Source organism: uncultured Friedmanniella sp. (assembly GCF_964244285.1).
Taxonomy (GTDB): domain Bacteria; phylum Actinomycetota; class Actinomycetes; order Propionibacteriales; family Propionibacteriaceae; genus Microlunatus.
Window position 1 is genome coordinate 1 of sequence record NZ_CAXTHT010000003.1, and the last position, 113253, is coordinate 113253.

109 protein-coding genes, 5 tRNA genes and 1 pseudogene (1 of these 115 only partly in view) are annotated in these 113253 nt (G+C 72.0%); 59 read left to right on the forward strand and 56 right to left on the reverse strand.

The window, feature by feature from the left end; translation table 11 throughout:
• Positions 1-115: 115 nt before the first annotated feature.
• Positions 116-892, reverse strand: a complete 777-nt coding sequence (locus ACFE7W_RS07955) for a phytanoyl-CoA dioxygenase family protein (protein ID WP_375424238.1) — start codon at positions 890-892, stop codon at positions 116-118.
• Positions 893-962: 70 nt separating this feature from the next.
• Between ACFE7W_RS07955 and ACFE7W_RS07960 the strand changes: the two genes are divergently transcribed.
• The 3 genes from ACFE7W_RS07960 (at position 963) to ACFE7W_RS07970 (ending at position 4127) form a co-directional block, all read left to right on the forward strand.
• Positions 963-1769, forward strand: coding sequence for an AraC family transcriptional regulator (locus ACFE7W_RS07960; RefSeq protein ID WP_375424239.1), 807 nt, complete (start codon positions 963-965; stop codon positions 1767-1769).
• Between the two features lie 89 nt (positions 1770-1858).
• On the forward strand, positions 1859-3181 hold the full coding sequence (locus ACFE7W_RS07965; RefSeq protein ID WP_375424240.1) for a phytase: 1323 nt from the start codon (positions 1859-1861) through the stop codon (positions 3179-3181).
• Positions 3182-3212: 31 nt separating this feature from the next.
• Positions 3213-4127, forward strand: coding sequence for a class I SAM-dependent methyltransferase (locus ACFE7W_RS07970; protein ID WP_375424241.1), 915 nt, complete (start codon positions 3213-3215; stop codon positions 4125-4127).
• A gap of 108 nt (positions 4128-4235) precedes the next feature.
• Here the strand turns inward: ACFE7W_RS07970 and ACFE7W_RS07975 are convergent, their stop codons facing one another.
• Positions 4236-5468: a multidrug effflux MFS transporter gene (locus ACFE7W_RS07975; protein WP_375424242.1), complete on the reverse strand. Its 1233-nt coding sequence runs from the start codon at positions 5466-5468 to the stop codon at positions 4236-4238.
• A gap of 80 nt (positions 5469-5548) precedes the next feature.
• Positions 5549-5624 (reverse strand) — tRNA-Arg (locus ACFE7W_RS07980).
• A gap of 145 nt (positions 5625-5769) precedes the next feature.
• Between ACFE7W_RS07980 and ACFE7W_RS07985 the strand changes: the two genes are divergently transcribed.
• The 5 genes from ACFE7W_RS07985 to ACFE7W_RS08005 all read left to right on the forward strand — a co-directional run bounded on the left by ACFE7W_RS07985 (position 5770) and on the right by ACFE7W_RS08005 (position 9215).
• Positions 5770-7005, forward strand: a complete 1236-nt coding sequence (locus ACFE7W_RS07985) for an arylsulfotransferase family protein (protein ID WP_375424243.1) — start codon at positions 5770-5772, stop codon at positions 7003-7005.
• Positions 7006-7127: 122 nt separating this feature from the next.
• A complete protein-coding gene (locus ACFE7W_RS07990; RefSeq protein WP_375424244.1) occupies positions 7128-8312 on the forward strand; it encodes an anion permease in 1185 nt (394 codons plus the stop codon).
• Complete coding sequence (locus ACFE7W_RS07995; protein ID WP_375424245.1) at positions 8312-8530, forward strand: hypothetical protein; 219 nt, start codon at positions 8312-8314, stop codon at positions 8528-8530. Before ACFE7W_RS07990 ends, ACFE7W_RS07995 begins: the two co-directional genes overlap by 1 nt.
• A gap of 41 nt (positions 8531-8571) precedes the next feature.
• Positions 8572-8808, forward strand: coding sequence for a type II toxin-antitoxin system Phd/YefM family antitoxin (locus tag ACFE7W_RS08000; RefSeq protein WP_375424246.1), 237 nt, complete (start codon positions 8572-8574; stop codon positions 8806-8808).
• Positions 8805-9215, forward strand: coding sequence for a type II toxin-antitoxin system VapC family toxin (locus ACFE7W_RS08005; protein WP_375424247.1), 411 nt, complete (start codon positions 8805-8807; stop codon positions 9213-9215). Before ACFE7W_RS08000 ends, ACFE7W_RS08005 begins: the two co-directional genes overlap by 4 nt.
• Positions 9216-9343: 128 nt before the next feature.
• Here ACFE7W_RS08005 and ACFE7W_RS08010 read toward each other — a convergent pair.
• Positions 9344-9434: transfer RNA gene (locus ACFE7W_RS08010), tRNA-Ser, on the reverse strand.
• 188 nt (positions 9435-9622) lie between these two features.
• Here ACFE7W_RS08010 and ACFE7W_RS08015 point away from each other — a divergent pair.
• A complete protein-coding gene (locus ACFE7W_RS08015) occupies positions 9623-11215 on the forward strand; it encodes an LCP family protein (RefSeq protein ID WP_375424248.1) in 1593 nt (530 codons plus the stop codon).
• A 28-nt stretch (positions 11216-11243) separates the two neighbouring features.
• On the opposite strand, the gene ACFE7W_RS08020 is transcribed toward ACFE7W_RS08015, so the two are convergent.
• Together ACFE7W_RS08020 and ACFE7W_RS08025 are read right to left on the reverse strand one after the other, a co-directional pair.
• Positions 11244-11729, reverse strand: coding sequence for a hypothetical protein (locus tag ACFE7W_RS08020; protein WP_375424249.1), 486 nt, complete (start codon positions 11727-11729; stop codon positions 11244-11246).
• Between the two features lie 239 nt (positions 11730-11968).
• On the reverse strand, positions 11969-12823 hold the full coding sequence (locus ACFE7W_RS08025) for an SDR family NAD(P)-dependent oxidoreductase (protein ID WP_375424250.1): 855 nt from the start codon (positions 12821-12823) through the stop codon (positions 11969-11971).
• A 172-nt stretch (positions 12824-12995) separates the two neighbouring features.
• Here ACFE7W_RS08025 and ACFE7W_RS08030 point away from each other — a divergent pair, with 172 nt between their 5' ends.
• Positions 12996-13883, forward strand: coding sequence for a helix-turn-helix transcriptional regulator (locus tag ACFE7W_RS08030; protein ID WP_375424251.1), 888 nt, complete (start codon positions 12996-12998; stop codon positions 13881-13883).
• A 131-nt stretch (positions 13884-14014) separates the two neighbouring features.
• On the opposite strand, the gene ACFE7W_RS08035 is transcribed toward ACFE7W_RS08030, so the two are convergent.
• On the reverse strand, positions 14015-15631 hold the full coding sequence (locus ACFE7W_RS08035) for a hypothetical protein (RefSeq protein WP_375424252.1): 1617 nt from the start codon (positions 15629-15631) through the stop codon (positions 14015-14017).
• Positions 15632-15964: 333 nt separating this feature from the next.
• Here ACFE7W_RS08035 and ACFE7W_RS08040 point away from each other — a divergent pair, with 333 nt between their 5' ends.
• Positions 15965-16594 carry a hypothetical protein gene (locus ACFE7W_RS08040; protein ID WP_375424253.1) on the forward strand — a complete coding sequence of 210 codons (630 nt, stop codon included), beginning with the start codon at positions 15965-15967 and terminating at the stop codon, positions 16592-16594.
• A gap of 490 nt (positions 16595-17084) precedes the next feature.
• Here ACFE7W_RS08040 and ACFE7W_RS08045 read toward each other — a convergent pair.
• Positions 17085-17174, reverse strand: a tRNA-Ser gene (locus tag ACFE7W_RS08045).
• A 67-nt stretch (positions 17175-17241) separates the two neighbouring features.
• Between ACFE7W_RS08045 and ACFE7W_RS08050 the strand changes: the two genes are divergently transcribed.
• A complete protein-coding gene (locus ACFE7W_RS08050; protein ID WP_375424254.1) occupies positions 17242-18219 on the forward strand; it encodes an NAD(P)H-quinone oxidoreductase in 978 nt (325 codons plus the stop codon).
• Positions 18220-18243: 24 nt separating this feature from the next.
• Here ACFE7W_RS08050 and ACFE7W_RS08055 read toward each other — a convergent pair whose 3' ends face one another.
• The 5 genes from ACFE7W_RS08055 to ACFE7W_RS08075 all read right to left on the reverse strand — a co-directional run bounded on the left by ACFE7W_RS08055 (position 18244) and on the right by ACFE7W_RS08075 (position 20741).
• The gene (locus tag ACFE7W_RS08055; protein ID WP_375424255.1) at positions 18244-18495 is read right to left on the reverse strand and encodes a zinc-ribbon domain-containing protein; all 252 of its coding nucleotides are present in this window, start codon (positions 18493-18495) and stop codon (positions 18244-18246) included.
• Positions 18496-18605: 110 nt separating this feature from the next.
• Entirely contained in the window at positions 18606-19328 is a 723-nt protein-coding gene (locus ACFE7W_RS08060; RefSeq protein ID WP_375424256.1) for an alpha/beta hydrolase, read from the reverse strand.
• Positions 19321-19821: a cupin domain-containing protein gene (locus ACFE7W_RS08065; RefSeq protein WP_375424257.1), complete on the reverse strand. Its 501-nt coding sequence runs from the start codon at positions 19819-19821 to the stop codon at positions 19321-19323. The genes ACFE7W_RS08060 and ACFE7W_RS08065 overlap by 8 nt, the downstream gene beginning before the upstream one ends.
• 270 nt (positions 19822-20091) lie before the next feature.
• Positions 20092-20550 (reverse strand): hypothetical protein, encoded by a 459-nt coding sequence (locus ACFE7W_RS08070; RefSeq protein WP_375424258.1) that lies wholly within the window; start codon positions 20548-20550, stop codon positions 20092-20094.
• Positions 20551-20594: 44 nt separating this feature from the next.
• A complete protein-coding gene (locus ACFE7W_RS08075) occupies positions 20595-20741 on the reverse strand; it encodes a hypothetical protein (protein ID WP_375424259.1) in 147 nt (48 codons plus the stop codon).
• Between the two features lie 345 nt (positions 20742-21086).
• Here ACFE7W_RS08075 and ACFE7W_RS08080 point away from each other — a divergent pair, with 345 nt between their 5' ends.
• The 5 genes from ACFE7W_RS08080 to ACFE7W_RS08100 are packed head-to-tail and all read left to right on the forward strand — an operon-like array spanning position 21087 to position 28499.
• Complete coding sequence (locus tag ACFE7W_RS08080; protein ID WP_375424260.1) at positions 21087-21419, forward strand: type II toxin-antitoxin system PemK/MazF family toxin; 333 nt, start codon at positions 21087-21089, stop codon at positions 21417-21419.
• Positions 21420-21477: 58 nt separating this feature from the next.
• Positions 21478-24840, forward strand: a complete 3363-nt coding sequence (gene fdh / locus ACFE7W_RS08085; protein WP_375424261.1) for a formate dehydrogenase — start codon at positions 21478-21480, stop codon at positions 24838-24840.
• On the forward strand, positions 24837-25910 hold the full coding sequence (locus ACFE7W_RS08090; protein WP_375424262.1) for a 4Fe-4S dicluster domain-containing protein: 1074 nt from the start codon (positions 24837-24839) through the stop codon (positions 25908-25910). Before fdh ends, ACFE7W_RS08090 begins: the two co-directional genes overlap by 4 nt.
• A gap of 25 nt (positions 25911-25935) precedes the next feature.
• The gene (nrfD, locus tag ACFE7W_RS08095; RefSeq protein ID WP_375424263.1) at positions 25936-27201 is read left to right on the forward strand and encodes an NrfD/PsrC family molybdoenzyme membrane anchor subunit; all 1266 of its coding nucleotides are present in this window, start codon (positions 25936-25938) and stop codon (positions 27199-27201) included.
• Entirely contained in the window at positions 27198-28499 is a 1302-nt protein-coding gene (locus ACFE7W_RS08100; RefSeq protein WP_375424264.1) for an OFA family MFS transporter, read from the forward strand. The genes nrfD and ACFE7W_RS08100 overlap by 4 nt, the downstream gene beginning before the upstream one ends.
• A gap of 1 nt (position 28500) precedes the next feature.
• Here the strand turns inward: ACFE7W_RS08100 and ACFE7W_RS08105 are convergent, their stop codons facing one another.
• Positions 28501-29133 carry an MSMEG_6728 family protein gene (locus ACFE7W_RS08105; RefSeq protein WP_375424265.1) on the reverse strand — a complete coding sequence of 211 codons (633 nt, stop codon included), beginning with the start codon at positions 29131-29133 and terminating at the stop codon, positions 28501-28503.
• A gap of 3 nt (positions 29134-29136) precedes the next feature.
• The gene (gene selD / locus ACFE7W_RS08110) at positions 29137-30129 is read right to left on the reverse strand and encodes a selenide, water dikinase SelD (protein WP_375424266.1); all 993 of its coding nucleotides are present in this window, start codon (positions 30127-30129) and stop codon (positions 29137-29139) included.
• A 68-nt stretch (positions 30130-30197) separates the two neighbouring features.
• Here selD and ACFE7W_RS08115 point away from each other — a divergent pair.
• From ACFE7W_RS08115 to ACFE7W_RS08135, 5 genes are all read left to right on the forward strand, one after another.
• Positions 30198-30290 (forward strand) — tRNA-Sec (locus tag ACFE7W_RS08115).
• Positions 30291-30357: 67 nt separating this feature from the next.
• Entirely contained in the window at positions 30358-31674 is a 1317-nt protein-coding gene (gene selA, locus ACFE7W_RS08120; protein ID WP_375424267.1) for an L-seryl-tRNA(Sec) selenium transferase, read from the forward strand.
• Between the two features lies 1 nt (position 31675).
• Positions 31676-33457, forward strand: a complete 1782-nt coding sequence (gene selB, locus ACFE7W_RS08125) for a selenocysteine-specific translation elongation factor (protein ID WP_375424268.1) — start codon at positions 31676-31678, stop codon at positions 33455-33457.
• A gap of 134 nt (positions 33458-33591) precedes the next feature.
• Positions 33592-34080 (forward strand): hypothetical protein, encoded by a 489-nt coding sequence (locus ACFE7W_RS08130; protein ID WP_375424269.1) that lies wholly within the window; start codon positions 33592-33594, stop codon positions 34078-34080.
• A gap of 10 nt (positions 34081-34090) precedes the next feature.
• Positions 34091-34498 (forward strand): hypothetical protein, encoded by a 408-nt coding sequence (locus tag ACFE7W_RS08135; RefSeq protein WP_375424270.1) that lies wholly within the window; start codon positions 34091-34093, stop codon positions 34496-34498.
• A 67-nt stretch (positions 34499-34565) separates the two neighbouring features.
• On the opposite strand, the gene ACFE7W_RS08140 is transcribed toward ACFE7W_RS08135, so the two are convergent.
• From ACFE7W_RS08140 to ACFE7W_RS08150, 3 genes are all read right to left on the reverse strand, one after another.
• Positions 34566-35378 (reverse strand): permease, encoded by an 813-nt coding sequence (locus tag ACFE7W_RS08140; RefSeq protein WP_375424849.1) that lies wholly within the window; start codon positions 35376-35378, stop codon positions 34566-34568.
• Positions 35379-35679: 301 nt separating this feature from the next.
• A complete protein-coding gene (locus ACFE7W_RS08145; RefSeq protein ID WP_375424271.1) occupies positions 35680-37608 on the reverse strand; it encodes an ABC transporter ATP-binding protein in 1929 nt (642 codons plus the stop codon).
• Positions 37605-39509 (reverse strand): ABC transporter transmembrane domain-containing protein, encoded by a 1905-nt coding sequence (locus ACFE7W_RS08150; protein ID WP_375424272.1) that lies wholly within the window; start codon positions 39507-39509, stop codon positions 37605-37607. Before ACFE7W_RS08150 ends, ACFE7W_RS08145 begins: the two co-directional genes overlap by 4 nt.
• A gap of 114 nt (positions 39510-39623) precedes the next feature.
• On the opposite strand from ACFE7W_RS08150, the gene ACFE7W_RS08155 reads away from it, so the two are divergent.
• Both ACFE7W_RS08155 and ACFE7W_RS08160 read left to right on the forward strand, forming a co-directional pair.
• Complete coding sequence (locus ACFE7W_RS08155; RefSeq protein ID WP_375424273.1) at positions 39624-40208, forward strand: bacterial proteasome activator family protein; 585 nt, start codon at positions 39624-39626, stop codon at positions 40206-40208.
• A gap of 105 nt (positions 40209-40313) precedes the next feature.
• The gene (locus tag ACFE7W_RS08160; protein ID WP_375424274.1) at positions 40314-40886 is read left to right on the forward strand and encodes a WhiB family transcriptional regulator; all 573 of its coding nucleotides are present in this window, start codon (positions 40314-40316) and stop codon (positions 40884-40886) included.
• A gap of 11 nt (positions 40887-40897) precedes the next feature.
• Here the strand turns inward: ACFE7W_RS08160 and ACFE7W_RS08165 are convergent, their stop codons facing one another.
• Both ACFE7W_RS08165 and serS read right to left on the reverse strand, forming a co-directional pair.
• The gene (locus ACFE7W_RS08165) at positions 40898-41665 is read right to left on the reverse strand and encodes an HAD family hydrolase (protein ID WP_375424850.1); all 768 of its coding nucleotides are present in this window, start codon (positions 41663-41665) and stop codon (positions 40898-40900) included.
• Positions 41666-41700: 35 nt separating this feature from the next.
• The gene (serS, locus tag ACFE7W_RS08170) at positions 41701-42972 is read right to left on the reverse strand and encodes a serine--tRNA ligase (RefSeq protein WP_375424275.1); all 1272 of its coding nucleotides are present in this window, start codon (positions 42970-42972) and stop codon (positions 41701-41703) included.
• Positions 42973-43056: 84 nt separating this feature from the next.
• Between serS and ACFE7W_RS08175 the strand changes: the two genes are divergently transcribed.
• The gene (locus ACFE7W_RS08175) at positions 43057-44727 is read left to right on the forward strand and encodes a diacylglycerol kinase family protein (protein WP_375424276.1); all 1671 of its coding nucleotides are present in this window, start codon (positions 43057-43059) and stop codon (positions 44725-44727) included.
• A gap of 28 nt (positions 44728-44755) precedes the next feature.
• Here ACFE7W_RS08175 and pheA read toward each other — a convergent pair whose 3' ends face one another.
• The 3 genes from pheA to ACFE7W_RS08190 are packed head-to-tail and all read right to left on the reverse strand — an operon-like array spanning position 44756 to position 47180.
• The gene (gene pheA, locus ACFE7W_RS08180; RefSeq protein ID WP_375424277.1) at positions 44756-45685 is read right to left on the reverse strand and encodes a prephenate dehydratase; all 930 of its coding nucleotides are present in this window, start codon (positions 45683-45685) and stop codon (positions 44756-44758) included.
• Between the two features lie 28 nt (positions 45686-45713).
• The gene (locus tag ACFE7W_RS08185; RefSeq protein ID WP_375424278.1) at positions 45714-46670 is read right to left on the reverse strand and encodes a DUF2510 domain-containing protein; all 957 of its coding nucleotides are present in this window, start codon (positions 46668-46670) and stop codon (positions 45714-45716) included.
• A gap of 21 nt (positions 46671-46691) precedes the next feature.
• Positions 46692-47180 carry a DUF4188 domain-containing protein gene (locus ACFE7W_RS08190; RefSeq protein ID WP_375424279.1) on the reverse strand — a complete coding sequence of 163 codons (489 nt, stop codon included), beginning with the start codon at positions 47178-47180 and terminating at the stop codon, positions 46692-46694.
• Between the two features lie 96 nt (positions 47181-47276).
• Between ACFE7W_RS08190 and ACFE7W_RS08195 the strand changes: the two genes are divergently transcribed.
• A complete protein-coding gene (locus tag ACFE7W_RS08195; RefSeq protein ID WP_375424280.1) occupies positions 47277-47888 on the forward strand; it encodes a MerR family transcriptional regulator in 612 nt (203 codons plus the stop codon).
• Positions 47889-47988: 100 nt separating this feature from the next.
• Positions 47989-48990, forward strand: a complete 1002-nt coding sequence (gene add / locus ACFE7W_RS08200; protein ID WP_375424851.1) for an adenosine deaminase — start codon at positions 47989-47991, stop codon at positions 48988-48990.
• Here the strand turns inward: add and mptB are convergent.
• Together mptB and ACFE7W_RS08210 are read right to left on the reverse strand one after the other, a co-directional pair.
• The gene (gene mptB / locus ACFE7W_RS08205) at positions 48947-50644 is read right to left on the reverse strand and encodes a polyprenol phosphomannose-dependent alpha 1,6 mannosyltransferase MptB (RefSeq protein ID WP_375424281.1); all 1698 of its coding nucleotides are present in this window, start codon (positions 50642-50644) and stop codon (positions 48947-48949) included. The two genes, add and mptB, sit on opposite strands and share 44 nt — an antisense overlap.
• Positions 50641-51432 (reverse strand): glycosyltransferase, encoded by a 792-nt coding sequence (locus ACFE7W_RS08210; protein WP_375424282.1) that lies wholly within the window; start codon positions 51430-51432, stop codon positions 50641-50643. The genes mptB and ACFE7W_RS08210 overlap by 4 nt, the downstream gene beginning before the upstream one ends.
• Positions 51433-51549: 117 nt before the next feature.
• On the opposite strand from ACFE7W_RS08210, the gene ACFE7W_RS08215 reads away from it, so the two are divergent.
• Positions 51550-52773: an arginine deiminase gene (locus ACFE7W_RS08215; RefSeq protein WP_375424283.1), complete on the forward strand. Its 1224-nt coding sequence runs from the start codon at positions 51550-51552 to the stop codon at positions 52771-52773.
• Here ACFE7W_RS08215 and ACFE7W_RS08220 read toward each other — a convergent pair.
• A complete protein-coding gene (locus tag ACFE7W_RS08220) occupies positions 52739-53896 on the reverse strand; it encodes a DegT/DnrJ/EryC1/StrS family aminotransferase (protein WP_375424284.1) in 1158 nt (385 codons plus the stop codon). The two genes, ACFE7W_RS08215 and ACFE7W_RS08220, sit on opposite strands and share 35 nt — an antisense overlap.
• A 164-nt stretch (positions 53897-54060) precedes the next feature.
• On the opposite strand from ACFE7W_RS08220, the gene ACFE7W_RS08225 reads away from it, so the two are divergent.
• Positions 54061-55149: a substrate-binding domain-containing protein gene (locus ACFE7W_RS08225; RefSeq protein WP_375424285.1), complete on the forward strand. Its 1089-nt coding sequence runs from the start codon at positions 54061-54063 to the stop codon at positions 55147-55149.
• A gap of 10 nt (positions 55150-55159) precedes the next feature.
• Positions 55160-56296, forward strand: coding sequence for a glycosyltransferase (locus ACFE7W_RS08230; RefSeq protein WP_375424286.1), 1137 nt, complete (start codon positions 55160-55162; stop codon positions 56294-56296).
• On the opposite strand, the gene ACFE7W_RS08235 is transcribed toward ACFE7W_RS08230, so the two are convergent.
• From ACFE7W_RS08235 to aat, 5 genes are all read right to left on the reverse strand, one after another.
• Complete coding sequence (locus ACFE7W_RS08235; RefSeq protein ID WP_375424287.1) at positions 56288-57091, reverse strand: 2'-5' RNA ligase family protein; 804 nt, start codon at positions 57089-57091, stop codon at positions 56288-56290. The two genes, ACFE7W_RS08230 and ACFE7W_RS08235, sit on opposite strands and share 9 nt — an antisense overlap.
• 98 nt (positions 57092-57189) lie before the next feature.
• Positions 57190-58122: a manganese catalase family protein gene (locus ACFE7W_RS08240; RefSeq protein WP_375424288.1), complete on the reverse strand. Its 933-nt coding sequence runs from the start codon at positions 58120-58122 to the stop codon at positions 57190-57192.
• A gap of 126 nt (positions 58123-58248) precedes the next feature.
• Positions 58249-58560 (reverse strand): rhodanese-like domain-containing protein, encoded by a 312-nt coding sequence (locus tag ACFE7W_RS08245; RefSeq protein WP_375424289.1) that lies wholly within the window; start codon positions 58558-58560, stop codon positions 58249-58251.
• A gap of 57 nt (positions 58561-58617) precedes the next feature.
• Positions 58618-59481: an Fpg/Nei family DNA glycosylase gene (locus tag ACFE7W_RS08250; RefSeq protein ID WP_375424290.1), complete on the reverse strand. Its 864-nt coding sequence runs from the start codon at positions 59479-59481 to the stop codon at positions 58618-58620.
• Positions 59482-59487: 6 nt separating this feature from the next.
• Positions 59488-60228, reverse strand: a complete 741-nt coding sequence (gene aat, locus ACFE7W_RS08255) for a leucyl/phenylalanyl-tRNA--protein transferase (protein WP_375424291.1) — start codon at positions 60226-60228, stop codon at positions 59488-59490.
• An 87-nt stretch (positions 60229-60315) separates the two neighbouring features.
• On the opposite strand from aat, the gene ACFE7W_RS08260 reads away from it, so the two are divergent.
• Positions 60316-61017 carry a hypothetical protein gene (locus ACFE7W_RS08260; RefSeq protein WP_375424292.1) on the forward strand — a complete coding sequence of 234 codons (702 nt, stop codon included), beginning with the start codon at positions 60316-60318 and terminating at the stop codon, positions 61015-61017.
• A gap of 6 nt (positions 61018-61023) precedes the next feature.
• Here ACFE7W_RS08260 and ACFE7W_RS08265 read toward each other — a convergent pair whose 3' ends face one another.
• Positions 61024-61794, reverse strand: coding sequence for an SDR family oxidoreductase (locus ACFE7W_RS08265; RefSeq protein WP_375424293.1), 771 nt, complete (start codon positions 61792-61794; stop codon positions 61024-61026).
• A 153-nt stretch (positions 61795-61947) separates the two neighbouring features.
• On the opposite strand from ACFE7W_RS08265, the gene efeU reads away from it, so the two are divergent.
• Genes efeU through efeB form a run of 3 tightly spaced genes read left to right on the forward strand, consistent with a single transcriptional unit; the run spans position 61948 to position 65369 of the window.
• Complete coding sequence (efeU, locus tag ACFE7W_RS08270) at positions 61948-62823, forward strand: iron uptake transporter permease EfeU (protein WP_375424294.1); 876 nt, start codon at positions 61948-61950, stop codon at positions 62821-62823.
• Positions 62820-64007 (forward strand): iron uptake system protein EfeO, encoded by a 1188-nt coding sequence (gene efeO / locus ACFE7W_RS08275; protein ID WP_375424295.1) that lies wholly within the window; start codon positions 62820-62822, stop codon positions 64005-64007. Before efeU ends, efeO begins: the two co-directional genes overlap by 4 nt.
• Positions 64008-64025: 18 nt before the next feature.
• On the forward strand, positions 64026-65369 hold the full coding sequence (gene efeB, locus ACFE7W_RS08280; protein ID WP_375424296.1) for an iron uptake transporter deferrochelatase/peroxidase subunit: 1344 nt from the start codon (positions 64026-64028) through the stop codon (positions 65367-65369).
• On the opposite strand, the gene ACFE7W_RS08285 is transcribed toward efeB, so the two are convergent.
• Positions 65351-66157 carry an SGNH/GDSL hydrolase family protein gene (locus ACFE7W_RS08285; protein ID WP_375424297.1) on the reverse strand — a complete coding sequence of 269 codons (807 nt, stop codon included), beginning with the start codon at positions 66155-66157 and terminating at the stop codon, positions 65351-65353. The two genes, efeB and ACFE7W_RS08285, sit on opposite strands and share 19 nt — an antisense overlap.
• Positions 66158-66274: 117 nt before the next feature.
• On the opposite strand from ACFE7W_RS08285, the gene ACFE7W_RS08290 reads away from it, so the two are divergent.
• Positions 66275-67522, forward strand: a complete 1248-nt coding sequence (locus tag ACFE7W_RS08290) for a sigma factor-like helix-turn-helix DNA-binding protein (RefSeq protein ID WP_375424298.1) — start codon at positions 66275-66277, stop codon at positions 67520-67522.
• Positions 67523-67784: 262 nt separating this feature from the next.
• Here ACFE7W_RS08290 and ACFE7W_RS08295 read toward each other — a convergent pair whose 3' ends face one another.
• The 3 genes from ACFE7W_RS08295 to ACFE7W_RS08305 are packed head-to-tail and all read right to left on the reverse strand — an operon-like array spanning position 67785 to position 70134.
• The gene (locus tag ACFE7W_RS08295) at positions 67785-68411 is read right to left on the reverse strand and encodes a DUF1684 domain-containing protein (protein ID WP_375424299.1); all 627 of its coding nucleotides are present in this window, start codon (positions 68409-68411) and stop codon (positions 67785-67787) included.
• Positions 68408-69328 carry a homocysteine S-methyltransferase gene (mmuM, locus tag ACFE7W_RS08300; RefSeq protein ID WP_375424300.1) on the reverse strand — a complete coding sequence of 307 codons (921 nt, stop codon included), beginning with the start codon at positions 69326-69328 and terminating at the stop codon, positions 68408-68410. The genes ACFE7W_RS08295 and mmuM overlap by 4 nt, the downstream gene beginning before the upstream one ends.
• Positions 69325-70134 (reverse strand): LLM class F420-dependent oxidoreductase, encoded by an 810-nt coding sequence (locus ACFE7W_RS08305; protein ID WP_375424301.1) that lies wholly within the window; start codon positions 70132-70134, stop codon positions 69325-69327. The genes mmuM and ACFE7W_RS08305 overlap by 4 nt, the downstream gene beginning before the upstream one ends.
• 148 nt (positions 70135-70282) lie before the next feature.
• On the opposite strand from ACFE7W_RS08305, the gene ACFE7W_RS08310 reads away from it, so the two are divergent.
• Positions 70283-70720 (forward strand): Rieske (2Fe-2S) protein, encoded by a 438-nt coding sequence (locus tag ACFE7W_RS08310; protein WP_375424302.1) that lies wholly within the window; start codon positions 70283-70285, stop codon positions 70718-70720.
• Positions 70721-70817: 97 nt separating this feature from the next.
• On the opposite strand, the gene ACFE7W_RS08315 is transcribed toward ACFE7W_RS08310, so the two are convergent.
• Positions 70818-70900, reverse strand: a tRNA-Leu gene (locus tag ACFE7W_RS08315).
• Between the two features lie 180 nt (positions 70901-71080).
• On the opposite strand from ACFE7W_RS08315, the gene ACFE7W_RS08320 reads away from it, so the two are divergent.
• From ACFE7W_RS08320 to ACFE7W_RS08350, 7 genes are all read left to right on the forward strand, one after another.
• The gene (locus ACFE7W_RS08320) at positions 71081-71854 is read left to right on the forward strand and encodes an FhaA domain-containing protein (RefSeq protein ID WP_375424303.1); all 774 of its coding nucleotides are present in this window, start codon (positions 71081-71083) and stop codon (positions 71852-71854) included.
• Positions 71855-71857: 3 nt separating this feature from the next.
• A complete protein-coding gene (locus ACFE7W_RS08325) occupies positions 71858-72337 on the forward strand; it encodes an FHA domain-containing protein (RefSeq protein WP_375424304.1) in 480 nt (159 codons plus the stop codon).
• A 4-nt stretch (positions 72338-72341) separates the two neighbouring features.
• The gene (locus ACFE7W_RS08330) at positions 72342-73757 is read left to right on the forward strand and encodes a PP2C family protein-serine/threonine phosphatase (RefSeq protein WP_375424305.1); all 1416 of its coding nucleotides are present in this window, start codon (positions 72342-72344) and stop codon (positions 73755-73757) included.
• Positions 73758-75143, forward strand: coding sequence for an FtsW/RodA/SpoVE family cell cycle protein (locus ACFE7W_RS08335; RefSeq protein WP_375424306.1), 1386 nt, complete (start codon positions 73758-73760; stop codon positions 75141-75143).
• The gene (locus ACFE7W_RS08340; RefSeq protein WP_375424307.1) at positions 75140-76576 is read left to right on the forward strand and encodes a peptidoglycan D,D-transpeptidase FtsI family protein; all 1437 of its coding nucleotides are present in this window, start codon (positions 75140-75142) and stop codon (positions 76574-76576) included. Before ACFE7W_RS08335 ends, ACFE7W_RS08340 begins: the two co-directional genes overlap by 4 nt.
• 79 nt (positions 76577-76655) lie before the next feature.
• A complete protein-coding gene (pknB, locus tag ACFE7W_RS08345) occupies positions 76656-78431 on the forward strand; it encodes a Stk1 family PASTA domain-containing Ser/Thr kinase (RefSeq protein ID WP_375424308.1) in 1776 nt (591 codons plus the stop codon).
• Between the two features lie 51 nt (positions 78432-78482).
• A complete protein-coding gene (locus ACFE7W_RS08350; RefSeq protein ID WP_375424309.1) occupies positions 78483-79121 on the forward strand; it encodes an alpha-ketoglutarate-dependent dioxygenase AlkB in 639 nt (212 codons plus the stop codon).
• A gap of 590 nt (positions 79122-79711) precedes the next feature.
• On the opposite strand, the gene ACFE7W_RS08355 is transcribed toward ACFE7W_RS08350, so the two are convergent.
• Positions 79712-80353, reverse strand: a complete 642-nt coding sequence (locus tag ACFE7W_RS08355; protein ID WP_375424310.1) for an aminodeoxychorismate/anthranilate synthase component II — start codon at positions 80351-80353, stop codon at positions 79712-79714.
• A gap of 14 nt (positions 80354-80367) precedes the next feature.
• The gene (locus ACFE7W_RS08360; RefSeq protein WP_375424311.1) at positions 80368-81243 is read right to left on the reverse strand and encodes a DUF881 domain-containing protein; all 876 of its coding nucleotides are present in this window, start codon (positions 81241-81243) and stop codon (positions 80368-80370) included.
• A gap of 90 nt (positions 81244-81333) precedes the next feature.
• On the opposite strand from ACFE7W_RS08360, the gene ACFE7W_RS08365 reads away from it, so the two are divergent.
• Both ACFE7W_RS08365 and ACFE7W_RS08370 read left to right on the forward strand, forming a co-directional pair.
• The gene (locus tag ACFE7W_RS08365; RefSeq protein WP_375424312.1) at positions 81334-81606 is read left to right on the forward strand and encodes a cell division protein CrgA; all 273 of its coding nucleotides are present in this window, start codon (positions 81334-81336) and stop codon (positions 81604-81606) included.
• Between the two features lie 67 nt (positions 81607-81673).
• Positions 81674-82990: an MATE family efflux transporter gene (locus ACFE7W_RS08370; protein WP_375424313.1), complete on the forward strand. Its 1317-nt coding sequence runs from the start codon at positions 81674-81676 to the stop codon at positions 82988-82990.
• Here ACFE7W_RS08370 and ACFE7W_RS08375 read toward each other — a convergent pair.
• The 11 genes and pseudogenes from ACFE7W_RS08375 to ACFE7W_RS08425 all read right to left on the reverse strand — a co-directional run bounded on the left by ACFE7W_RS08375 (position 82987) and on the right by ACFE7W_RS08425 (position 90397).
• Positions 82987-83433 (reverse strand): cupin domain-containing protein, encoded by a 447-nt coding sequence (locus ACFE7W_RS08375; RefSeq protein WP_375424314.1) that lies wholly within the window; start codon positions 83431-83433, stop codon positions 82987-82989. The two genes, ACFE7W_RS08370 and ACFE7W_RS08375, sit on opposite strands and share 4 nt — an antisense overlap.
• Complete coding sequence (locus ACFE7W_RS08380) at positions 83421-83978, reverse strand: hypothetical protein (RefSeq protein ID WP_375424315.1); 558 nt, start codon at positions 83976-83978, stop codon at positions 83421-83423. The genes ACFE7W_RS08375 and ACFE7W_RS08380 overlap by 13 nt, the downstream gene beginning before the upstream one ends.
• Positions 83979-84053: 75 nt before the next feature.
• Entirely contained in the window at positions 84054-84500 is a 447-nt protein-coding gene (gene rplI, locus ACFE7W_RS08385; RefSeq protein WP_375424316.1) for a 50S ribosomal protein L9, read from the reverse strand.
• Between the two features lie 14 nt (positions 84501-84514).
• Complete coding sequence (rpsR, locus tag ACFE7W_RS08390; protein ID WP_375424317.1) at positions 84515-84751, reverse strand: 30S ribosomal protein S18; 237 nt, start codon at positions 84749-84751, stop codon at positions 84515-84517.
• 89 nt (positions 84752-84840) lie between these two features.
• Entirely contained in the window at positions 84841-85410 is a 570-nt protein-coding gene (locus tag ACFE7W_RS08395; protein ID WP_375424318.1) for a single-stranded DNA-binding protein, read from the reverse strand.
• Positions 85411-85558: 148 nt separating this feature from the next.
• On the reverse strand, positions 85559-85849 hold the full coding sequence (rpsF, locus tag ACFE7W_RS08400) for a 30S ribosomal protein S6 (RefSeq protein ID WP_375424319.1): 291 nt from the start codon (positions 85847-85849) through the stop codon (positions 85559-85561).
• A gap of 336 nt (positions 85850-86185) precedes the next feature.
• Positions 86186-87235, reverse strand: a complete 1050-nt coding sequence (locus tag ACFE7W_RS08405) for an isopenicillin N synthase family dioxygenase (protein ID WP_375424320.1) — start codon at positions 87233-87235, stop codon at positions 86186-86188.
• Positions 87236-87317: 82 nt separating this feature from the next.
• Entirely contained in the window at positions 87318-87491 is a 174-nt protein-coding gene (locus ACFE7W_RS08410; protein WP_375424878.1) for a hypothetical protein, read from the reverse strand.
• Positions 87492-87557: 66 nt separating this feature from the next.
• Positions 87558-88025 (reverse strand): annotated as a pseudogene (locus tag ACFE7W_RS08415) (hypothetical protein); the annotation flags it as partial.
• Positions 88026-88136: 111 nt separating this feature from the next.
• Positions 88137-89372 carry an alpha/beta hydrolase-fold protein gene (locus ACFE7W_RS08420; RefSeq protein WP_375424321.1) on the reverse strand — a complete coding sequence of 412 codons (1236 nt, stop codon included), beginning with the start codon at positions 89370-89372 and terminating at the stop codon, positions 88137-88139.
• Entirely contained in the window at positions 89369-90397 is a 1029-nt protein-coding gene (locus ACFE7W_RS08425) for a hypothetical protein (protein WP_375424322.1), read from the reverse strand. Before ACFE7W_RS08425 ends, ACFE7W_RS08420 begins: the two co-directional genes overlap by 4 nt.
• A 155-nt stretch (positions 90398-90552) precedes the next feature.
• Here ACFE7W_RS08425 and ACFE7W_RS08430 point away from each other — a divergent pair, with 155 nt between their 5' ends.
• Both ACFE7W_RS08430 and ACFE7W_RS08435 read left to right on the forward strand, forming a co-directional pair.
• A complete protein-coding gene (locus ACFE7W_RS08430) occupies positions 90553-90819 on the forward strand; it encodes a hypothetical protein (protein WP_375424323.1) in 267 nt (88 codons plus the stop codon).
• A gap of 81 nt (positions 90820-90900) precedes the next feature.
• The gene (locus ACFE7W_RS08435) at positions 90901-91701 is read left to right on the forward strand and encodes a deoxyribonuclease IV (RefSeq protein WP_375424324.1); all 801 of its coding nucleotides are present in this window, start codon (positions 90901-90903) and stop codon (positions 91699-91701) included.
• 129 nt (positions 91702-91830) lie between these two features.
• Here ACFE7W_RS08435 and ACFE7W_RS08440 read toward each other — a convergent pair whose 3' ends face one another.
• On the reverse strand, positions 91831-93327 hold the full coding sequence (locus ACFE7W_RS08440) for a serine/threonine-protein kinase (RefSeq protein ID WP_375424325.1): 1497 nt from the start codon (positions 93325-93327) through the stop codon (positions 91831-91833).
• 124 nt (positions 93328-93451) lie between these two features.
• On the opposite strand from ACFE7W_RS08440, the gene pta reads away from it, so the two are divergent.
• The 10 genes from pta to ACFE7W_RS08490 all read left to right on the forward strand — a co-directional run bounded on the left by pta (position 93452) and on the right by ACFE7W_RS08490 (position 106998).
• Positions 93452-95578, forward strand: a complete 2127-nt coding sequence (gene pta / locus ACFE7W_RS08445; protein ID WP_375424326.1) for a phosphate acetyltransferase — start codon at positions 93452-93454, stop codon at positions 95576-95578.
• Positions 95575-96759, forward strand: coding sequence for an acetate kinase (locus ACFE7W_RS08450; RefSeq protein ID WP_375424327.1), 1185 nt, complete (start codon positions 95575-95577; stop codon positions 96757-96759). The genes pta and ACFE7W_RS08450 overlap by 4 nt, the downstream gene beginning before the upstream one ends.
• Before the next feature lie 34 nt (positions 96760-96793).
• Positions 96794-97561, forward strand: a complete 768-nt coding sequence (locus tag ACFE7W_RS08455; protein WP_375424328.1) for an SDR family NAD(P)-dependent oxidoreductase — start codon at positions 96794-96796, stop codon at positions 97559-97561.
• Between the two features lie 65 nt (positions 97562-97626).
• Positions 97627-98307 (forward strand): lysophospholipid acyltransferase family protein, encoded by a 681-nt coding sequence (locus ACFE7W_RS08460; RefSeq protein ID WP_375424329.1) that lies wholly within the window; start codon positions 97627-97629, stop codon positions 98305-98307.
• 83 nt (positions 98308-98390) lie between these two features.
• On the forward strand, positions 98391-100082 hold the full coding sequence (locus tag ACFE7W_RS08465; RefSeq protein WP_375424330.1) for an FAD-binding oxidoreductase: 1692 nt from the start codon (positions 98391-98393) through the stop codon (positions 100080-100082).
• Positions 100083-100151: 69 nt separating this feature from the next.
• Positions 100152-101072: an EamA family transporter gene (locus ACFE7W_RS08470; protein ID WP_375424331.1), complete on the forward strand. Its 921-nt coding sequence runs from the start codon at positions 100152-100154 to the stop codon at positions 101070-101072.
• A gap of 31 nt (positions 101073-101103) precedes the next feature.
• On the forward strand, positions 101104-101910 hold the full coding sequence (locus tag ACFE7W_RS08475; RefSeq protein ID WP_375424332.1) for an FAD binding domain-containing protein: 807 nt from the start codon (positions 101104-101106) through the stop codon (positions 101908-101910).
• Positions 101907-104630: a molybdopterin-dependent oxidoreductase gene (locus tag ACFE7W_RS08480; protein ID WP_375424333.1), complete on the forward strand. Its 2724-nt coding sequence runs from the start codon at positions 101907-101909 to the stop codon at positions 104628-104630. The genes ACFE7W_RS08475 and ACFE7W_RS08480 overlap by 4 nt, the downstream gene beginning before the upstream one ends.
• Before the next feature lie 44 nt (positions 104631-104674).
• Positions 104675-105583, forward strand: a complete 909-nt coding sequence (gene pucL, locus ACFE7W_RS08485; protein ID WP_375424334.1) for a factor-independent urate hydroxylase — start codon at positions 104675-104677, stop codon at positions 105581-105583.
• Positions 105580-106998: an amidohydrolase family protein gene (locus ACFE7W_RS08490; RefSeq protein ID WP_375424335.1), complete on the forward strand. Its 1419-nt coding sequence runs from the start codon at positions 105580-105582 to the stop codon at positions 106996-106998. The genes pucL and ACFE7W_RS08490 overlap by 4 nt, the downstream gene beginning before the upstream one ends.
• 176 nt (positions 106999-107174) lie before the next feature.
• On the opposite strand, the gene uraH is transcribed toward ACFE7W_RS08490, so the two are convergent.
• Entirely contained in the window at positions 107175-107519 is a 345-nt protein-coding gene (gene uraH, locus ACFE7W_RS08495; RefSeq protein WP_375424336.1) for a hydroxyisourate hydrolase, read from the reverse strand.
• On the reverse strand, positions 107516-108052 hold the full coding sequence (uraD, locus tag ACFE7W_RS08500; protein WP_375424337.1) for a 2-oxo-4-hydroxy-4-carboxy-5-ureidoimidazoline decarboxylase: 537 nt from the start codon (positions 108050-108052) through the stop codon (positions 107516-107518). Before uraD ends, uraH begins: the two co-directional genes overlap by 4 nt.
• A 78-nt stretch (positions 108053-108130) precedes the next feature.
• Between uraD and ACFE7W_RS08505 the strand changes: the two genes are divergently transcribed.
• Both ACFE7W_RS08505 and ACFE7W_RS08510 read left to right on the forward strand, forming a co-directional pair.
• Positions 108131-109249 carry a lipid II:glycine glycyltransferase FemX gene (locus tag ACFE7W_RS08505; RefSeq protein WP_375424338.1) on the forward strand — a complete coding sequence of 373 codons (1119 nt, stop codon included), beginning with the start codon at positions 108131-108133 and terminating at the stop codon, positions 109247-109249.
• 82 nt (positions 109250-109331) lie between these two features.
• The gene (locus tag ACFE7W_RS08510) at positions 109332-110396 is read left to right on the forward strand and encodes an alanine racemase (RefSeq protein ID WP_375424339.1); all 1065 of its coding nucleotides are present in this window, start codon (positions 109332-109334) and stop codon (positions 110394-110396) included.
• Positions 110397-110410: 14 nt separating this feature from the next.
• On the opposite strand, the gene ACFE7W_RS08515 is transcribed toward ACFE7W_RS08510, so the two are convergent.
• The 3 genes in view from ACFE7W_RS08515 to ACFE7W_RS08525 are tightly spaced (at most 41 nt apart) and all read right to left on the reverse strand, a layout consistent with a single transcriptional unit that may run on beyond the window.
• Positions 110411-111214 carry a tyrosine-protein phosphatase gene (locus ACFE7W_RS08515; protein WP_375424852.1) on the reverse strand — a complete coding sequence of 268 codons (804 nt, stop codon included), beginning with the start codon at positions 111212-111214 and terminating at the stop codon, positions 110411-110413.
• Between the two features lie 38 nt (positions 111215-111252).
• Entirely contained in the window at positions 111253-112383 is a 1131-nt protein-coding gene (locus tag ACFE7W_RS08520; RefSeq protein ID WP_375424853.1) for a hypothetical protein, read from the reverse strand.
• A 41-nt stretch (positions 112384-112424) separates the two neighbouring features.
• Positions 112425-113253: the 3' portion of a glycosyltransferase family 87 protein gene (locus ACFE7W_RS08525; protein ID WP_375424340.1), read on the reverse strand. The gene runs 563 nt beyond the window's last position; only the last 829 of its 1392 coding nucleotides appear in the window; its start codon lies off the right edge, out of view; it ends in the stop codon at positions 112425-112427.

Genomic DNA, 113253 nt, shown 5'->3' on the forward strand with positions numbered 1-113253 from the left:
TCACCTGTCCCCGCACGCCGTTCAGCCGTCATCGCTTTCCTCGTCACTGGATAGACGCGATGGCGGGGCGGTTCCGTTACAGACCGCAGGAGACGTGCTGCTCCGCGCGCTGGGCTCAGCGGCCCGCGACGACGGCTCCCCGGGCCAGGAAGGGCTCGAAGGAGCCCCAGGGCTGCGCGCCGGCCTTGTCCAAGATCACGCCGTCGGAGTACTGCAGCAGGTACACCCGGCGCAGCCGGTCGGTGAGGTTCGCCCCGCTGCGGTGGATGACCGTGCTGCTGAAGCAGACGATGGAGCCGGCCGGGACACAGACCGGCATCCCCGGGTCGGAGCCGAAGTAGCAGACCTGGTCCCCTGAGTCGATCCGGACGTGCTTGATGTAGGACCGGATGCCCGAGCGGCTGTAGGGCAGCAGGTAGACCGACCCGTTCTCCTCGTTCACGTCGTCGAGGGCGATCCAGCAGGTCAGGTACGGCTCGTGGTCCTCGTGCACGTAGCCCGAGTCCTGGTGCCAGGCGAAGCGGGTGTCCGGGTCGGCCGCCTTGATCACGTACTGCTCCCAGAAGAGGTAGGCGTCCTCACCGAGCAGCCGGCGGCAGATCTGCTCCATCACGGGGCCGAAGATAAAGCGCCGTAGCTCGGGTCGCTGCCGGTAGACCATCGAGCTGAAGTAGCGCTTGCCCCTCGCGTTGATCCCGAGCCGGTCGACCCCTGCGGCGTCCATCTCCGCCTCGGCGGCCTCGACCGAGTACTGCGCCGCGCTCCGGAGCAGCTCGAGATCCTCCTCACCGATGGCGCGTTCGAGGACGACGTAGCCCTCCTCGCGGTACTGGCGAACCATCGCGTCGGTCAGGGTCGGGGCGGCGGCGGGAGTTCGGGTAGGGATGCTCATGGCGTCAGCCTCGCCGTGCCGCCGCTGGGAAGCCATGGCCGAACTGGTCAGCAGATGTACGATCTGGCGCGTGCCGTACGAGCGGGTCACCATCTCGGACGGGCTGCCGACCGCCGTCGGACGCATCCTGCTGGCGGGTCAGGTGATGGACGGCGAGCCGCTGATGCCGCGCCGGCTCCGCACGATGGACCAGTTCGTCGTCTCGGTGGTGACCGCCGGTCGAGGCCGCTACGTCGACGGGGACGGGCGCGCGCAGCCGATCGACCCGTCGACCGTCACGGCGGTCGTGCCCGGGGTCGCGCACTGGTACGGCACCGAGCCCGGACACCGCTGGACCGAGTGGTTCGCCGTCGTCGAGGGTCCGGTCTTCGACCTCCTGGTCCAGACGGGACGGCTGGCCGCTTCCGGGCCCCGACCCCTGCCGCGTGCGGCCCGGGCCGAGGACCTCGCGCTGCTGATCCGGAGGCCGCCGCCGTCCTCGGGGGCCGAAGCCCAGGTGTGGGCCATCGCCCAGTGGGTCGCGCGGGCGCTGACCCCGGACGTGGCCGAGGACACCGCCCTGTGGCACCGGGCCGAGGCCCTGCTGGTCGGTGACCTGCGTCAGCCGGTCTCGGTGCCGGAGGTGGCAGCCCAGCTGGGGCTCCCCTACGACGCGTTCCGGCGTGAGTTCCGCCGCCGTTTCGACCGTGCCCCGCTGACCTATCGGAACGAGCGACGGCTCGAGAGTGCCGCGACGCTACTGGCCCTGACCAACCTCACCTGCCGCGAGATCGCCCGCCGGCTGGGCTTCTCCGACGAGTTCCACCTGTCCCACCGGTTCCGCAGCCGCTACGGGGTCTCCCCGAACGCGTACCGAAGGTCACGCGCCGGCGGCTGAGTCTGGTTCGTCGCGAGCCAGGACGATGGTCACGCCCCGTTCATCTCGGAGTCACCGGCCGCCCGCCGGCCACCCCTACGGTGCTGCACGTGAACAGACTGCTGCCCGTTGGCCCGCTGCTGAGCGGCGCCCTCGCCGTCGTGACCTGTGCCGCCGTGGCCCTGACCCCCGCCCCTGCGCTCGCCGCCGGCACCTCAACCGGTCACCGGGCCGAGCCGGACTCCCTGGTCCAGGTCACGGCCAGGGTCGAGACCCCGCCGGTGTTCGACGACGAGGCCGGCGGCAACGGCGACGCGGACGACCCGGCGATCTGGGTCAACCGGCGCGACCGCTCCCGCAGCGTGGTCATCGGCACGGTCAAGAACGCCGGCCTGCAGGTCTTCGACCTCCGCGGACGCCTGGTGCAGACCGTGGCCCCGCCGGCGGCACCCGCCGCCGACGACGAGCCGGGCCGCTTCAACAACGTCGACATCGTGCCCGGCTTCCGCCTCGGCGCGCGCAGGGTCGACCTCGCGGTGGTCAGCGACCGCGGCCGCGACCAGATCCGGGCGTACGCCATCGACGCCCGGACCGGCCGGCTGTCCGACGTCACCGCCGCCGACGTACCGCTGGCGTTCTCGGCCGACCAGACCCAGGTGAACGACCAGCAGACGGTCTACGGGCTGACCACCTACGTCGACCCGGACGGCACCGCGTACGCCGTCGGCACCCGCCGGCACACCCCGCAGATCGGGCTCTTCCGGCTCGTGGCCGAGCACGGCCGGGTCAGCTACCGACGGGTCGACACCGCCGACTTCCCCACGAGCTTCCGGCTGCGCGACGGCCGGTCGTGGAGCCCGTGCGAGGACCCGGGTGAGGGCCCACAGCTCGAGGGCCTGGTGGTCGACGAGGCCAACCACACCCTCTACGCCGCCCAGGAGGACGTCGCCCTGTGGCGGCTGAAGCTCGGCCGCGGCCGGTTCGGGACCGAGCCGCGAATCGTCGAACGGACCCAGGAGTTCGGGGTGCCCGCCGCGTACGACCCCAAGACCGAGGAGTGCGCCGTCACCGGAGCCGACCCGGGCTACGGCGGCCGGATCGCCGCCGACGTCGAGGGCCTCACGATCTACGCGACGGGTCGGCGCTCGGGCACGCTGCTGGTCTCCAGCCAGGGCGACAACACCTTCTACACCTACGACCGGCGCACCTTGGCCCCGTTGCGGCACTTCGCCGTGGTCGATGGCCGCCGGACGGACGGCTCGTCGGACTGCGACGGGGCCGACACGGTCTCCACGCCGCTACCCGGCTACCCGCACGGCCTGCTGGTGGTGCAGGACGGCGACAACACCCCCGACGTGGTCGACGGCGACGGCGAGCCGCGGACGGTGACCGACTTCAAGTTCGTGAGCGCCCAGGTCCTGCGGCACCGGTGACGCGTTGGAGGCCCCGAGCGGGAGGGCCGGCGTGAGACCGACCACCCGAGCGCTGGTCCAGCACTACGTCGACGCGCTCGACCTGTGGGGGGACGTGCTCGAGATCGGCGGGCACCGGCTGGCCAAGTGCGCCGTCCAGGAGTTCCCCGCGCCCCGGTTCGCCTACGCCGACCTCAACCTCGAGGCGTCCGACATCCCGCAGACGATCATCGCCGACATCACCGACTGCCGCGCGACCATCCCGGATTCGTCCTTCGACGTGGTGTTCTCCTCCGACGTCTTCGAGCACATCGACCGGCCGTGGCTGGCCGCTCGGGAGATCGCCCGCATCCTGAAACCCGGCGGCCTGGCCATCACCTGGACGTTGTTCTCGTGGCGGAACCACCCCTGCCCGGTCGACTACTGGCGCTACTCCGCGGAGTGCCTGGAGTTCCTGTTCGGCGACCTGGACCTGCTGGAGAAGGGGTACGACCTCAGCGACCGGCGCAAGGACCAGCCGGGCTTCTGGGGCAGCGGCATGGACTCGGTGCCGGTCGATCAGTTCGGGGGCTGGCGCGAGAACTGGGCGGTCTACCACGTCGGACGCAAGGGTCCCGGTCCGGCCGTTCCGCCGTTCCGGAGCAGTGACCACCCGTCCGCCCGCTTCCTGCGGATGGACACCCAAGGCACGGTGACGAACCCCCGCCTCCTCGACCAGGAGCCTCCGGCCGGCATCACCGTCGGCGCCCAGCAGCGCCTGGTCGGTTCGGCCAAGCGGGTCGAGGCGGCCCAGACCGCGGTGGCGTCCGGGGTGGCGGACCTGACCGAGGAGGTCCGGGCACTGTCGGCCCGCCTCGACCGGCTGGCCGGTGTCGTGGCGAACCCGCCGCCGACCGACCTGCAGCGAGTCGCGCGTCGACTGCGGCGCCTCAGCCGCAAGCGGCCGGGGCCGACTGCTCGTCGTTGAGGGGCGGCTGGCTCGTGCGCCCAGCAGGCCGTGGGACGCCCCGCGCTCCGGCCGTCTCAGGGCCGACGGGGCGCATGGCTGACGGAGCGCGTCGGCCCGCCACGGCGGCTATTCGCCGCTCGACGACAGGCGCAGCACGCGGGGGACGACGGTCTGCAACACCGCGGCCAGGCCCAGGCCCGCGACCATGATCGCCCCCATCGCCGTCGGTGAGCCGCCGAGCAGGCCGGCCAGCGGCGTCCCCAGCCCGCCGAGGCCGAACGACAGCCCGCCCTGCAGCGCCGCCGCGGTTCCCGGGGTGACGCGGCCCAGCGCCTGCGTCCGGGTCGACGAGGCGGTCACCGTCCATCCGAACGACCCGGTCACCACGGCCAGGCAGGCCCAGACGGCGCCCGCGGGTGCCCCGAGCAGCGCACCCACGAGGACCCCGGCCGACGCCGCCGTCCCGACCAGGAGGCCGACCGAGAGCATCCGGTCCTCCGAGACCCGGCCCACCAGCCATCGGAACGCGAGGGTGCTGACGATCATGCAGGAGGCGTTCGTCGCGAACACGAGGGTGTATTGGGTTTCGGAGTAGCCGTAGAACCCCTGGAACACGAACGAGCTCGTCGCGATGTAGGCGAAGAAGCCGATGGTGGCCACGCACGAGGTGGCGAGGTACAGCGACAGCCGCGGGATCTTGAGCAGGGCCACCATCCGCGCGACGTTCGCGCCGAGCCCCAGCCCGACGGCACGACGCTCGGGCGGCAACGTCTCCCGGAACGTGACCCACGCCCACGCGCACAGCACCGCTCCGATGACCGTCAGCACCCAGAACGACGACCGCCAGGTGCCGACCAGCAACAAGATGCCGCCCAGAAGCGGTGCCGCGACCGGGCCGACCGCGTTCACCGCAGCCAACGACCCGATCATCTGGGCCCGCTCGTGGCCGACCAGGACATCGGTCACCATCGCCCGCGCGGCGATCGAGCCGCAGGCGCCCGCCAGGCCCTGCACCAGTCGACCCGCAACCAGCACCGTCGGGTCCGCCGCCAGCGCACACACCACCGACGCCAACGTGAACACCGCGATGCCCACCAGCAGCACGCGTCGACGGCCCACCGCGTCACTCACCGGACCGATAGCCAGCTGCCCCAGGGCGAAGGCGACCAGGAACGCCATCAGCGACAGCTGGGCCACCCCGGCACTGGTTCCGAGGTCGGTGGCCAGCTGCGGCAGCCCGGGGATGTACATGTCCGTCGCCAACGGCGAGATCCCCGCCACCACCGCCAACGGCACCAGGGCCGGCAGCGCGGAGCGGTCACTCGCGACGGACGGGTGGACCTGCTCCTCGACTCGCACGTCTAGAACGATACAGACGAGGTGCGAACGGCCGCCGCACATACGAGGGGGAAAGGGGATGGCTCACAGGACAGTGGTGCTGGCGCACCTGGAGAGACTCGAACTCCCAACCTTCTGATCCGTAGTCAGATGCTCTATCCGTTGAGCTACAGGTGCCGGCTGTCAGCGCGTACGCGGACAACGGTCACTCAGCATAGCGGCCGGCCCCGGGACAGGCGAACTCGTATCCAGACGGACAGCCGGGGCACAGCAGAGGCTCAGGGTCGAGCCAGCCGGATCAGGGAAACTCCATCGTGTGCCTATGGACCCCGAGCCCACGACCTCCACGACCCCCAGATCCGCCCGCAGGTTCAGCCGCCGGCGCGCGCTCGTCCTGACCGGAGGCGGACTGGCGGGCCTCGTCGGCGCCGGGACGGTCACCGACCTGGCGGCAGGCGACCCCGTCCGGCGCGCCATCAAAGCCACCGCGTCCTCATCGCCGTCCGCCGCCGCGACCCCGGCCGCGTTCACCGTGGTCACCCTCCGCGCGGGCGTCGCGCCGGGCGACATCTTCCTGACCGACATGGGCAGCACTCCGGCGACGGTGATCGCAGACCCCTCCGGCACAGTGCTCTGGACCGCCGGCGGCGCGAAGTCCTACGCCGACCTACGCACCCAGACCTACCAGGGCAAGCCCGCGTTGACCTACTGGGAGTCGAACTCCAGCGGACTCGCCGCGTACGCCAACGGCCGCGACGTGGTCACCGATCTCGAGCACCACGTCATCGCCACCATCGAGACCCACGCCGGCATCAGCCCCGACGAGCACGAGTTCCGGCTCACCCCGCGCGGCACCGCCCTGATCACCAGCTACGTCACGACCACCGGGGTCGACCTGCGCCACCACGGCGGCGTCAAGAACGGCGTAGTGATGAACGGCATCGCCAAGGAGATCGACCTGGCCACCGGCAAGGTGCTGCTGCACTGGGAGTCCCTCGACCACGTCGCTCTGTCGGAGAGCCACGCCGGCGTCCCTGACGACCCGACTGAGCCGTGGGACTACTGCCACATCAACTCGGTCAACACGACCCCCGACGGCAACCTCGTCATCTCGGCCCGGCACACCTGGGCGGTCTACAAGGTCGCGCGCGACACCGGCCGGGTGCTGTGGCGCCTCGGCGGCAAGAAGAGCGACTTCGCGGTCCCCTCGGCGGCCCGGTTCGCCTGGCAGCACGACGCCGAGTTCGAGGCGGCCAACGAGCTCCGCATCTTCGACAACGCCAGCGATGGCACGGTGAAGACCCACGCCCGCAGCCGGATCCTCTGGCTGTCCCTCGACGAGACGCGCCGCCGGGCCACCCTGGTCCGCAGGTTCCAGCATCCCGACCTCGTCCAGGCCGACGCCATGGGCAACGCACAGCGGCTGGCGAACGGCAACGTCTTCGTCGGTTGGGGCACCGCCAAACGGGTCACCGAGTTCTCCCCGACCGGCGAGGTGCTCTTCGACGCCACCCTGCCGGACGTGTCCTACCGCGGCTACCGGCAGGTGTGGCGCTGACGCGATCGGCCCCGGGGCGGCGTTGACATGGTCTAGCGTTTGCCTAGAGTTCACCTGACGGCTGGGTCCAGCGTCACCTCGAGTCGCCTCGGCGGCTCGCCCGTGGTCCACCGAGGAGCGACGTGACAGTGCTGTTCGTCGTGATCGCCGTTGTCGTCGTCGCCCTGGTCTTCGACTTCACCAACGGCTTCCACGACAGTGCGAACGCCATGGCAGGGCCCATCGCCACCGGGGCCCTCCGTCCGCGGACTGCTGTCGTGCTGGCCGCTGTCCTCAACCTCGTCGGCGCCTGCCTCTCGACCGAGGTGGCCAAGACCATCTCGGGCGGCTTCTTCGACGAGCGGCTGGTCACCGCGCCGATCATCCTGGCCGGACTGGTGGGTGCGATCGTCTGGAACCTGCTGACCTGGCTGCTCGGGCTGCCGTCCAGCTCCTCCCACGCCCTCTTCGGTGGCCTGATCGGTGCCGTGGTCGTGGGTGCGGGGCTCGGCACCGTGCACGGCTGGGTGGTCGTGTCCAAGGTGCTGCTACCGGCCCTGGTCGCCCCGCTCGTCGCCGGGCTCGCGGCCGCGGCGGCCACCCGCCTCGCGTACCGGATCACCAGTCGCTCCGACCGGACCGCGACCGACGCCGGCTTCAAGTACGGCCAGGCCTTCACCGCGTCACTGGTGGCGCTGGCGCACGGCACCTCCGACGGCCAGAAGACGATGGGCGTGATCACCCTGGTGCTGATCGCAGCCGGGCTGCAGGGCGCGGGCACCGGCCCGCAGTGGTGGGTGGTGCTCGCGGCGGGCGTGGCCATCGGGCTCGGCACCTACTCCGGCGGCTGGCGGATCATGCGCACGATGGGCAAGGGCATCGTGGAGATCGAGACCCCGCAGGGTGCGGCCTCCGGCGCGGCGACGGCGGCCACGATCCTGGCCTCCTCCCACCTCGGCTTCGGGCTCTCCACCACCCACGTCAGCACCGGCAGCATCGTCGGTTCCGGCGTCGGTCGCGAAGGGGCGCAGGTCCGCTGGGGCCTCGCCCGCCGGATGGTCGTCGCCTGGCTGGTCACGCTGCCGGCCGCCGGTCTGGTCGGCGGACTCGCCGCCCTGCTGGCCGACCTGGGCCTGGCGGGTGTGATCGCCCTGTTGGTCCTGCTCGGTGCCGCCTGCGTCGTGATCTTCGCCCTGTCCCGCCGCAGCCGGATCTCGGCGGCGAACGTCACCGAGAGCGCTGACGTGCTGGTGTTCGCCGGCGCCCGGGCGGCGAGCTCCGCCGTCGCCGATCAGCCCGACCACCCGCGGCTCCGGAGCGGGGTCTGATGCACATCGACTGGGCCGCCCTGGCCATCGTGGCCGTGGTCTCGATCGTGAGCTCCGTGGTCTTCGTCGCGCTCCTCGCCGCAGGAATTCGCGTCCTCACCCCGGCCCAGGTCGGCAGCGGCGATCGGGTCAACCGGCCGCTCGGGTACGGCCTGCTCGGGCTGGCCGGCCTGCTCGTGCTCTACGGCCTGTACCTGATCGTGCCGCAGTTCCACTGAGCTCGGGCCACTCGATGTCTCACCGGTGATACTCTGGGAGCGTGAGTGAAGCAACCGTCCGCGATTTGCGAAACCAGGGCGGCCACGTCCTCGATCGCGTGCTGGCCGGCGAGGCTGTGACCATCACTCGCGACGGCGAGCCGGTCGCGCAGCTGATTCCGCTACGCCGTAAGCCCCTCTCGGCCGCTGCCCTGGTCGCGCGCTTCAGGCGACTGCCCCCGATCGACCCAGCCGGCTTCCGACGTGATGTCGATTCGATGATCGACCAGTCTCTGTGACCGCCCGGGTCGGCATCCTCGACACCAATGCCGTCATCCTGCTCGACGAGCTCGACGCCGCGTGCCTCCCGGAAGAGCCGGTCATCACCGCGATAACGCTGGCCGAGCTCTCCGTCGGACCCCTGGCCACTGACGACCCGGTCGAACGGGCCGCCCGGCAGGTACGGCTGCAAGAGACAGAGAACAGTTTCGACGCGCTGCCGTTCGACGCGGCCGTGGCGCGCACCTACGGCAGGGTCGCCGCCGACCTCCGCCGGTCGGGGCGCCGTGTCCAGGCCCGCGCTTTCGACGCCCTCATCGCCGCAACGGCTATCGCTCACGACCTGCCCCTCTACACCTGCAATCCGCGGGACTTCTCGGGTATCGACGGTCTGGACGTCGTGGCTGTCCCTCACCCCGACGCGTGAGGTGACCCGACGCGTGATCTGACCTGACCTTGTGGAGGGTCACCGGCCCTCATGCCGCAGAGATGGCAACGTCTCGTGAGCACGACACCGCCCCGGCTCAGCAGAACCGGGACGGTGTCGATGGACGGCGGAGGCGGCGAGATTTGAACTCGCGATGGGCTTTAAGACCCAAACCCGCTTAGCAGGCGGGCGCCATAGACCGGACTAGGCGACGCCTCCCACCCTGAACGCTCGGCGTACGAGCGCTGGGCAAGACTACCGACGCGCGCGACCGCGAGCAAAAAGCCGCTGCGGCCACCGGTCCGCGGCTCGGTGGCGAACGTGCCTCTGACCTGGCCGGGGACGTACAGTAGGGCCACTTCGTCCCCTGGTCGACCGTTGCGTCGCCACCAACTCGCGGGAGCTCCATGTCCGACCAGCCGCCCGGCGAGCCGCCGTCGGACGAGGGCGACCGCGAGGGCTGGGACTGGGACCTGCCGTCCGACGCCGCTCCGGCCGCCACCGCTCTGCCTGCTCTCCGGAGCTTTCGCAGCACGGTCCTGCTGACGGTGGCCGGGACGGTCCTGCCGGGCCTCGGCCTGATCGCGGCCCGCCGCCGGGTCGTCGGCGGCGCGGTGCTGGGCGTCTTCGCGCTCGCCATCCTCGGGCTCGGGGCCTGGGCGTTGCTCGACCTGCAGGGGCTGCTGGGCCAGTTCGTCAAGCCCGCGGTGCTGATGCGGCTGACCGCGGCGCTGGTGGTCGTCGGCGTGGTCTGGGTGGGGGTCGTGGTAGCCAGCCACCTGAGCCTGCGCGACCACCCCACCCGCGGGCAGCGCGTCGCCGGCGGTCTGCTGGTGGGCGTCCTGGCCTTCGCCGTCGCCGCTCCGGCCGCCGTGGCGGCCCGCTACAGCTACGACACCGCCAACACCGTGCAGGGCCTGTTCAAGAGCGAGAAGGACAGCCAGAGCGCGACCCGGCCGAAGATCAGCGCACCCAAGTCCAGCAAGGGCCAGACCGCCGCCCCGGACCCGTGGGCCGACAAGCCGCGGCTGAACATCCTGCTGCTGGGCGGTGACGCCGGCAAGGACCGCACCGGCACCCGGACCGACACGGTCATCCTGGCCAGCGTGGACACCAAGACGGGTGACACGACGCTGTTCAGCCTGCCCCGCAACACCGCCCGGATGCCGTTCCCCAAGAGCTCGCCGCTGCACAAGTACTACCCCAACGGCTTCACCAACGGCGACGGCAACGACCAGGAGTTCGCCCTCAACGCGATCTACCAGAACGTGCCCGCGAGCGTGCCGAAGAACGTCCTCGGACCCACCGACGACCTCGGCGCCGACGCCCTCAAGCTGTCCGTCGGTTCTGCGCTCGGGCTCAAGGTGGACTACTACGCGCTGATCGACCTGAAGGGCTTCAGCACCCTCGTCGACGCGCTGGGCGGTATCCGGGTCAACATCAACTCCTACATCCCGATCGGCGGCAACACCGACCTGCACATCCCGCCGAAGGAGTTCCTGCACCCCGGCGCGAACCAGAAGCTCAACGGCCGGAGCGCCCTCTGGTACGCCCGCGGCCGTTACGGCTCCGACGACTTCGCCCGGATGGACCGGCAGCGTTGCGTGATCAACGCGATCATCAAGCAGGCCAGCCCGACCACGCTGCTGTCGCGCTACGAGGACATTGCCAAGGCGGGTAAGCAGATCGTGCAGACCGACGTGCCACAGGAGGTGCTGCCGTTGCTGGTCGACCTCGGGCTGCGGGTCAAGGACGGCAACGTCCGCAGCATCGTCTTCCGTAACGGCGAGGACGGCTTCCTCAGCTACAACCCCGACTTCGACGTGATGCGCGACCGGGTCAAGGCCGCGATCGGGGAGACCAAGACGGTGACGTCGACCAGCGGTCCGAGCAAGAAGAACAGCTCGGGCAAGAAGAAGGCCACCGAGAGCGAGAGCGTGGACGACAGCTGCGCCTACGACCCGCAGATGGCCGCCACCGCCACGCCGTACCGCGGCTGAGGCACCGCGCTGGCTCGCTGGACGGGGGCTAGGACGGAGACAGGGGCTGGTCGCTGTAGCCCCGGTCGGCGTCCAGACGCCGCCGGACCTCCTCCACCAACGAGGAGAAGACCGGGTCCGAGGCCTGCCGCGGGTTGACCACCACCACACCGCCGGTCCGCTCGGCGGTCAGCAGCGCCAGTCGCGGATGCGTCAGGCTGACCTCGGTGATCTCACGCCAGGACACCGAACGCTCCTGGTCGCGGCGCCGCACGGTGATGGCGTCCGGGTAGAGCCGGACCTCGGTCCGCAGCCGCGCGGTGAACAGCAGCGCCGCCAGCACGAGCGCCACTCCCAGCACCAGCAGCAGCCCGGCCAGGACGGCCGCCGCCAGCGGGAGCGAGAGGCCGTGCCAGAGCACCAGCAGCACCGCTCCGACCACCACCGTCCCCGCGGCGATCGCCAGCGGCCGGACGGGCGGGGGCGCGTTGAGGGTGAACCGCTGGGGCGGCGGGGTCGGCGGGGTCGCACTCACCACCGAAACCCTACTGACGTCACTCCGACCGCTCCCAGCCAGGACCGTTGCCGCTCCGGATCCGGCGGACGGCGGACTCGGCGGGTGCGAACCCAGCGTCAGGCTTCCCACGACAACGGGCACCGGGAGGTCAGCCGGGTGCCGCGTGGGGCACCGGCGTACGCGCATCCCGTGGTCCGGTGGTCCTGACACCTGGCTGGCCCCCGCAGCCTCGGCAGATCGTCACCGAGCGTCGCGCGTCACCGCGGGTAGTCGGTCGAGTGGGCCACGGTCTTGCCGGCCTCGACATCAGCCGTCAGAGCTTGGATCTTGGCCTTCGCGTAGGCGTAGGAGTCCGACCCGAGCAACTGGCGCATGGGTCCGTCACCGCTCACCACCAGGTCGATGATGGCCGCAGCGCCCTTGACCGGGTCGCCCGGCTGGCTGCCCGGCATGTCCAGGTGGACCTGTGTCATGTCACGTATCGACTGGTAGCCCGGCGTCGTCTCGCGCGGCAGGGCCAGCGAGTTCGAGGTCAGGAAGTCGGTGTTGAAGTAGCCGGGCTCGACGAGGTTGACCTTGACGGCATACTCGGCCACCTCTGCCGCCAGTGCCTCGGTGAGGCCCTCGACGGCGAACTTCGCCGACGAGTACAGGCCCCAACCCGGCACCGCCACCAGTCCCAGGATGGAGGAGATGTTGACGACGTGGCCGCTGCGGCGGGCGCGGAAGCGGGGCAGGACTGAGCGCAAGACGTTCCAGGTGCCGTAGACCTGCACCTCGAACATGTCGCGGACCTCAGCGTCGGTGGTCTCCTCGACGGCGCCGAGGAAGCCGTACCCGGCGTTGTTGACCACGACGTCGACGTCTCCGAAGCGGGTGGCGACCTCGGTCACGGCGGCCTGCACGGCGGTGGCGTCCCGCAGGTCGACCTCGAGGGGCAGCAGCCGGGTGGTGTCGGCCCCGGGGGTGGCGCCGAGCAACCGCTCACGCGAACGAGTGGTCGCCGCGACGTTGTCACCACGGTCGAGCAGCTGCTTGACCAGCTCCAGGCCGAAGCCACGCGAGGTGCCGGTGACGAGCCAGGTGGCGGGCGACGCGGTGGGGTAGGACATGGGTGTCTCCTCTGCGGGATGGGCGGGGACTGTCCCCGTCCTGGAGTGCTGCAGATCCACCCTGTGCTCTGGACGGCCACGACGGGAGCCCAGGAGATGCCCCGCTGGTCCTAGGACTGGTGGGCCCAGCCTGACCGCTGCAGGCAGTGATCGCGACGGTGACAATGACGAGGTGAGCGGTTTCCACCACGACCTGGCCGAGTTCCTGCGGCGCGCGCGGAGCAAGGTCGACCCGGGCCGCACCAGCTTGCCGCCCGACACCCGCACCCGCAGGGTCCCCGGGCTCCGCCGGGAAGAGGTGGCGATGCTCGCCGGAGTCTCGACCGACTACTACACCAGGCTCGAACAGGGCCGGAAGGCCTCACCCAGCGCCGCGGTGGTCGAGGCCATCGCCCGCGCCCTCGACCTCGACGAGGCCGAACGTCTTCACCTCGACCACCTCGTCGGACCTGTGTCGGCAAGCAGCCAGCGGCGCCACCGCGTGGTGCAGCGGGCGCGGCCCAGCTTGCACCAGTTCCTCGAGGCGCTCGGCTCACAACCCGCCTTCGTGACCGGCCGGCGCGGTGACGTCCTGGCGACCAACAAGATGGCTCGCGCCCTTCTCGTCGACTTCGACCGACTCCCCGCGGCCGAACGCAACTACACGCGCTGGCTGCTCCTCGACGACAGCGCCCGGGCCCTGTTCGTCGACTGGGCCGAACAGGCCCGAAACGCCGTCCACGGGCTACGCCTCAGTGTCGGCGACGACCCCGACGACCGCGCCACAGCTGACCTCGTGAACTATCTCGCCACGAGCAGTGCGGAGTTCCGAGGCTGGTGGGACGAGCACTCGGTCTACCAACGCACCCACGGGACCAAACGGCTCCACCACCCCGTGGTCGGCGCACTGACGATCGCCTACGAGACCCTGACGCTCCCCGGTGACCCCGACCAGGCGCTGTTCGTCTACACCACCGAAGCGGGCACGTCCTCACGCGAGGCCCTCGACCTCCTCGCCAGCTGGACACTCTCTCCCGTACCTGTGTCACGGGTGAACGCCGCTGGTGAGCGCCCCGCTTGAACCACCCCGGACCGCCCACACCGGTTCGTTGACCCAACCGAGGCGGCCCGCACCGCCGGGGCCGGCCGACGTGGACCACACCCTGATCCGTGAGGAGCTGGACTCACGGCTACTGGTGACAGGGCCCGCGGTCACCACGTCTGCAGGTTGACCATCCGGAGCTGCAGGTCGGCGTAGCCCGACAGACCCGAGGACCGGCCCGACGCAGGACGTGCTCCGACGTAGGTCGGCCGACCGCTCGGCGTCATCCGACCGCGGATGGCCGACGTCTGGGCGACACCGTGCCGGTCGTAGTTGATCCACAGTCTCAGCGGCTGGCCGCTCCTCCAGGCGGCGCTCAGGATGTAGGTCTTCCTGGTGTCGAACTTCTTCAGGTGCTGAACGGCGTAGTGGTTGACGCCGTTGATCACGACCAGGAACGTGAAGGTCCAGGACGACCCGCCGGCACTCGTGGACTGGAACAGCGAGTAGCCACCGGACCGCGAGTTGGCGACGACCACGGCCCGGTGACCTCGGGCCGCCGCGGCGTTGAACTTGACGACCGCCGTGATGGCGACGCCATCGGCACTCTGCAGTGACCCGAGGTTCCATCGGTCGTTCTCCGCCGAGACGAACTTCGCGACGGTCCCCACCGCGGTGTGGCCCGGACCGAGCTTCTGCAGCTGGACCCGGTTGCTGACGCCACCCTGACTACTCGCCCGTAGCGGAACCCCGCGGGTCCCCTGGTACCGCCACGGGACCGGACCGCTCAGCGGAGTCTGCTGGGGGTTGATGAAGGCCAGGTCGTGACCGCCGCGCGTGATGAGCTTCCTCACCTCGGCCACCGAGTTGTCCGTCGCCATCCAGTCCACGGACTCGCGCAGCCCCGCGAGCCATTCAGGAAAGGCCTGGTCGCCGGCCACGTGGTAGAACCCGACATTCAAGGCTCGCGCCTTGGCATAGTCCATGCCGGCCGTGAGGTTGCTCTGCCGATCGAGCTCCCAGTCGAGGGCGTCGATCCGCCGGGCCCGGGCCCAGGTGACCTTGGCCTGTTGCTGCGCGACGGTGAGGTCCTTGGCGTTCCCGACGCCGTAGATGAACCTGACGTGAGGTCGGATCGAGTCGTAGCGGGCCTTGGCGAGCGCCTTCTTGCTCGTCTCCAGCTGATCGTCGTCGAAGCTCAGCACGAGCGCGGGGCGGGCGGAGGTGGCGAAGGCGGCGTTGCTCCGCAGGGCGTCGAGCACCTGCGTGGCGAGCTGGACCTTGGTGCCCGGCGCGTGGTCCTTCAGCTCGATGGCGATCATGGCACTCGAGTTCTCGAAGCGCGCATGGTTCAGGACGTCGTCCAGCGCCATCGGGAAGGCGGCGTCGCCGTGGTCCACCCTCGGGCCATTGGCGCCATAGCTGACGTCGATCTCGAGGACGTCGGCCTTGGCCGCCAGGCTCTTGTCGATCTCGGCGTAGGTCGCGCGCGCGTTCGCCGCTTCGGAGGAGAGCGAGTCGGTGTAGGCGTTGTGCCGCCAGACCGCCACCTTCTTTCCGTTCGGCGTGGCAGGCAACGTGCGCCCGACTCCGGCGAAGATGCCCGTGCCGTCCTTGAGGTAGCGAGCACTCGGGTCCAGACCGCACGTCCCGCAGCGGGTTGCCGGCTGGGTCTCGGTGGGCGCGTCCGAGCCCTCGACGGGCGTCCCGGGCGGCAGCGCGTGCAGGCCGCTGATCAGCGTGATCGCGAACGCGGTCGCCCGCACCATGAAGAGGAACTTCGACATATCGCGTCTGATTTCCAGGCCGGCCCGCTGAGCCGAGAACTGTCTGGCGTGCGGTGGCCTTGTCGGGGGCGAGGACGGAAAACGTGCACGGTCCCCCGACCGATGCCGACGCAGCACCGCCGGACGTCGGCGAAGCGTACCCACGGAACGGGCGGAGAAGGCGGATATCGGTGCTGACCGACCCGGCAGCCCTGGTGGTCCGATCCTGACTCAACCTTGAGGTACCCCGTCCGGACGCCCGTGTGACTCCTGAGGTCATCTCGGCAGAGTGCTTCCCATCAGCCCGGAAGACCGGGCCCGGTACGAGCACCAGACCCCAGGAGTGAGCACCGCATGTCCAGCACCGACGTCCGCACCGCAGAGAACCGACCCCGGGTCGGCAAGGTCGCCAAGGTCCTCTCGCTGGCGACGATCCCGCTGGCCCTGGTGGTCTCCGGCCTCCTGGTCTCCCAGGCCTCCTACTCCGCCTACTCGGCCACCACCACCAACCCGGCCGCCAACTGGACCAGCGGCACCGTCGCCCTCGACGACGACGACGCCAACAGCGCGGCCTTCAACGTGGGCAACCTCAAGCCGGGGACGACCGGGACCAAGTGCGTGGTCGTGACCTCCCGCGGCAATCTGGCCTCGGCGGTCAAGCTGTACGCGACGGACATGAACGGCACCACCCCGCTGGCCGCCTACATGAACCTCACGGTCACCCAGGGCACCGGCGGCTCCTTCGGCTCCTGCTCGGGTTTCTCGACCTCATCCCGCGAGTCCGTCCTGTTCAGCGGCTCGTTCCTCGGCTTCGGCTCGACCTACACGAGCTACGCCAGCGGGCTCGGCACCTGGACCCCGACCGGCACGGCGGATGAGTCGCGTACGTTCAAGTTCACCTACACCCTGGACAGCGCCGCCCCGGACAGCACCCAGGGCGGCACCGCCTCCGGCGCACTCGTCTGGGAGGCCCAGAACAGCTGACCCGCCTGCGGTCCTCGCGGCCCTCACACAAACCCGACGTTCGTTCACCATCTGTGCCCCGGACGGCGACATCGAGGACGTCATCACAAGGCGGCGGCGGCCAACTTTTTCGCTTCGAGAACATGAGCGTGGCAGCCGACCTCGTCTGAATCAACGCAGCGAGGTGTGGCTCCGGAGGGTGGAGATGGCCAATCCAGATTGAGGGGTCGACCATCCCGGTGAGCGCCGCGGTGCGGCCGACGCGCGTACGTCCGACCCACACAGGCTGGCGAGCCGCCGGGCGCTTTCCACCCGGATCAAGGTCTCGAGCCCGTCGCGCAGGAGCGCCGACCGTGAGGTTGCCGACCAGTCCATCGGCGTCGGCCAGGAGGTTGGCGCAGGAGTGGCTTGACGTGTTACCGGGGTCGACCTGTGGCCTCGCACCCAGACCCTGAGCCGGTCCCGGTTGTCGTAGCGTCCGGCCAGTTCTCGCACCCGTCCGCCCGGCTCCTGGCGGCGAGGGTGGGATTCGAACCCACGGAACGGTCTCCCGCTCGGGCGCTTTCAAGGCGCCTGCACTAGTCCACTATGCGACCTCGCCGGGCCGGCGAGCGTGCCGCCGGAACCCCGGAAGCGTAGCCGACCGGGGCCGGTGGCAGGCTCGAGCCATGCAGGCGATGGTGGTGCGGCAGCCGGGCGGGCCGGAGGCGTTTGCGGTGGCGGAGGTGGAGGACCCTGAAGCCGGGGCCGGCCAGATCGTCGTCGCGGTGACCGCGTCCGGGGTGAACCGGGCCGACCTGATGCAGCGCCAGGGTTTCTACCCGCCGCCGCCCGGTGCCAGCGACATCATCGGCCTCGAGGTGTCCGGCCACGTGGCTGCGCTGGGGGCCGGCGTCGAGGGCTGGGAGGTCGGCCAGGAGTGCGTCGCTCTGCTGGCCGGCGGCGGGTACGCCGAGCAGGTCGCCGTACCGTCGGGCCAGGTCGTGGTCCCGCCGCCCGGGCTCAGCCTGGTCGAGGCGGCCGGGGTGATCGAGGTCGCGGCCACGGTGGTCTCCAACCTGGAGCTCGCGGGGCTGGCACGCGGGGAGGTCTTCCTCGTGCACGGCGGCTCGGGCGGCATCGGCTCGTTCGCGATCCAGTACGCGCACCACCTCGGCGCCACCGTCGTCACCACGGCGGGCAGCCCCGACAAGCTGGACTACTGCCGCCGCATCGGTGCCGACCACGCCCTGTCGTACCGCGACGACTGGGTCGCCCAGCTGCACGAGATCGCTCCGGACGGCGTGGACCTGATCCTGGACAGCATGGGCGCGACGTACCTGGGTGACCACGTCGGACTGCTCGCCACGGAGGGTCGGCTGGTGGTAATCGGCCTGCAGGGCGGCAGCAAGGGCACCCTCGACCTCGGGGCCCTGCTGGCGAAGCGGGCCGTGGTCCGGGCGACGACGCTCCGGTCCCGCCCGCCCGCGGCGAAGGCCGAGATCTGCCGGCACGTGGTGGAGCACGTCTGGCCGCTGATCGGCGACGGGACCATCCAGCTGACGCCGCAGACCCTGTTCCCCCTCGCCGAGGCCGCCTCGGCCCACGCCCACCTGGAGTCCGGGGACAACCTCGGCAAGGTCGTACTGACCGCTGCCGCTCCCTGAGCCAGGCTCACGGAATCGGAGAGCTCAGCGGAGCTCGGACGCACCCTGGCTGGCGGCGACGGACTCGGCCCGGTCGCCTGGCACCTTGAGTCCCCGCCCGCACGCGGTGCAGGTGTCGATGTAGCGGGTGCCGACCGGGAAGATTGGGATGAAGAACAGCGTGAAGCGCCGCACGCGCTTGATCAGCCGGTGCGCCGCGTTGTTACCGCAGACCTCGCAGATGTAGACCAGCGTGGCCAGCAGGACCTGCTTGGTGCTGAACCCGAAGATCAACATGTCCGCTCCTCTCGCGCCCGCGGTGAGCGCCGAGGGGCAAGCCTGCCATCTTCTCGGGCCGTAACGGGAGTGCCCCTCAACGGCCGCCCGTCGCGCGATCGTGGGCTCGCTCAGCCCGGCACCTGCTGCACCAGCGGCCGGCCGGCCTTGACCCGTTCGAGGAAGAGCACGACCAGCGCCGAGGAGACGCGGTGCGTGATGTCGTTGAACACGTCGTGCACACCGCCAGTGGTGGTGAAGACCTCGACGTCGGCGGCGCCCCGGTAACGCGCGACGGCAGCGTCGGGGGGTGCGATGGGGTCCACACCTCCGTGCAGGGCCAGCACCGGGACGCCTACGGCCGACAGCGGCGCGTCGAGGTCCTCAGGGCTCAGGGTGACCGCCAGCGCGTTGCGGACGAAGGCGGGGTCGGCGCTCAGCCGCGCCCGGTGAGCCGGGCACGAGGTGCGGGCCACGAGCTCGGCGTCGAAGTCGCCGAACGAGGCCGTTGCGCCGTCGGCGGGCAGCAGCCCGCCCAGCACCACGGCCGCGACGTCGGCCCCGACCGCCAGCCGGACGGCGCGGGCCGCTCCGCTGTCCGAGCCGAGCAGCACCACCGGGGCCACGGCCGCCGGGTCCGCGAGCAGCAGCTCCACCTCACTCCGCACCGTCTCGTCGTCGTGCCCGCTGGTCACCCGGACGCGCCAGGCGTCGCCGGACAACCGCCGGCCCAGCCGCTCGTAGACCGACGGGTCCTCACCACGCCCGAGCAGCACCACGACGGTGCCTCGCGGGGCCAGCGGCGGCGCCTCGTCGAAGGCCACCGCCCCGGAGCCGGCGGCCGGATCAGACATCCTGCACCTGGCCGGTCGTCCCGACCGAACCCACCCACCGCAGGTCGGGCACGTTCACCACGATCGCGTCCTGGGTGGTCCGCGCGATGACCACGACGGCCTCCTCGTCCGGGTCGGGGTTCTCCTCCCGGTGCGGCACCCACGGCGGGACGTAGACGTAGTCCCCCGGCGAGGTGGCGATCCGCACCTCGTGGTCGGGCTGGCCGTCGGTGCCCGGCTCGAGGAAGACGAAGACCGGGTGGCCCTGCGTGACGTAGATGGCGGTCTCGGAGTGCCCGTGGTGGTGGTTGCCCGACCTGGTCTCGGCCGCCACGTGTGTCTGACCCATCCAGAGGTTCTCCGAGCCGACGGTCTTGCCGCTGATCGCCTCGACCCGGCGCATGCCGGTGGTCTGGCCGGTATCGGAGATCAGGCCGGACGGCCCGACGTGGTGCAGCCGCTGGTGGAAGGCATCGTGCTCGTCGTCATGAAGGTGCTCGGGGACATCGGTCATGTGTTGCTCCCTGTGGTGGTCACGAGATCGCTGCCCAGCCGGCGTCCGCGGGGCCGCCCTGCTGGTGATCGACGAGGTGCTCGCCCCCGAGCCCGTGGACCGGCTGGTCGGTACCCGCTCCTGGGCGGCCCGCCGCCACTGGCGGGAGCGGTCCTCCACCTCTTCCGCACGACACCACCCCCCTCCTGGTCGATCCGACATTCCCTACAGGAACACTAGAGAACCCGCGCGACGCCAGCCGCCCTGTCCGGCATGCGAACGGCGGGAGGGTCAGAAGGGCTGCTGGAACATCCAGATCGCGACCCCGACGACTGCCAGCAGGATGGCGACGAAGATGATCAGGAAGACGATCTTGAACACCTTGGCTCCGGCGGTGGCGGAGCTCCCGACGGCCGTGACCTCGGAGCTGGTGGTCAGGTTGGTCACCCGGGCCAGCTCCAGCCGTCCCGACCGGCCGGGCTCACCCGCCGCCTCGATCCAGTCGCCGTCGCGGACCGTGCCGGCGAGGCTCCGGCCCCGGAGCTCCACCTCGACCGGCCGTCCGGACGCCGGGTCGACCAGCCGGAAGGCCAGGATCGTCTCGCTCGACCGTTCCGTCCCCTGGGACTCCACGCGGGTCGCCACCCCCTCGGCGCGGCCAACGCGATGGCCGACCGCCGCCGGCCGTGGCGGTCGGCTGGCCGGCAGGCCGTCGGGCTCGTAGGGCGGGAAGCCTGAGGGTTCGCTCACGTGCTGATCATGACGCACGGCCGTACCGGCGGCGCCGCCCTGACCTACTTCTTCTTCTTGGTCTTGCCGCCCTTCTTGCCCAGCTCGGACTGGGCGGCGGAGGACGTGCGGGGGTTCTTCTTGCCCTCCTTGGACGCCTTGGCGTTCGCCTTCTTGGCGGTGTCGCTGCCCTTGCCCTTCTTCTCGGCCACGGCCTGTCCTCTCGTTCGTCGTCGTGACCGCGACGCTACCCCGGCTCCTCGTCACCCCCCGGGTGGCCACGGAGGTATACCCGCGGGTATGTCGGCTGTCACTACCATCAAAGTATCCAAACAGCTACGCGACCGGCTTGCCGCTCGGGCTCAGCTCCAGCACGTCACGCTCGGAACGGTCATCGCCCGCGCGCTGGACGAGTCCGAGGAGCGATCGTTCTGGTCGGCTGTGGCGAAGGAGCACGGGGCCCTGACTGCAGCGGAACGCCAGGGCTACCTGCCCGATGACACTCTCCAGGACTCACACGTCTCTCTTGACGACGCTCTGGGCCTTCAGGATGAGTGGTGAGGCGCGGGGACCTGCACCTCGCCGACCTGGGCCAGCCGGTCGACTACGAACAGGCACTGCGCCGGCCCGTCCTGCTCGTCAGCGCCGCCCCGTGGTTGCTGAGTGATCCACCTGTCATCACGATCCTCCCGCTCACGCGTAGCCAGCGCAGCCGATCGACGCACGTGGAGATCGAACCGGGCGCCTCGGGTCTGACCGCGCCGAGCTACGCCGAGTGCGAGGACATCCGGGCCGTGTCCCCGCTGCGGTTCGAACGCCGAATGGGTCAGGTCAACCTTGTGACCATGGCCCGCATCGACCTCATCCTCGGTCGGCTGTTGGCCCTCTAGCCACACCCACCCGCGATGGCCCGAAAGCCCGGGCTATGTTGCAGCCGGGAGGCGTGACATGGATCTCAAGACGACGTTCCTCAGCTGGCCGGTCGTCCGGCAGCTGACGGGGAACGACCCGCTCGGCCGTGGGGCGGCCGTGCAGTCAGCGCGTACGCGGGCCATCACGCCGCGCACGACCAGCGCGGACCGGGTGGTGCAGAGCATCTGCCCGTACTGCGCGGTGGGCTGCGGGCAGAAGGTCTTCGTGAAGGACGAGCACGTCGTCCAGATCGAGGGCGACCCGGACTCACCGGTCTCCCGCGGTCGGCTCTGCCCCAAGGGCTCGGCGAGCGAGCAGCTCGTCAACTCCCCCGGACGCGCGACGACGATGCTCTACCGCCGGCCGAAGAGCACGGTCTGGGAGAAGATCGGCGTCGAGGAGGCGACCGACATGATCGCCGACCGGATGGTGGCCTCGCGTCGGACCCACTGGCAGGACACCGACCCCGAGGGCCGTCCGGTCCGCCGCACGATGGGCTTCGCGGCTCTGGGCGGCGCCACGCTGGACAACGAAGAGAACTACCTGATCAAGAAGCTCTTCACCGCGCTGGGCGCGATCCAGATCGAGAACCAGGCCCGTATTTGACACAGTGCCACGGTTCCCAGTCTGGGAGCCTCGTTCGGCCGCGGCGGTGCCACCGGCTTCCTGCAGGACATCCAGAACTCTGACTGCATCGTCATCCAGGGCTCGAACATGGCCGAGTGCCACCCGGTCGGGTTCCAGTGGGTGATGGAGGCGAAGGCACGCGGCGCCAAGGTCATCCACATCGACCCGCGCTTCACCCGCACCTCCGCGGTGGCGGACACCCATGTCCCGATCCGGGCCGGCAGCGACATCGTCTTCCTCGGGGCGGTGATCAACTACATCCTCAGCAACGAGCTCTACTTCGACGAGTACGTCCGCCGCTACACCAACGCCTCGATGCTGGTCAGCGAGGACTTCCGCGACGTCGACGAGCTGGACGGCGTCTTCTCCGGCTACGACCCGGAGACGGGCAAGTACGACACCTCGAGCTGGGCCTATGAGGGCATGGGCGAGCACTCGGCCGGTGGCGGCCCGGCCTCCGACCCGGGCACCGGCGCGGCAGGGACGGGCGAGGAGAGCGAGCAGAGCGAGGCCAGCCGCGGCGCCGGACACGAGCTGGGAGGCCACGGTGCGGCCCTGGACCACTCGAAGATCAAGCGGGACGAGACGCTGCAGCACCCCCGTACCGTCTTCCAGGTGCTCAAGCGGCACTACGCCCGCTACACCCCCGAGATGGTGCAGGAGACCTGCGGCATCTCCCCCGAGCAGCTGCTCGAGGTCTGCGAGGCCGTGACCGCCAACAGCGGCCGCGAACGGACGACCTGCTGGGTCTACTCGGTCGGCTGGACCCACCACACCGTCGGGGTCCAGATGATCCGTACCTCGGCCATCATCCAGCTCCTGCTGGGCAACATGGGCCGTCCGGGCGGCGGCATCATGGCGCTTCGCGGGCACGCGAGCATCCAGGGCTCGACCGACATCCCGACCCTGTTCAACCTGCTGCCCGGCTACCTGCCGATGCCCAAGGTCGGCCCGCACGACAGCCTCGACGAGTACGTGGCCGAGATCGCGAGCCCGGACCAGAAGGGCTTTTGGACCAACGCCAAGAGCTACACCGTCAGCCTGCTCAAGGCGTACTGGGGCGAGGCGGCGACGGCGGAGAACGACTACGCCTTCCACTACCTGCCCCGGCTCACCGGCGACCACGGCACCTACGCCACGGTGATGTCGATGCTGCGGGACGAGATCGACGGCTACTTCCTGCTGGGCCAGAACCCGGCGGTCGGCTCGGCCCACGGCAAGATGCAGCGGATGGGCCTGTCCCACCTCAAGTGGCTGGTGGTCCGTGACCTCAACCTGATCGAGTCGGCCACGTTCTGGTCCGACGGACCCGAGATCGAGACAGGCGAGCTCAGGACCGAGGAGATCGACACCGAGGTGTTCTTCTTCCCCGCGGCGGCGCACGTGGAGAAGGGCGGCACCTTCACCCAGACCCAGCGGATGCTGCAGTGGCACCACAAGGCGGTCAGCCCGCCCGGGGACTGCCAGAGCGACCTGGAGTTCTTCCACCTGCTGGGTGAGAAGATCCGGGCGCGCTTGGCCGGTTCCACCGATCACCGCGACCGGCCGATCCTGGACCTCACCTGGGACTACCCCCGCCAGGAGGACGGTGAGATCGACCCCGAGTCGGTGCTGAAGGAGATCAACGGCTACTTCCTCGAGGGCGAGAAGAAGGGCCAGCTGCTCAACACCTTCAACGAGATGAAGCCGGACGGCTCGACCAGCGGCGGCTGCTGGATCTACACCGGCGTCTACGCCGACGGGATCAACCAGTCGGCCCGCCGCAAGCCCGGCCGGGAGCAGTCCTGGGTCGCACCGGAGTGGGGCTGGGCGTGGCCGATGAACCGCCGCGTCCTCTACAACCGTGCCGCCGCCGACCCCGAGGGCAAGCCGTGGAGCGAGCGCAAGGCGCTGGTCTGGTGGGACGAGGCCACAAGCAGGTGGACCGGGCACGACGTCCCCGACTTCGAGGTCGGCAAGGCTCCGTCGTACCGGGCGCCGGAAGGCGCTTCGGGCCCGGCCGCGCTGGACGGTGACGACCCGTTCATCATGCAGGCCGACGGGAAGGGCTGGCTCTACGCGCCGGCCGGGCTGCTCGACGGGCCGCTGCCGGAGCACTACGAGCCGCAGGAGTCACCGGTCAGCAACCCGATGTCGCGGCAGCAGTCCAACCCGACGCGGGAGGTGTTCCCGCGGCAGGACAACCTGCAGAACCCGTCCGGGGACGAGCCGGGCACCGAGCTCTACCCGTACGTGTTCACCACGTACCGGCTGACCGAGCACCACACGGCCGGCGGGATGAGCCGTTGGCAGTCGGTGCTCTCGGAGCTGCAGCCGGAGTTCTTCTGCGAGGTCTCCCCCGAGCTGGCCCGCGAGCGTGGGCTGGTGAACAACGGCTGGGCCACCCTGATCAGTGCCCGGACCGCGATCGAGGCCCGGGTGATGGTGACGGAACGGATGGCGCCGCTGCGGATCGCCGGCCGGACGGTCCACCAGATCGGGTTGCCGTACCACTGGGGCGTGGGCGGCGACGCCCTGGTGACCGGCGACTCGGCCAACGACCTGTTCGGCGTGACCCTGGACGCGAACGTGCACATCCAGGAGACCAAGGTCGCCTCCTGCGACATCCAGCCGGGCCGCCGGCCGAGAGGTCCGGCGCTGCTGGACTACGTCGCGGCACACCGGGACCGGGCCCACGTCACCACCGCCACCGGCAACCAGCAGCGGACGCCACCCGAGGGTCCCGACGGCAAGCACGCCAGCGACGCAGAACCGGAGGGAGGAACCCCATGAGTGACCAGGACGGCCACCTCGGCTACGACCAGGCCTTCACCTCGGCGGGTCCGGCCGGCCCGGCGGTGCGGGCCGGCTGGGACGAGCCCCCCTCTCGCAAGGGCTTCTTCACCGACACCTCGATCTGCATCGGCTGCAAGGCCTGCGAGGTGGCCTGCAAGGAGTGGAACGGCGTCCCCCAGGACGGCATCTACGAGCTGCTGGGCAGCTCGTACGACAACACCGGCGCGCTCGGCGCGAACACCTGGCGGCACGTCGAGTTCATCGAGCAGCGTAAGCCTGTGGCCGGGCTGGACACCGGCATCACCATCGGCGTCCCCGAGACCGCGGTCGGACCGGACTTCGGGGTGGGCGAGGACATCCTCGCCTCGACGGCGCGGTCCGTGCACGAGCAGCCGCTGGTCGACCTGGGCATGCCGGCGTTCGACCTGCCCAGCGCGTCGTCGGAGGCGGGCGAGCGGACAGACTTCCGCTGGCTGATGGCCTCGAACGTCTGCAAGCACTGCACCAACGCCGGCTGCCTGGACGTCTGCCCGACGGGTGCGCTGTTCCGGACCGAGTTCGGCACGGTGGTCGTGCAGGACGACATCTGCAACGGCTGCGGCTACTGCGTGGCCGGCTGCCCGTTCGGCGTCATCGACCGGCGGATCGGGGAAAAGAGCGCCAAGGGCGTGCCGAAGGTCAAGAACGGCGGCATCGCGCAGAAGTGCACCCTCTGCTACGACCGGCTGAGCCACGACCAGACCCCGGCCTGCGCCAACGCCTGCCCGACCCAGTCGATCCAGTTCGGCGACGTCGACGAGCTGCGCGAGCGGGCGGAGAAGCGGGTCGCCACGCTGCAGGCGGCCGGGGTGATGAACGCCCAGCTCTACGCAGAGGACCCGACCAACGGCGTCGGCGGCGCGGGCGCGTTCTTCCTGCTGCTCGACGAGCCCGAGGTCTACGGCTTCCCGCCCGATCCGATCGTCACCACGGCCGACCTGCCGCGGATGTGGCGGCACGCCGGTCTCGCCGCCCTCGGCCTGCTGGCGGCGGCGGCCACCGCGTTCGCGGGAGCGCGACGGTCGTGACCCGGCCAGGCGTGAGGGAGCAGCGGTGACCCAGGGCGACTACGAGCGCGGCCAGCAGGAGATCGGCAAGGCCGGCAACCCCGACCTGAACCCCGGAGGTCCGCCCGCCGCCGACGAGGCCATCGCGGCCGTCCCGGGCTCCGAGGGCGGCCGGAGCGCTGCGGCCACCGCACGACGGACCGCCGGGGGCGGGCGGGGCACAGCCGGGGCGCCGGGTGGCGAGCAGGGGGTACAGGACTTCCCTCACGGCGACGGCAGCCGGCGTCCGAAAGGGCGTCTCGGCCGCCGCAGGAAGGCGCGCGCCGAGGAGGCGATGGTCCCGGACGCGACCTTCGTCTCCTACTACGGCCGGCCGGTGGTCAAGGCGGCGCCGTGGGAGAACGCGATCCCGCTCTACCTGTTCATGGGCGGCGTGGCCGGCGGCTCCTCACTGCTCGCGGCCGGCGCCGACCTCAGCGGCCGTCCGGTCCTGCGTCGCGGGATGCGGATCAGCGCCACCGGTGCGATCAGCATCAGCCTGCTGGCGCTGGTGGCCGACCTGGGTCGCCCGGAGCGGTTCGTCAACATGCTGCGGGTGTTCAAGCCCACGTCACCGATGTCGGTGGGCACCTGGATCCTCACCGCCTACGGGCCAGGCGCGGTCGTCGCCGGGGCGGCCGAGGTGGCGCGGCTGCTGCCCGTCCGCTTCGGGGTCCTCAGCACACTGCTCGACTGGGCCGCCCGACCGGCCGGGATCGCGGCCGCCCTGATCGCGCCGGGCGTCGCCTCGTACACGGCGGTGCTGCTCACCGACACCTCGACCCCGGCCTGGCACGATGCGCACCGCGAGCTGCCCTTCGTCTTCGTCGGTTCAGCCGCCGCCGCGTCCGGCGGGCTGGGCCTGCTGCTGGCACCCGTGGCCGAGTCCGGTCCGGCCCGTCGGCTGGCCGTCGTCGGTGCGCTGGCCGAGCTCGCCGTCGAGCACCGGATGGAGCACTCGATGGGGTTGTCGGCCGAGGCGCTGCATACCGGACGACCCGGTCGGCTGATCCGCGCCAGCAAGATCCTGACGGCGACCGGGGCCACCGGGGCCCTGCTGCTGGGCGGGCGCAGCCGGCTCGGCGCCGCCCTGTCCGGGGTCGCGCTGCTGGCCGGCTCGGCCTGTACGCGGTTCGGGGTGTTCGAGGCGGGTATCGAGTCCGCGCACGACCCGAAGTACACCGTCGTCCCGCAACGGGAACGGCTGAACCGGCGTCGGGCCGCCGAGGCTGCGTCCGGGCCGGCGGCTCCGGCCGACAAGGAGACCCGATGACCGACACCGCCGTCGCGCGTACCGACAACCCGACCCGGGGACGGTGGGGGCTCGTCGTCGCGGCCCTGCTGCTGCAGCTCTCCCTCGGCGCGGTCTACGCGTGGAGCGTCTTCAGCTCGGCCCTGCAGAAGGCCGGCGCGTTCAAGCTGACCAAGCCCCAGGCGACGCTGCCGTTCGAGACGGCCATCGGGATGATCTTCATCGGCACCTACCTGGGCGGCCGGATCCAGGACCGACGCGGGCCGCGGACAGTGGCCGTCATCGGCTCTGTCGTCTACGGCCTCGGCGTCATCGTCGCCTCGTTCGCCAGGGACGGCGACCACCTGCCCCTGCTGGTGATCGGCTACGGCGTGCTGGCCGGCTTCGGGCTGGGACTGGCCTACATCGTCCCGATCGCCATGCTGCAGAAGTGGTTCCCCGACCGCCGCGGGCTGATCACCGGGTTGGCGGTCGGCGGCTTCGGCTTCGGCGCCGTGGTCACCGCACCGATCGCCCAGGCGCTGATCAAGCGCAACCCGGACGTCCCCACCACGGCGTTCCTGCCGCTGGGGATCGCGTACCTCGTCCTCGCCGTGGCGGGTGCCCTCTTCTTCCGTGACCCGCCGGCCGGTTACGCCGTCCCCGGCTACACCCCGGCCACCTCCGGCAAGGTCGTGGACAGCGGCCGCGACTACACCCAGGGCGAGGCGCTGCGGACCTGGCAGTGGTACGCGCTGGCGGCCATCCTGACCCTGGCCGTACTGGCCGGGATCTCCTTCATCTCCCAGGCGGCCGCGACCTTCGCCGACGTCGCGGGCTACACCGCAGCCGCGGCGGCCACGGCGGTCGGCCTGCTCGGCCTGTTCAACGGGGCCGGCCGGATCTTCTGGGCCGCCGTCTCGGGCCGGCTGGGCCGGATGCCCACCTTCGTGGTCATCCTGGCCCTCGAGGGTGCCTGCCTGCTGCTCATCCCGCACGCCCACAACGCGGCCCTCTTCTTCGTCCTGGCCGCGGTGGTCTACCTCTGCTACGGCGGTGCCTTCGGCACCATGCCGGCGACGGCGGGCGACTTCTTCGGGGTCAAGAACGCCGGCGGCATCTACGGGCTGATGCTGATCGGCTGGAGCCTCGGCGGCGTGGTCGGCCCGTTGATCGTGGCCAAGCTGATCGGCAGCACCAAGAACTACTCGGCCGGCTTCACCACGATCGGCCTCATCGCCCTCATCGCCATCGTGCTACCGGTCATCACCCGGCTGCCCCGCACCCGCAAGGACGCCGCCGAAGGCTCCCTCGGCGCCCAGACCTCGGCCCGCCGCTAGGTCAGGGGGCGTTCCGGGCCCGGGCCTTCGCGTTGGCCGCCCTGGTCCGGGCGGCCTTCTTCGCCGAGGCGCTGCGCTTCCGCTTGGCCTTGGCGAGCTCGTCCAGGATCTTCTGCTCGGCGCGCTGCTGACGCAGTACGGCGTTCTCCCGCTGCCGCTCCTCCCGCTGGACGACCGCGGCCGACCGGACCGGCCAGACGTAGTCGATGTCGGGCCTGACGTCGGGGAAGTGTCGCCGGTAGAACTCCGGGTCCTTGCGCACCAGCGCGGACTGGTGACTCTGCCGGACCGCCTCGTCCGCGACCCACGGCGGCAGCGCGCCGGCCGCGTCCAGCGCGGCCTCGCTCCGGATCTCCGGGATACCGAACGTCTCCAGGTCGGCAGCGATGGTGCCGGCGCAGGTGTCGCCGAAGCCCAGCTCCAGCCAGACGTCGCACATGACGAGGCCGTAGCGCCCCAGCGCTTCCTCATATCCCTGCCACATCAGGACGGCGGGGTGCTGCTTCCAGGCGTACCCGGGCACGGTGAGCGCGCGGACGATCTGGATCACCTCGACACGCTGCTTGCCGAGGCGCTTGGCGTCCAGCGCCCGGGCCGAGGCCTCGAAGCCGCGGTACGGCAGGAAGGTCTGCACCGGTCAGCGCACCACCAGCGGGTGATCGCCCGCGGCGACCACCTCACCGATGACCGGCGCACCCGGGATCTCCCCGACCACGAGCAGCCCGCCGCTGGTCTGGGCGTCGGCGAGCAGCAGCAGCTCGTCCTCGCCCACACCGGCGTCAGTGTGCGGCTGCACCCAGGCCAGGTTGCGGCGGGTGCCGCCACTGACGTAACCGGCGGCCAGGGCCTCCCGGGCGCCGTCCAGATACGGGACCGCCGCCGCGTCGATCCGGAAGGTGACGCCCGACGCGCGGGCCATCTTGTACCCGTGTCCGAGCAGTCCGAAGCCGGTCACGTCGGTCGCCGCGCGGATCCCAGCCGCCACCGCCGCCTCCGCAGCCGCGCGGTTCAGCCGGGTCATCGAGTCGATCGCGGCGGCGAAGACCTCACCCGTCGCCTTGTGCCGGTTGTTCAGCACCCCGACGCCCAGCGGCTTGGTCAGGCTGAGCGGCAGCCCCGGCCGCGCCGCGTCGTTGCGCAGCAGCCGGTCCGGGTCGGCCAGGCCGGTGACGGCCATCCCGTACTTCGGCTCCGGGTCGTCGATGCTCTGGCCGCCGGCCACGTGCACCTCCGCCTCCCGACCGATGTCCATCCCGCCGCGCAGCACCTCGCGCAGCAGCTCCAGCGGCCGGACGTCCCGCGGCCAGCCCACCAGGTTGAGCGCGACCAAGGGGCGCGCGCCCATGGCGTAGATGTCGGAGAGGGCGTTGGCCGCCGCGATCCGGCCGAAGTCGTAGGCGTCGTCGACCACCGCCGTGAAGAAGTCGGTCGTGCTCACGACCGCCTGCCCGTCCGCGATCCGCACCACCGCCGCGTCGTCCCCGGTCTCGAGGCCGACGAGGAGGTCGGCTGAGGTCCAGGGCGTCAACCCGCCGAGCATGTCCTCGAGGTCGCCCGCGGGGATCTTGCACGCGCAGCCGCCGCCGTGGACGTACTGGGTCAACCGGTAGGACACCGTCGTCGCCGTCATGCCCCCGACGTTACCGAGCGGAGCCTCCGCTCAAACCTCGGCCCAGACCCTCGGCTAGCCTCGGCGGCGGAGGCGTACAGGTGCCTGGTGGCCCTCCCGGTCTTCAACACCGGTGAAGTCGAGCATCTCGGCTTGGCGGGTTCGATTCCCGTCCGCCTCCGCAAGCCGGCTGTCCGCCCGCTGACTGTCGGCGGGGGTCACCAGTGGTGTGCTGACTAGCATCGGGCCGTGGACCACCGCCGGCTCGTCCCCCGCACCGACCGGGTGCTGGCCGACCCGCGCCTGAGCGCTGCCGTCGGACTCCTCGGCCGCGACACGGTCAAGCGGGTCGTGGGGCAGGCACAGCAGGAGGCCCGGAGCGGGCAGCTCGAGCCGGACGAGGTGGTCGAGCGGGCGGTCGCGCTGCTGCCCCGGTCGTCGGCGAGCGCGCGACCGGTGCTGAACGCCACGGGCGTGGTGCTGCACACCAACCTGGGCCGCGCTCCCCTCTCCGCCGCGGCGCTCGAGGCGGTGACGCGATCGGCCGGGTACGCCGACGTCGAGTTCGACCTGGAGACCGGACGCCGGGCCCGGCGGGGACGCGGGACGCTGGCCGCGCTGTCCGAGGCCGTCCCCGACGCGGGGGCGGTGCTGGCGGTCAACAACGGCGCCGCCGCGTTGGTGCTGGCCACCACCGCCCTGGCCGCCGGACGCGAGCTGGTGATCAGCCGTGGCGAGATGGTCGAGATCGGCGACGGCTTCCGGCTGCCCGACCTGATCGAGTCCACCGGCGTCCGGCTGTGCGAGGTCGGCACGACCAACCGGACGTCCGTGCACGACTATGCCGCCGCGATCGGTCCGGACACCGGCGCCATCCTCAAGGTGCACCCCTCCAACTTCCGGGTGGAGGGCTTCACCGCGGCCACCGGGGTCGCCGAGCTGGCCCGGCTCGGCGTCCCCGTGGTCGTGGACATCGGCAGCGGGCTCCTGGCCCCCGATCCCCTGCTCCCCGACGAGCCGGACGCCGCGACGGCGCTGCGGGACGGCGCTGACGTGGTCACCGCCAGCGGCGACAAGCTGCTCGGCGGACCGCAGGCCGGCCTGCTGCTGGGCCGGACGGAGGTGGTCGAACGGCTCCGACGACACCCCCTGGCGCGGGCGCTACGGGTGGACAAGCTCACCCTGGCGGCGCTCGAGGCCACGCTGCGGGGGCCGCTGACCCCGGCCTGGGCGGCGCTGCGGGCCGACCCGGACGCCCTGCGTGCCCGGGCGGACGGCCTGGCCGCCCAGCTCGACGAGGCGGGTCTCGACGCGGCCGTCGTGCCCTCGGACGGGGCGGTCGGCGGCGGCGGGGCGCCCGGGCTGACCCTGCCCGGCTGGGCGGTCGCCCTGGACGAGGCGTACGCGGCGCCGCTGCGGCTCGGCGAGCCCGCGGTGGTCGGACGGGTCGAGCGCGGCCGCTGCCTGCTGGACCTGCGCTGCGTCCCGGCCGAGGCCGACGAGGCCGTACTGGTGGCGGTGCTGGCGGCGGTGCTGGCCGTGGGGCCGGCGGCTCCGGCAGCCTGACGTGCACGTCGTCGCCACGGCCGGACACGTCGACCACGGCAAGTCGACGCTGGTGCGGGCGCTGACCGGGATGGAGCCGGACCGCTTCGCCGAGGAGCAGCGGCGCGGCATGACCATCGACCTCGGCTACGCGTGGACCCGGCTCGACGGGGACGACCTGGCCTTCGTCGACGTCCCCGGGCACGAGCGCTTCCTCGGGACCATGCTGGCCGGGCTCGGTCCGGCTCCGGCGGTGATGTTCGTCGTCGCCGCCGACGAGGGCTGGCGGCGCCAGTCGAGTGAGCACCTGAGCGCCGTCGACGCCCTCGGGCTGAGCCACGGGCTGCTGGTCGTCACCCGCAGCGACCTCGCGGAGCCGTCGGCCGCGGTCGCGGAGGCCCGGGCCCGGATCGCCGAGTCCAGCCTCGGACCGGTGCCCGCGGTGACGGTGTCGGGGCGGACGGGGGCCGGGCTGGACGAGCTGCGTCGCGCCTTGTCGGAGCTGGTCCAGACGCTGCCCACGCCCCGCGCCGACGGCCGGGTCCGGCTCTGGGTCGACCGTTCGTTCACGATCAGGGGCGCGGGCACCGTGGTCACCGGGACGCTCGGCGCCGGCACACTGCGGGTCGGCGACACCCTGGCCGTCGGTTCCCGGACCGTACGGGTCCGAGGTCTGCAGAGCCTGGGCGTCGACCGGCCGGAGCTCACGGCGGTGGCCCGGGTGGCGGTGAACCTCCGCGACGTGGAGGTCGGCGAGGTCGGCCGTGGCGACGCCCTGTTGACGCCGGGCCGCTGGCCCCTGACCGCCGTGGTCGACGTCCGGCTGAGCCTGAACGCCGAGGCGGTCGGCAACCTGCCGGCCGAGCTGGTGCTGCACGCCGGGACGGCCGCCATGCCCGTCCGGGTGCGCCCGCTGGCCGGGACGGCCGTGGCGCGGTTGACGCTGGCCGAGGCGCTGCCGCTGGAGCCGGGCGACCGGCTGGTGCTGCGCGACCCCGGCCGGCACGCCGTCGCCGCCGGTGCGGTCGTCCTGGATGCCGACCCGCCCGAGCTGCGGCGTCGGGGGGCGGCGGCCGCGCGGGCCTCGGACCTCGCCTCGTCGCAGGCGGCTGATCCGGCGGGCGCCCTGGCCGAGCAGGTACGGCGGCGCGGCGCAGTCCGGCGGGACGAGCTCGCCGCCGCCGGGGTGGCCGCCCCGGCGACGGACCGGGTGCGGGTCAGCGGGGACTGGCTGGTCGACCCGGATCGGTGGCAGGACTGGCAGGACGGCCTCCTCGCCGCCGTCGACGAGCAGGCCCGGACCCACCCGCTCGACCCGCGGCTGAGTCTCGAGGCGGCGCGGCGGGCAGTGGGCGTCCCGGACCGCGACCTGCTGGTCGCGCTGGCCCGGGAAGCCGGACTGGCGTACGCGGACGGCCGGCTGGCCCGTCCGGGCACGGGCGCCGACCTCGGAGCGGCCGCAGAAGCGGGGCTGGCGCGGCTCGTCGCGCACCTCACCGCCTCCCCGTTCCTCGCCCCCGAGCGACCGGACCTGGACACCTGGGGCCTGGGCATCGCCGAGCTCGCGGCGGCCGAGCGCACGGGACGGCTGGTCCGGCTGGCCCCTGACGTGGTGCTGCTGCCGACCGGCCCGGCCCAGGCGATGCGGGTCCTGGCCACCCTGCCGCAGCCGTTCACCACCAGCGAGGCCCGCCAGGCGCTGGGCACCACCCGCCGGGTGGCCATCCCCCTGCTCGAGCACCTCGACCGCCGCGGTTGGACCGTACGGCTGGACGGCGGCCACCGCCAGGTCCGCGGCCGCTGACCCCTGCCTCCTGAAGGTGACGTCGCGACCGCTCGAGCGGCAGCAACGTCACCTTCAGGAGGCAACGTGCGCCGTTGTCCACAGATTGCCCTGGCGCCCTCGCCTGGCGCTGCAGATTCTGGTGGGCTGGGCCGATGTCGAACCTCCAGCCGGCGCGGGTGCTGCTGGCCCGCGACCTCGTCCTCGAGGGCTACCGGTACAGCGATCTGCGTCAGCTTGCCCGCACGGGCGAGCTGCGACACCTCAGGCGCGGCGCGTACAGCCGGGACGAGACCGAGCTCAGCAACGAGAGCCGACACCGGCAGCTGATCCACGCCACCCTGCCGCTGCTCAGGTCAGGCGTCGTCAGTCACCTCTCCGCCGCGGTCATGCACGACCTGCCCGTACCGCCCGGACGCCTTAACCTCGTCCAGGTCACGCAACCCCAGGCCAGGTCCGGTCAGCGTCGAGGACATGTCCACCGCTACGCGGCGCCGCTCTCCTCCGACGAGATCACCGCCGTCGATGGCCTACCCGTCACCTCCCTCGCCCGTACCGTCGTCGACCTCGGCAGGACGCTGCCCTTTGCCCATGCCGTCGCAACGGCCGACGCCGCCCCTACGGAGAGGGCTCGAGCCCGCTGAGGTCGAGCACGTGCTGGCGCGGGCGTCGGGCCGTCCCGGCGTCGCGGCCGCGCGACGCGTCGTCGCCTTCGCCGACCCCCGCAGCGAGAGCCCGGGCGAGTCGCACAGCCGGGTCGTGCTGCACGCCATCGGGCTGCCGCCCTCGTCCCTGCAGTACGAGGTGAGCGACCCGTCCGGTCGGGTGGTCGCCCGCTGCGACTTCGGCTGGGAGGAGCACCGGACGGTCGGGGAGTTCGACGGTGTCGTGAAGTACGGCCGCCTGCTCAGCCCGGGCCAGACGGCCGCCGACGTCGTCTACGCCGAGAAGCGCCGCGAGGACGCCGTTCGCGACCTCGACCTGCGGATGGTGCCGTGGGGCTGGCACGACCTGCAGCGTGAACGAGTGCTGGCGGCCCGGCTGCGGCGGTTCATCTGCTGATGCCTCCTGACCACGGCGTTGCCTCCTCTCGAGAGGAGGCAGGAGTGATCCCAGGAGGCAGCGGCGGCTACGACACCACGGTCAGCAGGCCTCCGGCCAGGACGCCGACCACCGCGGTGGCGCCGGCGGCGGCCAGGGTGACCCGCCAGGTCAGGGCGCGGCCGACTATCACCATCGACGGCAGGCTGAGGGCCGGCAGCACCAGCAGCAACGCGCCGAGCACACCGGCGCTCGCCCCGGCGGCGGCGAGGCCCAGCAGGATCGGGATCTCCCCGCCCGTCGGCAGCACCAGCAGCAGGCCGCCGGCCGCGGCCACCAGGACCGCGACGGCACCACCGTGACCGAGCGCCCGTCCCAGCGGGGCGCCGACCAGTCCGATCAGGAACACCACGACCAGGTACTCCGGCACCAGGACCAGCGCCAGCCGGAGGAAGCTGCGCAGCAGCCGGCCGGGGATCTGGGCCGCGGTCAGCTCCGGGCCGGGGCCGGCGAGCGCCGCCGTCACGGCCCGGTCGGCCGCCGGGAGCCGGGTCGAGCGCCGCGCGGCCAGACCGCCCAGCAACGTGCTGACCCCGATGACGAGGACCAGCCCGAGCGCCACCCGGACGGCCACCCAGGGCCACAGTACGAGCAGGGCCAGGAAGACCAGCACCGCCGGGTTGAGCACCGGGTTGCCCAGCCAGAACGCCAGCGCGGCCGAGGTGGGCACCCCCGCCCGGCGCATCGTCACGGCCAGCGGCGCCGTGCAGCAGGTGCACATCATCGCCGGCAGCGCGGCGAGACCGCCGACGACCGCACCGCCGAGGGTGCTGCGGCCGCCGAGAGCCCGCACCAGCCAGCGTCGCGGCACGAGCACGTCGACCAGAGCCGAGACGACCAGCGCGACGACCCAGCGCCTTCCAGACCGCCTCGCTGTAGGCGAGGGTGAACGCCCAGGCCCGGCTCAGCGGGTGCGAACCCTCACCGGCCAGCAGCAGCGAGGAGCCCTTCCAGGTTCGCGAGCCGGCGAGGCCGAGCGCTCGTGCGGAGTACGGCAGCCACTTGGCCCAGAGCAGACCCAGGACCGCCACGGCCAGCACGACGCCGACCCCGACAACCGGCCGCAGTCGCGGGCTGGCGTCAGCAACAGTGCTCATGCCGCGCCCGGTTCCCCCGCCCGGCTCTTCCCAAACACGTCGCGGTCAGGACGTCCAGGCCCGCCACAGGCTCGCGTACTCGCCGTCAGCGGCGACCAGCTCGGCGTGGCTGCCCAGCTCGGCGATCCGGCCGTCGATGACCACGGCGATCCGGTCTGCGTCGTGGGCGGTGTGCAACCGGTGCGCGATTGCCACGACCGTCCGGTCCTCCAGCAGCGCGGCCATCGAGCCCTCCAGGTGCCGGGCGGTCCGCGGGTCGATCAGCGACGTCGCCTCGTCCAGCACCAGGGTGTGCGGGTCGGCCACGACCAGCCGGGCCAGCGCGATCTGCTGGGCCTGGGCCGGTGTCAGCTTCTGCTGGCCGGAGCCGAGCAGGGTGTCCAGCCGGGCCGGCAGCCGGGAGACCCACTCCTCCGCATCCACGGTCCGCAACGCGGCGAGCACGGCCTCGTCGCCGGCGTCCTCCCTGGCCAGCAGGATGTTGTCCCGGACCGTCCCGACGAAGACGTGGTGCTCCTGGGTGACCAGGGCCACCTGGGTCCGCATCACGTCCAGCGGCAGCTCGGTCAGCTCGACGCCACCAACGGTGACCGAGCCGGTCCGGGGACCGTTGATCCCGGCCAGCAACCGGCCCAGTGTCGACTTGCCCGAACCACTCGGCCCGACGACGGCGAGCCGCTCCCCCGGCCGCAGGTCCAGGTCGACGCCGTGCAGCACGTCGTGGCCCTCGCGGTAGGCGAAGCGCAGGTCGCGCCCCACCAGCCGGTTGCCGAGCGGACGCGCCTCGCCGGCCTCGCGGTCCTGCGGGACGGTGGCGATGCCGAGCAGGCGCGCGGTCGAGGCGATACCCACCTGCAACCGGTCGACGTTGCGGATCAGTCGCTGCAGCGGCTCGACCAGCGCCTGGACGTAGAGGGTGGCGGCGGTGATCTGGCCGAGGCTGACCTGCCCGTTCACGTACCCGTAGGCCCCGACCAGCAGCACCAGGACCAGCGGGGTGTCCCAGACCAGCCCGAGGACGCCGAAGAGCAGGTTGCGCAGCGCCATCGTGTAGCGCTCGGCCTGGCCGGAGACGGCGATGTCGTCGTCGCCCACCTCGACCCGGACCCGCTGCAGCCCCAGCGCCTCGATCGTCCGGGCGCCCTCGACCGTCTCGGTCAGGCTGGTGTTGATCCGGGAGTAGGTGCCGCCCTCGGTGATGTAGCCCTTGGGCGCGCGCGCCAGGTAGCGCCGGGACGACACCACGAGCATCGGCATGGTCAGCAGCAGCGGCAGCGCCAGCAGCCACGAGTTGAGCAGCATCGCCGCCAACGTCAGCAGCGTGGTCATGGCCGCGATGATCGCCTCGGGCAGCCCGAACCGGACGCTCTCGCTCATCGTGCCGACGTCACGGGTGACCCGGGTGACGAGGTCGCCGGAGCTCGCGCTCTCCACCCGGCCCAGCGGCAGCCGCAGCACCGTGCGGACGACGTACTCGCGCGCCTCGGCCAGCAGGTCCTGCCCGAAGCGCACGGAGGTCATCAGGGCGGCGAAGGTGAGCAGCGCCTGGGTGACCACGACGGCGGTGACCGCGAGGGCCAGACCGTCCAGCCGCGAGGTGCCGGTGCCGCCGGCCGTCGCCAGGTCGACGAGGTGACCCAGGATCCGCGGCACGACCAGCCCGGCCACCGCGGCCAGCGCGTGCAGCAGCAGGAGTGCGGTGACCAGCAGCCGTCGACTCAGGAACAGACGGCGGAGGAACGCCAGCACCTCACTGCGGTCGGCCACCGGCAGCGCCCGCTCCGGACGCCGGGACGAGCGGTAGTAGTCCCCCGCCCGCTGCTCGCGGAGCAGGTGCCTCGACCGCCAGGCGGACAGCCGGAAGCGGACGCTCCCGGTCCGTGGCCGCTCCAGCGCGGACGGCACGGCCGGCTCGGGAGCGCCGGTGAGCCAGGTCTCGGCCGAACCGGGCAGCTCGGTACGCAGCTCGGTCATCGCTCCTCCTGTCCGACGCCCAGCGGATGGTCCTCGGACTCCTCGCGCGCCACGACCCGCCGGTAGCCCGGACTGGTGGCCAGCAGCTCCTCGTGGGTGCCGCTGGCCTGGACCCGGCCATCGGCCAGGTAGGCGACCCGGTCCGCGTGGTGCAGCAGCAGCGGCGAGACGCTGGTGGCCACGGTCACCCGGCCGCGCCGGTGCTCGGCCAGCCGGCGCGCGATCAGCGCCTCGGTGTGCGCGTCGACCGCCGACGTCGGCTCGACGAGCACCAGCACGTCCGGGTCCAGGGCCAACGCCCGGGCCAGGACCAGCCGCTGCCGCTGGCCGCCGGACAGGCCACGGCCACGCTCGTCGATCCGGCCCTGCCAGCCGCCGGGCAGCCCGGAGAAGACGTCCTCGGCGGCCGCGGTGTGCAGGGCGGACTCGGCGGCGGCCAGGGTCAGCCGTCGGTGCGGGTCGACCAGGTTCTGCAGGGTGCCGGCGAAGACCACGCTGGCCGCGTCGCTGACCACGATCTTCTGCCGCACCTCACCGATGGCCACGTCGCTCAGGTCGACCGGCCCGAGGCTGACGCCCCAGCTGCCTCCCGCGAGCCGCCGGTCCCGCTCGACCAGCCGCGCCCGCTCGGCGCGCTGCCGGCTGCGGGCCTGCCGGGCGGCCCGGCCCTTCACGCCCTCGACGTCCAGCGGCACCGGCTCGTGCTCGAGCGGCAGGTAACGGCCGAGCCGGTCGGCCAGGGCCGCCGACTCGTCCGGCAACGCGGACACGATGACCGTCAGCTCGCCCGGACGGGCCACGAACCCGGACACGTGGTCGCGCAGCGGACCCTCCGCGGGCAACCGGAGCGGCGCGGCCGGGGCCGGCCAGGGCGGCTGCTGCTCGAAGACCGCGATCGCCTTCCGGGCCGAGACCAGCACCCGCACCCACTTCTGCGCCGAGTCGAAGAACACCTGGATCGGCCACACCATGAAGACGGCGTAACCGAAGAAGCTGACCAGCTGGCCGACGGTCAGCCGGCCGGCCGCGACCTCCCGCGAGCCCAGCCAGGTCAGCATCACCAGGAAGAGCCCGGAGAACAGGACGCTCGCCGAGTCGACCGCCGCCTGCCAGCGACCGGCGGCCAGCCCGGCGGCGCGGGTGCGCTGGGACTGGACGACGTAGTTGCGGGAGAACGTCTCCTCCCCGCCGATCCCGCGCAGGATGCGCAGCCCCGCGACGATGTCGGTGGCCAGCGAGGTGAGCTCCGACGAGCGCGTCCGCTCCGTCTCCTGCCGGCGTTGCAGCGGTCGCAGCAGGGGCATGGCCAGCACCACCAGCAGCGGGGCCGCGACCAGCACCACCAGGCCCAGCTCGAAGGAGGTGGACAGCACGAGACCGGCGATCACCAGGTACGCGACGAACGCGCCCGCCAGGTTGGACAGCACCTCACCGAGGCCGCCGAACTGGTCGGAGTCACCGGTGGCCACGCTCAGCACCTCCCCGGTCGGGGTGCGCTGCGGCAGCACGTGACCCATCGAGGTCACCTTGCGGGTGAGCAGCTTGATCGCCGCGTACATCCCCACCAGCCAGGTGCGGACGATCAGGGTGTGGTTGATGACGCCGGCCGCTGCGCCTACGAGGACGAGGGCCAGCAGCACCAGGCACCAGCGTCCGACGACGCCGAGGTCGCGTGCGGTGATGCCGTTGTCGATGATCCGGCCCACGATCCAGGGGCCGACCGCGCCCGGCAGCCACTGGATGACGGTGATGGTCGTGAGCAGCACCAGGCTCGGGAGCTGCTGCTTCAGCAGCCAGCCGAGGAAGCGTGCGGGGGACCGGGTGTCGGGTGCCGAGAAGTCCCGGGGCCGTCCCGGCGCCGGGTCCTCGAAGTCCGGGACGACCGGTGGGAAATCATGCATGACCGGCTTACTCTAGGCGTCTCTCGCGGGCCCGCTCCACCCGTTTTCGGCCGCTGGAGCGCCTCCGGAACGGCCCGCCGGGCTCTGTCGGTGCCCCCACTTAGGATCTCTCGTATGACCAGCGAGCAGCGCACGGACGGTTCCGACGAGGGCAGCGGCCAGGCCGTGGCGGGAGCGACCGAGGACGGCCGGGTGTTCGTCGTCACCCCGAACGCGATGGCCGTCGAGGGGCCGCCGGTAGAGCGGGTCGAGGTCGAGGACCAGCCGGTCAAGTCCGTCACCGACATGGTCGAGCAACCCGCGAAGGTGATGCGGATCGGCAACATGATCCGCCAGCTGCTGGAGGAGGTGAAGGCGGCGCCCCTGGACGAGGCCAGCCGGCAGCGGCTGCGCTCGATCCACTCGGCGTCGATCGCCGAGCTCAAGGACGGCCTGGCCCCTGAGCTGGTCGAGGAGCTCGAGCGGATCGCTCTGCCCTTCAGCACCGACGAGACCCCGTCCGACGCCGAGCTCAGGATCGCCCACGCGCAGCTGGTCGGCTGGCTGGAGGGCCTCTTCCACGGCATCCAGACCGCCCTCTTCGCCCAGCAGATGGCCGCTCGCGCCCAGCTGGAGCAGATGCGCCGCGCCCTCCCCGCCGGCAGTACCCCGCCCGTCCCGTCCGAGGGCCAGCCCGGCAACGGCGGCATGTACCTGTAGGACTGGCGAGGGCGGGGGCAGGGCGGGCCCCACCCCGAGGGAACCGGATCGTCGTCGGCGCCGTCCCATCCGAGGCCAAGCACCACGACACCTCGGGAGCCCTGTATGACCACGTTCGCGTCCCCGCTCACCCCCGCTCCGCTGCCCGCCTGCACCCGGCTGGTCCAGGTGTTCCAGGACCCCCGGCTCGAGGAGCCCGGCCGGCACGGCGCCGACCAGGCCGACCGCAGCGCCTACGCCGGTCTTGTCGCGACGGCCGGCGCCGCCTGCCGTTCGTGTCCGCTGGTGACGGCGTGCTTGTACCGCGCCGTGGTCGAGCACGACGTCGCCGGCTACGTCGCCGGCACCACCGCCCGGCAGCGGTCGGAGATCCGCCGACGGCTCGGGGTCACCGTCCGCCCTGAGGACTTCGACACTTTGGCCGGGGTGGTCGGCGGCGGCCGTCAGATCGACCACGACGAGGTGCTCCGACTGCGCAACGCCCACCCCGACGAGAGCCTGGAGACGCTCGCCGGCCGCCTCGGCTGCTCCCTCTCCACGGTCAAGCGGCACCTCCGGCGCGAGCGCAACGCCCCGTCCGAGGTCACCGTCAGCACTTCCCGCCCGCGCCTGCACCAGGTGCTCGTCGTCGCCGCCGAGGTCACCGCCGCCGGACGGTCACGGGCTCAGGCCGCCTGAGCCCGGACGGTTCAGCCGAACCAGCGGCTCAGCTCGGCGACCGGTCCGCCCTCGGCGAAGAGGTCGGTGACGGCGTCGGCGGCCGCCTGGACCTCGGGCGGGGCATCACCGATGGCGACGCCACGGCCGGCCCAGAGCAGCATCTCGATGTCGTTCCGGCCGTCGCCGAAGGCCAGCACCCGCTCCTGCGGGACGCCCAGCTCGGCCGCCACCTGGGCCAGTGCGGTGGCCTTGTTGACGCCCTCGGGAGCGATGTCGATCCAGGCGCTCCAGCCGACGAAGTAGGTCACGCCGTTCAGGCCGAGGTGCTTGGCGAGGGTGATGAAGTCCTCGGCCGAGCCGTGCGGGTCGCGCAGGATGATCCGGGTGACTGGCCGCGCGCTCAGCTGGGCGGCGTCCTCGATGATCATCTCGCCGGTCAGGTCCTCCTCCGGAAAGTGCCGGTTGAGGCGGTAACCGCGGCCGATCTCCTCCACCGCGATCAGGGTTCCGGGCGCGAAGTCCTCCACCCGGGTGATCACGTCGCTCGGGTCGAAGGTGATCGCCTGGACGATCTCCTCCGGCGGGTAGCGCACGGTGACGGCACCGTTGGAGCAGACGGTGAGCCCCGGCGGCAGGCCCAGCTCCTCGACCAGCTCGCGGGTGCCGTGCCAGCTGCGGCCGGTGGACAGCACGACGGGGACGCCGGCCCCGACCACCCGCGTGACCGACGCCGCCACCGCGGCCGGGAGGACCCCGTCGCGGTCCACCACCGTTCCGTCGACGTCGAACGCCACCAGCCCGGGCCGCCACCCCGGCTCGAGGGGGGAGCCCATCAGCGCGGCACCAGCATCTCGCGGCCGCCGAGGTAGGGCCGCAGCGCCGCGGGCAGCCGGACCGAGCCGTCGGCCTGCTGGTGGTTCTCCAGGATCATGATGATGGTCCGGGTCATGGCGCACAGCGTGCCGTTCAGCGTCGCCACCGGCCCGGTGCCGCCCGGAAAACGGGCGCGGATGTTCAGCCGCCGGGCCTGGAACTCGGTGCAGTTCGAGGTCGAGGTGATCTCGCGGTAGCGCTGCTGGGTGGGCAGCCAGCCGTAACAGTCGTACTTGCGGGCGGCGCTGAGGCCGAGATCGCCACCGGCCAGCTCCAGCACCTGGTACGGGATCTCGAGGGCGTCGATGAACTCCCGCTCCCAGGCCAGCAGCCGCTGGTGTTCCTCGGCCGCGTCCTCGGGGGCGCAGAAGACGAACATCTCGACCTTGTCGAACCAGTGCACCCGGAAGATGCCGCGGGTGTCCTTGCCGTAGGAGCCGGCCTCGCGCCGGTAGCTGGGGCTGTAACCGGCGTAGCGCAGCGGCAGCGAGCCCGCGTCCAGCACCTCGTCGGAGTGGTACGCCGCCAGCGGCACCTCCGCCGTGCCGACGAGGTAGAGGTCGTCCTCAGGCAGCTGGTAGACGTCCTGGGCCGCCTGGCCGAGGAAACCCGTCCCCTCCATCGCGGACGACTTGACCAGCGCCGGCGGGATCATCGGGGTGAACCCGTTGCGGATCGCCAGCCCCATGGCCAGGTTCATCAGCGCCAGCTCGAGCTCGGCGCCCTGCCCGGTCAGGTAGTAGAAGCGGGAGCCGGACACCTTGGCGCCGCGCTCGACGTCGATCGCGCCGAGCAGCTGGCCGAGCTCGAGGTGGTCCCGCGGCTCGAAGCCCTCGGCCGCGAAGTCGCGCGGGGCGCCGTAGGTCTGGACCACGACGTAGTCGTCCTCACCGCCGGCCGGAACGTCGGGGAAGACGAGGTTGCCGACACTCTTGAGCAGCGTTTCGAAGTCGGCCCCGGCGAGGCCGGCCTCGCTGTCGGCCCGCTTCACCTCCTCGGCCAGCTCCCGCGTCCGGGCCAGGATCGCGGCCCGCTCGTCGCCGGAGGTCTTCGCCACCTGCTTGCCGAGGTCCTTCTGCTCGGCCCGCAGCTCCTCGTACCGGGTGATCGCGACACGGCGGCGCTGGTCGGCCGCCAGCAGCTCGTCCACCACCGCCTCCGACTCGCCCCGGGCCCGCTGGGACGCGCGCACGCGGTCGGGATCTGAGCGGAGCACCTTGACGTCGATCACCGGCTCAGCCTAATGGCGGGCCTCGTCGCGAGGCACCCGCGTTACCGGCGGAGCCAGCCCGCCGCGCCTGGGAGAATGACGTCCATGTCCCGCCGCCCCCCTCGTCCGGCCGCCCTGGTGCTGGCGGCCCTGCTGCTGGCGGCGCTGGCGCTGTGGACGGCTCTGACGCTGGAGTGGTCCCCGCTCCAGACCCTGGACGCGCGCTACCTGCCCCGGGGGATCGAGCCGCTGTCGGTCGAGGCACAGATCGCCTCGGCGTTCGCCCTGGTCACCTGGCCGGGCGTCGAGTACGCCGCCCTGCTCGCCGTCGCCTGGTGGGCTTCCCGGCGCCGGTTGCGGCAGCTGTCGGTGGCCCTGGTGCTGATGGCTGGGCTGGGCTGGGGCGGCGCTGCCCTGTTCAAGGTGCTGATCGCCCGCGACCGACCGGCCCAGGCCCTGCCGGTGGTGACAGCCCACGGCTACGGCTACCCGTCGGGCCACCTGGTGGCCGTGACCGTCCTGGCGATCGGCGTGGGCGCCACCTTCGCCGTCACCCGGCGCAGCATCCGGGCGCGGTTGCTGTGGCAGGTGGGCTCGGGGGCCGTGACCCTCCTCGTGGCCGTGGACCGCTGGCTGCTCGGGGCCCACTACCTGACCGACATCGTCGGCGGGCTGCTGCTGGGGGGTCTGGCGGCGGTGCTCGCTCTGATCGTCGCCGGGGTCCGGGTCCCGGTGCCGCACGACCTCGTGACCGACATCACGCGCGGTCGCCTCGCACACGAGGCTTCCGCGGGCCCGCCGCGTCGCGCCGCGGTGATCTACAACCCGTCCAAGGTGCTCGACTGGGTGACCTTCCGCCGGCAGGTCGAGTACGAGTTCGCCGAGCGCGGCTGGGGGGTCCCACTGTGGCTGGAGACCACCGTCGACGACCCCGGCCGGGCCATGACGCGGCAGGCCGTCGCCGAGGAGGTGGACCTGGTGCTGGGCGCCGGCGGGGACGGCACGATCCGGGTCATCTGCTCGAGCCTCGCCGGGACGGGGGTGCCGTTCGGGCTGATCCCTGCCGGCACCGGGAACCTGCTGGCCCGTAACATCGGCATCCCGCTGGACCGGGCGGCCGCCCTCGACGTCGCCCTGGACGGGGTGGACAAGGCTGTCGATCTGGTCGAGCTGCGGGTGGACGGCGGCGCGCCCGACCATTTCGCCGTGATGGGCGGGATCGGCATCGACGCGGTGATCATGGAGGGCACGAACCCCGAGCTCAAGAAGGTCGTCGGTTCGGCCGCGTACTTCGTCGCCGCGGCGCAGAACGCCAAGCACCCCGCACTCCACACCACGATCACCGTCGACGACCAGCCGCCGCTGCGCCGCCGCGCACACGTGATCCTGGTGGGCAACGTCGGCTACCTGCAGGCGAACATCCCGCTGATCCCCGACGCCAAGTACGACGACGGGCTGCTCGACGTGATGATCGCCTCGCCCCGCACCGCCCGCGACTGGGTCCGGCTGACCACCGGCGTGCTGACCCGCCAACGGCGCCCCGACGAGCAGCTGGACCGGATCACCGGTCGCAAGGTCACCATCACCGTGGAGGAGCGGGACTCCTTCCAGCTCGACGGCGACACGGTGGGCGAGTGCAACGAGATGGTCGCCGAGGTGCTGCCCGGCGCCCTGACCCTGCGGGTGCCGCGCACGCTGAGCGCCTCCAAGGACCAGCCCACCGACGCCCTCGAGCAGTCCGCGGCCGACGAGATCGAGGGCGTGGCCAAGCGCTGAGGGCCCGTCGACGGGCTCAGGGAACCGGTCAGCCCCGGAGGCGGCGGAGCCAGCCGGCGGCGGCGGTGTAGTCCGGGTTGGCGGTCCCCGGCCGGACGTCGGTGCGTTCGCCGTCGGCGCGGGGGTAGCTGCCCAGGAAGACGACCTCGGCGCAGACCCGGTGCAGCCCCATCAGGGCCTCGGACAACCGCGCGTCGTCCAGGTGGCCCTCGGCGTCGACGGAGAAGCAGTAGTCACCGAGCGTCCGCTTGGTGGGCCGGGACTCGATCCGGCACAGGTTGACCCCGCGACTGGCGAACTGCTCCAGGATCTCCAGCAGCGCGCCGGGGTGGTCCTCGCGCATGAAGAGCACCATCGTCGTCTTGTCCGCGCCCGTCGCCGGGGCGACCGGACCCGGACGCGAGACCAGCACGAACCGGGTGACGGCCTCGGCGTTGTCGGCGATCCGTTCGGCCAGGGGCACGAGGCGGTACATCTCGCCGGCGACCGTGGCACACACCGCCGCGTCGAAGCGGGACTGCGGGTCGGCCACCTCGGCCGCGGCGCCGGCGGTCGAGCCGCCCTCGGTCACCGTCGCCTCGGGCAGGTGGGAGGCCAGCCAGTCGCGGCACTGGGCGGCCGCGTGCGGATGCGTCAGCACCTGGCGGACCTCGCTCAGCCGCGTCCCCGGCCGGCCGTACAGACCGAACTGGATCGGCAGCAGCACCTCGCGGGTGATGACCAGCGGGTCGCCGTAGGTGAGGTTGTCCAGCGTGGCGGTCACCCCACCCTCGACGGAGTTCTCGATCGGCACCAGCACGGCGGTGACGTCGCCGTCGCGGACGGCCTGCAGGGCCTGGCCGACGGTCGGGTACGGGATCGGCTCGCCGCTCAGCGCCGGCAGGGTCAGCAGCGCCTGGTGGGTGAAGGTGCCGGCAGGCCCGAAGTAGCCGTAGTGGGCGGGCGGGACTCCAGGCATCCGGTCAGAGTAGCGGTCCGGTGCAGCGCTACCTGGCGGTGAGCGAGTCCAGGGACGTCTGCAGCGTCTGCTGGACGGTCGCCCCGCTGTCGTCAGGTCGACTGGACGCGACCACGGCGTGGGTGCCGTCAGGCAGGGCGACGACCACCACCAGCAGCCGGTCGTAGCGGCTGGCCACCTCCGGGACCCGGTAGTGCACCTCACCCGAGACCACGATCGTCTCCGTGCCGGACCCCAGGTCGGTCGGCTGCACCGTGAGCTTGGTGAGGGTCGTCGCCTCCCGGCTGAAGAACTGCGCCCGGGCGGAGGCGAAGACCTTGCGACCCGTCGCCTCGAGGTTACCGTCGGTCACGAGCGAGGTCGGGACCACCCCGACCGCCTCGGTGGCGGTCCAGTCGTGGTGGTCGCCGTCGTAGTTCGGGTGCACGGGCGCGTTGCAGGCGAGGGCGTCCTCGAAGGTGGGCGGCGCGGAGCTGGGGCTGGAGTCGCAGACGTACGGTGTGCCGGCGAGCGTGATCCGCAGCTTGCCGACCGTGGCCGCCCGGCTGCTCGGGTCGTAGCTGATCGCCCGGGACGACGTGCGGGGCGGGGGCGCGACGGCCGGGCCACTGGGCAGGCCCTGCGCGCTCGCGGACACCACCGCGCCGAGGGCGGCCGCCGCGACCAGCACGGCGGCGACCACCACCGCGACCGCCACCGGCAGCCGGACCAGCGCCTCGGCGGGCTCGGGGGCCAGTGTCGCGGCCACGCCGACGGGAGCCGCGCCCTCCTCGGCCCCGTCAGGCGGAGCCTCGACCGAGTCCGACTCCGACTCCGACTCCGACTCCGACTCCGACTCCGACTCCGGTGACGGGAGCACCTGTTCGGGGGGCACCGCGGCCGGATCGGCGCTGAGCCAGCGGGTCCAGGCCCGGCCGTCCCACCAGCGGTAGGTGCCAGCGGTCCCGGCGGGATCGGCGTGCCAGCCGGCCTCGGGATCGCTCACGCGGCTCAGGATAGGCGCGGCTCAGGCCGCTCGGGTGGCTTCGGCACCAAGCCGCTGAGCGGCCCGGTCGGACCGCGGTCGGACCGGGACCGGCGTGGTGGCCGCCGCCAACCCCATGGCGGGCACGGCCACGTAGAGGGACTCGGCCCGGTCGACGACGTAGGTCTCGTGCCAGATGCCCACGGTCTCAGGTGCGTTCCGAGCCCGCCGGTTGAACGCGGTCCAGGCGGGCCGGTGCTCGGACTCAGGAGCGGAGGCGTACGCGTACAGCTTCTCGACCGAGCTCCAGTACTGGACGACGGTGGGGCCGCCCGCGCCCAGCAGCGTCCGGAAGCCCAGCAGCCCGGACCCGGGGTCGCGGGACAGCTCCGCGAGCATCTTCGGCATCGCCGCGAAGACCGGCAGGTAGAGGTCGGGGCGCCAGAGCCGGTTGACCCGCATCCCGATCAGGAACACGACGAGCGCCCCGTCGTGCTCGTGAGTGGTGCGTCCGGGGAGGATCATGGCCATCGGTGCTCCTATTGGGTAGCGGTGCTCTCCAATATTGGGGAGCGATACTATTCATGTCAGGACCTGCGGCGGAACCGAGCGGAAGGAGGACCACGCATGCGGATCTCCGAGCTCTCCCGGCGGAGCGAGGTGCCGGTCGCGACGATCAAGTTCTACCTGCGCGAACACCTGCTGCCCGAGGGGCAGCGGACCTCGGCCACCCAGGCGCAGTACGGGGAGGCCCACGTCGAACGGCTCCGGCTGATCCGCGCCCTCGTCGGCCCGGCCGAGCTGTCGCTGGCCGCCGTCCGGAAGGTGATCGCGGCGATCGAGGACCCGCCCGCCGAGGTGTTCGACCTGCTCGGAGCGGCCAGCACGGCCGTCGAGCGGACTACCGGGCCGCAGGACCACACCCGCGTGCACGAGCTGGTGGCCCGCTGGGGGTGGCTCGGCGTCGAGGGCGCCTGCCCCCTCCACGGCGACCTCGCCGCTGCGCTGGCCGCCCTCGACCAGGCCGGGGTCGTCCTGTCGTCCGAAGACCTCCGCGGCTACGCGGAGCACATCGGCGCCATCGCCGAGGCCGAGATCGCCGCGGTACCCACCGACTCTCCCGAGGCCGCAGTCCGCTACGTCGTGCTGGGGACCGTCCTGGTCGAGCCGCTGCTGCTGGCCCTGCGTCGGTTGGCCCACGTGGAGTTTGCGGGCCGCCGCTTCGGTGGGCCTGCCTAAGGTGTGCACAAACCCGTCGACTACCTGAAACCCGTCGACTACCCGGCGTTCGTTCACTATCTGCGCCCTGGAGGGCAACATCGAGGACTTCATCGCCGGTCTGCCGAAGGCCGAGCTGCACGTCCACCACGTCGGGTCCGCCTCGACGCGGATCGTGGCGCAACTGGCGGCGCGCCACCCCGGCACCGTGCCGGACGACGAGGCGGCCCTGGCCGACTTCTTCCGCTTCGAGGACTTCCCGCACTTCATCCGCACCTACCTGTCGGTGGTCGACCTGGTCCGCACCGCCGAGGACGTCCGGCTGCTGACCTACGAGGTCGCCCGTGACATGGCGACCCAGCAGATCCGGTACGCCGAGCTGACCGTCACACCCTCGACGTCGATCACCGAGCAGCTGCCGCTGCCGGCCTTCCTCGAGGCCATCGAGGACGCGCGGGTCAGCGCGGCCCGGGACTTCGACGTCGAGCTGGCCTGGATCTTCGACATCCCCGCCGACTTCGGACTGCCCGCGGCCGAGCTGACCGCCGCGGCCGCGCTCGACCAGGACGTCCCCGCACTGGTGGGCTTCGGCATCGGCGGATCGGAGATCGGGTTCCCGCGTTCGCTGTTCCGGGACCAGTTCGACCGGGCCCGGGCGGCCGGCCTGCATCCGGTCATCCACGCCGGCGAGACCAGCGGCCCGGAGACGGTCTGGGACGCCTGCCTCAACCTGGGCGCCGAGCGGATCGAGCACGGCATCACCAGCCTGGCCGACCCGCGGCTGCTCGAGCACCTGGCCGAGCACCAGATCATGCTGGACGTCTGCCCCACCTCGAACGTGGCGCTCGGCGTGGTCCCCGAGATCGAGTCGCACCCGCTGCCCGCACTGGTCGCGGCCGGTGTCGCCGTCAGCGTCAACACCGACGACCCACCGATGTTCGGCACCGACCTGAACCGCGAGTACGCCATCGCCGCCGGGCTGCTGGGGCTGGACGAGAGCGGCCTCGCCGAGCTGGCGCTGGCAGCAGTGCACGGCTCCTTCGCCCCCGCCGCCACCAAGGCCGCGCTGGCGGCAGAGATCAGGGCCTACGTGACCTCGCGGGGTCACGTGGAGCGATCTTGACGCGACTACGCGGGACGATCGCACCAGCTGAACGTCGGGAGCCGGCAGGGACGGGCAAGGGCTTGGCCGGCGGAGCTGCTGAGGTCGCGGCCGATCGGCGGCGCGGGAACAGCTCGGACCGCTCGGGGTGCCGCCACCACCAGATGACGGCGAACAACACCGCGAACTGCACGATCGGGGAGACGGTGTCGCGCATCCGGTTGGCGGTCCAGTCCAGGCTCGGGCCCACGTCGATCGCGCGGCCCGGCACGTAGGCCAGCGAGAGCGGGGTGATCCGCAGCAGCATGATCCGGTCCAGCTTGTTCGCCGCGAGCACCGCCAGCGGCATCCAGGCAATCAGGTCGTACCAGCTGAGGGTGTACATCGAGGTGATCAGCCAGGCCACGCTCAGCACCAGCGAGGTGCGGAGGGCGATGGTCAGCGGGTCGCTCCGCAGGTCCGCGTCGCGGGGGAGGCCGGGGGCTGCGGTCCACGGCACGGTCCGCGAGAGCATCCAGGCGATCACGAACAGCCCGGCGTAGGAGATGACCCCGGTCACCACCTTCGCGTTGAAGCCGGTGGTGAACAGGTCGAGGAAGCGAAAGACCGGGTTGGCCCAGGAGCCGACCGACACGTAACCGCCGTTGCGCAGCACCTGGAAGAACGCCGTTGGCTGCCACACCACGTAGGACAGGCCCATCGGGATCGCCGTCCCCAGGCAGAGCAGCAGCGCCTTCTTCGGCTCCTTGCGGTAGGCCCAGAGCATGGCGAGGCCCCAGATGCCGATGCTGAGCTTGACGCAGCCGGCCAGTCCGATCCCGACGCCCGCCCCGAACGGGCTGCGCCGGATCAACAGCAGTCCGCCGACCGCGAACATCACCGACAGCGCCTCGTTGTGGGCTCCCGCGACCACCGCCCAGATCAGCACCGGGTTGGCCACGCTCAGCAGCGCCGCCCGACGCTGCCGGGCCAGGTCACCGCGCGCGAGGGCGACCACGCCGGCCCCGGCCAGCAGGAACGGCACCACCGCGAAGACCTGCAGCCAGAACACGATGTCGTGCATGTTCTCCCCGCCGAGGGTGTTGGCGAGGCGCTGCGTCCAGGTCGTGATCGGCCCGTAGACGCTCGGGGTGTCGTACCAGGGTCGCTCGGTCAGGCTCAGGACCGGGTCGTACTGGCCGCGGAAGATCTCGGCCGGGGTGATCTCGTAGGGATTGCGCCCGATCGCCTGCAGGCGGCCGTACCCGGCGTACATCAGCACGTCGGCCGAGGTCATCGGGGGCACCGCGATGGTGGCCAGGCTCAGCACGACCCCGAGGCCGAAGATGCGTCTGACCCGCGGCTTCCAGCCGTCCGCCAGGGCACGCATGGCCACGAACAGCCCGACGGCTCCGACCACGATGGCCAGCCAGATCATCACCGAGACGAGCCACTCGTCGGGGTGGACGAGGCCACCCGGCAGGTACCAGGGCGGCAGCAGGGAGTGCCGCTTGCCGAGGGTCAGCGTGACCGCGGACGGGCCGAGAAAGCCGGTGACCACCGTCAGCACGGTGGCGCCGACGATGCCGGTGAGGCCGTAGCGGTGGTTGCGGTGCCACCGGGTGGGCCGGTACACCACGGCCGCGGGCTTGGCCGGGTTGCCGGACCGGCGCCGACGCTTGGCGGTCGAGCTCACGACCGTCGCCGTCCGCGCAGCAGGGAGGAGACACCGTTGGTCCGCAGCTCCGAGATCCCGGCAGAGACCCAGCCGCGGGCGGCCAGCGCGCGGGTGACGTCGCGCAGCTGCCTGGCGCGGTGCAGCTGACCGGCGAGGTCGCGGCCCGTCGCCCGGTGGCGCAGCTCCACCGGCACCTCCTCGACCTTCAGTCCGGCACGCAGCACGTCGACGGTCATACCCACTTCGACGCCCCATCCCGCGGCCAGCGGGCTGGCGAGCTCGAACGCGCGCCGGGTCAGGCAGCGTTGGCCCGACAGCGGGGCCTGCGGCGTCCATCCGGTCAGCTCGGTGATGCCGCGGGCGGCCGTCCCCATCACCCAGCCGTTGCCTCCCGGCGCCTCGCCGGCTTCGGTCTGCTGAGCGGGCAGCACCGCGATCGTCAGGTCCGCGCGGCCGGCGACCACCGGCTCGATCAGTGGCGCGCAGGCGGCCGCGGACCCGGCCAGGTCAGCGTCCAGCAGCAGCAGCGTGCCGCACTCGGGCCGGCCGTCGCGCTGCTCCATCACCCCGAGCGCGTTGACGGCCGACTCGACGGCGGCCGCCTTGCCGCGGTTGCGTCGGTGGGTGACCACGATCGCGCCGGCGGCGGCCGCGTGGGTTCCGGTGCCGTCGGAGCTGCCGTCGTCGCAGACCAGCACGATGTCCACATGCGGCAGCGCGCGTGCGGCGGTCACCGTGGCGGCGATCCGCTGCTCCTCGTCCTTGGCCGGGATGACGCAGGCGACACGCGTCAGGGCTGGACTCACCCGGCCAGGTTATAGCGTGCCCCTGTCCGCGGGCCGGTTCGCGCGCGGCGCCCGTCGGGAGCGTGCCGCGGCACCGGGACCACTCGTGGTCCCCGCCGGGCCACTAGGGTTCCCGCCATGACGTCGACCATCCCCGCAGCTCCCGGCGTGCGCTCCGAGGTCGGTCGGCTGCGCACCGTGATGCTGCACCGGCCGGGTCCGGAGCTGAAGCGGCTGACGCCCCGCAACAACGACGCCCTCCTCTTCGACGGCCTGCCCTGGGTGGACCGCGCCCAGGCCGAGCACGACGCGTTCGCCGCCGTCCTGCGCAGCCGTGACGTCGAGGTCCTCTACCTCTCCGAGCTGCTCATCGAGACCCTCGGCGGCACGGACGCGCGCGAGCAGGCGATCCGGCTGACGCTCTCGGACCTGGGCCTGGGCGACCGGCTGCGCGCGTACCTGCGCGGGATGGCGGCCGACCTGGACGCCGCGGACCTGGCCGGGGTGCTGATGGCAGGGCTCCGCAACGACGAGGTGCACGGCTCAGGCAGCCTGGTCACCGCATTGCTGCCGGACCAGGAGTTCCTGGTCAACCCGCTGCCCAACCTGCTCTTCACCCGGGACTCGAGCGTCTGGGTCCAGGACCGGGTGACGATCACGTCGCTCGCCATGCACGCCCGGCGCCGCGAGACCCAGCTGACGGAGCTGATCTACACCTTCCACCCACGGTTCTCTGGTGTCGAACGCATCCACGGCTGGGGCCTCGAGCACCTCGAGGGCGGCGACGTGATGGCCCTGGCCGACGGGGTGCTCGCGGTCGGCGTCGGCGAGCGGACGACCCCGGCGGGCGCCGAGCGGCTCGCCCGGACGGCGTTCGCGGAGGGTCTGGCGCACACCGTCCTGGCCGTCCCGATCGACCAGGACCGGGCGACGATGCACCTCGACACCATCTGCACGATGGTCGACACCGACGCCGTCGTGATGTACCCGAACGTCGCGCACCGGCTCACCGCGCTGGCGGTCCGGGCAGGACACGACGGCGACCTGGAGATCGACCCGCCCGCCCCCTTCCTGGAGGCGGCAGCGCAGGCGATGGGGATCGACCAGCTGCGGCTGATCGACACCGGTCTCGACCCGGTCACCGCCGAGCGTGAGCAGTGGGACGACGGCAACAACACCCTGGCCATCGAGCCGAAGGTCGCGGTCGCATACGAGCGGAACGAGGAGACCAACACCCGGCTGGCCGAGGCAGGCATCGAGGTGCTGACCATCGCCGGCTCGGAGCTGGGCTCGGGCCGCGGCGGTCCCCGCTGCATGTCCTGCCCGATCAGTCGGGACCGGCCGGGACCTCCCGCGAGCTGAGCGCCTCGGCGAGCCCGCGCAGGACCAGGTCGCAGACCCGGTCGAGGATGTCGACGCTCATCGTCCCCCACAGCGGGAGGCAGAGCAGGTCGGCCCGCAGGGCGTCCGCGCGCGGCGCGCCGTGGCCCTGCGGCGGCACGGTGAAGCGTCCGGCGAAGTACCGCCTCGACTCGATCCCGTGCCGGTGCAGGAAGTCGTCGACCGCCTGGGCGAGCGGCTCGCCGTCCGGTCCGCGCAGCCGGACGCAGCAGTAGGAGTGGTTGGGCGTCGTCAGCGCGCGGACGGCCGGGAAGGTCACGGCCGCGCTCGTCGACAGCCGGGCGAGGTAGGCCTCGACCCGCTCGCCCCGGCCCGCGATCTCGGCCGCGAGCCCGTCGAGCGCCAGCAGCCCGACCGCCGACAGGATCTCGTTGGACTTGCCGTTCGTCCCGCGCGGGTCGGCGTGGCCGGTGGGTCGCATCCCGAAGTTGCGCAGCGCGGTCGCCCGCTCGAGCACCGCGTCGTTCCCGCTGACCACGGCCCCGCCCTCCACCAGGCACAGCAGCTTGGTGGCGTGGAAGCTGACCGCCGACCCGTGACCGTACGCGGGCAGGGCCCGCCCGCCGTACCGCACGCCCACGGCCGCGGCCGCGTCGTAGAGCACGGCGACGCCGGCGTGGTCGGCCACCTGCTGCAGCCCCTGCACGTCGGCCGGATGGCCGAGCGTGTGGGTGGCCAGCACCGCACTGGTCCGCTGACCGATCAGCGCGGCCGCGCTCGCCGGGTCCACCGTGAGCCCGGTCGGCTCCACGTCGGCGAACACCGGCTCGAGCCCGGCGGCGACCACCGCCTGCACGGTCGCGGCGTGGGTGAAGCTGGGCACCACCACCTCGCCGTCGAGGTCGAGGGCGGCGCACAGCAGCCGGAGCGCGGCACTCCCGCTCGCGGTCACGCGGGTGCCGGGCCAGTCCAGCGTGGCGCTCAGCGCATCCTCGAGGCGTCGCTCGAGCGGCCCACCGTTGGTGAAGACCCCCCGGGCCCACACGCCCTCCAGCAGCGGGGTCAAGGCCTCGAGCGTCGGGACGACGGGCCGGGTGAAGGGCACGGTCTCCCCGGCCGGCCCCTCCGTCCTCGACCCGGTCACCGCGCCGACCTCCCTCGTTCTCCGCTGCCCTGTGCTGACGACCGTAGAGCCACGGCCCGGGTGAGGAGAAGACCGTCCTCACCAGGGCCCGTGCCGGCGGTGACGGCGCTAGTGTGACGTCTTCCGACCGGGGCGGGGGGACGAGCGTGGGAGCACGAGCGCGGATGCGGCGCCCGGTGATGCCGCTGGCCGGACGGATCGGCGTGGCCCTGGTGGGAACGGGCGTCTCGTACGGCATCTGCCTGCTCCTCGGCGCGTCCGCGGGGTCAGCCCTCGGCGTCTCCGGTTTCGTGTTCGGGCTGCTCACCTTCCTGCTGAGCGAGCTGAAGGAGCTGAGCAACCCGGTCAAGCGGATCTGGTACATCGGGCAGGAGGACGCCGTCTTCAACGACAACATCCGGCGAGGACTGGAGACGACTCTCGACGGCGCCCTGCGCTACCGACCGGAGCCGGCACTGCCGCCTCACGACGTCGTCGACGTGCTCGGCTGGCAGCGCGGGCTCCTGGAGAGCGTCCGGGCGGGCACCTACGACGCGGTGGTGATCCTGCCGGCCCGCGACGACGCCCGGCTGTGGAACCGTCTGGCCGACCTGGCCGAGAAGGGCGCCAGCGTCGTGGTGATCGACGTCGAACCGGCGTGGGACACCTTCCTCGACCGCGGCGTGACGCCGCCGGTGTTCGTGTCCTCCGACTTCGCCGAGGGGGGCCGGCTGGCCGGCGGGTTGGTCGCCGACGCGCTGGAGGCGCGGCCGGGCTCGCACGGCCTGGTCGCGATCGGGCCCAGCTCGTCCTCGGCCGGAGCGGGGCGCTCGGCCTGGATCCTCTACGCCCTGGCCCAGCGGCACCAGCTGGACCGGATCCGGGCGCACGAGCTGTCGGGCTGGCAGACCGACGCCGCGAGCTCGGCCCTGGCCACGGAGGTCGAGGCCCTGCTCGGCGCGGGGTCGAGCGAGGTCGTGGTCTTCTGCGGCGACGACCGCATCATGAGCGCCCTCAGCCGCACCGTCGCCTCAGACCCTGGGTGGACGAGCCGGGTGTGGCTGGTGGGCTACGACGGCACGACGGACGCGGCCGGACGCTACCTGGCCCGGCAGGAGCAGCACTGCTGCATCGGCAGCGTCGACACCGAGCCGACGTCACAGGGCCGGGACGCAGCCAAGGCGTTGCTCGAGGCCTACCAGCAGCCGGCGCAGGCAGCTCGGCGGCGCTGGATGGTGAAGCCGCGGGCGCTCACTCCCGGCAACTGGAACTGAGGCGGACCCCGTGCGCGTCCTGATCACCTCCCACCCGGGCCTCGGCCACGTCAACGGCCTGGCCGCCCTGGCTCGACGACTGCGCCGACACGGCCACCCGGTGCTGGCGGCGGGCGCCCCGAGCGCGGTCGAGGCGTTCCGGCTGGCCGGGATCGACGGCCGGGTCATCGTGCCCGAACCCCTCGGCTCGGAGGCGGTGCTGACGGCCCGTCCGCCGGGGACCGACGTAGCGGGCCGCGACCGCCGCGGGGTGGTGGAGAGCGAGGTGTGCCTGAAGCGTCGGGCCCGGGCGTTGCTGGAGCCCCTGAGCGAGCTGGTCGAGCAGTGGCGGCCAGACGTCGTCCTGCGGGACGCGACCGAGTCGGCGGCCTGGCTGGTGAGCGAACGCCTCCGGGTCCCGCACGCCTCCTTCGAGGTCAGCACCCACTGGAGCGAGGAACGGTGGTCGGCGGAGGTGGGTCCGCAGCTGGAGGCGCTCCGGTCCCTGGCCGGCGTCCGGCCGCACCCCCCGACCTCCGGGATGTACCGCTACCTGCACCTGAACAACTCACCGCGTGCACTCCTCGAGCCGGGGACGTCGCTGCCGCCGACCAGCATGGACCTGGCGCCCGGCTTCTTCGACGACTACCGACCCGGCGCACTCGTCCAGCCGCCGGCCGGCTTCGTGTACCTCGCCTTCAGCACGGTCTACACCGCGCCCGCCGAGGTCGTCCGGGCCGTCGTGCTGATCCTGGCGCGCGAGCACCCGGGAGTCGTCGTCACCGGTGGCGGGGTCGATCCCGGCGACAGGGTGTGGGCCCCGGACTTCGTCAGCCAGTCGGCACTGATGCCGGGATGCGCGGCGGTCGTCTGCCACGGCGGTCGCAACACCGTCCTCACGGCCGCGGCCCACGGCGTGCCCGTGGTCTGCGCGCCGATCGCCTCGGACCACTTCGACATGGCGGACGCGGTCGAGCGGGCCGGGATCGGGCGGTCGACGGGCTGGGAGGCCGAGGAGATCGCGGCAGCGGTCAGCGCGGTGGTCGGGAGCACCGAGGTGCGTCGGCGCAGCGCCGAGCTGCTCCGCCAGATCCAGGCGATGCCCACGCTGGACGACGCGGTGGGCACCCTGGAGCGCACCGCGGCCGCCGGCGCGATCTCAGTCTGAGGGGCCGGCCCCGTCGACGTGCGGGCCAGGCCCGACCGGCTGGTCAGGGTGCTCGACCGCCGTCAGCTGCAACGGGTACTCCTCCGTCCACCACCAGCGTGACGAGCCGCGGCAGAGCCTCACGAGTGACAGAGACCCCACCTCCAGCCGAAGGGGCGGCTCGAGGAAGCCGTCCAGCCGGGCTCGCACCTCCTCCACCGTCGGACTGTCGTCCCGGGCGTAGGCGATGGTGATGTGCGGGGCGAAACCGCCGACGGGTTCGGGCAGGGCGTAGAGCGCCGCGCCGTTCAGCGCCCCACGGGCGGCGTCCCTCAGCTCGTCCCGCAGGGCAGTCATCCCGCCGTTGACCCGAACGGGCATGGTGACGGAGTCGTCCTCGGCGACAGCCATCCCCACCAGCAGCTCGAGGGTCGGCGCCGAGGCAGCGACGTTGGCCCCCGCCGTGGTGAGCGTCTGGAACGCGTCACCGTCGACGGAGTCGACGAAGGCCACTCCCTGGACGGTCAGGTGCAACCAGGGCGCCTGCACCAGGTCCAGCCCCGGCAGCCCGGACAGCAGGGACTGCTGCCGCTGCACGTAGGCCTGGAGCTCCGGACAGCGCCCGAAGGTCAGGTAGAAGGCCCAGAGCTGACGGTCGTTCCGCCACTCGGCCATCTCGACCCAGTGGTTCACGAGCCGGGTCGAACCGGCGGCCGGCGCCTCGCGCGCCACCTCCGTCGGGGGTGGCGGCCCGACCGGCTCGACCGGCTCGGACGGGCGGGCGAGTGGAGCACGATGCGCGATGACCGCTGACACCCGTCCAGCCTGACACCGAGGGCCAGATCGCGTTGCACCTTCTGGGGTGTTTTCCTCAGGAAACGATCAAGAATCTGCGCCCCCGTCCGAGCGCGAAACTACTTCGACTCGGCGATCTCGATCTCAGCGGTGGCCTGGATCAGGCTCAGCAGCTCCGGGTCCAGACCCGGCGCGAACTCCTCGCGCCGCTCCGGGGCGATGGTGATCGGCGGGCCGCCGGCCGGCATCTGGGCGGTGCTCAGCTCGGTGCCGTCGTTGGAGGGCGAGGCGCCGCGGTAGAGCTTGGCCGCCTGGCTCGCGTTCTCGGCGTCGAAGGTGTACTGGACGCTCTGCAGGCCCTGGTCGACCAGGGCCTTGACCTCGGGGAAGCGCTCGGCGTTGGTCTTCGGAATCGGCAGGGCCGCACCCCAGTCGACGCCCAGGCTCTCCAGGGCCTTCGCGAACGCGTTCTCGTGCGCCTGGTCGCGGACGATCAGGTAGGCGATGGTCGAGCGCGCCGTCTTGTTGTCGGTCATCTCGTAGAGCCGGCACTTCTGCAGCCGGCCCGTCGACTCGAGCATCAGGTTGTAGAGCAGGTCCAGCACGAGGTTGCCCGAGTTGTAGACGTAGGAGCCAGACCACGGGTTGCCGGCCGCGTCGACCGGGAGCGCACCCTGCGCCCCGACCAGGAAATGGTGGATGTTGCCGGTGTCCTTGGCGATGCTCAGCGGCGTCGCGCCCTTGGCGCCCGGCTTGTCCACCGGGTCGGTCTTCTTGCCGCTGTAGCCCGGGGCCCCGTCGAGCAGCCGCGCGATGGTGGTGCCGATCAGCTCGACGTGGCTGATCTCCTCGGTGCCGACGCCTTGGATCAGGTCCTTGTACGGCTGCGAGGACGGGTCACCGCGGAAGTTCATCGACTGGAAGAGGTACTGCATCATCGTGCGCATCTCGCCGAACTGGCCCCCGAGGCCCTCCTGCAGCGCATTCGCGGCGGCGGGATCCGGCTCGTCGACGGCGATCTCGTTGATCAGCTTCTGGATGTGCAGGTACATGACTGCTCCTAGGGAGTCGGACGTCGTCGACGTCCTTGAGGAGCGGCTGAGCTGCTGAACCGCGGGATCTACCCCAGTGAACCACTGGGTCTCCGGCCGCTCCGGGCGGGGCTGCCCGGTGGCGTGTCAGGCCTCGATCGGGCCGCCGCCGGCCGCCCAGCCGTGGACGCCGCCCTCGACGTTCAACGCCTCGCGCCCCTGGCCCCGCAGGTACTGCGTCACCCGCGCCGAACGGCCGCCGACCGCGCAGACGCAGAGCACCCGGTTGCCGATCTCGGGCAGCCGCTTCACCACCTGGTCCATCGGGATGTGGAGCGAGCCGGGGATGCGGCCACTCGCCCACTCCTCGTCGGTGCGAACGTCGAGCAGGGTCCAGCCCTGCGTCACCAGTCCCTCGACGTCGGCGGACTGAATGGTCGGCACGTCCGCTGAGTTCACCCGGCCACGATAGCCACCTCGGGAAAGCCAAGGTGACGTCAGCCGAGACCGGCTCTGCTACTTGAGCAGCCTCGACAGCCGCCGGTCGGCCAGCTTCTTGCCGCCGGTCTGGCAAGTCGGGCAGTACTGCAGCGCCGAGTCGGCGAACGAGACCTCCGCGATCTCGTCCCCGCAGACCGGACACGGCAACCCCTTGCGGCCGTGCACCCGCATCCCCGACTTCTTCTCGCCCTTGAGGTCTTTCGCCGCCAGGCCCTCGGCCCGGGCGATCGCGCCGGAGAGCTCGTCCTTCATCGCCCGGAACAAGACGTCGAGCTCGGCGTCGGTGAGTGAGGAGGCCGGCTTGAACGGACTCAGCCGCGCGGCGTGCAGGATCTCGTCGGAGTAGGCGTTGCCGATCCCGGCGATCGTTCGCTGGTCCTTAAGCACGCCCTTCAGCTGCGACCGGCCGGCGCGGGTCAGGACGGCCCGTAGCGCGTCGGCGTCGAAGTCGGGGCTGAGCGGATCGGGGCCGAGGGTGGCCACCATCGCGATGTCCTGCGGGTCGGTGACCACGTGCACGGCCAGCTTGCGCTGGGTGCCGGCTTCGGTCAGGTCGAAGCCCGAGCCGTCGCCGAGCCGTACGCGCAGCGCGAGCGGACCCTTGCCGGGCTTGGCCGGCGCCTCCGGCAGGGCGTCCCGCCAGCGCAGCCAGCCGGCCCGGGCCAGGTGGAAGACCAGATGCAGCCCCTGGGCGTCGATGTCGAGGTACTTGCCGTGCCGGCTGACGCCGGAGATCTCGAGCCCGTTGAACGCCGACAGCGGCGGGTCGTAGGTCTTGAGGGCGCTGAAGGCCGCCAGCTCGATCCGCGCGATCGCGTGGCCGACGAGACGCTCGGTCAGGAAGTGGGTGAGCGACTCGACCTCCGGCATCTCAGGCATGAGCCATTATGTGCGCCGGCCCGCGGAGGCCGGCGCAGGACGCCGCGACTCGTACCGGGCCGCGGCCGCCGTCCAGTCCGGTTCGGGCAGGGTGAGGGCCCGGGCGAGTCGGGCGAGGTACTGCTCCCGGGTGATCTCCACGACGCCGAGGCTCTGCAGGTGCGGCGTCGCCCACTGCACGTCGAGGACCCGACCGGCCGTCCCCCCGGCGGACAGGATGCCGACGAGGCCCACCAGCGCGACCTTGGACGCGTCCCGACCGATGTCGTCGCGGTGGAACATCGACTCGCCGGCGAACAGCCCGCCCAGACTGACCCCGTACAGCCCACCGGCCAGCTGGCCCTCGGAGGTCCAGGCCTCGACCGAGTGGACGGCCCCCTCGCGGTGCAGCCGCCGGTAGACGCGGCGGATGTCGTCGTCGATCCAGCCGTCGGGCCGGCGCGGGTCGCCGCAGCCGGCGAGCACGCCGTCGAAGTCGCAGTCGACCCGGATCTCGTAGCGCCGGACCATCTTGGCCAGTGAGCGCGTCACGTGCAGCGCGTCCAGCGGCAGCACGGCCCGGTCCAACGGCGACCACCAGCCCATCAGCCCCCCGCGCGCCGGCATCGGGAACACCCCGGTGCGGTAGGCGCTGCGGACCAGGTCGGCGTCGAAGGTCCGGCTGACCGCGATCAGGTCGTCGTGCCGCCAGCCCGCCGGAGGCCCGAACGGCCCGGCGTGAGGCTCAGAGGACGGCGACCCAGCCATCTGGGCATTCTGCGCCGGGGGCTGCGCCGGGGTAAGACCGGGGTCGCTCCGACAGCTTCACGCTCCCTTGCCACGTACGCTTGCGCCATGCCATCGGCCCAGGACGTGGGGAAGCTGATCGCCCGGGGGATCGGACCCGTGGCGACCGCCGTGGGCAAGCCGCAGGCCGCGGGCGGCGCTCTCCGTCGGGTGCTGGAGCTGGCGATCGACGGCTACGGCAAGCTGCCCGGCGCCAAGGCCACCGCGGCGCGTCACCTGCAGCGCGCCGGTGGGTCGAGCGACTCCGCGATCGAGTCGCTGATCGACCGTCACGTCGGCCTGGCCTCGGCCCAGGGTTTCGTGACCAACCTCGGCGGGGTGGCCACGCTGCCCGTCGCGATCCCGGCCAACCTGACCGGGGTGGCGGTCGTGCAGGTGCGGATGGTCGCCGCCATCGCCCACCTGCGGGGCTACGACCTGAACGACAACCGGGTGCGGACCGCCCTGGTGATGTGCCTGCTGGGTGGTGAGCAGGTGGTGAAGCTGATCAGGGAGGGCAAGCTGCCCACCTCACCGTTGGCGATCGCCACGGCCCCGGTGTTCGACCCCGACCTCGACCAGCGCGTCGCCGAGGCCGTCGTCTCGGACCTGGCGGGCAGGATCGGCGGCAAGAACATCGCCCTCGTCGTGACCAAACGGATCCCCCTCCTCGGCGGGGGCGTGGGCGCGGTGATGGACGGCATCGCCACCGCCCAGATCGGCAAGTACGCCAAGTCCGAGCTGGTCCGTCGACGCGCGCTGAGCCGCTAGGGTCGCTCAGCCGGCGATCCGGCGGTAGACCCCCAGCGGCAGCAGCCGCATCGGCAGGGCGAGGGCCACCCACGGCCAGGCGGGCACGTACGCGCGGGGCGCCTCCCGCTCGATGGCGGCGACCACCGCGCGGGTGGCTCTGGGCAGCGACGTCATGAAGATCGGCTGCGGGAAGGCCGTGGCCAACGACGTCGACACGTAACCGGGGTGCACCGCGGTGACCGTGATGGGGCTGTCCCACAGGTCGGAGTGCAGCCCCTCGGCGAGCGCGGACACGCCGGCCTTGGTGGCCGCGTAGACGCTCATCGGTCCCGCCATCCCGCGCAGCGCCGACATGGACGAGATGACGGCGAGATGGCCGGACTCGGCCCGGCGGAAGATCCGTAGCGCCGCCTCGGCCTGGTGCAGCACCCCGAGGAAGTTGGTGCGGGCGGTGGCGCGGTTGCCCTCGGCGTCGTCGAGCCCGAGGGAGCCGCTCTGTGCGACCCCGGCGTTGGCCACGACCCGGTCCAGACCACCGAGCGCCGACGCCGCCTCCTCGAAGGTCGCGTCGACGGCGGCGTGGTCGTCGACGTCGAGCGCGTGCACGCTGACCCTGATGTCGGGATAGGCCACCACGAGCTCGTCCCGCAGTCGCTCCAGCTCACCGAGCCGGCGGGCGCACAGGGCCAGGTCGCGTCCGTCCTGCGCCCACGCCCGCGCCATCTCCGCGCCGAGGCCGGCCGAGGCGCCGGTGATGAGGATCCGTTGCCGGCGAACCGGAGGGGTGGCGGGCACGCCCTGACCTTACAAGTGAAGCCCAGCCTGCAGCTTCCTGTCGCCTTGGTCACACGGCTTGCGAGGCAGGACAGCCTGGCTTAAGTTAGGCGAGGCTCACCTACGGGTTTCGTCGCGCAGCGCGCGCGGCCGAGCACACGGACGGGGACGGACATGCTGGCCAACTTCTTGATCGGGCTCCGCGAGGGGCTCGAGGCCGCACTGGTCGTCAGCATTCTGCTCGCCTACCTCGTGAAGTCCGACCGCCGCAAGCTGGTCGGCCGCGTCTGGGTCGGCGTCGCGGTCGCCATCGTGATCTCGCTGGGCTTCGGCGCCGCGCTGACCTTCGGTCCGAGAGGTCTGACCTTCGCCGCCCAGGAGGGGATCGGCGGGTCGCTCTCCATCATCGCCGTCGGGTTCGTGACCTGGATGATCTTCTGGATGGCCAGGGCCGCCCGCGGTATGGCCGGCGGGCTCCGGGACCAGGTCGACCGGGCAGCCGAGACCAACTCGTGGTCCCTGGCCGTGGTCGCACTGCTGGCCGTCGGCCGCGAGGGCCTGGAGACCGCGCTCTTCCTCTGGGCCGCGACCGAGGCGGCCGCGCGCGACACCGGCGCGACCACGAACCCCCTGCTCGGTGCCGCGCTGGGCATCGTGGTCGCGATCGTCCTCGGCTACCTGATGTACCGCGGCGCGATCAAGATCAACTTGACCCGGTTCTTCACCTGGACGGGCGCCTTCTTGATCATCGTCGCCGCAGGGGTGCTCGCGTACGGGATCCACGACCTGCAAGAGGCCGGCTTCCTGCCGGGTCTGAACACTCTCGCCTTCGACATCTCCCGCATCATCCCGCCCAGCTCGTGGTACGGGACGCTGCTCAAGGGCATCTTCAACTTCTCCCCCGCCACCACCGTGCTCGAGGCGACCGCCTGGGTCTGCTACTTCGTGCCGACGATGACGATCTTCCTCACCCGGGTGCGCGCGCGCACCCACTCCCAGCCACGACCGGCCACGCCGGTACCCGCCTCCACCGGAAGGACCCGACCATGACCGGTCCACGACCCGTCCGGGGCCTTGCCCTGGCCTCGACCACCGCCCTGCTCTGCGTCCCTGTGCTGGCCGGCTGCACCACCAACACGCCCGCGTCCGACAGTGCGAACGACGCCGGCGACAGCCGTGCCCTGACCGTGCAGGCCACCGACTCCGGCTGCCAGGTGTCGTCGGCGTCGGCGCCCTCGGGCAACCTGACCTTCTCCGTGACCAACACCGGCTCCAAGGTGAACGAGTTCTACCTGCTCGGGGCCGACGGCCTGCGGATCCTCGGCGAGGTGGAGAACATCGGGCCGGGGCTCTCCCGGGACCTGGTGCTCAGCACGCCGCCCGGCTCCTACTTCACCGCCTGCAAGCCCGGCATGATCGGCGACGGCATCCGGGCGCCGTTCGCGGTCTCCGACTCCGGGGTCTCGCTCACCAACGACGACGACAGGGCGCTCGTCGCCACCGCCAACAAGCAGTACAAGGCGTACGTCCAGGACCAGACCGAGCAGCTCGTCACGATGACCGACGAGTTCGTCACCGCCTACCTGGCCGGGAACGACGACAAGGCGCGGGAGATCTATCCTCTGGCCCGCGTGCACTGGGAGCGCATCGAGCCGGTCGCGGAGTCCTTCGGTGACCTCGACCCCAAGACCGACCTGCGCGAGGCCGACCTGGAGCCGGGTCAGAAGTGGACCGGCTGGCACCGGATCGAGAAGGACCTGTGGCCGGCCAAGGCCAAGAACTACACCCCGCTGACGCAGGCGGGCCGCAAGGCCTACGCCGCCGACCTGGTCAAGAACATCGCCACCCTCAACACCAAGGCGCGCACCGTCAACTTCACCGTCGACCAGATCGCGAACGGCTCTCGCGGGCTGCTCGACGAGGTGGCGACGAGCAAGGTGACCGGTGAGGAGGAGACCTGGTCGCGCACCGACCTGTACGACTTCCAGGCCAACGTCGACGGTGCCCGGGTGGGCTTCGAGGGCCTGCGTCCGATCCTGCAGAAGAAGAACCCCGAGCTCGACACCCAGATCGACGCCCGGTTCACCGCCCTGCAGAAGCTGCTCGACAAGCACAAGTCGGGGGACGGCTTCGTCTCCTACGACGACCTGAGCAAGCCCGACGTCAAGGCGCTCTCCGACGCGGTCAACGCGCTGGCCGAGCCGCTGTCCAAGCTGACCGCCGCCGTGGTGTGAGGAGCAGCGAACAGAACCGTGGCATCTGATCTCCCCGCCGGCCCCGAGTTCGGTCCTCAGGCCGACGTCGTCGCCGAAGACCGGCCGGGCCGAGGCGTTTCCCGACGCGGGCTGCTCGGCGCCGCGGGCGCGGGCGCCGCGGGACTGGGGGTGGGCGTCGCTGCCGGCTTCGGTCTCGGCTCGCACCCCGACGTCGCCGCGGGTTCCGCCGTGGCGGCGGGCTCGGCCACCTACCCGTTCTACGGCGAGCACCAGGCCGGCATCGTCACCCCCGCGCAGGACCGGCTGCACTTCGCGGCGTTCGACATGGTCTCCGACGATCGCGACGACCTGATCAGCCTGCTGCAGGACTGGACCGCCGCCGCCGCACGGATGACCCAGGGCCGCGACGCCGGCCCGTTCGGAGCCACCTCGGGCCCGTACGAGGCGCCGCCGGATGACACCGGTGAAGCGATCGGACTGCCGCCCGCGGGCCTGACCATCACCTTCGGCTTCGGCCCCAGCCTCTTCCGCCAGGCGGGCCGTGACCGCTTCGGGATCGCCGAGCGGCAACCCGCGGCCCTGCGCCGGCTGCCGCACTTCCCCGGCGACAACCTGGACGCGGACCGCTCCGACGGCGACCTGTGTATCCAGGCCTGCTCGGACGATCCCCAGGTGGCGGTGCACGCCATCCGGAACCTGGCCCGGATCGCCTTCGGCCGGGCGGCCATCCGCTGGTCGCAGCTGGGCTTCGGCCGCACGTCATCGACGTCGACCAGCCAGGCGACGGCGAGGAACCTGTTCGGGTTCAAGGACGGCACCATGAACCTCAAGGCCGAGGAGCCGGCCCTGGTCGACCAGCACGTGTGGACGGCTCCCCCCGCCGTCGCGAAGGAAGCATGGCTGGCGGGCGGCTCCTACCTGGTGGCTCGGCGGATCAGCATGACCATCGAGATCTGGGACCGGCAGCCGCTGAGCGAGCAGGAGCGGGTGATCGGGCGCAACAAGGCCGTGGGTGCGCCGCTGTCGGGCGGCGGGGAGTTCTCCCAGCCCGACTTCACGCTCACGGGCGCCAACGACCAGCCGCTGGTGGACCCGGAGGCCCACGTCCGGCTGGTGCACCCGAGCCAGAACGGGGGCGTCCAGATGCTGCGCCGCGGGTACAACTTCGTCGACGGCAGCAACGGCCTGGGTCGGCTGGACGCGGGCCTGTTCTTCCTGGCCTACGTCTGCGACCCCCGCACGCACTACATCCCGGTCCAGACCAAGATCGCCCGCAACGACGCGATGAGTGAGTACCTCCAACACACCGGCTCGGCCCTGTTCGCCATCCCTCCCGGCGTCAGCCAGGGCGGCTACCTGGGTCAGGCACTCTTCGCCTGATCGTGCTCGCCGACGCTCCGGGGCACCAGGATCGGCACCGGTCGCTTGGCGGTGACGCCCTGCCCGTGCGGGATCCGACGCAGGTTGCGACCCAGCCACGGCGCCAGGTGGTGCACCGCCCAGTCCAGGTCGGTAGCCAGCTGCTGCCGCGGCCGGGGCTGCGGCAGGGCGTCCGGCAGCGGGGCGGTCCAGCCGGCGTCGAAACCCGGGACCCCGAGTCGGTGGGCCAGGGCCGTCGCGACCAGTTCGTGCCCGAGGGCGTTGCCGTGCAGCCGGTCCTCGAACCACAGCCGCGGGTCCTTGGCCACCGGGTAGCGCTCGAAGTCGACGACCAGCGCCCCGTACACCCTCGCGGTGGCCCGGATGATGGCGTTCAGGGCGAACATCCGTTGCCGCAGCCCGCGGCCCAGCGGGTTGATCGCGGCGGGATCGGGCATCGTGAAGGTGAGCACCGTGACGCCGGCGTCGCCCGCGTCCCGGAAGACCGCGTCGTACTCGGCGGCGATGCCGCCCAGGTCGCAGTGCAGGCCGATCGTGTCGTTGACCCCACCGAAGACGGTCATCAGGTCGGGCCGGAGCTCCAGCGCCGGTGCCAGCTGGGTCTGGCGGATCTCGTGCATCCGTAGTCCGCGGACGGCCAGGTTCGCGTACTCGACCGGCTCGTCCTGCCCGTCGGCCAGGTGCGTGGCCAGCCGGTCGGCCCAGCCCCGGTAGCCGCCGTGGCCGTCCGGGTCCTCCAGGCCCTCGGTGCTCGAGTCGCCGATCGCCACGTAGCGTCGATAGATCACCCGGCTATTGTCTCGCGGCGGTTGCCGCAGCGCTCACCCGTCCGAGTCGGGGCGCCGCTCCGAACCTCTCGGTCACCGTTTCCCGGCTGACTACAGTCGGTGACGAAAGGTGGTGCGATGGCTCCGGTCGACCGCGACTTCCTCGCCTTCGCCGACCGGTCACGGGACCTGCTGGCCGGCTGTGCCCTGCTGCTCGTAGGGGACCCTGCGCGTGCGGACCGGCTCGCCACGTCCGTGCTGGCGCGGCGTGGCGTCCGTCCGATGCCGGCCGCCGACCGCTGGGCCGCGGCCTGGGCAGAGCTCGTCCGCCCCCGGGCCTCCTACTTCGACCCGCCGTGGTCCCCGGGAGGCCGCGTCGAGCTGCTCGACACCCGGGACTCCCACGACCCCGGCCTGCTGACCGACCTGCAGCGGCTGGCGCCCGAGCCGCGCGCCGCCCTCGTCCTCGACCAGTACGCCGGCCTGCCGGCGGCCGAGGTGGCGGCTGCGCTGCAGACGAGCGCGGCCACGGTGGAGCTGTGGGTCCGCCAGGCCACCGAGACGCTGGCCGAGGGGCGACCGGAGCGGCGGCGATCGGGACAGCTGGGCGAGGAGCTGCGGGCCACGGTCGACGCGCACCTGCACCAGCGGCCGGCGTCGGTGTCGGCGCTCACCGACCTCGCGCACGCCCGGCAGCTCGCTCGCCGCCGCCGGCTCCGCAGCGCCGCCGCGGTGGTGGCGGCCGTGCTCGTGCTGGTGCTGGGTACGGTCACCGTCCTCCGGGCCGGCACGGCGGCGCCCGAGGCGGGTGCGTTGCCGTCCGCGCCGGTACCGCCGGCCCTCACGCCCGTCCCGAGCGCCAGCCACTCCGGCGTGGTGACGGCTCGGTGCGACATCCGCGACCCGTCCTGCCAGGCCACGGTGATGCGGGAGTGGCGGACCACGATGGCCCGCGTCACCGCCTCCCATCTGGATCCCGAGGGCCGCTACTTCACCGACTACCGCTACTCCTACGACGGCCGGTACGAGACGCCGAGCTTCTGGAAGGGCGGCGACGGCGCCCTGGGGCTGGAGGTGTACCGACCGAAGAAGGGCACCACCGAGGTCTACCTGCAGATCGCCACCGGCTACGACCGGGCCGTGACGTGTGGTCGGACCACCGGGCAGACCTGCGAGAGCCAGCGCTTCATGGACGGCAACCGCTTCACCCTCAGCGACGGCACCCAGCTGACCGACGGCATCGAGGTGCAGTACCGGCCCGACGGCGACCAGGTGATCACCGTCGTGGCGCAGCGCAGCGCCCCGGGCGGTGAGTCCCTGGACGTCACCCGCGGCGACCTGATCAACCTCGTCCAGGACCCACGACTGCGACTGCCGGTGATCTGACCGGCCGCGTCCGCGCGTGGGGCGGGGTGGGTCGCGAACCCGCGGCGGGACCGGGGTGGGAGTCCGAGCCGGCCTCCATGGCGGTCGGGACGACCGCCATCAGACCGACGAGCAGCACGCCGACGGCGAGGCCGGCGGTCAGTAACAGCTGGATGATGTCCATGAGTCGAGCGTGCTCCGGCTGACTGTGAGCCGCACCACACTGAGGTCTCGACTTTCTGTGCACGACCTCGGCCGCTGGTGCGTCGAGCGCCGCGTCTGCTCAGACCGCGGTGGCGTCGTCGCTCATGAGCTCCCCCGCGGTGACCGACGCGGCGATGGTGTTGCCCGGCTGGGCCAGCGGGCAGAGCCAGCGGTCGTCGTAGCGGCACGAGGGGTGGTAGGCGAAGTTGAGGTCGACCACGAGCGAGTCGGACGTGCCGCCGAGGTCGGCCCCCTTGGCGGTGTCGAGCACGTAGCGACCGCCGCCGTAGCTGGTCTGGCCCGAGGAGCCGTCCCGCAGCGGCAGGAAGAGCCCGCCGCCGTACTGCTCGAGCCACCACAGGTCGAGGCTGCCGGCCACCGGCTCGGGCAGCTCGACCCGGCCCACCGGTACCAGCGTGGTGACCCCGTCACCACCGGTGTCGAGCTCGACCCGGCGGTCCGGGTCGGTGGGCTCCCGGACGGCCACGGTGAAGCGGAGCGCCGGATCGTAGGGCCCGTACGGCAGCCCGCTGCGCCGCAGCGGGTCGTCCGGGCCGAGCGGGCTCTGCGGGTGGCGGCGGAACAGCTCGTCCCGGCCGGCCCGCCAGAGCGCGTGACCGGACGCCGGGTCGTCGGTGCCGCGGACTCCGGCGTAGAGCTCGGCGACCTGCCGCCGCCAGTCGGCCAGCTCCAGCTGCGTGGTCATCGAACCACCTCCTGGTCGGCGTCCAGGACGGCGGCGAGGGCGGCGATGTCCTCGGGCCTCACCCGGCAGCAGCCGCCGACCAGCCGCGCGCCGTCGGTGACCCAGCCGGGGACCGCCTCGGCGTCGAAGACCGCGGAGCCGGTCCAGCGCCGGCCGACGGCGTCCCAGGCCTCGCCTCGGTTGGGGTAGACCACCACCGGCAGCCCGCTCGCTCCGGCCGCCACGGCGACCAGGGCGCCGGCCTCGTCCGGGTCGGAGCAGTTGACCCCGACCGCCACGATCTCCTCGACCCCCCTGACCAGGCCGAACGCCTCCGCCGCCGGCTCGCCGGCCCGGGTCCGGCCCCCGGCACAGGTCACCGACACCCAGGCGGGCCTCCCGATCCGCTGCACCTCGGCGACCACCGCCTCGACCTCGGCCAGGCAGGGCAGCGTCTCGCAGGCGAGGACGTCGGCGTCGGTGGCGGCCAGCACCTCCAGCCGCGGCCGGTGCCAGCCCCGCAGCTCATCGACGCCCAACCCGTAGTCACCTCGGTACTCCGAGCCGTCGGCACGCGCCGCTCCGTACGGTCCGACCGAGGCGGCCACCCAGCGGGGGCCACCGCCGGCCTCGTCCCGGGCGCGTGCGGCCAGGGCGACGCTGCGCCGCAGCAGCTCTTCGGTCTCGGCCCGGTCGAAGCCCGCGGCCGCCAACCCGTCGAAGGAGGCCTGGTAGGAGGCGGTGGTGGCGACCTGGGCGCCTGCGGCGAAGAAGGCCGCATGCGCAGCCAGGACGGCGTCCGGGTCATCGGCGAGCAGCCGGGCCGACCAGAGGGCGGAGCCGAGGTCGTGACCCTGGGCCTCGAGCTGGGTGGCCAGGCCCCCGTCGAGCAGCACCACGCCCGACCCGAGCGCCGCACCGAGCGCCCGACGGGTCACCGCGCGTTGAACTCGTCGCGGTACTGCACCCAGTCCCGGGTGAGGGAGAGGTCGAAGCCGGCGTTCCCGTCGGTGTCCAGGGTGATCAGCCGCTCCCCCAGAGCCGCCAGGTCATCGGCGACCTCGTCCGGACCCTGCTGCACTGCCGTGGACCGCTCGATCTCGGCCGGGTCGCGACCCACCTCGGCGCACCAGGAGTTGAGCACCTCGTTCTTGTGGGTCAGCTCCTCCAGGGTGCCGAAGCCGTGCCAGATGTCGGCGTGCTCGGCCACCAGCCGCAGCGTCTTCCGCTCGCCACCGCCGCCGATCAGCACCGGGATCCGGCGGGTGGGCCGCGGATTGAGCGCGTCGAAGCGGCTGCGGATCCGGGGCAGCGCCTCGCCGAGGGCGGCGATCCGGCTGCCGGCCGTCCCGAACTCGTAGCCGTACGCGGTGTAGTCGCGCTCGAACCAGCCGGCGCCGATGCCGAGGATGATCCGGCCGCCGCTGATGTGGTCGATGGTGCGGACCATGTCGGCCAGCAGGTCGGGGTTGCGGTAGGAGTTGCAGGTGACCAGGGCACTCAGCTCGACCCGCTCGGTCTGCTCGGCCCAGGCGGCGAGCATCGCGTAACACTCGAAGTTGGGGCCGTCGGCGTCACCGCTGAGGGGAAAGAAGTGGTCCCAGGTGAAGACGATGTCGACGCCGCACTCCTCGGCGGCGTCGACGGCCGCGCGCAGCTCGGCGTAGCTGGCGTGCTGGGGCTGCAGTTGGACACCGACCCGTAGCGGACGGTTGGCGTACGGCAGGTCGGTGAGGTCCGTCATGGCGCGAGCGTAGCCCCGTCCGGTCGGCCCTCGCCCGACGCTCGAGGGCTCCGGGCGAGATGCTGGCTTCAGCAATAGTTGTATCATCAAGTGACTCACAGGTCAGCAGAGCACACTGGTCGTCCCGCAATCCTCGCGATGGAGCCTCATGAACTCATACCTGCGTCCCGCCACCTCCGTCCTCAGCCGCCGCAACGTGCTGGCCCGGGCCGGGCTGGCCGCCGCCGCCCTCGGCACCCTCGCCGCCTGCGGCGGCAACTCCAGCAGTTCCGGCGGCTCGAGCGGGTCCGGCTCGGCAGCAGGGGTCAGTGCGGCGACCAGCGAGATCCCGGTGGGTGGTGGCAAGATCTTCGCCGACGCGAAGACCGTCGTGACCCAGCCGACGGCGGGCCAGTACAAGGCCTTCTCCTCCATCTGCACCCATGCCGGCTGCCCCGTGGCCGAGGTGACCACGACCATCAACTGCAACTGCCACGGCAGCAAGTTCGCGCTGGCCGACGGCGCCGTCGTCGACGGACCGGCGAGCAAGCCGCTGGAGGCCAAGACGGCCACCGTGAGCGGGAGCACGGTCACCGTCCCGGCCTGAGGGCGAGATCCGGGCGGCAGGGGCGTTCCGCAGCGTGCAGGCCTGGACAACGCCGACAGCCCGGACCGATGGTCCGGGCTGTCGGGGTGTTGCGCTGTGCGCGAGGGGGGACTTGAACCCCCACGTCCTTGCGGACACTGGCACCTGAAGCCAGCGCGTCTGCCATTCCGCCACTCGCGCTCGATCCGTCCGGAAGTCCCGGGCGAACCAGCCGAAGAAGGCTAGCACGGCGGCGGCGTCCGGCCCGAACCAGAAGGACGCCGGGGATCGGAGAAGGTGACCCGGCCCCGCGTGCGCCGACCGGGACACGTCGTCACTCCCGTTACGATCTAGCAGGATCGGATCTGGGAGAGGAGGGACATGGGGATCTTCGGACGCTTCGAGCGGAAGGTCGAGGGCGCCGTCAACGGTGCGTTCGCGCGTGCGTTCAAGGGCGACGTCCAGCCGGTCGAGATCGCGGCACGGCTGCAGCGTGAGCTGGACTCCGAGGCCAAGCTCATGTCCCGGGACAAGAGGCTGGTCCCGAACGAGTTCGTCGTCGGGCTGTCGCCGCACGACCACGACAAGCTCGCCCCGTACAGCAAGACGCTGACCAGCGAACTTGCCGCAGAGCTGCGTACCCACGCCTCCGACACCGGATATGTGTTCAACGGCCCGATCCGCATCCACTTCGAGCTCGAGCCGAGCCTGCCCACCGGCCGCTTCACCGTGGCCTCCGAGGCGGTCGCCGGCGTCGAGGAGCGACAGGCCCCGAACCCGAGCGCGCACGGCGGAGCTGCCGCAGAACGAGAGGGCGATGAACCCCGGCCCCCCGCACCGCAGGCGGCGGCCGCCCGCTCCCGACTGGTGCTCGAGGTCAACGGCACCCGGCACCCCCTGGAGCCGCCCGGCCTGGTGATCGGTCGTGGCACCGAGGCCGACCTGCGGATCAACGACCCCGGTATCTCGCGGCTGCACGCCCAGATCCGGGTCCGGGCCACCGAGCAGGCCGTCTCCATCGACATCGTGGACCTCGGCTCGACCAACGGCATCGTGGTGAACGGTCACAAGGTGGCCGAGGCGAAGCTGCAGGAAGGATCGCGGATCGAGATCGGCTCGACCCGGATGCTCGTGCACGCGCCTGCCGGTCGCTGACCCGTGTCCGAGATCGCACTCACGATCATCAAGGTGCTGTTCCTGGCGCTGCTCTGGCTGTTCATCTTCTCCGCGGTCTCGGTGATCCGCACGGACCTGTTCGGGCGGACCGTCCCGGCCCCGGACCAGCCGGAGGCCCGTGAGCTCGAGACCCCGCCGCCCCCGCCCCGGCGGGTCCGGCGGCCGCGCGGCGACCCGCGGGTGCTCAGCATCGTGCAGGGAGCGCAGACGGGCGAGTCGGCCGAGCTGGCTCCGGGGCTGGTCCTGATCGGCCGGGGCGCGGACTGCCAGCTGATCCTGGACGACGACTACGTCTCCACCCGGCATGCCCGGGTGGTCGTGGCCGACGGCGGGATCTACGTCGAGGACCTCGGCTCCACCAACGGCACGTACGTGAACGGCTCCCGGATCACCGCGCCCACGACGATCTCGACCTCCGACACCGTCCGGATCGGCAAGACCATCCTGAAGCTGGAGCCGTGAGGCGATGACGCTGCTGCTGCGCTTCGTCACCCACTCCGAGATCGGGCTGGTGCGCAAGAACAACCAGGACTCCGGCTACGCCAGCCCGCACCTGCTGCTCGTCGCGGACGGCATGGGGGGTGCGGCGGCCGGCGACCTCGCCTCGGCGGTGGCGGTCGAGGCGATCCGCCAGGTCGACGCGGAGACCCCGGGCGACCAGATGCTGTCGGTGCTGGCCGGCGCCGTCGCCGACGCCAACGACCGGCTGGCCGCCCTGGTCGGCGAGGACAGCTCGCTGGACGGGATGGGCACGACCGTCACGGGTGCCCTCTTCGACGGCGTCGAGCTCGGGCTGGCCCACATCGGCGACAGCCGGGCGTACCTGTTCCGCGAGGGCCGGCTGGAGCAGCTGACCCACGACCACAGCTGGGTGCAGTCCCTGGTCGACGACGGCCGGATCGACCCGGCGGAGGCGGCGAGCCACCCGCACCGCTCCCTGCTGCTCAAGGTGCTGAACGGGCAGCCGGGCTGCGAGCCGGACCTGACCCTGGTTCCCGTGCAGGCCGGGGACCGCCTGCTCTTCTGCAGCGACGGACTGTGCGGGCTCGTGCCCGACGCCGACATCGCCGAGGCGCTGCGCGGTGCCCAGCTGGACGCCGTACTGGCCACCCTGGTCGCGGCGGCCCACGCCGAGGGCGGCATCGACAACATCACCGTCATCCTGGCCGACGTCCTCGAGGGACAGCCCGTCGTACCCGTGGACACCGTCGAGGCCGTCGTCCTGGGGGCGGCCGCCGAACGGGCGTTGCCGGCCGTCGGAAGTGCGTCCGCCGAGGCGGCTGAGGACGCGCACCACGGGGACGACGAGCTCGAGGCGCAGGGGGCCACGGCGATGGGCGGCGGGCCCCCCACCACGGGCCGCGAGGACGAGGCCCGGTACAACCCGCAGGCCCCGCGGCAGCGCCGGCTGGGGCGACGGCTGGCCGGGGTGCTGGTGCTGCTGCTGGTCGTCGCGGTGGCCTCGGGCGCCACGTACGCCTGGGGCCGCAGCCAGTACTTCGTGGGAGCGGCCGGCGAGCAGGTGGCGATCTACCAGGGACTGCCCGAGAAGGTCGTCGTGCCGCTCTCCCGGCTGTACGAGGTGCAGCCGGTGACCCTGGCCGGGCTGCCCTCGTTCTACGCCGACCAGGTGCGGACCGGCATCGAGGTCTCCAGCCTGGCCTCCGCCCGGCAGACGGTGGCCGAGCTCACCGAGGCCGCGAAGCGCTGCACCGCCGGCGCCGGCGTCGGGACCAGCCCGACTCCCAAGCCGACGACGTCGACCCCGCCCCGGTCGACCCCAAGCCCCCGGTCCACGCCCAAGCCCGCCCCGACCGTGAAGGCCAGCGCGAGCCCCAGCGCCAGCCCGACCCCGACCAACTCGACGAAGCCGAGCTGCTGAGTGAGCAGCGTCGCCCCGGTCACCGTCCTCCCGCGCAAGCGGCGGGGCGTCGAGCTGCTGCTGGTGGCGTTCGCCCTGGCTCTCGGGTTGGGCGGCTACGCCATGGTCGACGTCAACGTGCTGGGCGCACTGACCCCGCGCTTTCCCTACCTCGCCGGCGGCTGCGCGCTGCTGGCGCTCGTCGCCCACCTGGCCGTGCGCTGGCGGCTGCCGTACGCCGATCCGGTGATCCTGCCCTGCGTGGTGCTGCTCAACGGGCTCGGGCTGACGATGATCCACCGGATCGACCTGATCAACTCCCCACCGTCGGCGGGCGCCCGCCAGCAGCTGATCTGGACCGCCCTCGGGATCGTGATGTTCGTCGTGGTCGCGGTCCTGCTGCGCGACCACCGACCGCTGCAGGGCTACACCTACACTCTGGGGCTGGCGGGCATCGTGCTGCTGCTGCTGCCGCTGGCCCCCGGCCTGGGCACGGCCAAGTTCGGCGCCAAGATCTGGATCCAGGTCGGGCCGTACAGCTTCCAACCCGCCGAGGCGGCCAAGGTGTGCCTGGCGATCGCCTTCGCCGCGTACCTGGTGGAGAAGCGCGACGTGCTCGCGCTGGCGGGGCTGCGGGTGCTCGGGCTGGACCTGCCGCGGGCCCGCGACCTCGGGCCGATCCTGGCGATGTGGGTGCTCAGCCTGGCGATCCTGGTGCTGCAGCGTGACCTGGGAACCTCGCTGCTGTTCTTCGGGTTGTTCGTCATGATGCTCTACGTCTCCACCGAACGGGCCGGCTGGGCCGTCCTCGGCACGAGTCTGTTCGCCGTCGGCGCCTACCTCGGCTACCTGGAGTTCGGGCACGTACGCGTCCGGGTGGGCGCCTGGCTGCACCCCTTCAGCGACTACGACCTGTACTACCAGGTGATCAACGCACAGTTCGGGATCGCCTGGGGCGGGCTGCTGGGCACCGGCCTCGGCCTGGGCCGGCCCGGCCTGACCCCGCTGGCCCGCAGCGACTTCATCGCCGCGGCGATCGGTGAGGAGCTCGGGATGACGGGGCTGATGGCCGTCATCGTCGTCTACGGCCTGGTCGTCGCCCGGGGCCTGAGGATCGCCCTGCAGTGCCGCGAGCCGTTCGGCAAGCTGCTGGCCGCGGGCCTGTCGTTCGCGTTCGCGCTGCAGGTCTTCGCGATCCTCGGCGGGGTCACCCGGCTGCTGCCGCTGACGGGCCTGACCACTCCGTTCATGTCCCAGGGCGGCTCGTCGCTGATCTGCAACTGGATCGTCGTCGGCCTGCTGCTGGTGATCTCCCACCACGTCCGCAAGCCGGTGGTCACCGTCAGCCCGCTCGGTGCCGACGCGGAGACGACCGAGCTGGTCCGGGTCGGGGCGAGGGTCTCGTGAACCGCCCGATCCGGCGCGTGGCGTTCGTCACCTTGATGATGTTCGCCCTGCTGTTGGCCAACGGCACGTACACGATGCTCTTCCGCACCACGTCACTCTCGGCCAACCCGCAGAACCGACGGGTGCGCGACGCGGAGTTCGCCCAGGACCGCGGGGCCATCCTGGCCGCGGGCAAGACCGAGATCGCGGTCACCAGCCCGGCCAAGGACCGCTTCCGCTACCAGCGCAGCTACCCGGCCGGGGACCTGTACGCCCCGGTCACGGGCTTCTACTCCTACGACCACGCCAGCTCCGGCCTGGAGAGCTCCTACAACACCCAGCTGGCCGGCACGTCGGACGCGCTCTTCGTGCGGCGGCTGATCGACCTGGCCACCAACCGGGCGCCTCAAGGCGCCAGCGTGCAGACCACCATCGTGCCGGCGATGCAGGAGGCGGCGGCCAAGGCGCTCGGCAACCAGAAGGGGGCCGTCGTGGCCCTGGACCCGTCGACCGGGGCGGTGCTCGCGATGGTGACCAGCCCCACCTACGACCCGAACGACATCGCCAGCCACGACATCGACGCGGCCGGCAAGGCCTACGACACGCTGGCAGTCGACTCGGGCCGGCCGCTGGCCAACCGGGCGGCCCGGGAGATCTATCCGCCCGGGTCGACGTTCAAGCTCGTGACCGCAGCCGCGGCGCTGGCCGAGGGCAAGAAGCCGGACTCCAAGGTGGCCTCGCCCAGCCGGCTCAAGCTGCCCGGCACGAGCACGTACCTGCCGAACTCCAGCAGCTGCGGCGGCACCACGGTGACGATCGTGCAGGCGCTGAAGGTGTCCTGCAACACCGCGTTCGCCAACCTCGGGCTCGAGCTCGGCCAGGACAAGCTGCGCGAGCAGGCCCAGCTGTTCGGCTTCGACGCCCGGCACCTGCCCGACCTCAGCGGAGCGGCCAGCCAGTTCCCCGACGACCTCGACCCGTCCCAGCTGGCGCTCAGCTCGATCGGCCAGTTCGACGTGGCCGCCAGCCCGCTGCAGATGGCCATGATCACCGCCGGGATCGCCAACGACGGCGTGGTGATGGACCCGTACGTGGTCAGTACCGTGCAGGCGCCCGACCTCAAGCCGCTCTCGACGCACAAGCCGACGGTGCTGTCGCGGGCCATGACGACCGAGAACGCCCAGGAGCTGCAGCAGATGATGGTCCAGGTGGTCCAGTCCGGAACGGGCGTCAACGGCCAGATCGACGGCGTCGAGGTAGGGGGTAAGACCGGGACGGCGCAGTCGGACCCGAAGCGCAAGCCCTTCGCCTGGTTCACGTCCTTCGCCCCGGCGGACAAGCCGGAGGTCGCCGTGGCGGTGGTCGTCGAGGACGCTGACATCCCCCGCGCCGACATCGGCGGTGGTCGGGTGGCCGCGCCCATCGCCCGGGCCGTGATGAAGGCGCGGCTGTGAGGCGGGGCGGGCTCGCCACCGAGGCGTTACCCCGGTGGTTCAGGATGGCTCGGAGCCCGCAGGTGCAGAGGAGGTCGAGATGAGCGAGCCGATGGTCGTCGGCGGCCGGTACGAGCTGGGCGACCTGCTCGGACGCGGCGGGATGGCCGAGGTCCGCGGGGCCCTGGACCGTCGCCTCGGGCGTCGGGTGGCCGTGAAGCAGCTCCGCACCGACCTCGCCACCGACCCGACCTTCCAGGCCCGGTTCCGCCGCGAGGCCCAGTCCGCCGCCGGGCTGAATCACCCGACGATCGTGGCCGTATACGACACCGGCGAGGAGATCGAGCCGCGTACCGGCATCTCCATCCCCTACATCGTGATGGAGCTGGTGGAGGGCTCGACCCTGCGCGACGTGCTTCGCGACGGCCGCAAGATCCTCCCCGAGCGGGCCCTCGAGCTGACCCAGGGCGTGCTGGACGCGCTCAGCTACAGCCACAAGGCCGGCATCATCCACCGCGACATCAAGCCGGCCAACGTGATGCTCACCCCCACCGGTGGGGTGAAGGTGATGGACTTCGGCATCGCGCGGGCCGTGGCCGACACGTCTGCCACGATGACCCAGACCGCCGCGGTGATCGGCACGGCGCAGTACCTCTCGCCCGAGCAGGCCCGGGGCGAGACGGTGGACGCGCGCAGCGACATCTACTCGGCGGGCTGCCTGCTGTACGAGCTGCTGGTGGGGCGGCCGCCGTTCATCGGCGAGTCGCCGGTCAGCGTCGCCTACCAGCACGTCCGGGAGGCCCCGGTCCCGCCCAGCCAGCTCGACCCGGTCATCACCCCCGACATCGACGCCGTGACCCTCAAGGCCCTGGCCAAGGACCCGGCCGACCGCTACCAGTCGGCCCGGGAGATGAAGGCCGACATCAGCCGGGTGCTGGCCGGCCAGCAGACCACGGCGCTGGTACCCCGGGTGGCCGCCGCGGTCCCCGACCCGACTCCGACCCGGGTGGTGGCACCGCCGCCGGTCCCACCGACGCACGTGGTTCGCGACGAGGAGGAGCCCCGGCGACGGGTCGGTCTGGTCGTCGGGGTCGTCGCCCTCATCCTCGTGCTGCTGGGCGTCGGGGCGTACGCGCTCTCACGCACCCTCGGGCCCTCCACCCCGACCGTGCAGCTGGTCGCGGTGCCGAGCGTGCTGACCTACACCGAGACCCAGGCGCGGGACCGGTTGACCCAGCTCGGGCTGCAGACCGCCGTCCAGCGGGAGAACGGCAGCGAGAAGACGATCGGCACGATCACCGCGCAGGACCCGGTGGGTAGCACCCAGGTGGAACCCAACACCGTGGTCACCCTGACCCTCAACGTCGGGCCGAAGTCGGCCAAGGTGCCCGGGGACCTGGTCGGCTCCGACGTCGACGACGCCGCCGAGGCACTGAAGAAGGCCGGCTTCAGCAACGTCACCAAGGAACCCGCCAGCAGCGAGGACGCCGACGCCAAGAAGGACGAGGTCCTCTCGGTCAGCCCGGACGAGGGCGAGACAGCCGCGTTGGACGACAAGATCACGCTGACGTACGCGACCGGGGAGTCCGTCGTGCCGATCCTCACCGGGAAGACCCCGGCCCAGGCCCAGTCCGACGCGGCCACGGCCGGCTTCCCCAACGTGAAGGTCGAGACGCAGGAGACGTCCAAGGAGACCGCCGGCGTCGTCTTCAGGCAGAACCCGGACGCCGGTACGCGCGAGTCGCGGAGCAAGCAGCTGACCATCACCGTGGCCGTCGCGCCCGCGCCCGTCGTCTCACCGACCCCCACTCCGACGCCCACCGAGAAGACCACTCCATCGGTCAGCCCCTCCCCCAGCGCGAAGCCCGGCGGCTGAGGGCCGGCCATCATATAGAACGCCCGTACGATTGAGTGCTAGGCTGGCTGCGTGTCCAGCGTCGTGCAGACCTCGCTCTTCGACCTCGGCGACGAGTCCGGCGTCACCGGCCTGGGGCCGCTCGGCGGCATGGTCACCCGACAGGTGCTCGGCCGCGGGGCCTGGGTTGACCTGCTGCCCGGCTGGCTGAGCGGTGCCGACGCCCTGTTCGACGACCTGCTCACGGGCGTCCCCTGGCAGGCCGAGCGTCGTCAGATGTACGAGCGGGTGGTCGACGTGCCCCGGCTGCTCTGCTTCTACGGCGAGCAGGACACGCTGCCCAGCCCCGAGCTGACCACCGCCCGGCAGAGCCTGAACGCCCACTACGCCGACGAGCTGGGCGAGCCGTTCACCACCGCCGGTCTCTGCCTCTACCGCGACGGCCGCGACTCGGTGGCCTGGCACGGCGACACCATCGGGCGCGGCAAGACCACGGACACGATGGTGGCCATCGTCTCCCTCGGCTCGCCCCGGCACCTGATGCTGCGGCCGCGCGGGGGTGGGACCGCGGTCAAGCACCAGCTCGGCCACGGCGACCTGATCGTCATGGGCGGCTCCTGCCAGCGCACCTGGGAGCACGCCATCCCCAAGACCAGCCGGCCCGTCGGCCCCCGGATCAGCGTCCAGTTCCGCCCCCGCGGGGTGCGCTGAAGCGCGCGCCCATGACCGAGCTGCCGCTGTGGGCTGTCTCGTGGTCGCCTTCGGGACTCCTCTCTCAGCCTTTCTCGGGGTGCTGATCAGTCAGTGGCTCGCACGTCGGACAGCGAGGGAGGCCGACGCACGGAGACTCGGATCTTTGTGACTCAGGAGACCAGGTGTTCATCGACGCCGCCCTCTCGAGCGCGGTCCGTGAGCCCGCAGAGGAGATCGAGACCATCGAGGCTGCGGGCGACGCGGCGGAGGTCGTGGAGGACATCGATGACGACCAGGACTGACGGACAACACGGCAGCCGCCCTATCGTCGGATGTGGAAGACCACGACGAGGAGGCGAGCGGTGAGCAAGGGCAAGACCGTTCACGTGAGCTCAGCCCAGAAGCAGGCGGCCCAGGCTCTCGTCACCCGGAGCGCCAAGACGGGGCGCTCCGTCTCTCCATCCGTGTCGAAGATCGCTAACGCTCGCAACCCACGCGCAGCCGTTCCACCGGCCGCTGACCACCGTGGAGCAGTCTCTTCCTGAGCGGTCCTGGGCGAGGGCCGATGACGGTTTCAGCAGGGTCCTTACCTTGCGTCCAGGAGATGGTCAGCGGCGGGCCGACATCAGCGGCGCCATGTCTACGGCACGGGCCGGCGCGTCGGTGTCGCCGCAGAGGGCGAGCCAGTTGGCCAGCATCTGGTAGCCGCCCTCGGTCAGCACGGACTCGGGATGGAACTGGACGGCCTCGACGGCGAGCTCCCGGTGCCGGACGGCCATGATCACGCCACTGCCAGTGGTGGCCGTGACCTCGAGGACCGCCGGCATCGTGTCGGGCTCGATGGCCAGGGAGTGGTAGCGGGTCGCCGTGAACGGTGAGGGCAGTCCCGCGAGGACGCCCAGTCCGGCGTGGTCGATCAGCGACGTCTTGCCGTGCAGCAGCTCGGGCGCGCGGTCGACCACACCGCCGTACGCGACGCCGATGGACTGCAGACCCAGGCAGACACCGAAGATCGGCACCACCCCGCCCTGCTGCCGGACCACGTCGACGCACACGCCCGCCTCTTCCGGGGTGCCCGGACCCGGGGAGAGCAGGATTCCGTCGAAGCCGCGCACGAAGCCCGGGTCGGCGAAGCGAGCGTCGTCGTTGCGCCAGACCTCGACCTCGGCGCCGATCTGGGCGAGGTACTGCACCAGGTTGTAGACGAAGGAGTCGTAGTTGTCGATCACGAGGATCTTGGCGGCAGGCACCGGACCATTCTCCCTCAGCGTGGCGTGCTGGTGCCCTGCGTGGTGCCGGGTGAGGTGGTGCTGCTGCCGAGCGCCCGGGCGTACCGCAGGTCGAGCGACCCCTGGTGGGCCTCGAACTCGGCTCGCTTCACCGACTTCTCGGTGTAGACCAGCCCGTACGCGGCGACGTACTGCCGGTAGATCTGCAGCGTCGGCGACGCCTCCAGCGCCGCCTGCAGCCGGTCGGGCTCACCGATCGCGCTGATCACGTACGGCGGGGCGTACGGGATGCCGTGCAGCACGACGGTGTTGCCGACGCACTTGATCCCCGTGGTGGAGACGACCCGCTGCCCCTGGATGGTCATCGCCTCGGCACCACCGTTCCACAGCACGTTCGCCACCCCCTGGATGTCCTGCTGGTGCACCACGAGCAGGTCGGCGTCGATGCCGTCGGCGGCGACGGAGGCGGGCGCGTCGTCCAGGGTGACGGTGACGGCGGGCCCGTGGACCGCGGCGAAGCCGGCCTGCTGGGTGGCGCGCTCGAGCTCGGCCTGCAGCGACGAGCCGGAGTTCTGCGCGGCCGAGAGCTGGTCGACCTGGGCCCGGACCGCGCTCACCTGCCGGGTCAGGTCGGCGTTGCGGCGCGACTGCGACTGGACCAGGCTGACCAGGTCGGTGTTGCGACCCGGACGGAGGTCGGTGCCCCGCGCGTTCACCGCACTGACCACCACCAGCAGCCCGGCGAGCAGGCAGACCAGGCCGGTCAGCACCCGGTTGACCGGCCGTCGGTCCCGGTCGCGACGACGCTGGGCCGCGCGGGCCCGGACCAGTACGCGGCGCACCCGGCGCCAGGTCGGCCACACCCGGGCCGGGGACGGGGCCGGCGGCGAGGACGGGGTCGGTGCGGTCACGCGACTCCCTTCCCCAGCTGATGGACAGCCGAGAAATGGCTCCTGTCCAGGTCTTTGACTACGCTACAGACCGTCTAGCAAGGAGAGAGCGTGCCCGAGTCGAGAACACGCAAGTCGGCCGACGACAAGCAGAAGCTGAAAGCCCAGCGCGCCGCCAAGGCGCAGAAGGTCAAGGCACCGTCGAGCCGTCGGTGGGTTCCGCCCACCTTCATCACCGTCGGGCTGCTCGGGGTGGCGTGGCTGATCACCTACTACGTGGCCGGGACGACGATCCCCTACATGAAGGATCTGCGGAACTGGAACATCCTGATCGGGATGGGCGGGATGGCCGCCGCCTTCGGCATCGCCACCCTCTGGCGCTGACCGGCGGAGGGTGGCGCACCGACCCGAATCACAGAGGTGTAGTTCTCCACATCGTGGGGACAACTCTGTGGACAACGTGCCTCCCCGCGCTCAGCTCGACCGGGAGATCTTCGCGCTGGCGCTGCCCACCCTCGCGACGCTGGTCTCAGAACCCCTGCTGCTGCTGGCCGACTCCGCCATCGTCGGCCACCTCGGAACCGGCGAGCTAGCCGGGCTCGCCCTCGCCGCCAACGTGCTCGGCGTCCTGACGGGCCTCTCGATCTTCCTGGCCTACGCCACGACCGGTACCGTCGCTCGGCGGCTGGGCGCCGGGGACCGGAGCAGCGCGCTGAGCGGCGGCTTCGACGGACTCGTCCTGGCCGTCCTGATGGGCGCTGCGCTCTGCCTCGGGCTGCAGGCCCTGGTGCCGGTCGTGACGGCGGCCTACGGGGCCGACCCGGCCGTCACGTCCGCGGCCACCACCTACCTCCGGATCGCGGCCTTCGGGCTGCCGGCGGTCCTGCTGCTGCTGGCGGGCACCGGCGTGTTGCGGGGGCTGCAGGACACCCGCACCCCGCTCCGCGTGGTGGTCGCGGCCAACCTCGGCAACATCGGCCTCAACCTGGTGCTCGTGTACGGCTGGCACCTGGGCATCGCCGGCTCGGCCCTGGGCACCCTGATCGCCCAGACGGGCGCGGCGGCGGTTGTGGCCGCGGTCGTCCTCCGCCGGATGCGCGCCGCCGGCGCGACCCCCCGCTGGCGACCCCGGGCGGTGCTGGGAGCAGCCCGCGCCGGCAGCTGGCTGGTGCTGCGAACGGCCACCCTGCAGGGAGCCGTCACCTTGACCACCGTGGTCGCCGCGACCGCGGGCACGGTGGGACTGGCCGCTCATCAGGTCGTCCTCAGCCTGTGGGTGCTGCTCGCCTTCGCCCTGGACGCGGTCGCGATCGCCGGCCAGGCGCTCATCGGTCGCGCCCTCGGCGCGGGTGAGGTGGCGCTGGGCCGGGCGTTGACGCGCCGGATGCTGCTCTGGGGCGTGCTGGCCGGACTGGCCTTCGGGCTGACCGTCTGGCTGACCCGGCCGTTCTCCGTGGGTCTGTTCTCTCCCGACCCCGGCGTGCAGCAGCTCGTCGGCAGGGTGCTGCTGGTGGTCGCGGTCATCACCCCGCTCGCCGGCGTCGTCTACGTGCTCGACGGGGTCCTGATCGGCGCCGGCGACAGCCGCTACCTGGCCCTCGCGGGGCTGATCTCGCTCCTGGTCTACGTCCCGTTGGCCCTGCTCGTGCAGGCCCGGGCGGCCGGCCTGGTCTGGCTGTGGCTCGCGTACGGCGGCTTCACACTGGCCCGGATGGTCACGCTGACGCTGCGAGCCCGCACCGACGCCTGGATCCGCGTCGGGGCCTAGCCCGACGGCAACGTCCGCCAGTCGGCGAAGTCGAAGCCGGGTGAGACGACGCAGGACACCAGGGCCTCTCCATCGGCTGCCGGCTCGGCCGACTGCCAGGCGGACGCGGCTACCAGCACCTGCGGCTGCTGGCCGCCGACGACGTCGGAGCCCAGCAGCACCTCGGTGATCTCGGCGCCAGGGGCCTCGCCGGTGCCGCCGATCCGCAGCCGCAGCGGGACACCGGCGTGGTGGAGCCACAGCTCGGCGGAGCGGACCTGGTGCCACACCGACTGCTCGCCCGGGCCGAGCACGTAGTAGATGGCCGTGGCGGAGGATCTCGTGCCGCCGTCGGCTGCGGGCACGGAAACCTCGGAGGCCCAGGTCCGGCGGAACCAGCCGCCCTCCGGGTGCGGCTCGAGATCGAGCGCGGCGGCCAGCGCCGGCCGGGTCAGCCGTTCCACTCGACGGCCGCGATGTAGGTGGTCTGGTCGACCCGCTTGCGGGCCTCCATCCCACCGAGGATCATCACGAGCCCTCCGAGCAGGGCGAACGCCCAGGCGCTGCCGAGCAGGGTGGGGACACCCGCGGCCGTCAGCAGCTGGTAGCCGGTGACGGAGACGACAGCGCTGAGGGCCAGGAACCACCCGGACATCAGGAGGATGCGACGGATCCACAGACCGAGGGTCTCCGCGGCGAGGGCCCAGGTGGAGAAGAGCGCCATCAGCAGGCCGACCTCGTGCGCGGCCAGGCCGACATAGGTGATGTTGAGCCCCGCTGCGACGCCGGTCAGGTCGGCGCCGGCAAAGGCCGGGGCATCAGCCTGGGCCTTGATGAAGAACCGGCTGGCGGGGATCAGGGATCGGCCGTAGGCGTGGAAGTCCGCGACGGCGACGTGCGGCAGCAACGCGCTCAGCAGCATCAGCACGGCGGCCACGCCGCACACCACGCCGCGTCGCTGGTAACCGCGACGGCGTTGCTCGAGCGCCTCGGCGGTGGGAAGAATCACGCATCGACCTTACGCGAGGACCCAGACGGCCGGGACGCCCCGAGACCGAGGTCCCGGGGCGTCCGGCTGGCTGAGCTACTGGGCGACGACCGCGAGCTGGACGTGCGCGGTGACCGCGTCGTGCAGCTTGACCCCCACGGTGTGGGTGCCGACGGTCTTGATCGGCTTGATGATCTCGATGGCCCGCTTGTCCACCGAGACGTTGCCGGCCTTCTTGATCGCCGTGGCGACGTCACCAGGGGTGACGGCACCGAACAGCTTGCCGGTCTCGCCGGCCCGGACACCGAGCTCGACCTCGAGGCCCTCGAGTGCGGTCCGGACCTCCTGGGCGTGGTCGAGGCCACGGATCTCCCGGGCGTCACGGCTGCGCTTGATGCCGTCGATCTGCTTCTCACCACCACGGGTCCAGCGGATGGCCACGCCGCGCGGCACGAGGAAGTTACGGCCGTAGCCGTCACGCACCTCGACCACGTCGCCGGCCACCCCGAGGTTGTCCACGGCGGCAGTCAGGATGAGCTTCATCTGACGTCCCTCTCTCAGCGCGCCGTCGAGGCGTACGGCAGCAGCGCGACCTCGCGGGCGTTCTTGATGGCGATGGCGACCTTGCGCTGCTCCTGCACGCTCAGCCCGGTGACCCGGCGGGCGCGGATCTTTCCCCGCTCGGAGATGAACTTCCGCAGCGTGGCGGTGTCCTTGTAATCGATGTGCTGACCGGCGCGGAGCGGGTTCGACTTCTTCTTCGGGATGCGCTTCGCAGGTGGGGTGCTGGCCATTGTGGTGCTCTCCTCTCGAAAGCCCGGCGCGAGACCTGTGCTCGATTGCCGGAATGTGCCTGGTTAGGTGATGTGTCCTGACGCAGGCGTCAGAACGGGGGCTCTTCGCTCTGGGGCGTCGCCCAGGGGTCGGAGCCTTGGGACCGGTTGCCGCCGCCGCTGCTCGCGCCGGTCGCCCAGGGGTCGTCCCCCCCGGCGTTGCCGCCGCCGCTGTTGCTGCTGCTGCCGCCGCCGCTGTAACCGCCGCCGCCGCCCCCGGAAGGACGACCGCCGCCCTGGCCGCCGCCACCACCACCGGTGGTGCGGGTGACCTTGGCGGTGGCGTAGCGGAGCGCCGGTCCGACCTCGTCGACGTCGACCTCGAACACGGTGCGCTTCTCACCCTCGCGGGTCTCATAGCTCCGTGACTTCAGACGACCCTGGACGATGACCCGCATGCCCTTCTGCAGCGACTCGGCGACGTTCTCGGCCGCCTGCCGCCAGACGGCGCAGTTCAGGAACATCGCGTCCCCGTCCCGCCACTCGTTGCTCTGGCGGTCGAAGGTGCGCGGAGTCGACGCGACGGTGAAGTTCGCGACGGCTGCCCCCGAGGGAGTGAAGCGCAGCTCCGGGTCGGCGGTGAGGTTGCCGACCAGGGTGATGGGTGTTTCGCCTGCCATGGGGTCTCCCTGGGTTCGAGGAACGACGTGCGTTGAGTGAGGTGTCCGACCGACACGGATCCTGCCAGTCCGGACTGACGATGAACATCAGCCGGGCGAGCCTGTGGACAGCGCCGGACGGTCGCCTGTCCTGTGGACAGGCCCTCGCTCAGTGAGCGTCGGTGCGGATGACCTTGGTGCGCATGATCGACTCGTTGATGGAGAACTGACGGTCCATCTCCTTGACGTCGACCGAGTTGGCCTTGATCGTGATGACGGCGTAGATGCCCTCGGACTTCTTCTGGATCTCATACGCCAGCCGGCGACGACCCCAGACGTCCAGGCTGTCCACGGTGCCGCCACCCTTGGTGATGACGGTCAGGTACTGCTCGAGCGTGGGTTGGACGGAACGCTCATCGGTCTCAGGGTCGAGAATGACCATGACCTCGTAAGGGCGCATGCGCGAACTCCACCTCCTCTGGTCTCGGCGGCTACGGGACGTCCCCGTAGCAGGAGGGCGAATGCACACCGACCCACACGGGTGGGCGGTGCGTGCTGCCACCGACGGGCGGCAGCACAGCGGGCTAATCTACCGGCCCACCGGCCCAGCTGGCCAATTGCCCGAGGTCCGACCCCCACGTCACAGGCCAACGGACCTCCCTGCGCCGTCTGCAAGGGGCGCAACGGACGCCGCAGGCCTGTGACGTGGGGGTTGCCCGAGCCCCGGTGAGGTAGCGGCGCCATCGACCAGGGCCGGAGGGTCGAGGAGCTTGCCGACCCGGGCGGGAGGGGCGGGTCAGGCCGACGTACGGGCCGCCAGGACCCGGGCGGCCTCGCGGGGGGCGGCGGGGTTGAGCCGGCCGGCGCGCGAACCGGCGAGCTTGGCGGCGATGTGGTGGGCCACGGTCGTCGGGGCGTAGAGCTCCGGCTCGCCGGGACCGGAGCAGCCGGGCAGGGTGGTGATCACCGCGTCGGCGTTGCCGTCGTGGAAGAAGGCCGCAGACCGACGCCGACAGATGCTGCCGTCCACGACCGGCGGCTTCACCCGGTGCAGGGTGGAGAGCCAGCGCTCGTTGGTCCAGCGCGCGGTCAGGTCGCCGAGGTTGACCAGGAGCGCCCCGTCGGCGGGTGAGACGTCGTGCCAGCCGCCGTCGCTGCCGAGGACCTGCAGGCCGGCCACCTGGTCGGCCCACAGCACGGTCACGATCCCGAAGTCGGTGTGCTCACCCATCCCGGTGAGGTCGCCGTCGAGGTCGACGGTGCCGGGCGGCAGGGCGTAGTTGTTCATCCGCAGCACGTCGATGGAGTGGTCGGTGTAGCCGCCGAAGAAGTCCGGCTCGAGCCCGAGCGCGTCGGCGAAGACCCGGGTCAGCGTCCGCGCCACCCGTCCGGCCTCGCCGAAGTAGCGCTGCACCCGCCGCCGGAAACCGTCGACCTCGGGCCACAGGTTCTCCGCGTAGGTCTGGGGGTCGAGGCCGAGGCCCGGATGGTCGCTCGCGCTCGCACCGACGTTGAAGGCCTCGAAGAAGTCGTTCATCCGGGCGGCGGACTCGACCCCGAGGCTGAGGCTGAGCGACTCGCTCCTGGGCGCGGTGTAGCCACGGTTGGCCCCAGCCGGCGCCCGGGCGGCCAGCTTGGCGTCGAGCCCGAGGGCGAAGAAGTCGTCCATCGCTGCGGCGAGGCCGGCGACCACGTCGTCCGGGACGCCGTGACCGGTGACCTGGATGAAGCCGACCTGGCGGCAGGCGTCGTCGACGGCGCGGGCGGTGTCCGCGCGCTGCTCGGCGGTGCCGGCTCCGACGTAGGCCGAGATGTCGACGGTGGGGACGGTGAAGGGGGTGGTCATGACTGCTCCTAACGGCGAACTCGGACGGCGGACGAGTGTTTCCGTTAGCGACGCCCCGAAGGCGCGTCGGTCTCTGTGGGACTCAGGCCCCACGGTAGCCGAGGGACCGGAGCTGGTCGAGCCACTCCGCGGCGAGCTCGCGACCGTGCGGCAGCCGATCGCCCGGCTCCCAGCGCCAGGCCGTGTTCACCGCCAGGGCGAGGGCGCGGCAGTCGGTCAGCAGCTCATCGTCGACGTCCGGATAGTGCTCGGCCACCTCCTCCGGTGCGTAAGCGAGGTCGAACTCGACCGGCCCGCGACAGCAGGTCTCGAGGTCGATGAACAGGGGCCCGTGCTCGGTGGCGAGGACGTTCCCGGGGTGCGGCTCACCATGCAGCAGCTGATCGCGACCACCGCTCCCGCCAAACTCTGCCGCCCAGGGTGCGCAGGGTCTCGACCAGCAGCTCGCGATCCGCCTCCGCGAAGCCTGAGGACGGGTCGGGCCTCGCCACCAGCTGCTGGGCCTCTCGCACGCGGTCCATGACGTGCGGCGTCGCGCCCTCGAGAGTGCGCATCCCGGCGTGCAGCCGGGCGAGCGCCCGGGCATAGCCGGCCGGCGACACGGCGGCAGACGCGACGGACTCGTAGTGGGTCCAGAACGTGACCGCGAAGCCGTCACGCTCGTAGACGCTCGGCTCGACCCGAGGCTCGACCTCGGCCACCGGGCAGCCGACGGCCAGCAGCTGCCGAGCGAGGTCGAGCTCGAACTGCGCCACGTGCTGCCCGACGAGGGCCACCCGGGCGACGACATCGCACGGCAGCAGCCGGAGCGTCTGCTTGGTCGAGTCGTGCAGCACGACCACGTCGTCGACCCGCAGTCCGAGGGACGAGGCGATCCACGTGGCCGCCGTCATCATCGGCGTCACTCGTACACGAACATCTGCTCGCCGGGAAAGATCCAGGACAGGCCCTCGCGCAGCCGGTCGCGCCACGAGACCCAGTTGTGGCCGTCCCGGGACTCGACGTAGCTGACCTCCATCCCCGCGTCGGCGAAGACCTGCAGCATCGAGCGGTTGGGCACGATCAGGTCCTCGTAGACCCCGCAGGAGATGAAGAGCCGGTCCGCCACGCGCGTCGGCCGGGCGCGATAGCGGTTGACGAACCTCACCACGGGGTCGAAGGCCGGGTCCTCGCCGTGGTCCGCGCCGATGTCGGTGAAGACGAACGACCCCGACTGCAGCAGCAGGGCGCCGAACACGTCCGGGTAGCGGACGGCCGCGGACAGCGACGCCACCGCCCCGAAGCTCGACCCCATCAGGCACCGCGCGCCGGGACCCGCGGCGAGCGGCAGCTGCTCCTCCAGCTGGCCGACCAGCTCCGTGGCGATCCAGCGGGCGTGGGCGCTGGAGTTGGGGTACTCGGTGAGCCGCTCCCCGGGGTAGGTGAAGGCGACGACGGTCTCGGCCATGTCCAGGCGGTGGATGAGGTTGTCGAGGACGGTCTTCATCGACGCGTACGCGAGGAAGTCGCCACCGTCGTGCACGACCAGCAGCGGGTAGCGGGTGGTCCGGCGGAAGCGGGCCGGCAGGTAGACCGTGACCCGGTTCTCCCGCCGCTGCGCCCGGCTCGGCAGGGTCAGCTCGATGAGCTCGCCCTGGCGGGCGTCGGGGTCGAAGACGGCCCAGTCGGGGGTGGTGTAGCCCTGGCCGTAGCAGACCGACGAGGCACCGAACGGGCCGTCGGCGGTCCGCGGGTTGGCCGGGTCGTTGAACCGCTGCCACTCCCCGTCCCCGCCGAAGGCGTCTGGATGACGGCGAAGCTCGAACTGGTACTCCACGCGGGAGTCCGGCGGGATCTCGACCACCACGTACCAGAGATCGGTGCCCGTCAGCCGGCGCATCGGCAGGTCGCCGGGCAGCCCGACCACCCGGTGCCGGACGTAGACGGCGTCCGCCTCGCAGCGGACGGCGAAGGTGCAGCGACGGCCCTCGACGATGGGGAACTCGTGCCGCGCGAAGAAGCGCTCGAGCATGGCGTCGGCGGGCTCGCCCTCGGTCGCCAGCCGCCGCAGCCGGTCCCGCAGCCGGTTCACGGCCAGCTTGCGCCGGGTGGACTTGCCGGCGCCCGCGATCAGAGACACGCCCGGTGAGCTGGTCACGCGACCGCCTCGTCGACCACGTCCGCCTCGGCGGCCACCCCGCCGGCGAGGGTCAGCCGCGGAGCCGACGGCGGCAGGGTCCCGTCCGCGCCGAGGTCCAGGCGCGCGCCGTCGTTCAGGATCACGGCCCGGCGCGGGGCCAGCCGGCGGGCCAGCAGGCCGACGTGATCGTGGTCGTCCAGGCGGAGTCGACGCCGCGCGTGCGGCAGGACCACGAGGCCGGAGTAGGCGCCCACCCCCGCGGCGTAGACCTCGGCCGGCCGGTCCCCGTAGGGCGGATGATCATGGAACAGCACCACCCGCTCACTCAGCGCCATCGCCCCGGCCGACCAGGCGATCACGGGGAAGTCGATCATGCCCGTGTTGATCATGCTCGTGTTGATCATGCTCGTGTTGATCATACCCGTGTTGATCATGCCGGTGTTGATCATGCCGGTGCGTAGCCGGTCGGCCACCCCGAACAGGTTCAACAGGTGCAGCAGGATCGCGACGTGACCGCCGGTGACGACCAGGCCGGCGCTGTCGTCGAGCATGCGGGCGACCTCGGCCCGGTGTCGGTCGACCGCTTCAGTGCCCCCGGCGCGCACCCGCTCGGCGGCCTCCTCCCGCAGCTGCTGACCGCAGCGCAGGTTCCACTCGTCCAGCGTCCGCAGGGCCGCGACCTCGTCCTCGTGGGCGGCGGTCCGCAGGCTCTCGTCCCGGACCTGTCGACGGACCGCGGCCACCGCCGTCAGCGACGACAGCAGGCGGAGCCGGTAGGCCGTCCGGAGCTCGCTGAGAGAGTCCGACAGCCACTGTTGGCTCTCGTCGAAGGCGGCGTCCTCCTCGCGGAGCGACTGCCAGCGTCGGTGCAGCTCGAGGTTGAGCAGCCGGCCACCGAGCACCTCGTCCAGCTCCCTGGTGTCGGCCTCGCGCTCGAGCCAGCCGGCGTTGACGGCCGCTACCGGGCCCTGGGGCACCAGCTCCGCGACCGCCGACCGAGCGCCTGAGGCCCGGCGCTGCGGCCCGAGGAGCGTGACCTTCATGCCTGCTGACCAGGGCGGAGCCGCCGGATCGCGGTCGGGGGGCGCTTCACGCCGAGATGTTACCCAGATCGTCTGCCATCTCCCCTCGGCTGGCCCGCCCGCCGGTTACGCTGCTGCCGACTTGATCTCGGGACCTCATCCAAGGAGCACCACTCATGACGCAGTACCCACCGGGCCCCGTCGCTCAGCCGGCCAACGTCCCCGGTAAGACCCTCGGCCTCGTCGGCCTGATCCTGGCGATCATCCCGTGCACGGCCCTGATCGGACTGGTCCTCAGCATCGTGGCCTTCGTGCAGGCCCGCGGCGTGGGCATCAAGAACAACCAGGCCCTGGCCGGCATCATCGTGGCCGCGGCCTGGCTGGTGATCAGCCTGATCGTCAACCTCACCTCCGGTGTCTTCAGCACCCTGATGAACCGCTGACCTCAGCACCCGCAGCTCGGGGCACCGACCTCGTGGTCGGTGCCCCGAACTGTGTCACCGGCCGCTACTAGGGTCGGCGGCATGACATCCCTGGTGATCGGTGGGCACGGCGAGCAGGCGGACCCGGTGGCCGAGGCCCAGGCGCGCTCGGCCAGCCTGGCGCAGTTCTTCCTGGGCGACCCGCAGGGGTGGAAGGGACCGGAGGTCGCCTACCCGGGCGGGCCCGTCGCCCTGCGCGAGGCGGCCGAGCAGGCCGGCGTGACGCTGGTCGTGCACGCGCCGTACGTGCTGAACGTGGCCACGAGCAACAACCGGATCCGCATCCCGAGCCGTAAGTTCCTCCAGCAGTACCTGCACGCGGCCGCCGAGGTCGGGGCGGTCGGCCTCGTCGTGCACGGCGGGCACGTGCTCAAGTCCGACGACCCGGAGACCGGCTTCGACAACTGGCGCAAGTGCGTCGAGCGGCTGGAGCTGCCCGTGCCCCTGCTGATCGAGAACACCGCGGGTGGTGACAACGCCATGGCCCGCCGGCTGGACCGGTTGGCCCGGCTCTGGGACGCCGTCGGCGCGGCCGCGGACGCCGACCGGGTCGGCTTCTGCCTGGACACCTGCCACGCCCACGCCGGCGGCGAGGAGCTGGTCGGGCTGGTGGACCGCGTCCGGGCCATCACCGGCCGGATCGACCTGGTGCACGCCAACGACTCCCGCGACGCCTTCGACTCCGGAGCCGACCGGCACGCCAACCTCGGGGACGGCCACCTGGACGCCGAGGCGCTGGCCGAGGTCGTGCGGCTGGCCGGGGCACCCGTGGTGGTGGAGACGCCGGGGGGCCGCGACGGCCAGGCCGCCGACATCGCCTGGCTCCGACAGATCGCCGGGTGAAGCTTCCGACACCGGGTGGGTTGGGGCTGGGGGCGCCGTCGCCTGCCTCCGCCGGTCGGAGTGGTCGGCTTCCGCCGGACGGCGTGATGACCAAGGTCTGCGCCGGCAGACCTGGTCAGGCTGGCTCCTCTAACCAGGCAGCTGGAGCTTGACCGGGGTGTCCCGCTCGCCGTCGCTGAACAGGCAGCGGAACATCCTGACGTCGCCGTCGCCGGCCTGGGGGGGCAGCACCTCGACCTGCCAGGTGGTGCTCCGGTCCCCTCCGGTGGTGAGCGAGCGTCGCAGCACCTCCCTGGTGCAGAGCCGTTTGACCTGCGTTGCGGCCTCCAGCTGCGACTGCTGACGGACCTCGGTCGTCAGCGGCCCCGCGACGAAGGTCTGCTGCACATGGGTACGGTCGCAGGCCGCCACCGTCCCCTGGTTGGGACTGTCGAACGCCCCGCGCACGCCAACCCAGCACTCCGGCTCCGTGGGGCAGAAGGCCTTCTCTCCCAAGGCCGCCGAGCAGTCGGCGAAGTTCGCCGGCAGGGCAAGGGTCGGAGACGGGCTCGGCGACGAGGGGCTGGGCTCGACGCTCCCGGGTGCACTGGTGCCGGGCGAGACCGGCGCCGGGGCGGCGGCGTCCGGGGTGTCGACGGCCCGCAGGACCACGGCGATCAGCACGATCACCACGGCCAGCGCCGCGAGCACCCCCAGCAGGGCACGACGGGTTCCGCTCCGCTCACGATCACCGTCCGGCCCTTGGCGCGACCCGTCCGCAGAGCCCACGGCGGCCGGCTGGTCCTCGACCCCGGTCCCGGCGGGCCGGCCGTCCAGCGGGAGCGCAGCCAGCCGCCGGCCGAACTCGGCGGCGTCAGGGCGGGCCTCCGGGTTCTCGGCCAGGGCGTCGATCAGCAGCTGCATCAGACCGGGGTCGACCTCGGGCAGCGGCTCGACCGGCAGCTGCTGCAGCTCGAGGACCTCCGCCAGCGTCGGGGTCCCCTCCTCGGGCCAACGGGGCGGGCGGCCGCCGAGCAGCGCGTACATCGTGGCGGCCAGGGAGTAGACGTCGCCGGTGGCGACGGGGGGCTGCCGACGCAGGATCTCCGGCGCCGTGTACGCGGGCGTCAGGGCCTCGAAGGCCTCCTCGGGCGGGGTCTCGGGCCCGGCGATCGCCGCCAGCCCGAAGTCGGCCAGACCGACGTTGTCGTAGCGGTCGACGAGGATGTTGGCCGGCTTGACGTCGCGGTGCAGGACGCCGCGGGCGTGGGTGGCGGCCAGCGCGTCCGCGATCTGCAGACCGATCTCGCGGACCCGCTGAGCCCTCAGCCGCTCCTCGGGCTTCAGGTAGCGGGTCAGGGAGCCCCCGGTGCACAGGTCCATCACCAGGTACGGTCGGCCGTCGGGCAGGATGTTGGCGTCGTGCACGGTGATGATGCCGCGGTGCGCCGACATCCGACCGGCCGCTCCGGCCTCGCGGCGGAACCGTTGCCGCTCCGCCTCGTCGTCGAGCTTCCGCTGGTCGATCTTGACCGCCACCAGCCGGTCCAGGGTCTCCTGGCGGGCCTCCCACACCACGGCGAAGCCACCGCGCGCCAGCGGACGCCAGTCGGTAAGCCCCGGGATGTGGGGAGGTTTGATCGCCACCGGCCCAAGATAGACGGACCGTCCGGTCCCGGTGCCTCATCCCCGAAACCCTCAGCCGTTCCTGAGCCACACCTCCCGGGCCACAGCGAGCCGCCCTGTCACCGGCGCCCGCTACTGTCACCGCATGAGTCGCAGCGTCTACGTGGCCTCACCCGAAGGTCTGACGGGCAAATCGGCCGTGGCGCTCGGGCTGGTCGACGCCCTGACCCGCGAGGTCGGCTCGGTCGGGGTGTTCCGACCACTGACCACCGCCGGCAGCCTGGACGAGTCCGAGGACCTGGACCTCGTCGTCGATCTGCTGGTGAACCAGCCGGGCATGAGCCAGAGCTACGCCGACGCGCTGGGCGTCACCTACGAGGCCGCCCGGCACGACCCCGACGAGGCGCTGCACGTCATCGTCGAGCGCTTCGGACGGCTGAGCGAGCGCTTCGAGGTGGTGATCGTCCTCGGCTCGGACTACACCGACGTCTCGACCGGCACCGAGCTCTCCCTCAACGCCAAGATCGCGGCGAACCTGGGCTCCCCGGTCGTGCTCGTCGTCCACGGCCGGGAGCGGACGCCGGAGCAGATCTCCGCCGCCGCCGAGGGGGCCATCGCCGAGCTGCGGGCCAACCACGCCCAGGTGGTCGCCGTGGTGGCCAACCGGGTCGAGGCCGACGCGGTCACCGCGATCAAGGCCGAGCTGGCCTCGCTGACCCCATCCGGCGCCGACGAGCTGCTGATCGCGGCCATCGCCGACAACCCGATCCTGTCGGCCCCGACGTTCCGCGCCCTGGTCGAGGCCGGCCAGGGCGAGCTGACGCTGGGCAACGAGAGCTGGATGGACCGCGAGGCGCTGGGCATCATCGTGGCCGCGATGAGCCTGCCCAACGTCCTCGACCGGCTCGGACCCGACGTCGCGGTGATCGCCCCCAGCGACCGGACCGACCTCATCCCCGGGCTGATGCTGGCCCACCAGAGCGGCACCTTCCCGGCGCTGGCCGGCATCCTCCTGACCGGCGGCTACCCCTTGCCCGACAGCATCCGGCGGCTGTCGGCGGGCGTCGAGTCCGACCTGCCGATCGCGCTGACCGACCTCGGCACCTTCACCACCGCCGAGCGCCTGACCCGGGTCCGCGGCCCGATGACCAAGACCTCGACGCGCAAGATCGAGGTGGCCCGGCGGCTGTTCGCCGAACAGGTCGACCAGGCAGGTCTGCTGGCCGCGATCGACGTCCCCCGTTCGGAGGTGCGGACGCCACTGATGTTCGAGTACCAGCTGGCCGAGCGGGCCCGCGCCGACCGCCAGCACATCGTGCTGCCCGAGAGCTCCGACGACCGCATCCTCGAGGCGGCCGAGATCCTGCTGCGGCGCGGGGTCGCGCAGCTCACGCTCCTCGGCGAGGAGACGGCAGTCCGCGCGCGGGCCTCGGTGCTGGGCCTGGACCTGGACGAGGCGTCGGTGGTCTCACCGACCGACCCCGAGCTGGTCGAGCGCTTCGCCGTCGCGTACGCCGAGGCCCGGGCGCACCGGGGGATGACCCTGGACAAGGCCCGCGACACCGTCACCGACATCTCCTACTTCGCCACGTTGATGGTGCACCTGGGGCTGGCCGACGGGATGGTCTCCGGCGCCGCGCACACCACGGCGCACACCATCCGGCCGGCGCTGGAGTTCGTGAAGACCCGGCCGGGCGTGGCCACCGTGTCCAGCGTCTTCCTGATGTGCCTGGCCGACCGGGTGCTGGTCTACGGCGACTGCGCGGTCATCCCCGAGCCGACGACCGAGCAGCTGGCCGACATCGCCCTGTCCTCGGCCGACACCGCCCGGCAGTTCGGGATCGAGCCGCGGGTGGCGATGCTGTCCTACTCCACCGGCAGCTCGGGCGCCGGCGCGGAGGTGGAGAAGGTGCGCGCGGCCACCGCCCTGGTCACCGAGCGGGCGCCGGACCTGCCGCTGGAGGGGCCGATCCAGTACGACGCGGCGGTCGATCTCGACGTGGCCCGGGCCAAGCTGCCCGGCTCGGACGTGGCAGGTCGGGCGACCGTCTTCGTCTTCCCCGATCTCAACACGGGCAACAACACCTATAAGGCCGTGCAGCGCAGCGCGCACGCCGTCGCCATCGGCCCGGTGCTGCAGGGTCTGCGCAAACCCGTCAACGACCTGTCGCGCGGAGCGCTGGTGGACGACATCGTCAACACCGTGGCCATCACCGCCGTCCAGGCCCAGGCGGTCCGCCACCAGACCGCGGCGCCCCAGGCCTCGGCATGACCGGGCCCGATGGTCGCGCTCCGCGCTCGGCGGCCCCGGTCCTGGTGCTGAACGCCGGGTCGTCCAGCCTCAAGTACCAGCTGGTCGTTCCCGGTTCCGGCGAGGTGGTCGCCAAGGGGACGGTCGAGCGGATCGGCGAGGACGGCAGCGACGTCGCCGACCACACCGCCGCCGTCCGCCAGATGACCGCGGAGCTCACGGCTCAGGGCCTTGAGCTGGCCAGCGCCGGCGTCCGGGCCGTCGGTCACCGGGTGGTGCACGGCGGACCCGACTTCTCCGACCCGGTGGTTATCACCGACGCGGTGGTCGACCAGATCCGCGACCTCAGCCCCCTCGCCCCGCTGCACAACCCGGGCGCCGTCGCCGGGATCGAGGCGGCGCGGGCCCAGCTGGACGTGCCGCACGTCGCCGTCTTCGACACCGCCTTCTTCGCCGGCCTGCCGCCAGCCGCCGCGACGTACGCGATCCCGCGGGAGCTGGCCGAGCGGTACCGGATCCGCCGCTACGGCATGCACGGCACCTCACACCGCTACGTGTCCCGCGCCGTCCCGGGCCTGGTGGGGCGTCCGCTGGCCGAGCTCAACCAGATCGTGCTGCACCTGGGCAACGGCGCTTCCGCGTCCGCGGTCCGGGGCGGTCAGGCGGTCGACACCTCGATGGGCCTGACGCCGCTGCAGGGGCTGGTGATGGGGACCCGTTCGGGCGACGTCGATCCCGGCCTGCACCCTTACCTGAGCCGGGAGGCCGGGCTGACGGTGGACGAGATCGACACCGTACTGAACAAGCAGTCCGGCCTGAAGGGGCTGAGCGGGGTCAACGACTTCCGCGCCTTGCAGGAGCTCCGCGAGGCCGGGGATGCCGGTGCCGAGCTGGCCTTCGGTGTGTACGTGCACCGGCTCAAGCACTACCTCGGCGCCTACCTCGCCGTCCTCGGTCGGCTCGACGTCCTCACCTTCACCGCGGGGGTGGGCGAGAACAACGCCGCCGTCCGCACTGCCGTCCTGGTCGGGCTGGAGGGACTGGGGATCTCCCTCGAGCCCGCCCGCAACGAGGCAGCCAGCCGCGAAGCCCGCGTCATCTCCCCCGACGGCTCGCCTGTCACCGTGGCGGTGGTTCCCACCAACGAGGAGCTCGAGATCGCCCGCCAGACCCTCGCCCTGCTCGCCCTCCCCGCGCCCTGATCCTGTCGAGGGGCTCCTGACCTACGCTGACCCGGTGACGACGGCGCTGGTGACGGGCGGGACATCAGGGATCGGGGCGGCGTTCGCGCGGGCCCTGGCGGCGCGCGGAGACGACCTGGTCCTGGTGGCCAGGGACGCCGACCGGCTGCGCAGCACGGCCGCCGAGCTGCAGCGGAGCCACGGGATCACCGTCGAGGCCCTCGCCGCCGACCTGGCCGTCCGGGAGGACGTCGAGCGGGTCGCGCAGCGCCTGGCCGAGGTCGAGCGTCCGGTCGACCTGCTGGTCAACAACGCCGGCTTCGGCATCCGCTCGCGGCTGGTCAGTGCGGACCTGTCGGCCTTCGAGCAGGGGTATGAGGTGATGGTGCACGCCCTGATGGTGCTGAGCGCGGCGGCCGGGAGGGCGATGACCGACCGTGGGCACGGCGCGATCGTCAACGTCGGCAGCACGGCGGCCTACACCACCATGGGTTCCTACGCCGCCCTGAAGGCGTTCGTCGGCGTCTACACCGAGGCGCTGGCCAACGAGCTGCGGGGCACCGGGGTGACCGCGACCGTGCTGGCCCCCGGCTGGGTGCGGACCGAGTTCCACGAGCGGGCCGACATCGGCACCGGCAAGATCCCCGCTGCGCTGTGGCTGAACGCCGACGACCTGGTGGCCGAGTGCCTGCGCGACGTCGCGGCCGGTCGCGTCCTCTCCATCCCCTCGAGGCGCTACCAGGCCCTGATCTGGGCGGCGCGGCTGGCTCCCCGCGTGCTGGTCCGGCGCGCCTCGGTGCTGCTCTCCTCCGGCCGGCACTGAGACTCACGCGACGCCGCACCGGCCATTGGATGAACACCGGAGGACGCTTCGGTTACTGTGGCAATGTGTCCAACCGCAGTCGATACACCTCGCCCGTGCACGCCGGCGCGCGGTTCGTGGCGCAGCGGCTGATCCTCAAGCCCTTCATCCGGCGCAAGACCACGGTGACCGTCCGGGGACTGGAGCACCTCGAGGGGGTGCACGGCGGATTTGTGGTGGTGTCCAACCACACGTCGCACCTGGACGCTCCGCTGATCATCACCTCCCTGCCCGAGAAGCTGTCCCGCTACGTCGCGGCCGGCGCCGCGGCGGACTATTTCTTCGACGTGTGGTGGCGCAAGGGCCTGACCGCCCTCTTCTTCAACGCCTTTCCCGTGGACCGGACCGGTCTCCGCGGCCGCAAGGGCCTGGCCACCAGCCTGCTCGACGATGGCGTTCCCCTGCTGCTGTTCCCCGAGGGCACGCGTTCGCGGACCGGCGAGATCGGCGCGTTCAAGCCCGGTGCCGCCGCGCTGTGCATCAGCCGTGACGTCCCCTGCCTGCCGGTGGCCATCGTCGGCGCCGCGGCCGCGATGCCCTACGGGAAGAACTGGCCCGACCGCGGCCGGCCCCCGGTCCACGTCACCTTCGGCGAGCCGTTGCGGCCCGAGGACGGCGAGAGTGTCGCCCAGTTCTCGGAGCGGATCGCCAAAGAGGTCCGTGGGTTGATCGACGACACCACGACCTACATCGCCACCCTCGGCTGAGGGCTCTTGCCCGCTCCGGCAAGATGGACGGCGGACCGCGGCGGCCAGAGCGGGCCGTACCGGGTCATCAGAAGGAGAAACGCATGCCTGCCGTGAAGCACATGAAGTGGTACGGCTGGGGTGTGGAGGGCACCAGCTTCCACCACGAGGACAAACCTGCCCTGCAGCCGTTTGTGCTCGAGATCATCGACCTGGACCTGAACGCCCCTGCCGGCAAGCAGCCCCGGCTGGAGGACCTGCCGATCCCCACCCCCCGCATCGGTGACGAGCTGCTCGAGCAGCTGACCGAGGCGGTCGGCGTCGAGAACACGGTCAGCAGCGACGAGGACCGGATCGTCCACACGTACGGCAAGAGCATCCGGGACCTGATGCGGCTCCGGGGCGGCGACATCCCGCGGGTGCCCGACGTCGTGGTCTACCCCGCGGACGAGGCCGAGGTACAGCTGGTCGTCGACCTCGCCATCGCCGCGGACGCCGTGCTGATCCCCTTCGGGGGCGGCAGCAACATCTCCGGCAGCCTGCAGGCGCCCGAGGACGAGACGCGGACCGTCATCTCGGTCGACCTGGGCCGGCTCAACAAGCTCATCGACATCGACGAGGAGTCCGGGCTGGCCTGGATCCAGGCCGGTGCGCTCGGCCCGGACCTGGAGGAGCAGCTGAACGCCCGCGGCTGGACCCTGGGCCACTTCCCCGACAGCTTCACCCACTCCACGCTCGGCGGCTGGGTCGCCACCCGGTCCTCGGGCATGCAGTCGGACAAGTACGGCGATATCGCCGACATCACCCGGGGCCTGCGGATGGTGATGCCCGGCCGCGTGCTGGTGCTCCGCGGGCTGCCGAGCACCTCCACCGGCCCGAGCGTCCGCGAGATGGTCCTTGGCTCCGAGGGTCGGCTCGGCGTCATCACCGAGGTGACCGTCCAGGTGCACCGGATCCCTGAGGAACGGCTCATCCTCGGCTACCTCTTCCCCTCCTTCGAGGCCGGCGTGGCCGCGATGCAGGAGATCTCGACCAGCGACGCCGCCCCGTCGATCACCCGGGTGTCGGACGCCGGCGAGACGCGCTTCTCCTTCTCCACCCGGAAGAAGAGCAAGGGCATCTCGGTGTCCGGGCTGGTCAGCAAGGGCCTCTTCACGGTGCTGGAGCGCCGCGGCTGGGACCTGAGCGCGGTCTGCCTCTCCTTCGTGGGCTACGAGGGCGGGCCGGACCACGTCTCCCGGCAGAAGTCGATCGTCAAGAAGATCATCGCCTCGCACGGCGGCATCGTCCTGGGCAAGGGCCCGGGCGAGCTCTACGACCAGAAGAAGTTCGACACCCCCTACATCCGCGACTTCCTGCTGGACCGGGGCGCGGCGGCCGACGTCTCCGAGACGGCGGCGCCGTGGTCGAAGCTGGTGCCGATGTATGACAACGTCACCGCCGCGGCCAAGAAGGCCTTCGCCCAGATCGGCGTGCAGGGCTGGATCATGTGCCACCTCTCGCACTCCTACCACTCGGGTGCCTGCCTGTACTTCACCTTCGCCTTCCGGCACGACGGCCAGGACCCGCTGGGCCGCTACGACGTGGTCAAGTCCGCCATCCAGCAGGCGTTCATCGACACCGACGGCACCCTCTCCCACCACCACGGCGTCGGTAGCGAGCACTCGCCCTGGCTGGAGCAGGACATCTCGGCGGCCGGGGTGCACCTGATGGAGGGGCTCTTCGCCGGCGCGGACCCGGGGCGCAACCTCAACCCGGGCAAGATCACCGTCAGCCCACCGACGTCGCGAGCCTGAGCCACCGAGAGTGAACGACGGTGAGGAGTACCCCTCCTTCGTTTACTGCTCATCCGGAGATCTGTCCTCATGCCCCCTCGTGACCAGTTCCGCGCACTGCTGGTCGCCGTCGTCTGGGGCCTGAACTTCCCGGCCACCACGATCGCGCTCGAGCACTTCCCGCCGATGCTGATGGTGGCACTCCGGTTCATCCTGGTGGCCGTCCCGGCCCTGGTCTTCGTGCCGCGACCGCGGGTGCCGCTGCGCTGGCTGCTGGGCGTGGGGCTGGGCATCGGGTTGCTGCAGTTCGCGTTCCTCTACGTCGGGATCGCCGCCGGGATGCCGAGCGGACTGGCGTCGCTGGTGCTCCAGGCGTCCGCGCCGTTCACGGTCCTGCTGGGCGGGCTGTGGCTGCGCGAGCGCCTCAGCCGCCGACAGGGCATCGGGATCGCGGTGGCCGTGCTGGGCCTGGCGGTGATCGCGGTCCACCGCGCGCAGGTGGCGGCGCTGCTGCCTGTCCTGCTGACGCTGTGCGGCGCACTCGGCTGGGCGTTCGGCAACGTCTGCAGCCGACAGGCGCGGGCGCCCAAGCCGTTGCACCTGACCCTGTGGATGTCGATCGTCCCGCCGGTCCCCATGCTGGTGCTGTCGCTGCTCTTCGAGGGTCCGCACCGGATCGCCGACTCATTGCGCACCAGCCTGACCCTCGAGGCGCTGCCGTCGGTGCTCGGCCTGCTCTACATCGTGGTGATCGCCACCGGGGTGGGCTACGGGATCTGGAACATCCTGCTCTCCCGCCACCCGTCCAGCGTGGTCGCGCCGTTCTCGATGCTGGTGCCGGTGGTCGGCGTGCTCAGCTCGTGGCTGTTCTTCGACGAGCTGCCCGACCTCGTCGAGCTCGTCGCCGGCGTGGCCGTGGTCGGCGGCGTGCTCTACGCCTCCCGCCCGCCACGCGTCCTCCTCGAGAACCCGGTCGTAGCGGTTACACACTCGTCACGCACCTCGCCTTGAATAGGGCCCACCCCGACCGGAGGCTGTGAGCGTGGACCTGCACACCGTGACCGCGGTCCGGCCTGCCCGGACGCGCGCGGACCTCGCGGCGTTGGACGAGCGGACCGGGGTGCTCGCGGGGGGGTCCTGGCTCTACTCCGAGCCGCAGGACCACCTGTCCGCGCTGGTGGACATCACCACCCTCGACTGGCCGGCGGTCACCGAGCGGCCGGACGGCGGCCTGAGCCTGGCCGCCACCTGCACCCTGACCGAGGTCGCCTCCCTCTCCGCACGTCTGACCCGGCCGGCCGCGCCGGTGTTCCGGCAGGCGTGCGAGGCGCTCTACGGCTCGTTCAAGGTGTGGCACGTGGCCACGATCGGCGGTAACCTCTGCGCCTCGCTGCCCGCCGGACCGATGACCAGCCTGGCCGCCGGCCTCGACGCCGACGTCGTGGTCTGGCGCGCCGACGGCAGCGACGAGGTGCTGCCCGCCGCCGCGTTCGTGACCGGCAACAAGACCAACGCGCTCGGTCCGGGCGACGTGCTCCGCTCGGTCGAGATCTCGGCCGCCGCCCTCGACAGCCGGACGGCACTGCGCAAGATCGCGCTCTCCGCGCTCGGCCGCTCCGGCGCGGTGCTGGTGGGCCGGCGGGCCGCGGACGGCTCCTTCGTGCTCTCGGTGACCGCGGGAACCGTCCGGCCGGTGCAGCTGCGCTACCCCTCGCTGCCCGCGTCCGAGCAGCTCGACGCCGACGTGGCCGCCATCGACGCCTGGTTCACCGACCCGCACGGTGCCGCCGACTGGCGCCGAGCCGTCAGCCGCCTGCTCGCCGAGGAGATCCGGGGTCAGCTCGCGTGAGGTTCACCGTCAACGACGCCCCGCTCGAGCGGGAGCCGCGGCCGGGCCAGTGCCTGCGGACGCTGCTGCGCGAGACCGAGCACCTCGAGGTCAAGAAGGGTTGCGACTCGGGTGACTGCGGGGCGTGCTCGGTGCTGGTGGACGGCACGCCCGTGCACTCCTGCATCTACCCCGCGCACCGGGCCGAGGGTCGGACGGTCACCACCGTCGCCGGGCTGGGCACCCCGGACGTGCTGAGCCCGGTGCAGCAGCGGTTCGTCGACCACGCCGCGTTCCAGTGCGGCTTCTGCACGGCCGGCATGGTCGTCACCGCCTCCACGCTCAGCGACGCGGACCTCCCCGACCTGCCGCGGCTGCTCAAGGGCAACCTCTGCCGCTGCACCGGCTACCGGGCGATCCGGGACGCCATCGAGGACCGGCCTCAGACCACCGCCGAGCCCGGTGACGGCGTCGGTCGCTCCCTCGGTGCCCCCGCGGGCCGTCGCGTGGTGAGCGGGCGGGAGCCGTATACCCTCGACGTCGTCGTCCCGGGACTGCTGCACCTGGCCGTCCTGCGCAGCCCCCACGCGCACGCGCGGGTCGTCTCGATCGACACGTCGGCCGCCGAGGCGCTGCCCGGGGTGGTCCGGGTCTTCACGGCCGCGGACGCCCCGCACGTCCTGTACTCGACCGGCCGGCACGCCAACCGGCTCGACGACCCGGACGACACCTACATCCTCGACACCGTCGTCCGGTTCCGCGGCCAGCGCGTGGCCGCCGTGATCGCCGAGAGCGTCGGCGTGGCCGAGCAGGCGGGCCGGCTGATCAGGGTCGACTACGAGGTGCTGCCGGCGAACTTCGACCCCGAGCTGGCCCGCGAGCCCGGCACCCCGTTGCTGCACGGCGACGCCGACCCTGTGGCCACGCGGATCGCCAGCCCGCGTCGCAACCTGGCCGCCGAGCTGCACGGCGAGTACGGCGACCTGGCCGCCGGGCTGGCGGAGGCCGACGCCGTCGTCCGCGGCACCTGGCGCAACCAGCGCGTCAACCACGCGCACCTGGAGACGCACGCCACCATCGGCTGGCTGGCCGAGGACGGTCGGCTGACCCTGCGGACCAGCTCGCAGGTCCCCTTCCTGGTCCGGGACGAGATCGCCCGGCTCTTCGACCTGGACTGCGACCGGGTCCGCGTCTTTACCGCCCGGGTCGGCGGCGGTTTCGGCGGCAAGCAGGAGATCCTCACCGAAGACCTGGTGACCCTGGCCGTGCTGGCCACCGGCCGTCCGGTGCAGTACGAGTACACGCGGGCCGAGGAGTTCACCACCGCGCCCTGTCGGCACCCGTTCCGCGTCGCGGTCACCCTCGGCGCCACCGCGGCGGGCCGGCTCACCGCCCTGGCCGTCGACGTGCTGACCGACACCGGCGCCTACGGCAACCACTCGGGCGGGGTGATGTTCCACGGGGTGTCGGAGTCCGTCGCCGTCTACGACGTCCCCCACAAGCGCGTCGACGCGGCGGCGGTCTACACCAACAACCTGCCGTCCGGGGCGTTCCGCGGCTACGGGCTCGGCCAGGTGATCTTCGCGCTGGAGTCGGCCATGGACCAGCTGGCCGTGGAGCTCGGGATCGACCGGGTCGAGTTCCGCCGGCTCAACATGATCCGGCCGGGTGACCCACTGGTGGTCACCCACGTCGAGGGTGACGACCTCGTCTTCGGCTCCTACGGGCTGGACCAGTGCCTCGACCTCGTCGAGCAGGCTCTCGGCAGCGGCCGTGGCGACCCCGCCCCCCAGGGGAACGGAAAGTGGCGTACCGGATCAGGCGTGGCGATGGCCATGATCGCGACCGTCCCGCCGCGAGGTCACCGGGCGGAGGCGAACGTCACCGTCGACCGCGACGGCCGGTACACCATCGGCGTGGGCACCGCCGAGTTCGGCAACGGCACCTCGACCGTGCACACCCAGCTGGTGGCCACCGCGCTCGCGACCACGGCGGACCGGATCACCCTGCACCACGCCGACACCGACGCCACCGGGCACGACGTCGGGGCGTTCGGCTCCACCGGCACGGTGGTGGCCGGCCGGGCGGTGCACGCCGCCGCCCTCGACCTGCTCGAGCGGTTGCGCGCCCGCGCGGCCGCCCTGACCGGCGTCGACGCGTCCTGCGGGCAGCCCGACCGGGACGGCCTGCGCTGTGGTGACACGCTGCTGACCTTCGCCGACCTGCTGGGCCCGGATGCCGGCCTGCGAGGGCACGGGGCGGTGGACGGTGACACCCGGTCGCTCGCCTTCAACGTGCACGGGTTCCGGGTGGCCGTGCACCCCTGGACCGGTGAGATCCGCATCCTGCAGTCGGTCCAGGCCGCCGACGCCGGCTACGTGATGAACCCGGCGCAGTGCCGCGGCCAGATCGAGGGCGGGGTGGCGCAGGCCCTCGGCACGGCGCTGTGGGAGGAGATGATCATGGACGAGGGCACGGTGACCACCGCGGTCTTCCGCAACTACCACCTGCCGCAGCTCTCGGACCTGCCCGAGACCGAGGTGCTGTTCGCGACGACCAGCGACGACCTCGGCCCGTACGGGGCGAAGTCGATGAGCGAGTCCCCCTACAACCCGGTCGCCGCGGCGCTGGCCAACGCCGTCACCGACGCGATCGGCGTCCGCCCCTACGAGCTGCCGATGTCGCGCGACCGCGTCTGGCGATTGCTCGCAGATGGATCGATGAGCGACCCCTCGTCGTAACGCGCGCTGCCTAGGATCGGCCACGACCTAGCAGAGGAGTCGGCATGGGCATCGTCCTGGGCGCGAACCAGTACGGCAAGGCGGAGAACCGGGTCGTCCGGATCTACCGCGACTCGCCGCGGCACGAGATCCGCGACATCAACGTCTCGACCGCGTTGCGGGGGGACTTCAGCCGGGCGCACACCCACGGCGACCAGGCCGACGTCCTGCCCACCGACACCCAGAAGCAGACCGCGTACGCGTTCGCCAAGGAGAAGGGGCTGCAGTCCATCGAGGACTACGGCCTCGCCCTGGCGCAGCACTTCGTCGACGACGTCGAGCCGGTCCAGGCCGCCCGGGTCGAGGTCGAGGAGTTCGCCTGGGAGCGCGCGGTGATCGACGGCGCGGAGCACGACCACACCTGGATCCGCCGCGGCCAGGAGGTCCGGACGGCGTCGGTGACCGTCGAGGGCAGCGGGGACGACCAGCAGGTCTGGGTCACCGGCGGGCTCAAGGACATGGTGATCCTCAAGTCGACGGGCTCGGAGTTCGCCGGCTTCCTGTCCGACCCCTACACCGTCCTGCAGCCCACGAACGACCGCGTGATGGCCACCTCGCTGACCGCGAAGTGGCGCTTCAGCCAGCACACCGACGTCGACTGGGAAGCCACGTACGCAGGCGTGAAGCAGCTCCTGGTCCAGCAGTTCGCCGAGGTCCACTCCCTCGCGCTGCAGCAGACGCTCTACGAGATGGGTCGGGCGGTGCTCGAGACGTACGGGTTCGTGGCCGAGATCCGCTTCTCCGCCCCCAACAAGCACCACTTCGTCTACGACCTCTCACCGTTCGGCCTCGACAACCCGAACGAGGTGTTCCACGCCGACGACCGGCCGTACGGGCTGATCCAGGCCACGGTCACCCGTGACGACGCCCCCGACGCCGGACCGGCCTGGTACGCCTACTCCGGACTGGTGTGACCGCTCAGGTCGTGCGCGGCCACGTCTTCCACGTGGCCGGGAACGCCACTCTGGCGACGGCGGTCGAGGCGCTGGTCTCGCTGCCCGACGGGGCACTGGTGGTCGATGACGCGGGGAGCGTCGCCTGGCTGGGCCCGTACGCGGATCTCCCGCCGGCCTACGCCGACGTCCCCGTCCGGCGGGCCGACTTCGTGCTGCCCGGATTCGTGGACGCCCACCTGCACTACCCCCAGACGTTCGCGGTCGACGCGTACGGGGGCGGCCAGCTGCTGGACTGGCTCGAGCGCTGCATCTTTCCCGCCGAGGCCCGGCTGGCCGACGGGGACACCGCCGGCCGGGTGGCCGAGGAGTTCGTCCGCCGCAGGGTCGCCGCGGGCACCACGACGGCGATGGTGTTCGGTTCGGCCTTTCCCGCCGCCCAGGACGCCCTGTTCGAGACCCACCGCGAAGCCGGTCTCCGGCTGGTCAGCGGGCGCGGCGTGCAGACGGTCGGCCCGCCCGCCGCCGCTCCGTTGCTCACCGGCGAGGACGAGGCCGTGCAGCTCGTCGCGGACGAGATCGAACGCTGGCACCTCGTCGACACCGGCGAGCCCGCGACCTCGAAGCTGCAGGTGGCGGTCGTCCCCCGCTTCAGCCTCTCGGTGACCCGTCGCACGCTGGCCGCCCTCGGCGAGCTCTACGAGGGGGTGCGCGGTCGTGGCGTCTACTTCCACTCCCACCTCAGCGAGAACGACCGGCCGGGGGACGGTGAAGTCACCGCCGTCCGCGCGACCTACCAGGTGCGGGACTACCTCGACACCTACGACGGCCGCTTCCTCCCCGGCTCCGAGGTCGGCGGGCCCGGCTTCCTCGGCCGGCGGAGCGTTCTCGCGCACGCGGTCCACTGCTCAGACCGTGAGCTCGCCCGGCTCGCCGAGACCGGTAGCTCCATCGCCCACTGCCCCACCTCGCAGCAGTTCCTGGGCTCGGGGACGATGCCGTGGCGGCGGACCTCCGCGGCGGGGGTGACCGTAGCCGCCGGCACCGACATCGGGGCCGGGGACGAGTGGCTGATCCCCCGGGTGCTCAACGACACCTACAAGGTCCACCTGTCCGAGCCCGGTACGGACAGTATCGCCCTCGCGCCCGCCGAGCTGCTCTACACCGGCACGCTCGCCGGGGCCCAGGCGCTGGACCTCGACGACCGGATCGGAAACTTCGACGTGGGCAAGGATGCCGATTTCGTCCTCGTCGAGGCCTCCGGTTGGGACCCGCTGGCACGTGCGCTGGAGTACGCAACACAGCAGGCGGAGGACGAAATCGTCGCCGCCGACCAGACCCTATTCGCCCTGCTGATGGGATTGCGCGAACCGGCTCTCAAAGCAGTCCTTGTCGCTGGTCACGAGATCAATCTCCGTCCACTACGGTGGGGTTGAACCCGGGGGGTCCACGGACGCCCGGGATAGGCCGTACGCATCCGGCCCGCTCCGCGTTCCCCGCGCGGCCGGGCCCATCCCCTGTGCGGGCGCCTATCCCGGGTCCTCTGCAGAGCCGATGGCTCAGCCCACTGAGTCGGTCGAGACCCTCGCCCCCGAGCCTGTCGAGGGGCCCGTCAGCTACCGCGGTAGGTGGAATAGGCAAAGGGGCTAAGTAAAAGCGGGACGTGATAGTGGGCGTCCCGGTCATCGACGGTGAAAGTCAGGACGACCTCGGGGTAGAAAGCGCTCGTCCCGGCCTCGCGGAAATAAGTTCCGGTATCAAAGGTGATCCGGTATCTACCTGACTCGAGGTCGGCCGGCCCGAGGTCGGCGATCCGGCCGTCGTCGTCGGTGGTGCCGTTCGCGATGGTCAGCCAGCCGTCGGCGCCGACCTGACCGTCCAGCTGAGCGGACACGCCGACGGCGGCGCCTCCGGACACCGCGTCCAGGACGTGGGTGGTGACGCGGCTGCGGGTCACTCCGCCGCCTCGGGCAGGTTGTAGCCGGAATGGTGGTCGAGGTGGGCGAAGAGCTGCGGGATCCGGAGCAGGGCGATGTCGCGGAGCTCGCTGGCCACGATCGCGATCTCGGTGTGGTCGTCCAGCTGCAGGCGGCGCTGGAGCTCGGCGAGGATCTGCGGCCGGCTCCGACCGGCGGCCCGGATCAGGAACACCCGGCCGAACCGGTCCTCGTACGCCCGGTTGCCCGCGGCCAGCGCCTCGGCCAGGTCGGCGTCCGACGACGAGCTGCTCGCCTGCTCGGCCCGCGAGAACGACGCCGACGAGCCCGAGCCCGTCGGCCGCTCGCCGATCCGCGGGTGCGAGGCCAGGGCCTGGTCGACCTCGTCGGCGGTCAGCGGGTTCGCCGCCGCGGCCGCGGCGTCCAGCAGGGCGGTCATCGAGCCGAACGGGGCGGCGGCCGCCACCTCGTCCACCCAGCGCGGGACGGCGAGACAGGCCGTCAGCCCTTCACGCAGCTCGTCGTCGGTCAGCTCAACCGGGGGTGAGGTCATCGGCGGTTCCCTCCGCACAGAGCAAGCCACAGGGCAGGTACGTGAACGAGGGTAGGCGAGCGGTTAACCTTGTCGCCCGTGACCCTCACCGTACGGACCATCCCCGCGGACCGGCACATCCTCTTCAACGCCAGCCAACCGTCGGTGAGCTTCCTCCAGACCCCGGCGTGGGGACAGGTGAAGAGCGAGTGGCGCAGCGAGTCCCTCGGCTGGTTCGACGAGGGCGACCACCTGGTCGGCGCCGGACTGGTGCTCTACCGCCAGCTGCCGCGGGTCAAGAAGTACCTCGCCTACCTGCCCGAGGGACCCACCATCGACTGGGACGCCGAGGACATCGGCGCCTGGCTGCGACCGCTGGCCGAGCACGTCCGCGCCGCCGGAGCATTCGGGGTGCGGATCGGCCCGCCCGTGATGGTGCGCCGTTGGAGCGCGGACACGATCAAGGCCGCCATCGCCGACGAGCGGGTCCCCCGGCTCAGCGAGGCCATGCCCGACCAGGTCAACCACCGGACCACCCACCTCCGCGACACCATGCGCGAGCTCGGCTGGCGTCACCCCGAGGACGAGGAGGGCTTCGCCGTCGGCCAGCCCCGTTTCGTCTTCCAGCTGCCACTGGCTGGTCGGACGGCCGAGGAGCTGCTGGCGGGGATGAACCAGCTCTGGCGGCGCAACATCAAGAAGGCCGCCAAGCTCGGCGTCACCGTCCGGCAGGGCGGCCTCGAGGACCTGGCCGCGTTCCACCGGGTGTACGAGGAGACGGCGCAGCGCGACCAGTTCACGCCGCGCCCGCTCTCCTACTTCCAGACCATGTGGACCGCGCTGCGGGCCGAGGACCCGGACCGGATCCGGCTCTACCTGGCCGAGCACGAGGGCGACCTGGTCGCTGCGACCACCTGGGTCCGCGTCGGCCAGCACGCCTGGTACTCCTACGGCGCCAGCTCGACGGCCAAGCGGGAGGTCCGTGGCTCCAACGCGGTGCAGTGGCAGATGATCACCGACGCGGTCGAGGCGCGCTGCACCATCTACGACCTGCGCGGGATCACCGAGGGCCTGGAGGCCGATGACCCGCACCTCGGCCTGATCCAGTTCAAGGTGGGCACGGGCGGTGAGGCTGTGGAGTACCTGGGCGAGTGGGACCTGCCGCTCAACCCGCTGCTCTACAAGGCGTTCGACGTCTACATGAAGCGCCGGGGCTGAGCTCGAGCTCTTCTGGGTGAGTGAATGCCGCGTAGTCGCGGCCGCCACTCACCCAAAACCACGCCGCCGCTACGCTCACCGGATGAGCGGTCTGACCCTGCACCTGGACGTCGACCGATGGCGTCGGCACCTGCGCGCCGAGGCCGGCTCGACCCCTGGACTGGTGCCGGTGATCAAGGGCAACGGGTACGGCTTCGGCCTGCGCCGGCTGGCCGAGGAGTCCGCGCTGCTCGGCGTCGACACCATCGCCGTCGGCCTGCCCAGCGAGGTCGACCAGGTCCGCGACGCGTTCGGCAAGACGGTGGTGATCCTCAACCCGTGGGACGCGCACCTGCCGCTGGCCGTCGAGCTGGCGGAGGACCCGCAGGTGCTGACCACGGTCTCCCGACTCCAGGACCTGGCCGCGCTGGCCGACCTGGAGACCCGGCCCCGGGTGCTGGTGGAGGTGCTGACCTCGATGCGTCGGCACGGCATCGCCCCCACCGACCTCGACCGGGTCGCCCTGCTGGCGGACCGGGTACGGATCGAGGGGTGGAGCCTCCACCTGCCGCTGCGCCAGCAGGGCCGTTCCGCCGAGGCCGAGTCGCTGGCCCGGGCGGCGCTGGCTGCGCTCCCGGCTCCGCTGTGGTTCTCCCACCTCCCCCCGGGTGAGGCTGCGGTCCTGGCCTCCGACCTGGCCGCGCCAGGAGCCCCGCCGGTCCCGCTACGGTTGCGCAGCGGCACCCAGCTCTGGCTCGGCGATCCAGGCAGCCGGCACACCACCGCCACCGTGCTCGACGTGCACGAGGTCTCCCGGGGGATGCGCGTCGGCTACCGGCAACGGCCCTGTCTATCCGACGGCTACGTCGTGGTGGTGGCGGGCGGCACCTCCCACGGCGTCGGCCTCGAGGCGCCCACCTCGGCCAGCTCGCTGCGGCAGCGGGCCGTCGCCCTCACCAGCGGCGGTCTGGAGGCGGCCGGCCGGGCCCTCAGCCCGTACACGATCGCCGGTCGCAAGCGCTGGTTCCTGGAGCCTCCGCACATGCAGTCCAGCCAGGTCTTCCTGCCTGGTAACGCCACTCCGCCCAGCCTCGGCGACGAGGTCCCCGTCGAGGTCCGGCTGACCACCGTCACCGTCGACCAGATCGTGCCGACCCACGCGCCCTGAGCCCGTCGAAGGGCTCAGCCCCGCAGCTTGGCCCGCAGCCGGGTGGTGTCGTCGGCGGTCCAGCCCGCTTTCGCGAGCAGCGCCTCGACCCCGCCGAACTCGTCGTCCAGGTGGCCGAGCAGCGCCCGCATCGTCTCGGGGTGCGTGAGGTGGGAGGAGAGAGGACGGTCCCGGAGGTTCTCGTTGTACGTGGGCGAGGCCAGCAGCCGGTCGAGAATGGCCTGCATCCGCTCCGAGCTGGCGGCGTAGTCAGCGATCACCGCCTCCCGGTCGGCTCCGGCCAACGTGAGGGCGAGAGCGACGATCGTGCCCGTCCGGTCCTTGCCGGCGGCGCAGTGCACCAGCGTCGCGCCGGGAGCGCCGGCGATCACCCGTAGGGCCTCGAGCACGGAGTCCGGCCGGTCCATCAGGTACGACAGGTAGTGCGAGGCCACCTCGTTGCCGATCTCGACGCTGGGCTCGAGGTCCACCCAGGGCAGTGCCTCCTCGGGCAGCACCTCGGGCCGGTCGCCGTCGGCCGCCTCGTCCTTGTCCTCACCGACTCCCTCACGCCACTCGCGAAAGAGCGACAGCTGGTGGACCGAGACCTCCGGGTGCTTCGACAGCAGGGTCGGGCCTTCCATCTCAGCCTCGTAGTCGCTGCGCAGGTCGACGACGTCACTGAGCCCGCGTCCGAGCAGAGCGGACACGTCGTCCTCGGTCAGGTCCTGCAGGTTGTCCGAGCGCAGCAGCCGACCTGGAGCGATCGTGCCGCCGTCGGTGGTGGGGATCCCCCCGACGTCCCGCAGGTTGACCAGGCCGTCAGCGTCGATCCACATCCGTTGCACCGGGACAGTGTAGGGAGCGGCGGTGGAGACTAGCTGGCCCAGTGGCCGGTGAAGAACAGCCAGCACCACCACACCAGCGCGACCACGGACAAGCCGAAGCCCAGCACCACCGACGCCCGGTGCAGGACTGCGGCCAGCGGTCCGGAGGGCTGCCGTGTCCCCCAGCGGGCGAGCATGATCCACAGCGGGAACCAGAGCAGCGTCGCCCGGTTGACCGAGAAGAACCAGTACGACAGCGAGAACGCCAGCACCTGGACCCCGACCCAGGCGGCTTCGGCCCAGAGGCGCCGGCTGAGGCACCAGACGGTGACGGCCAGGCCGACGGCCATCGAGACCATCTCGCCGCGGAAGACCGCCGCCCACCAGGGGTGATCGGCGTACGCGCCGGGGACGATCGCTGGGACGGTGTTCAAGAAGGACTGCCACGGGGTGGTCAGCTGGCGCACCCAACCGGTCGACTGCGCGGTGTACCAGGCGGTCCAGCTGCCGGTCAGGGCGTGCAGGTAGGCCGCGAACCCGAGGATCGCTGCGGCCGGCAGCAGCAGCCACGCCCCCCGACGCAGCCGGTCGACCAGGCTCAGCCCGGCGGCGGTCAGGACCATCACGCCGAGCGCGCCGATCAGGAACAGGCCGGACACCCGGACGGTGCAGGCCGCCGTCGCCAGCAGGGCCGCCGCCCCCCAGCGGTCGGCACGAGCCCGTTCCCAGGCCCAGAACGCGACCGCGCAGAACAGCGACTCCGTGTACGGCACCGTGGTGAAGACCGCGGTCGGCGCGAACAGCCAGATCACCGCGGCCCACGGTCCGCCCAGCCGGGCCAGGGCGGCCGCCGCGATCCCGGAGCAGGCCAGGGACAGCAGCACCCCGCCCACCGCGACGGGGACGCCGACGGCCAGGCCGGCCGCGAGCAGGGCGGGCAGGCCGGGGAAGAAGGCCATCAGGATGTTGTCGGGCTCGGCGCCGTAGCCGCCCTCGGCCAGCCGGGTGAAGTGCTGGACGTCCCAGTTGCTGACCATGTCGGTCACGCTGCGGCCCTCGCGCACCGCGAGGACCAGGGCGACCAGCGCCACCAGTCCGCGGCTGGCCAGCCAGGCCTGGACGACGGTCCGGCCGCCGACGCTCGGTGTTCGCGGTACTGGTGCCAGGCGAGCCAGCCCCATCCGGGACCGGCGCTCGACGAGGCGTGGCTCGGCCACCGTGGTCACGCCGATCCACCCACGACCGCCGCCTGCAGCCGTCGCACCCAGCCGGCGTCGGCAGCCCCGTCCAGCACGCCGCCGGCCGGGTCGTCCAGCCGGCCGCGCCGGACAGGATCACGGTCGGGCCGCAGGACGTCGCGGATCACGATCGCCACCAGCCAGCCCTGGGTAGCGAGCCGGACCAGCACGGCGAGCCAGTAGAGCCGGTCGGGCGAGCCGTCGCCCGAGGCGAGCAACCCCCCGAGGTGCCACCAGATCGCGCCGAAGTAGAGCAGCTCACCGACCGTGAAGATCCACCAGTCGCGCCAACGCGGCCGGGCGAGCACGACCAGCGGCAGCAGCCACAGGACGTACTGCGGGGAGTAGACCTTGTTGGTCATCAGGAACGCGGCGACGACCAGAAAGACCACCGAGCTCAGCCGCGGCCGTACCGGGGCCAGCAGGATCAGCAGGCCGATGGCCACGCAGGCCAGCGCGAAGAGACCGCCGCTGACCTCGTTGAGGCCGGAGACCGGGTGACCAGCGAGGTCGAGGACATACCAGATCGACCCGAAGTCGCCGCTGCGGTCGGCGTTGAAGCGCCAGAAGTCCAGCCAGGCCTGCGGCGCCAGGACCAGTACCGGCAGGTTGACCGCGCCCCAGCCGAGCACGAACGTGGCCAGGGTGGTGGCGAAGTCGCCCATCCGCCGGCTGCGCAGGCACAGCAGCAGCAGCGGGCCCAGCAGCAGCCCGGGGTAGAGCTTCGCCGCCATCCCCAGCCCGAGCAGCAGTCCGGCCAGCCACGGCCGGCGACGCGACCAGGCCAGCAGGGCGGTGGCGGTGAGGGCGACG

Coding starts and splice junctions, on each gene's coding strand:
- ACFE7W_RS07955 (WP_375424238.1), bottom strand. CDS start 892: ATGAGCATCCCTACCCGAACTCCCGCCGCCGCCCCGACCCTGACCGAC.
- ACFE7W_RS07985 (WP_375424243.1), top strand. CDS start 5,770: ATGGACCCCGAGCCCACGACCTCCACGACCCCCAGATCCGCCCGCAGG.
- ACFE7W_RS07995 (WP_375424245.1), top strand. CDS start 8,312: ATGCACATCGACTGGGCCGCCCTGGCCATCGTGGCCGTGGTCTCGATC.
- ACFE7W_RS08015 (WP_375424248.1), top strand. CDS start 9,623: ATGTCCGACCAGCCGCCCGGCGAGCCGCCGTCGGACGAGGGCGACCGC.
- ACFE7W_RS08025 (WP_375424250.1), bottom strand. CDS start 12,823: ATGTCCTACCCCACCGCGTCGCCCGCCACCTGGCTCGTCACCGGCACC.
- ACFE7W_RS08035 (WP_375424252.1), bottom strand. CDS start 15,631: ATGTCGAAGTTCCTCTTCATGGTGCGGGCGACCGCGTTCGCGATCACG.
- ACFE7W_RS08040 (WP_375424253.1), top strand. CDS start 15,965: ATGTCCAGCACCGACGTCCGCACCGCAGAGAACCGACCCCGGGTCGGC.
- ACFE7W_RS08050 (WP_375424254.1), top strand. CDS start 17,242: ATGCAGGCGATGGTGGTGCGGCAGCCGGGCGGGCCGGAGGCGTTTGCG.
- ACFE7W_RS08055 (WP_375424255.1), bottom strand. CDS start 18,495: ATGTTGATCTTCGGGTTCAGCACCAAGCAGGTCCTGCTGGCCACGCTG.
- ACFE7W_RS08060 (WP_375424256.1), bottom strand. CDS start 19,328: ATGTCTGATCCGGCCGCCGGCTCCGGGGCGGTGGCCTTCGACGAGGCG.
- ACFE7W_RS08065 (WP_375424257.1), bottom strand. CDS start 19,821: ATGACCGATGTCCCCGAGCACCTTCATGACGACGAGCACGATGCCTTC.
- ACFE7W_RS08090 (WP_375424262.1), top strand. CDS start 24,837: ATGAGTGACCAGGACGGCCACCTCGGCTACGACCAGGCCTTCACCTCG.
- ACFE7W_RS08100 (WP_375424264.1), top strand. CDS start 27,198: ATGACCGACACCGCCGTCGCGCGTACCGACAACCCGACCCGGGGACGG.
- selD (WP_375424266.1), bottom strand. CDS start 30,129: ATGACGGCGACGACGGTGTCCTACCGGTTGACCCAGTACGTCCACGGC.
- ACFE7W_RS08130 (WP_375424269.1), top strand. CDS start 33,592: ATGTCGAACCTCCAGCCGGCGCGGGTGCTGCTGGCCCGCGACCTCGTC.
- ACFE7W_RS08145 (WP_375424271.1), bottom strand. CDS start 37,608: ATGACCGAGCTGCGTACCGAGCTGCCCGGTTCGGCCGAGACCTGGCTC.
- ACFE7W_RS08150 (WP_375424272.1), bottom strand. CDS start 39,509: ATGCATGATTTCCCACCGGTCGTCCCGGACTTCGAGGACCCGGCGCCG.
- ACFE7W_RS08155 (WP_375424273.1), top strand. CDS start 39,624: ATGACCAGCGAGCAGCGCACGGACGGTTCCGACGAGGGCAGCGGCCAG.
- ACFE7W_RS08160 (WP_375424274.1), top strand. CDS start 40,314: ATGACCACGTTCGCGTCCCCGCTCACCCCCGCTCCGCTGCCCGCCTGC.
- ACFE7W_RS08175 (WP_375424276.1), top strand. CDS start 43,057: ATGTCCCGCCGCCCCCCTCGTCCGGCCGCCCTGGTGCTGGCGGCCCTG.
- pheA (WP_375424277.1), bottom strand. CDS start 45,685: ATGCCTGGAGTCCCGCCCGCCCACTACGGCTACTTCGGGCCTGCCGGC.
- ACFE7W_RS08190 (WP_375424279.1), bottom strand. CDS start 47,180: ATGGCCATGATCCTCCCCGGACGCACCACTCACGAGCACGACGGGGCG.
- ACFE7W_RS08195 (WP_375424280.1), top strand. CDS start 47,277: ATGCGGATCTCCGAGCTCTCCCGGCGGAGCGAGGTGCCGGTCGCGACG.
- ACFE7W_RS08215 (WP_375424283.1), top strand. CDS start 51,550: ATGACGTCGACCATCCCCGCAGCTCCCGGCGTGCGCTCCGAGGTCGGT.
- ACFE7W_RS08225 (WP_375424285.1), top strand. CDS start 54,061: ATGCGGCGCCCGGTGATGCCGCTGGCCGGACGGATCGGCGTGGCCCTG.
- ACFE7W_RS08240 (WP_375424288.1), bottom strand. CDS start 58,122: ATGTACCTGCACATCCAGAAGCTGATCAACGAGATCGCCGTCGACGAG.
- ACFE7W_RS08250 (WP_375424290.1), bottom strand. CDS start 59,481: ATGCCTGAGATGCCGGAGGTCGAGTCGCTCACCCACTTCCTGACCGAG.
- aat (WP_375424291.1), bottom strand. CDS start 60,228: ATGGCTGGGTCGCCGTCCTCTGAGCCTCACGCCGGGCCGTTCGGGCCT.
- ACFE7W_RS08260 (WP_375424292.1), top strand. CDS start 60,316: ATGCCATCGGCCCAGGACGTGGGGAAGCTGATCGCCCGGGGGATCGGA.
- efeU (WP_375424294.1), top strand. CDS start 61,948: ATGCTGGCCAACTTCTTGATCGGGCTCCGCGAGGGGCTCGAGGCCGCA.
- efeO (WP_375424295.1), top strand. CDS start 62,820: ATGACCGGTCCACGACCCGTCCGGGGCCTTGCCCTGGCCTCGACCACC.
- ACFE7W_RS08290 (WP_375424298.1), top strand. CDS start 66,275: ATGGCTCCGGTCGACCGCGACTTCCTCGCCTTCGCCGACCGGTCACGG.
- ACFE7W_RS08295 (WP_375424299.1), bottom strand. CDS start 68,411: ATGACCACGCAGCTGGAGCTGGCCGACTGGCGGCGGCAGGTCGCCGAG.
- ACFE7W_RS08305 (WP_375424301.1), bottom strand. CDS start 70,134: ATGACGGACCTCACCGACCTGCCGTACGCCAACCGTCCGCTACGGGTC.
- ACFE7W_RS08310 (WP_375424302.1), top strand. CDS start 70,283: ATGAACTCATACCTGCGTCCCGCCACCTCCGTCCTCAGCCGCCGCAAC.
- ACFE7W_RS08320 (WP_375424303.1), top strand. CDS start 71,081: ATGGGGATCTTCGGACGCTTCGAGCGGAAGGTCGAGGGCGCCGTCAAC.
- ACFE7W_RS08330 (WP_375424305.1), top strand. CDS start 72,342: ATGACGCTGCTGCTGCGCTTCGTCACCCACTCCGAGATCGGGCTGGTG.
- pknB (WP_375424308.1), top strand. CDS start 76,656: ATGAGCGAGCCGATGGTCGTCGGCGGCCGGTACGAGCTGGGCGACCTG.
- rplI (WP_375424316.1), bottom strand. CDS start 84,500: ATGAAGCTCATCCTGACTGCCGCCGTGGACAACCTCGGGGTGGCCGGC.
- rpsR (WP_375424317.1), bottom strand. CDS start 84,751: ATGGCCAGCACCCCACCTGCGAAGCGCATCCCGAAGAAGAAGTCGAAC.
- ACFE7W_RS08395 (WP_375424318.1), bottom strand. CDS start 85,410: ATGGCAGGCGAAACACCCATCACCCTGGTCGGCAACCTCACCGCCGAC.
- rpsF (WP_375424319.1), bottom strand. CDS start 85,849: ATGCGCCCTTACGAGGTCATGGTCATTCTCGACCCTGAGACCGATGAG.
- ACFE7W_RS08405 (WP_375424320.1), bottom strand. CDS start 87,235: ATGACCACCCCCTTCACCGTCCCCACCGTCGACATCTCGGCCTACGTC.
- ACFE7W_RS08425 (WP_375424322.1), bottom strand. CDS start 90,397: ATGAAGGTCACGCTCCTCGGGCCGCAGCGCCGGGCCTCAGGCGCTCGG.
- ACFE7W_RS08430 (WP_375424323.1), top strand. CDS start 90,553: ATGACGCAGTACCCACCGGGCCCCGTCGCTCAGCCGGCCAACGTCCCC.
- ACFE7W_RS08435 (WP_375424324.1), top strand. CDS start 90,901: ATGACATCCCTGGTGATCGGTGGGCACGGCGAGCAGGCGGACCCGGTG.
- pta (WP_375424326.1), top strand. CDS start 93,452: ATGAGTCGCAGCGTCTACGTGGCCTCACCCGAAGGTCTGACGGGCAAA.
- ACFE7W_RS08450 (WP_375424327.1), top strand. CDS start 95,575: ATGACCGGGCCCGATGGTCGCGCTCCGCGCTCGGCGGCCCCGGTCCTG.
- ACFE7W_RS08465 (WP_375424330.1), top strand. CDS start 98,391: ATGCCTGCCGTGAAGCACATGAAGTGGTACGGCTGGGGTGTGGAGGGC.
- ACFE7W_RS08470 (WP_375424331.1), top strand. CDS start 100,152: ATGCCCCCTCGTGACCAGTTCCGCGCACTGCTGGTCGCCGTCGTCTGG.
- pucL (WP_375424334.1), top strand. CDS start 104,675: ATGGGCATCGTCCTGGGCGCGAACCAGTACGGCAAGGCGGAGAACCGG.
- uraD (WP_375424337.1), bottom strand. CDS start 108,052: ATGACCTCACCCCCGGTTGAGCTGACCGACGACGAGCTGCGTGAAGGG.
- ACFE7W_RS08510 (WP_375424339.1), top strand. CDS start 109,332: ATGAGCGGTCTGACCCTGCACCTGGACGTCGACCGATGGCGTCGGCAC.
- ACFE7W_RS08515 (WP_375424852.1), bottom strand. CDS start 111,214: ATGTGGATCGACGCTGACGGCCTGGTCAACCTGCGGGACGTCGGGGGG.
- ACFE7W_RS08520 (WP_375424853.1), bottom strand. CDS start 112,383: ATGGGGCTGGCTCGCCTGGCACCAGTACCGCGAACACCGAGCGTCGGC.